Genomic DNA, 115,343 nt, shown 5'->3' with positions numbered 1-115,343 from the left:
TAGGGACCAGTTGACGCGGCGGATCTTTGGGGGATGTTACTTCTTGCCCAAAGTGATCTGCTTGGACGGGCCGAACGTCTGGCCGCTGACGCCTTTGGCAATTTGCTGGATTTCACCACCGGACTTGAGGAACGCAGCGATCTGGTTGTTGATCGATTCGCTGGTTTCAACGGCTGGAGCTGGCTTTGCTTTGCTGTTGGATGCTTTTACACGCATGGCGGCCATTAACCTGTAGAAAATTAACTTGGCCAGGCATCGTACAGGAAATACTTGACAATTGCTTGGCTAATATCCCCTCAAAATACACATCGCAGGGCTGTAATTTATCTCGGATCATTATCTGAAGTAGGTCTCTAACCCGCTGTTTTAAATAAGAACGTTGACGAAAAGAGCTCGCGCATGAATGGACTGGCAGGTGAAAAATTCACCTCGTCGGGCTGACGAGTGGCGAGGTCCTCGGAGGCAACGCCCAGGAAAATCAAGGTTCGCAGAGTATTTTCTTCCACCACCGGGCCGGCCAGCGAACGTCGTCCGCAAAACCGGGTAGAATGCGCGCACGTAATGAGGGTATTTGAAATGGCTTTAGTCGGGCGTTACAACAGTTTGCAAGTGGTTAAACACACTAACTTCGGTTTATATCTGGACGGTGGGGCGGATGGCGAAATCCTGTTGCCTAATCGTTATATCCCCAAAGATATTCCCAGCGAAGATGAAGACTGGCTCAACGTTTTTATTTATCTGGACAGCGATGACAAACTCATCGCAACTACCGAAAAGCCGAAAGTTCAGGTCGGTGAATTCGCCAGTTTGAAAGTCGTTGAAGTCAACAGCATCGGCGTTTTCCTGGATTGGGGTCTGCCGAAGGACCTGCTGCTGCCGTACTCCGAAGAAAAACGCCAGATGACCGCCGGTGAGTATGTGGTGGTGCATGTCTACCTCGACAAGCATACCCGTCGTATCACCGCGACCGCGCGTCTGGATCGCTACCTGGACAAGACCCCGGCCAGCTACACCCCTGGCCAGGAAGTGGATTTGCTGGTGGCCGAAGCGACCGACATGGGCTTCAAGGCAATCATCAACAATAAGCACTGGGGCCTGATCCACAAGAACGAAATCTTCAAGTTCATGCGTGCCGGCAAAGAAGAGAAGGGCTTTATCAAAGAAGTCCGCGTCGACGGCAAGATCAGCCTGAGCCTGCAACCCGTAGGCGAAGAAGCGGCCACCAGCCTGAATTCGAAGATCCTGGCCAAGTTGCGTGAAAACAACGGCAGCCTGCCGGTCAGCGACAAGAGCGACCCGACAGTGATCAGCAGCATGTTTGGCGTCAGCAAGGGCAACTTCAAGAAGGCCATTGGTGCGCTGTACAAGAATGGCCAGATCGTCATTCATGCGGATCGCATTGAACTAAGCTGACCCCGCAGCCGGTCACTCGAGCCAATGCTCGCGTTGTAGCAGCTGTCGAGCCCCAGCGAGGCTGCGTCCGGCTGCGCCGCAGTCGTAAAATCATTCAATGCGGTGTTTCAGAAAGTCCGCGCGTACTGGGTTTACGACTACTTCGCAGCCGGACGCAGCCTCGCTGGGGCTCAAGACGGTATCTACAGAGACGGACGCAGGCTTCGCCAGCAGCTACGGATTGTGGCGTTTTGTTTTTATTCTGCCGAGTTTCTGCCATGGATTGTGTTGTCGAGGTGTCACGGTGAGCGCCAGCCGGCGCAGCGCCGACGGATTTGCCCTGCAAGTGATGATCGGGTTGTGTCTGATCTGGGGCGTACAGCAGGTGATCATCAAGTGGGCGGCGCCTGACATCGCACCGGTCATGCAGGCGGTGGGGCGGTCGGGCATTTCCGCATTGCTTGTAGGATTGCTGATCTGCTGGAAGGGTGGCTGGGATCAGGTCGGTGCTACGTGGCGCGGCGGCTTGCTGGCCGGTGCACTGTTTGGTCTGGAATTCTTCTTCATCTCAGAAGGCTTGCAACTGACCACGGCAGCGCACATGTCGGTGTTCCTTTACACAGCACCGATTTTTACCGCATTGGGCGTGCATTGGTTGCTGCCGAGTGAGCGTTTAAGGCCTTTGCAGTGGCTGGGTATCTTCCTCGCATTCGTCGGGATCGCCATCGCGTTTGCCGGTGGCGTGTCCTGGGACAACCTCGATCACCGCATGTTGATGGGCGATGCGTTGGGCGTACTGGCCGGCGCAGCGTGGGGCGCAACCACGGTAGTGGTGCGGGCTTCGCGCCTGTCGGAAGCGCCGGTGACGCTTACGTTGTTCTATCAACTGATCGTCGGTTTCGTCGGTCTGATGCTGATCGCGATTCTCAGCGGCCAGGTTACTCACGTCAGCCTGACCGCGGTGGCAGTGACCAGCGTGCTGTTCCAGGGATTGGTGGTGTCGTTCTTCAGTTACCTGACCTGGTTCTGGCTGTTGCGTCGTTATCTGGCGGCGAACCTGGCGGTGTTCTCGTTCATGACGCCGCTGTTCGGCGTCACGTTCGGGGTGGTGTTGCTGGGGGAAGAACTGAGCCTCAACTTTGTCATCGGCGCCGTGCTGGTGCTGCTTGGCATCACGTTTGTCAGCGCTGAACAGTGGGTTCGCCGTCGTTTGCGCAAAGCCCTCGGGCAGTCCTGACCGGGCGCAGCAACAGGCTGCCGGCGATGAGCAATCCGCTGCCGGCAACGATCAAGGCGGGCTGCAAACCGCCACTGAAATGGCTGCTCAGGGCGGCCAGCAACGGCCCGGCGAGCTGACCCACGGCGAAGCACGCGGTCAGCCACCCGGCGTTGCGCTGGGTGGCGTGGGGCGCCAGTTCGCGGGAACGTTGCATCACCAATTGCATACACGCCAGAAACGGCGTGCCGCACAGCATCACCCCCAGCGCCAACCCCGTACCGCTCCCCAACAGGCAGGCGAAGACCCCGGCGGCTTGCAACCACAAAGTCACCATCAGCCAATGGCGTGTTCCATTTGGGGATTGTCGACGCAGGCTCACCAGCACCACCCCGACAGCTGAGGCCAGGCCGAAGCACGGCCAGAACAGGTCGGCCTGCCACTGTCCGTGAAACTGCGTGTTGGCCATTTGTGACAGGAACGTGGCGGGGATGATGTAGCCCAGACCGTACAAGCCATAGATCACACCCAGTCGAGCGATGCCCTGATTGTTCGACGTGACGGCAATGGGGGCGGCCGACGCTGTCGCCGCAGGTTGGGGCAGGAACGGCAAAATCCCCAGCAGCATCGCCAACGCTACGCCGGCATACACCAGCCACAACGTCGCGGAGGTCTGCCCCAACAGGTTCGAACCCAAGGCCAGTAAACCCGTGAGAAAAATCCCCAGGCCTGGTCCGGCAAATACCAGCGCGCCTAACCGTGGACGACCGGCCGCTGCCGCCAATGGCTGGCTCAGTGCGGTGATCATCACCAACACCCAGGCGCTGGCCACGCCGGTGCCAAAGCGCAACAGCAGATGCGACCAAAACCCGTTGGCCCAGAACGACGCCAGGGTCAGCAGCACACAGAGCCACAACCCTCCCAGCAGGCGCTGACGGACTTGCGCCGGTCTGCGCGAGAACATCGCATCCAGTGCACCGACGAAGTAGCCAAGGTAATTGGCAGCGGCAATCAGGCCCGCCGCGGTCAGGTCGATCTGACCTTCGCTGAGCAAGTGCGGCATTTGCGGAGTCAGCGCGAAGCGCCCGATGCCCATGGCCATCATCAGGGCGATAAAACTGGCGAGTAAGCGAATCAGGGGGGACATAGTCTGAGTTCCGGTAAAGGATCAATGACCGTCAGGCTAGGACTGTTTGACTTTCTTTAAAAATGAATAATAGTGAGTAACTTGTTCTGAATTGGAGAAGATCGTGGAGTTCAGCCAATTGCGGATCTTCCAGGCGGTGGCGCAGGAGGGTTCGATCACCCGTGCTGCCGAACGTTTGCATCGTGTGCCGTCCAACCTGTCGACACGGCTGAAACAACTTGAGGAGCAGCTCGGTGTAGAACTGTTCGTCCGCGAGCGTCAGCGTTTGCAGTTGTCGCCTGCGGGAAAAGTCCTGCTGGACTACACCGCCAAGCTGTTCGCCCTACATGACGAAGCCAGTGCGGCAGTGCAGGGCGGGCAACCGGCGGGGGACTTCGTGCTCGGCACTATGTACAGCACGGCGGCGATTCATCTGCCGGGTTTGTTGGCGCGTTATCACCGCAATTACCCGGCGGTAAACCTGCAGGTGCAATCAGGGCCAAGCGGCGAACTACTTGAAGGTCTGCTCAGCGGTCGGCTGGATGCGGCGCTGGTGGACGGCCCGCTGGAGTTCGCGGGGCTGGACGGCGTGCCGTTATGCGACGAACGGCTGGTGCTGATCACTGAGGCTGATCACCCTCCGGTGCGCAGTGCGCTGGATGTGGAAGGGCGCTCGGTGTTTACCTTTCGCCAGGGCTGTTCCTACCGGATGCGCCTGGAGGCCTGGTTCGCGCATGACCATGCTGCTATGGGCAGGGCGATGGAGATCGAATCCTATCCGGGAATGCTCGCCTGTGTGATTGCAGGCTCAGGCGTAGCGTTGATGTCGGAGTCGATGCTCGCCAGTCTGCCGGGCCGCGAGAGCGTGGCGGTGCACCCTTTGGCGGAACCATTTGCCAGCGCGACGACGTGGCTGATGTGGCGCAAGGGCATGGTCGGGGCCAATTTGAACGCGTGGATCGAGCAGCAACAGACGGTCTATCCGTCGGCACCGATACAGGCCCAGGCGATTGCTTGAACTATCGGTCAGGTATTTTGTTCAATTCAGTAACAGATCATTGCGACTTTTGATGAGCATTGCGTAGGACTTCGGACTATTATCAGTGCGAAGCGGCCTCAGAATTCCGGTCGCTCGGCACTACCCTGAAGGGGGCACCATGAAAGAGAAAATCCAAAACTGGCTGCACGATCTGGGTGTTGCACTCGGTTTGATCGAACCGCCTCTGCAACCTGTGCCTATTCGTACGGACGACGAGCAGCGCCGACGCCAGCAACGCCGCCGGTAGTCGCGAGGCATGTAGCAGCTGTCGAGCACCGCGAGGCAGCGTTCGGCTGCGTAGCAGCCGTAAACCCTGCATGCAGGATCTACCTGACACACTGCGAAGTCTGATTTCACCGACGGCTTCGTCCGACCGTGGCACGTACCGAACGCAGCCTCGCGGTGCTCGGCAGCTGCTACAGATCAGCCAAACTCCAGAGACCGGGCAAATTCAATGCCGCCCGATCTCAATCAGAAACCGACTCAAATCATTCGCCGTCCTGGCGGTCTTGAGCATGCGGTCTTCCTCCGCCGTAAATGCCGTCAACCCCAGCTCATCCTCCAGATGGAAGATTAGCTCTTCGATGTCCTCTTTATCCAATCCCAACTCCGCCAGGCTCGCATCGTCGCTGAAGTCATCCCGGCCCTCCAGCACGCGGCTGATGAACTGGTGGACGGCGAGGCGAACGGCGGCTTTTTTCATGGTCGCTCTTGGAGGGCGATAGAGTTGTTGGCCCTGCGCTTGAGTACAGCAGGCTTCAGTCGTGTGAGCGCTGCCACTCGTCAATCATCGTGCGCAAATGCTCCCCCGGGAAACTGCCGAAATGCCCGCCATGCACCGTGCGCACAGGCAACTCACGCAGGCGTTTCAGGCTGCGGGCGTAGTCGTCGAGGTTGGAATGGTAGGCGTCTTCGACCAGCGGGCCGTCGTAGATGATGTCGCCACTGAACAGCGTCTCGGTCGCCGCTTCGTAGAGGCTGATGCCCCCCGGTGAATGCCCCGGTGAATGCCCCGGTGTGTGCAGCACTTGCAGCACGCGGTCGCCCAGGTCCAACACATCGCCTTCTTCTATCAAACCCGTGGCCGGTGCGGCTTTGACCCGGTATTCGGCGTAGCACAACGGGCAATCGGGGTGAGCTTCGAACATGTCGTCACCGACAAAGGCTTTGCTCAAATCGTTGTCGCCGTCCGGCGCGGCGAGGATGTCCGCCTCAGCCGGGTGCACCAGCCGTTCGGGGAACTCGTGATGCCCGGCAATGTGGTCGAAATGGCAATGACTGGCCACCGCCACCAGTGGCCGTTCGGTAATCCAGGGCAGTTGCTCGCGCAGGCTGACCAGCCCGGAACCGCTGTCCAACAGCAGATCCTTGTCGCGGCCCTGAATGTGCCAAAGGTTACAGCGATAGAAAGGCCGGATGTAGGGCTCGTGAATCAGGCGAATGCCGTCGCTGAGCTGTTTCACCTTGAACCAAAGATCGCGAGAAACAATCTTCATCAAAGGTTTTCTCCAGACGAAAAAAAACGGGTGTGGCAACCGACGCCACACCCGCCGAAGAAAGCATCAAGTTGTTATGTTCAGCTTAGGCGGCACTGGCCTGAGTTGCCGGGCGACGGGACATCAGGCTGACCAGCACGAAGCTCACCAGACCGACGCCGAGGCTGTAATAGATCGGGGTATTGGCATCCATACCGTCCTTGAACATGAACACCAGCGCAGTGGCGAAGCCCATGCCCATGCTGGTGATCGCGCCGGCGGTGGTTGCGCGCTTCCAGAAAATCGCACCCATCAGCGGGATCAGCATGCCGCCCACCAGCAGGTTGTACGCCAGGGTCAGGGCGCTGATCACGTCATTCACGACCAGAGCGATGCCCAGTACGACGATGCCGGTCAACAGGGTGAACAGTCGATTGATGCGCAGGCTCGACGGTTTACCGCCACGCAGTTTCGGCAGCATATCTTCGGTCAGGGTGGTGGCAGCGGCGAGCAGGCCGGCGCTGGCGGTGGACATCATGGCGGCCAGGGCCGCGGCGATTACCAGACCACGGATACCGTCCGGCAGGGACAGTTTGACGATGGCGGCGAAGGCGTTGTTGACGTTGTCCAGGTCCGGGATCAGCACGTGAGCGGCCATGCCGATCAGGGCGCAGGCCAGTCCGTAGAGGATGCAGTAGAAGCCTGCGAACGTACCAGCGACCTGAGCCACTTTGGCGGTCTTGACAGTGAACACACGCTGCCAGATGTCCTGGCCGATCAGGATCCCGAAGAAGTAGATCATGAAGTAGGTGATGATGGTGTCCCAGCCAATCGTGGTGAAACTGAAGGCGGTGGCCGGCAGTTTCAACACCAACTCATCCCAACCGCCAACGCGATACAGACAGATTGGCAACAGGATGAACATCAGGCCTACGGTCTTGATCACGAACTGGACGATGTCGGTCAGGGTCAGGGACCACATGCCGCCGATTGCGGAGTAGATCACCACCACGCCACCGCCGACCAATACCGAGACCCAGAACGGTAGATCGAACAGCACTTGCAGCACGGTGCCGATGGCCAGGATCGAGGTCACGCCGATCATCAGGGCGTACGCCAGCATGATCACCGCGCTCGCAGAGCGGGCCATCGGGTTGTAGCGTTTTTCCAGCACTTGGGTAACGGTGTAGATCTTCAGTTTCAGCAGCGGTTTGGCGAGGAACAGGTTCAGCGCCACGATCCCGCAACCGAGGGCCGCGCAAAGCCAGAAACCGGAAATGCCATGGACGTAGCCCAGGCGTACGGTGCCGACGGTGGACGCGCCGCCCAGAACGGTGGCGGCCATGGTGCCCATGTACAGGCTCGGGCCGAGGTTACGACCAGCGACCAAAAAGTCTTCGTTGGTCTTGGCCTTGCGCATGCCGTAGTAGCCGAGTATCAGCATCGCGGCGGCGTAGATGAGTACGACGAATAAATCCAAAGCCATGACGGCGTGTCTCCAATTGTTTTTTTTATGGTGAGGCGAAAATCAAACCCTGTGGGAACATCAATCCTGTGGGAGCGTGGCTTGCCCGCGATGGGAGCGCCGCGATCTGTCAGGCAGACCGCGTCATCGTTCATCGCGGGCAAGCCACGCTCCCACAGGAAATGCGTTGACTACAGGTAACGCGTTTATCAGGTGGTTTGTCGCAACGCCGGTTTAGCGAGCGAATCCATCCTTAGCGGTGGACCACACCCGGCAGTACGCAGAGCATTTCGTACAGCAGGTTGGCAGCCAGCAGCGAGGTGTTGCCGGTGGTGTCATAAGCGGGCGAGACTTCTACCAGATCGCAACCGACCAGGTCGAGGCCTTGGCAGCCGCGAACGATTTCAATTGCTTGAATGGTCGTCAGACCGCCGATTTCCGGGGTGCCGGTGCCAGGCGCCCAGGCCGGGTCGATGCCGTCGATGTCGAAACTCAGGTACACCGGACCGCCACCGACTTTCTCGCGAACTTCGGCCATCAATGGGGCCAGGGATTTGTGCCAGCACTCTTCGGCCTGAACCACACGGAAGCCCTGATTACGGCTCCAGTTGAAGTCGTCAGCGGTGTAGCCTTGAGCGCGCAGGCCGATTTGCACCACGCGGTCGCAATCCAGCAGGCCTTCTTCGACGGCGCGGCGGAAAGTAGTGCCGTGGGCGATTTTCTCGCCGAACATGTGATCGTTCACATCAGCGTGCGCATCGATGTGCACCAGGCCGATCTTGCCGTGCTTTTTATGAATGGCACGCAGGATCGGCAGGGTGATGGTGTGGTCGCCGCCGAGGGTCAGGGGGATCACATCGTGTTCGAGGATCTTGTGGTAGGACTCTTCGATGATCCGTACCGCGTCCAGCAGGTTGAACGTGTTGATTGCCACGTCACCGATGTCGGCCACCGACAGAGAATCGAACGGAGCAGCGCCGGTCGCCATGTTGTACGGGCGGATCATCACCGATTCAGCGCGGATTTCGCGAGGTCCGAAACGGGTGCCGGGGCGCAGCGAAGTGCCGATGTCCAGTGGCACGCCAATGAAGGCAGCGTCCAGACCGGCAGCGGTATCTAAATGGGGGAGTCGCATCATGGTGGCGATGCCGCCGAAGCGCGGCATTTCATTGCCGCCCAGTGGTTGGTGAAGAATCTTGTCCACGGGTAGGGCCTCATCGTCGTTGTTTTATTTATGTCGGTTGCACAGGTCAGGATAGACACAGGCACCGTTGGGTAACGATTCTGCGAAATGTAGTGGCCGGGAAGAATCGCTACGGGCAAATACTTAGTTCAGATTTTTCTAAACTAATGGTTCGGGCAGCGATAGACTGACAACGCGTCATGCCCCAATCGACGCCTACCGTAGCAGCTGACGAGCACCGCGAGGCTGCGTTCGGCGGCGAAGCCGTCGTAAAACCTGAACGCGAGGTTTTCCTGAAACACCGCATTATCTGATTTCACGACTGCTTCGCCGCCGAACGCAGCCTCGCGGTGCTCGTCAGCTGCTACGGGTTCAATGTCTGACTGTGTTTTTGCTGGAGTGCCCCATGGCCAACGCTTTACCCGACCTGAAACTATTGCGCATCTTCGTCAGCGTGGTCCGTCATCAAGGGTTCGCCAACGCCCAGCAAGAACTCAACCTCTCGACGTCGGCCATCAGCACCTACATGAGCCAGCTTGAAGCGGCCCTCGGCCTGGTGCTCTGCCATCGCGGTCGTGGTGGGTTCAGCCTGACCAGCAAGGGCGAACTGTTTCATCAGGAAACCCTGCGTCTACTGGGCGAGCTCGAAGGCTTCGAGCAATACGCCGCAGCGCTCAAGGGCGAACTGCGCGGCACGCTGAACCTTGGCGTGATCGACTCAACGGTCAGCGACAAAGCCTTGCCCTTCGCCGAAGCCATCGGCGCCTACAGCCAGGAACACCCGGCCGTGCATTTGCACTTGTCGGTCATGAGCCCGTACGAACTGCAACTCGGCGTGCAGGACAATCGCCTGGACCTGGCCATCGGTGCGTTCTCCACACGCATGAGCGGTCTGGTCTACATGCCGCTTTACCGCGAGCAGCACTGGCTGTATTGCAGCAGCAGGCATCCGCTGTTCACCGAGCGGCGTATCCCCGAGCAAGTCATCACCCAGCAACGGATGGTTGGCCGGGGTTACTGGAGCCAGGCGGAATTGGCGCGTCACGGTTTCAAACACAGCGCGGCGACGGTGGAGAGTATGGAAGCACAACTGATTCTGGTGCTGTCCGGCGCCTACATCGGTTACCTGCCGGAGCACTACGCTCAGGCATGGGCGGACAAGGGCGATTTGCGTGTGTTGCTGCCGGCGACCTTTGGTTATCAGGCGCCGTTCTCGATGATCGTGCGCCGCGGCCGCAGTCGCGAACCGCTGATCCAGACCTTTCGCGATTTGCTCAAAGCACAACTGAATCAGGCCTGATCTATGTCCAGAATCCAGTGTCCCCGTTGCCTGCGCCCGCAAACTCATTGTTTGTGCCCGCTGATCCCGAGCCTCGATAGCCGCACCCGAGTGCTGTTGTTGCAACATCCGAGCGAAGTGAATCACGCACTGAACACGGCTCGGTTGGCGGCGTTGGGCTTGAAGAATGCAGAGCTGATCGTCGGTGAGGTGTTCGAGGATTTGCCGGCGCTGTTGAATCAACCGGGGTATCAGGCGCGGTTGTTGTTTCCGGGCGAAGACGCGCAGCCGATGCCAACGTATACGGCGACTGACGAGCCGCTATTGCTGGTCGTCCCGGACGGCACCTGGCGCAAGGCGCGCAAGATGCTGCACCTCAATCCACTGCTGGCAGCGTTGCCACGGGTGACCTTGGCGGACGGCGGGGTATCGCGATATCGATTGCGCAAGGCTCCGGGGCCGGGGGCGTTGTCGACGGTGGAGGCGATTGTGCAGGCGCTGCAAACGCTGGAAGCGCCGGGCACGTTTGAGCCATTGTTGAAACCGTTCGAGGCGTTGATCGAAGGGCAGATCGCGGCGATGGGGGAGGAGACCTTCCAGCGTAATCATGGGCCGAAATAATCGGTGTTTGTCAGGGCCTCTTCGCGGGCAAGCCCGCTCCTACAATTTATCTGCTGTGAACACAAATCCACTGTGGGAGCGGGCTTGCCCGCGAAGAGGCACTGACAAACACAGAAAATCCAGGCCAGAGACTACCGCTCCCGCATCGCCTCAGTCCGGGCTTTCAACACCGGTTTGAGCAGGTAATCCAGCACACTCTTCTCGCCCGTGATGATGTCCACCGTGGCAACCATCCCCGGAATGATCAGCAACGGTTTCACATCCCCGCCCAAGTGGTTTTTATCCGTCCGAACCTGAATCAGGTAGAAGCTGTTGCCCTTGTCATCGGTGATGGTGTCGGCGCCGATCAGTTCGAGTTTGGCGCTCAACCCGCCATAAATCGTGTAGTCGTACGCGCTGAACTTGACCATCGCTTTCTGCCCCGGATGCAGGAACGCCACGTCCTGCGGCCGCACTTTGGCCTCGATCAGCAAGTTGTCTTCCAGTGGCACGATTTCCACCATGTCGCTGCCGGGCTGAACCACACCGCCGATGGTGTTGACCTTCAGCACTTTGATAATGCCGTGAACCGGCGACACCACTGTCGTGCGCGTCACGCGGTCATCGATGGCGATACTCGATGCCGTGATTTTCGACAGATCGGTGCGTTTCTCATTCAGCTCCTTTGCCGCGTCGGAGCGGAAGGATTGTTCCGACTCGTCGATTTTGCTTTTGATCTCGTTGATCGCCGCTTCAGCCCGGGGAATCGCCAGCGTCGTCGCATTCAGCGAGCCGCGAATCTCCACCGCACTGCGTTTGAGACGCAGGATTTCCACCGGTGAAACCGCCCCGGTGCTCACCAGTGGCGTCGACATGTTCATCTCTTGTTGGAGCAGCGCCAGACTGGAGCTGAACTGTCCCTGTTTGGAGCGGAATTCTGCCAGTTCCTGGGTTTTTTGCCGAAGTTGTTCGCTCAGTGTGCGCTGTTCGCTGGCGAGCCGACGCTGGCGTTGTTCGTACAACGAGCGCTCATCCTCGGCCACTTGCGGTGCCTTGGCGATCACCTCATCTGACAGCTTGAAGGGGCGTCCTTCCGCTTCTGCCGACAGCCGTTCAACCTGCGCCGTCAGTGCATAACGATCCGCTTCGCTCTCACCCTTGTTCGACAGAAATCGCGTGTCATCCAGGCGCAGCAAGGTGTCGCCCTTGTTCACCATTTGCCCTTCGCGAACGAAGATCTCGGTGACGATACCGCCCTCCAGGTTCTGGATCACCTGGACCTTGCTCGACGGAATCGCCTTGCCTTCGCCCATGGTGACTTCTTGAAGCACCGCGAACTTGGCCCATCCCACCGCACTGATAATCAGCCCCGCCGCCAGCCACACGGTAATCCGCGACCAGCGGGGGGAATCCTGCAACGAGGCGCCGGCGGTTTCCGGCATGAATTCACTCTCGGCGGTTTTACCGAAACTGCCGAAGTAGCCCCGGTCCTTTGGTGTGTCGGATGATGAACGGGCCATGGGGTTCTCCTAGACCGCCGCAGAGCCGACACGGCCCTTGCGCAGTGCATCAATGACCGCTTCCTTCGGACCGTCGGCGACGATTCGCCCGTTATCCAGCACGACCAATCGATCCACCAGGCTGAGCATTGCAGTGCGGTGAGTGACCAGCAGCAGGGTTTTGCCCTGGACCCAAGTGTGGAGTTTTTGCCGCAGAACGTCTTCGCTGCTGTTGTCCATGGCGCTGGTCGGTTCGTCGAGCAGCATGATCGGCGGGTCGAGCAACAAGGCCCGCGCCAGCAATACCGCCTGACGTTGCCCTCCGGACAGCAACTGCCCGCGCTCGCCTACTGGCCGGTCGAAACCCTGAGGGTGCTGGCGCGCCAGTTCGGTGACGCCGGTCAGTTCGGCGACTTCGAGCATCCGTGAATCGCTGATGTAGCGGGCGCCCAGGGTCAGGTTGTCGCGCAGGCTGCCGGCCAGCAGCGGCAGGTCATGGGCGACATAACCGATCTGTTGGCGCAGGTCCGCGACATCCAGTTGCCGCAGGTCCAGACCGTCGAGCAGCAACTGGCCTTCTTCCGGCGCGTAGAACCCCATCACCAGTCGCGCCAGGGTGCTTTTGCCCGAACCACTGCGACCGATGATGCCGATGCGCTCGCCCGGTTTCATGCTGAAACTGACGTTGGCCAGTGCCGGTGCGTTCTGGCCGTTGTAGTGGAAGGTCACGCCGCTGACGTCGAGCGCGCCTTGCAGTTGTGTGCGCTCCAGCGGCCGCTGTTTCGCGTCGCGTTCCTGCGGCAGGCCCATCAGCGCATCGGTGCTTTTCATGGTCAGTTGCGCTTGCTGGTAGCGAGTGATCAAACCGGCAATCTGCCCCAGTGGCGCGAGCACGCGGCTACCGAGCATGTAAGTCGCCACCAGTGCCCCCACGCTGAGATTGCCGGCGATGATGCTGTAGACCCCGGCAATAATGGTCGCCATGCCGGAGAATTGCTGGATGAACAGTGTGCCGTTGGTGGCCAGCGCCGAGAGGTTGCGCGCATGGCTGTCGAGGCGGGTGAGGGCGCCGTGGGTGCTTTCCCATTTGTGCTGGCGCTCGCTCTCGGCGCTACAGGCCTTGAGGGTTTCGAGGCCGCCGAGGGTTTCGATCAGCAAGGCCTGGCGTTCGGCGCCCAGGCTCAGGCTTTTTTGCACGGTGTCGCGCAGGCGCATCTGGATCACCATCGCGAAGATGATCGTGATCGGAAACGCCAGCAACGGAATCACCACCAGCCAGCCGCCGAGCAAGCCGATCACCACCAGCATCAGCACGGCGAAAGGCAGGTCGATCAGGCTGGTCAAGGTGACTGCGGTGAGAAATTCCCGCAGGCCCTGGAAGTCATGAATGCTCTGGGCAAAACCGCCGATGGTCGCCGGGCGGGCTTTCATCGACATGCCGGTGATGCGCTCGAACAAGGTCGCCGACAGGATTACGTCGGTTTTCTTCCCGGCAGTGTCCAGCAAATGCGCGCGCACGACCCGCAGCACCAGTTCAAAACCGGTGCCGATCAACAAGCCGATCGACAACACCCACAAGGTCGAGGTGGCCTGGTTCGGCACCACCCGGTCGTAGGTCTGCATCACGAACAGCGGCACCATCAACCCGAGCAGGTTGATCAGGAAGCTCGCCAGGATCGCATCGCTGTACAGCCATTTCGACAGTTTCAGCGTGTCGCGAAACCACGCTTCCACACGCGGCACCAGAGGCGAGCGCAAGTCTTCGAGTTCATGGCGTGGCCGGGCAAACAAGGCTTGGCCACTGTAGTTTTCGGCCAGCTCTTGCGTGCTGACCCATTGTTCACCGCCGTCGGCTTCGCTGGGCAGGATCAGCACCTGACCATCATCGCCGAAGCGTCGCAGGATGGCCGTGCGGCCGTTGTTGAGGATTAACATCACGGGCAAGTTGAGGGCGCAAATATCCCCCAGATCACGGCGAAGTACACGCGCCTGCAAACTGGCCCGGGCCGCTGCGCGCGGCAGCAGGTCCAGGCTCAAGCGTTGTTTGTTCAGGGGTAGCCCAGCACTCAGGCTGGCGCGACTGACGGTCGCGCCGTGGAGTTTGCAGAGGATCAACAGACCGTCCAGAAGCGGGTCATCGAAGCTGAGGCGCGGATCGACACCAGTGTTGCCGGATTCCATGCTGGTCACATTGATCGCTCCCAGTGAGCTACTTCATTTCAGGCAAACGGGCTTCGTTCTTCACTTCGGAGGAGGCGATTGCATCGGCGGGCAACACTACCCGTTGCTTGCTCAGCAACTCACCCATACTGGCCAGCACGCGGTACATCGAGAATTCCTCGGTGTAGCGCACTTCGGTGTAGCGGCGGTTGGCGTTGTAGAGCTCGTTTTCACTGTCGAGCAAGTCGAGCAGTGACCGCTGACCCAGACCGAACTGGTCCTGATAGGCAATGCGCACGCGTTTACTGGTTTCAGCGTATTCGCGCGCGGTAGGCGTTTGCTTCTTCGCATTGACCATGGCGTTCCAGGCCAGGTTAATGTTCTCGTTAAGCTGGCGCAGGGCGTTGTTGCGGATGTCCATCGCCTGGTTGATCTGATGCGCATCGGAGGCCAGGCGCGCCTTGTCACTGCCACCGCGGAACAGGTTGTAGTTCATCACCACACCCACACGCCACTCGTTGTCGTGACCTTCATCGCCCTGCACGTTGTTGTTTGCGACCACCGCGGCTTCGGCGTCGAGACGTGGGTAGAACGGCGATTTGGCGACTTCATACTGGCTCTCGGCCGATTGCACGTCGGCCTGGGCAGATTTCAGGTACGGGTTGTTGGCCACCATGCTCTGCTGGGCTTCCGGCAGGGTGGCGGGCAGTTCGCCGCGGGTCGATGGCGGCGTTTCGAGCTCATCGGGCAGGCGCCCTACGACGCTGAAGAAGTTCGACTCGGCGTCCGCCAGGTCGACTTCAGCGGTGTCGAGGTTGTTTTGCGCCAGTGCCCGGCGCGCGCCGGATTGATCGGAGTCGGCGGTGCTGCCGACGCCACGTTGGGTACGCAGGCCGATCTGGTCGTTGACGCGCAAGTGGGCTTGCAGGTTGTTCGTGGCCAGGGTCACCAGTTCGCGGCGCTTGAGCACTTCGAGGTAAACCTCGATGGTGCGCAGGGCCAGATCCTGGGCGGTGCCTTGTGCGTAATAGGCCCGGGAGTTGACCACGTCTTTGGTGCGATTAACTTCGTTCGAGGTGTTGAAACCGTCAAACAGCATCTGCCGCAAGCGCAATTCCGACTGGGTGTAATTCATGGTTTCGGTGTTGTGTTTGTCGAATTGCCGGGTGTTGGTGTTATCGCTGCGCGCCCGCCCGTAGGCGCCAGTCAGATCAACTGATGGATAAAAGCCCCCTTTGGCAACGTTCACCTGTTCATCCGCGGACAGGCGCGAGTCCACCCGCGAGGCCAGTTCCGGATGGGTTGCGATGGTGCTTTGGATTGCCTCGGTCAACGACATGGCTTGAGCGCTGGAATTGCAAGCAACGGCCAGCAGAACCGCGCTGCAAAGAGGGGTTAAAACGCGCATGGGTGCATCTCCCTGAATTCCTGATGGTGCTTATCAGTCGCCAATAATTTGACGGCATTTATAGGTAAAATCGTTTCACCCTTGTAACAACAGAGCTAAGAACATTCTAGAGGATAGTTAAGAAATATTTCTCATTACTTTTATGACAAAAAAAACTTATGCCATCAGCAAAATCCAGCACATTGTTCACTGCGAAAGGCTTTGAATTATCAGCTTTAGGGAGCTTTCAAAGGTTTTTTGAAAAGTTCAGTCCACTTATCGATTTAGGGCTGGGAAGTGCTGGAGGGGAGGGCAGCGTAACGGTTTTTGAGTGACGGTTTTTTGTCACTTGGTTGATTCAGGACTGTTACGCATCGTTCACCAGGCTAGTTGCGACGCAAGTGGGCCCCGAAGCCATTGATTGCAGAGGGTTTTATCCCGCTGTCGCCGACGCTGTGGTAGAGCGACACGCTGGGCGAGCATATCGCCAGGGCAGCGGCTTACTCAGGTAAACGCGCCCTGCAGGCGATCTGCTCGGTTACCTGCTTTAAACCATGAGCACTTTCTTCGAAAAAACAGGATGCCGACAGCTGTTGGCAGCGGAGGAAGTGCACATGGCTACGCTCATCGGTATCGTCAGTAAAGTCATTGGTCAGGTGTTCGCGGTGGCGAGCGACGGCACCCGGCGCGCATTGGTCGAGGGCGATCGATTGTTCGCCGGTGATCAACTGGTCACCGGAGCCGAAGGCGCGGTGGCGGTCCATCTGCAAAATGGCGAGGAACTGACCCTTGGGCGTGGCAGCAATCTACAGATGAGCCCGCAGCTCCTTGCGCATCAGTCGCCCCACGTTGGCACCTTAGAAGCGGTGACGCCGAGCGAAGTGCAGCTGACCGATGTCGAACAACTGCAAAAAACTATCGCGGCGGGCGCTGACCCGACGCAGACCGCTGAAGCCACTGCGGCAGGGCCTGGCTCGACCCCGGCGGGCGATGGTGCATCGGGCGGCGGCCACACTTTTGTCTTGCTGGAAGAGGTGGGCGGGCGGGTCGATCCGACGATTGGCTTCCCGACAGCAGGGTTTGGCAGCATCCCGGAATTTCCCGAAGAACGGCACAACGCCGATATCCAGAACTCCGATGGCACTCCGGCCGTCGTAGCGCCCCCGCCAACACCCGTCAACAATCCGGTCACGCTCGTCGGCCTGTCGGTAGCGGGCGGGGAACTGACCTTCAACGAAGCCAACCTGCCCAACGGTTCTGCGAGTAATCCAGGCGCGTTGACACAGAACGGCACGTTCAGTGTGTCGGCGCTCGACGGGCTGAACAGCCTGAGCATCGGCGGCATCAACGTCATCACGGGTGGTGTGGCTGCAGGCGTTCCTCAATCGATCACCACGCCACAGGGCAACACCCTGACCATCACGTACGACCCGGCCACTGGCGTGGTGAGTTACAGCTTCACCCTCAACGGAAGCGTCATCCATCCGGCTGGCGACGGCACCACCCCCCTCATCGAGCAGATCACCGTGATGGCCGGCGATAGCAACGGTGACACCGTCACCGGCACGCTGGACGTCAACATCACTGACGACGTGCCCAAGGCCGTCGATGACAGCAACGCCAGTACCGCATCGGAAACCCTGCTGACCCTGACCGGCAGTGTGCTGCCAAACGACACGCAGGGCGCAGACCGCATTCCTGTTGGCCCCGACAGCGGCCCAGTCATTGGCGGCACCTTCACCGGAACCTACGGCACCCTGGTGCTCAATCCCAACGGCACTTACACCTATACGCTGAACACCAGCGATGCCGATTTCAAAGCGCTGCACGGCGGTGGCAGTGGCACAGAAACCTTCCCCTACACGCTGACCGATGCTGATGGCGACACCAGCACCGCGAATCTGGTGCTGCAAATCCACAACAACGATGATCCGGTCACCCTCGACGGCCTCAACGCTAACGGTGGCGAACTCACCGTCTCCGAGAAAAACCTCGGCGACGGCAGCAGCCCCGATGCTTCGGCGCTGACCCAAAGCGGCACTTTCACCATCACCGCCCTCGACAGCGTGCAGACCCTGAGCTTCGGTGGCATCAACGTGGTGGTTGGCGGTACCGCCGCCGGCTTCCCGCAATCGATCGTCACGCCATTGGGCAGCACGCTGACCATCACCGGGTTCAACGCCAACACGGGCGTGGTCAGTTACAGCTACACCCTGGCCAACAACGAAGCTCACTCAATCGGCGACGACGCGAACATACTGCCTGAGCAGTTCACCGTCACCGTGGTCGACGACAACGGCACCACCGCCAACGGCACGCTCGACGTCAACATCGTCGACGACCTGCCTCAAGCCGTGAACGACAGCAACGCCGGCACTGCATCGGAAACCCTGCTGACCCTCAACGGCAATGTACTGACCAACGACGTACAAGGCGCCGACCGCGTGACCCTCGGGGAAAATGTCGGCCCGATCACCCCCGGCACGTTTGCCGGGACTTACGGCACGTTGATGCTGAACGCCAACGGCACCTACACCTACACCCTGAACACCAGCAATAGTGATTTCAAAGCGCTGCACGGCAATGGCAACGGCACGGAAACCTTCGCCTACACCCTCACCGATGCCGACGGCGATACCAGCACCGCGAACCTGGTGCTGCAAATCCACAACAACGACGATCCGGTGACCCTCAACGGCCTCAACGTCTACGGCGGCGAGTTGACCGTCTACGAGAAAAACCTCAGCGACGGCAGCAGCCCCGATACTCCGGCGCTGACCCAAAGTGGCACCTTCGCCATTACCGCCCTCGATGGCGTGCAGACCCTGAGCGTCGGCGGCATCGCGGTAGTTACCAGCGGTGTGACAACTGGGTTCCCGCAATCTGTCACGACTCCGTTGGGGAGCACGCTGACGATCACCGGCTTCAACGCCACGACTGGCGTCGTGAGCTACAGCTACACCCTGGCTGACAACGAAGCCCACCCCACTGGCAACGACGCCAACTCACTGCCAGAGCAATTCGCCGTGACCGTGGTCGACGATAACGGCACCACCGCCAACGGCACGCTCGACGTCAACATCATCGACGACCGGCCTCAAGGCGTGTACGACAGCAACGACAGCACCGCATCGGAAACCCTGCTGACCCTCAACGGCAATGTACTGACCAACGACGTACAAGGCGCCGACCGCGTGACCCTCGGGGAAAATGTCGGCCCGATCACCCCCGGCACGTTTGCCGGGACTTACGGCACGTTGATGCTGAACGCCAACGGCACCTACACCTACACCCTGAACACCAGCAATAGTGATTTCAAAGCGCTGCACGGCAATGGCAACGGCACGGAAACCTTCGCCTACACCCTCACTGATGCCGACGGCGATACCAGCACCGCGAACCTGGTGCTGAAAATCCACAACGACGACGATCCGGTGATCCTCAAAGGGCTCGATGTGTACGGCGGCGAGTTGACCGTCTACGAGAAAAACCTCAGCGACGGCACCAACCCGAACACCCCGGCGCTGACCCAGAACGGCACCTTCACCATCACCGCCCTCGATGGCGTGCAGACCCTGAGCGTCGGCGGCATCGCGGTAGTTACCAGCGGTGTGACAACTGGGTTCCCGCAATCTGTCACGACTCCGTTGGGGAGCACGCTGACGATCACCGGCTTCAACGCCACGACTGGCGTCGTGAGCTACAGCTACACCCTGGCTGACAACGAAGCCCACCCCACTGGCAACGACGCCAACTCACTGCCAGAGCAATTCGCCGTGACCGTGGTCGACGATAACGGCACCACCGCCAACGGCACGCTCGACGTCAACATCATCGACGACCGGCCTCAAGGCGTGTACGACAGCAACGCCAGCACCGCATCGGAAACCCTGCTGACCCTCAACGGCAATGTACTGACCAACGACGTACAAGGCGCCGACCGCATACCGACCGGCCCCAATGCCGGTCCCATCACCCCCGGCACCTTTGCCGGGACTTACGGCACGTTGGTGCTGAACGCCAACGGCACGTACACCTACACCCTGAACACCAGCAATGCCGATTTCAAAGCGCTGCACGGCAATGGCAACGGCACGGAAACCTTCGCCTACACCCTCACTGATGCCGACGGCGATACCAGCACCGCGAACCTGGTGCTGAAAATCCACAACGACGACGATCCGGTGATCCTCAAAGGGCTCGATGTGTACGGCGGCGAGTTGACCGTCTACGAGAAAAACCTCAGCGACGGCACCAACCCGAACACCCCGGCGCTGACCCAGAACGGCACCTTCACCATCACCGCCCTCGATGGCGTGCAGACCCTGAGCGTCGGCGGCATCGCGGTAGTTACCAGCGGTGTGACAACTGGGTTCCCGCAATCTGTCACGACTCCGTTGGGGAGCACGCTGACGATCACCGGCTTCAACGCCACGACTGGCGTCGTGAGCTACAGCTACACCCTGGCTGACAACGAAGCCCACCCCACTGGCAACGACGCCAACTCACTGCCAGAGCAATTCGCCGTGACCGTGGTCGACGATAACGGCACCACCGCCAACGGCACGCTCGACGTCAACATCATCGACGACCGGCCTCAAGGCGTGTACGACAGCAACGCCAGCACCGCATCGGAAACCCTGCTGACCCTCAACGGCAATGTACTGACCAACGACGTACAAGGCGCCGACCGCATACCGACCGGCCCCAATGCCGGTCCCATCACCCCCGGCACCTTTGCCGGGACTTACGGCACGTTGGTGCTGAACGCCAACGGCACGTACACCTACACCCTGAACACCAGCAATGCCGATTTCAAAGCGCTGCACGGCAATGGCAACAGCACGGAAACCTTCGCCTACACCCTCACCGATGCCGACGGCGATTCCAGCACCGCCAACCTGGTGCTGAACATCCACAACGACGACGATCCAGTGACCCTCAACGGCCTCGATGTGTACGGCGGCGAGTTGACCGTTTACGAGAAAAACCTCAGCGACGGCAGCAGCCCCGATACCCCGGCGCTGACCCAAAGTGGCACCTTCGCCATTACCGCCCTCGATGGCGTGCAGACCCTGAGCGTCGGCGGCATCGCGGTAGTTACCAGCGGTGTGACAACTGGGTTCCCGCAATCTGTCACGACTCCGTTGGGGAGCACGCTGACGATCACCGGCTTCAACGCCACGACTGGCGTCGTGAGCTACAGCTACACCCTGGCTGACAACGAAGCCCACCCCACTGGCAACGACGCCAACTCACTGCCAGAGCAATTCGCCGTGACCGTGGTCGACGATAACGGCACCACCGCCAACGGCACGCTCGACGTCAACATCATCGACGACCGGCCTCAAGCCGTGTACGACAGCAACGCCAGCACCGCATCGGAAACCCTGCTGACCCTCAACGGCAACGTCCTGAGCAATGACGTGCAAGGCGCCGACCGCATACTGACCGGCCCCAATGCCGGTCCCATCACCCCAGGCACGTTTGCCGGGACTTACGGCACTCTGGTGTTGAACGCCAACGGCACGTACACCTACACGCTGAACACCAGTGATGGCGAGTTCAAAGCCCTGCACGGCAATGGCAATGGCACGGAAACCTTCGCCTACACCCTCACCGATGCCGATGGCGACACCAGCACTGCCAACCTGGTGCTGCAAATCCACAACAACGACGATCCGGTGACCCTCAATGGCCTCAACGTCTACGGCGGCGAACTAACCGTCTACGAGAAAAACCTCAGCGACGGCACCAACCCGAACACCCCGGCGCTGACCCAAAGTGGCACCTTCGCCATTACCGCCCTCGATGGCCTGCAGACCCTGAGCGTCGGCGGCATCGCGGTAGTCACCAACGGTGTGACAACTGGGTTCCCGCAATCTGTCACGACTCCGCTGGGCAGTACGCTGACCATCACCGGGTTCGACGCCACCACGGGCGTGGTCAGCTACAGCTACACCCTGGCCGACAGCGAAGCCCACCCCACTGGCAACGACGCCAACTCACTGCCAGAGCAATTCGCCGTGACCGTGGTCGACGATAACGGCACCACCGCCAACGGCACGCTCGACGTCAACATCATCGACGACCGGCCTCAAGCCGTGTACGACAGCAACGCCAGCACCGCATCGGAAACCCTGCTGACCCTCAACGGCAACGTCCTGAGCAATGATGTGCAAGGCGCCGACCGCATACTGACCGGCCCCAATGCCGGCCCGATCACCCCCGGCACCTTTGCCGGGACTTACGGCACTCTGGTGTTGAACGCCAACGGCACGTACACCTACACCCTGAACACCAGCAATGCCGATTTCAAAGCGCTGCACGGCAATGGCAACAGCACGGAAACCTTCGCCTACACCCTCACCGATGCCGACGGCGATTCCAGCACCGCCAACCTGGTGCTGAACATCCACAACGACGACGATCCAGTGACCCTCAACGGCCTCGATGTGTACGGCGGCGAGTTGACCGTCTACGAGAAAAACCTCAGCGACGGCAGCAGCCCCGATACCCCGGCGCTGACCCAAAGTGGCACCTTCGCCATTACCGCCCTCGATGGCGTGCAGACCCTGAGCGTCGGCGGCATCGCGGTAGTTACCAGCGGTGTGACAACTGGGTTCCCGCAATCTGTCATGACTCCGTTGGGGAGCACGCTGACGATCACCGGCTTCAACGCCACGACTGGCGTCGTGAGCTACAGCTACACCCTGGCTGACAACGAAGCCCACCCCACTGGCAACGACGCCAACTCACTGCCAGAGCAATTCGCCGTGACCGTGGTCGACGATAACGGCACCACCGCCAACGGCACGCTCGACGTCAACATCATCGACGACCGGCCTCAAGGCGTGTACGACAGCAACGCCAGCACCGCATCGGAAACCCTGCTGACCCTCAACGGCAATGTACTGACCAACGACGTACAAGGCGCCGACCGCGTGACCCTCGGGGAAAATGTCGGCCCGATCACCCCCGGCACCTTTGCCGGGACTTACGGCACGTTGGTGCTGAACGCCAACGGCACGTACACCTACACCCTGAACACCAGCAATGCCGATTTCAAAGCGCTGCACGGCAATGGCAACAGCACGGAAACCTTCGCCTACACCCTCACCGATGCCGACGGCGATTCCAGCACCGCCAACCTGGTGCTGAACATCCACAACGACGACGATCCAGTGACCCTCAACGGCCTCGATGTGTACGGCGGCGAGTTGACCGTTTACGAGAAAAACCTCAGCGACGGCACCAACCCGAACACCCCGGCGCTGACCCAGAACGACACCTTCACCATCACCGCCCTCGATGGCGTGCAGACCCTGAGCGTCGGTGGCATCAACGTGGTGGTTGGCGGTACCGCCGCCGGCTTCCCGCAATCCATCGTCACACCATTGGGCAGCACGCTGACGATCACCGGGTTCGACGCCACGACTGGCGTCGTGAGCTATAGCTACACCCTGGCCGACAACGAAGCCCACCCCACCGGTAACAACGCCAACTCACTGCCAGAACAATTCGCCGTCACCGTGGTCGACGACAACGGCACCACCGCCAACGGCACGCTCGACGTCAACATCGTCGATGACCGGCCTCAAGGCATGGACGACAGCAACGCCAGCACCGCATCGGAAACCCTGCTGACCCTCAACGACAATGTATTGACCAACGACATGCAAGGCGCCGACCGCGTGACCCTCGGGGAAAATGCCGGCCCGATCACCGCCGGCACGTTTACCGGGACTTACGGCACTCTGATGTTGAACGCCAACGGCACGTACACCTACACCCTGAACACCAGCAATGCCGATTTCAAAGCGCTGCACGGCAATGGCAACAGCACGGAAACCTTCGCCTACACCCTCACTGATGCCGACGGCGATACCAGCACCGCGAACCTGGTGCTGCAAATCCACAACAACGACGATCCGGTGACCCTCAATGGCCTCAACGTCTACGGCGGCGAACTAACCGTCTACGAGAAAAACCTTAGCGACGGCACCAACCCGAACACCCCGGCGCTGACCCAGAACGGCACTTTCACCGTGACCGCGCTCGACGGCCTGCAAACCCTCGATGTCGGTGGCCTTCATGTGGTGGCCGGTGGCGTGACGGCGGGCTTCCCGCAATCGATCGTCACACCATTGGGCAGCACGCTGACCATCACCGGGTTCAACGCCACGACTGGCGTCGTGAGCTACAGCTACACCTTGGATCACAACGACGCGCATCCAACCGCTAACGACGCCAACTCACTGCCAGAGCAATTCGCCGTGACCGTGGTCGACGATAACGGCACCACCGCCAACGGCACGCTCGACGTCAACATCATCGACGACCGGCCTCAAGCCGTGTACGACAGCAACGCCAGCACCGCATCGGAAACCCTGCTGACCCTCAACGGCAACGTCCTGACCAATGACGTGCAAGGCGCCGACCGCATACCGACCGGCCCCAATGCCGGTCCTATCACCCCAGGCACTTTTGCCGGGAGTTACGGCACTCTGGTGTTGAACGCCAACGGCACGTACACCTACACCCTGAACACCAGCAGTGGCGAGTTCAAAGCGCTGCACGGCAATGGCAACGGCACGGAAACCTTCGCCTACACCCTCACTGATGCCGACGGCGATACCAGCACCGCCAACCTGGTGCTGAATATCCACAACAACGATGACCCGGTCACCCTCAACGGCCTCAACGTCTACGGCGGCGAGTTGACCGTCTACGAGAAAAACCTCAGTGACGGCACCAACCCGAACACCCCGGCCCTGACGAAGAACGGCACCTTCACAGTGACCGCGCTTGATGGCTTGCAAACCCTCGATGTCGACGGCATTCATGTGGTGGCTGGTGGTGTGACGGCGGGCTTCCCGCAAACAATCGTCACGGCGCTGGGCAACACGCTGACCATCACTGGCTACGACTCGACCACCGGTGTCATCAGCTACAGCTACACCCTGGTGGATAACGAAGCCCATCTAACCGCCAACGGTGCCAACAGCCTCACCGAAAATATCGATGTGGTTGCCACGGACACCGACGGCAGCACCGCGTCGGGTCAGATCAACGTCAACATCGTCGATGACCTGCCCACCGCAGCGCCGAATACCGCCAGTGCGGTGGAAGGCGCAACGGTCAACATCAGCGTACTGGGCAACGACGTGTTGGGCGCCGATGGCCCGGCTGTCGGTGGGGCGGTGATTGGCGTACGTGCCGGCAGTAACACGTCGACCTCGGCGGTCGGCGGGTTGGGCAACAATATCAATGGCACCTACGGCTACCTGACCCTGGATGCCGCCGGCAATGCCGTGTACCACAGCAACCCGAACTCGGTGGGGGCGGCGGGCGCTACCGACACGTTCACCTACACCATTCGCGATTCCGATGGCGACGAAAGCACCACCACCATCACCATCAACGTCACCGACAATGCCCTGAAAGCCGTGATTGACCAGGACGTGACGGTCTACGAAAAAGCCCTCGACCTGAATCAGGACGGTTTGGACCTCGCAGGGGGCACCGTCACCGGCAGCGACCCGGGCAACACCGGGGAATCCGCCACCGGGACGCTGGTCGGTTCGGTCACCGGCGGCAGCGGCACATTCACCTACAGCCTGGTTGGCAGTGCCACCGGCATATACGGGCAGATCCAGCTCAACGCCGACGGCACGTACACCTACACCCTGACCTCGGCGCCGAAAACATCGCCGAACGCCAACGACGGGACAAACACCCTGAGCGAAAGCTTCACCTACAAAGCCACCGATGCCCTGGGCAACAGCACCACCAGCACCATCGTCGTCAACATCGTCGACGACGTGCCGAAAGCAGTGGAGTCGGATCGCTCGGTGGCAGCGGTGGAAATCGACTCCAACTTGCTGATCGTGCTCGACATCTCCGGCAGTATGGCCGACGACTCCGGTGTGCCAGGCCTGTCGCGGTTAGCGTTGGCCAAATCGGCCATCAGCGCCTTGCTCGACAAGTACGACGACCTTGGCGATGTGAAAGTGCAACTCGTCACCTTCAGCAGCAGTGCCACCGACAGAACGTCGGTGTGGGTCGACGTAGCGACCGCGAAGACGCTCCTCGCCAGCCTGACAGCGAACGGTGGCACCAACTACGATGCGGCGGTGGCAATGCTGCAGACTGCGTTTAATACATCCGGAAAACTGACCGGTGCCCAGAACGTCGGCTACTTCTTCTCTGACGGCAAACCGACCACCGGCCAGGAGACGGGTACGGCGGACGAGGCCGCACTCAAAGCCTTCCTCGACGCCAACAGCATCAAGAACTACGCGATCGGCCTGGGCAGCGGCGTGAGCAACGCCAACCTCGATCCGCTGGCCTATGACGGCAGTACCCACACCAACACCAACGCGGTAGTGGTGACCGATCTCATCCAGCTCAACTCGGTGCTCTCGGGCACCGTGGTCGGTGCACCGGTCACCGGTACATTGCTGGAGGGCGGTACGTTCGGTGCCGATGGCGGTTTCATCAAAACCCTCACGGTCGACGGCACCACCTACACCTACGACCCTAAAGGCAACACCAACCAGGGTTCGTTGAACTTCAGTGGCGGCGATAATCACGGCACGTTCAACACGGTGAACAACAGCATCAGCATCGCCACCAACAATGGCGGCACGCTGGTGGTGAACCTCGATACCGGCGAGTACAACTACACCTCGCAGAAAACCACAGCAGTGGTCATCACCGAAAACATCGGCTTCACCGTCAGCGACAACGACGGCGACCTGGCCAGCTCCACGCTGACGGTCAAAGTCATTCCGAACGCGGCACCGGTGGCGGTCGATGACCACATCATCACCAACGTGCTGTCGAGCAACATCGCGGTGCCGGGCGAACTGCTGCTGGCCAACGACACCGATGCCGACAAGGATCCGCTGACCGCCTCGCCAACTTCCTTCAATACGGGTTGGGTGATCAAGAGCGCGGATTTCACCGGCACCGGCGCAGTCAACTTCACGAGCAGTAACTCTCTGGCGGACGTGCGCAGTTCCTTTGCGGACAATACCGCCGCGATGACGGCGCTACTGGTGGTCAGCGGGTATCTGGGGCAGGTGACAGGCAACAAGGCCAGTGATGAAGACCTCATCACCGTGAAGCTCAAAGCGGGTGAAACCCTCAACCTGGATCACAACCTGGCGGACGGGCACATCACCATGGAATATTCCCTCAATGGTGGCGCCTTCGTCGGTATTGTGAACGGCGGGGCGATCAGCGCGTCGGCGGATGGGACCTATCAGATCCACATCACTAACATCGAAAATACCAGTGGCGGCAACGCCAAAGGAGACGAGGACTACCAGCTGACCATGACCGTCAACTACGCCGGTGCCCATGACCTCACATCAGACGCTCACGGCACCTACACCGCCAACGACAACCACGGCGGCAGCGACACCGCGGCCGTAACCATCAGCTACCAGGACGGCCACACCCTCACCGGCACGGCGGGCGATGACGTGTTGGTGGCAGGTACCGGCAACAACGTCATCAATGCCGGCGATGGTAACGATGTGCTCACCGCCGGCACCGGCAACAACGAACTGCACGGCGGCGCCGGCAATGACTTGCTGTTCAGCGGCATCGGCAACGACCTGCTCGACGGCGGTACCGGCATCGACACCGCAAACTACGCCCATGCGACTGCCGGGGTCACGGTCGATCTGGGTCTGACCACCGCGCAAAACACCGGAGGCGCCGGTACCGATACCCTCACCGGGATCGAAAACCTGGTCGGCTCCAACCTCAACGACAGCCTCACGGGCGACAACAACAGCAACATCATCAATGGCGGGTTGGGCGACGACATCCTCAAGGGTGGCGGCGGTGATGACTTCCTGATCGGCGGTCTGGGCAACAACACCCTTACCGGCGGGGCAGGGGCCGACACCTTCCAGTGGCTCAAAGGCAACAGCGGCCACGACGTCGTCACCGACTTCACCTCAGGCACCGACAAACTCGACTTGTCGCAATTGCTGCAGGGCGAAAACGGCACCGCGGCGTCACTGGATGACTACCTGCACTTCAAAGTCGTGGGCAGCGGCGCCTCGGTACTGACCAGCATCGACGTCAGCGCCATGGCCGGCGCCACGCCGAACCAGACCATCGACCTGGCCGGCGTCAACCTCGCCAGCCATTACGGCGTCACGCCGGGAGCGGGCGGTGTGGTGGCGGGTGGTCACGATACGGCGACCATCATCAATGGCATGTTGAACGACCATTCGTTGAAGGTGGATACCGTGTGATCTGAAAGCTGAAACGATAAAACCCGCCATTCCTGGATAAGGAATGGCGGGTTTTTGTTGCCTGTGACACCGCCATCGCGAGCAGGCTCGCTCCCACAGGTTTTGGTTTTGAACACAAAATTTGTGAACGACACAAATCCCCTGTGGGAGATTCTATGGTTGAGGGGAAGCCCTCAACTGGTTTTCGGTTGGTATTCGCTTTGCCCGTTCAGCAGGGCGAATACAACCCGAGCAAGCTTGCGAGCCAGCATTACCAGCGCCTGAGTGGTGCTGAAGCCCCGAGCTCTTTGCGCTTCGTAAAATCCTTTCCAGGCCGCCGTTCGGCTGGCCGACATCGCTGCATTGTGCAAAAGGCGCCGGGCCTCTGGGTCACCTCGCTTGCTCAAACTCCGGCGACAATCTTTTTGTCCTGACTTCGCCACCCGCAAATCCATTCCCAAGAAGGCGATAAAGGCATTCGCGTTTCTGAAGTCACCCCGCTGAAAAGCCGCAATCAAGCGAGCTCCGGTCAAAAAACCAATACCTTCAACTTTCAGACACCGCTTTAACTGGCCGAGCAAGCCGGCTTCTTTCAGATGGTCCTTAATCGTCTTTTCGACCAGCACTTCAAGTTGCTGCATGGATTTCACTTGCTCGGCGAAAGCGGTTTTCAGCAACGGTTCATTCGCCCAGCTTTGCACCAGGCCAACTCGCGCCTGGACCAAAGCCGCCCGGCGGCGGAAAAGGCTCAAGAGCTGGCGGTACAGCGGTGACGGCGGGGTCCACGGATGAAGCTCCTCAGCTTCGTTCTTTAAATAACGGGCAAGTAACTTGGCATCTAGCGCATCAGTTTTGGCGCGAACTTTGACACCTTTTCGGTAATGACTGAGTTCATAGCCGCCCACCATGTAAATAGTGCAACCGGCCTCATAGGCCAAGTCAGCAAACTCCAGGTGATAGATGTTGGTGGCCTCAATGGCGATCGCCACTGTCCCCGGCAAGGCCTTCAACCACTGCTTGATGGCCGCTTTGGTGTTGGGGATTTCTTCGAGCAAATCGAACTCTGCCTGATAAATCACCAATTCATTCTTGGCGACATCCACACCCACGATCGGCTTTGAAACAAGAACCGGCATTGCCATTGGATTTCCTCCGGGATAAGGTTTTAAGCACTTGAAGGGCTCACCCAGAGGCGCAGGCTTGTTCCTATCGTCGGTCTAGCCAGAAGCATTCTTTATCGGCGCTTGGGTGAAAGGAGGAGGGGCGAAATCTCCCACGGTCTGTACTGCGTCAACAGTCAGAAACGAGCCTTGTCCCTCCTCCTCCCTTCAAGTCCTACCATACAAGCGAGCCTGCTCGCGAAGAGGCCAGACCAAACACCACAAAACTCTGCTATCAACCTGGCCATTGTGGCAAGGGAGCTTGCTCCCGCTGGGTTGCGCAGCAACCCCAAAACCATTCACCGCAGTCTTTCAGTCAGATCGCATTCACCTGGATTGCGACGGCCTCGCCGCCGAGCGGGAAGGTGCGGCGTTCCGACAAGCTCCCTCACCACAGGACTGTGTCTCGCCGCAATGGCGCGTTAACAATGCGGATCGACGTTATCCAGCATCCGATTCACCGCCAGTTCACCCAACATGACAGAGTGTTGAATGCCCAGCAGGGTGTGGCGCTGTGTACCGTTCAGTTGCCCCGCAAAATCGCTCAACATCACACTCGCCGACGCCAACGTTTCACAGGCATTCACCAGCAGGGTTTCGTTATCGGTGTCGGGGCCGACGAAGTAGATGGTGCTGGGTTTGCGCGGGGTGTCTTTGGGGATGACCGGTTTGAGGTAGTAATCGAGGGCGCGGTCGGCGGCGTTGTTGAGTTTTTTGGAATCGGCGGTTTGGTAGGGGGAAACGTCGTCGGGTTCGGGTGGGTTGGGTGTGATTTTGAACATGGTGAAACTCCTTGATGATTGGAGCCCTCACCCATCGCTGCTAAACGAAGAAGGGTGGCGGCTGTACGCGGGTTAGCAGACCAGGGCATCAAGGAACCCGGCGCACCGAAGTGCCCCACGCATAGCCGCCATAACGCAGACCAATAGACGAAACTGTCGATTGATCAGAGGCGATACTGATGCACCTTGATGTCTCCGAGCTGCTAAACCCGATCGCTGATTGGTCAGCGACACGGAAACGATAGAGCCCAGGCCCAAGGCGCACAAGCCGGCGGATTCTGGCGTAGTCGTAGGCAACGACGCAAGGATGTGTAGCCTGAGAGAGTGTCTGGAGATGTCTTTTAAACATCTCCGTTTATTGCTCACTCAGTCGAAGAGGACGAAATATCGGGTAGGTAAATAAATGCGTCCCCTTTCTCTTTTTCCTCCTTTTTCCGCGTCCCCTTTTTTCGATTGGCATGCTGCTGAATAGATCAGGTCGGAATACATGCCATTGAGCGTTTAGTTTCAGTTAGTGTGAGAAGGCTATTTCCAGCTGCCTCATTTCCGTAAGCTTCTGAAAGCGAGCGAGAAATTATGTACGTTGTTGGATAGGATAAATTCAACGTCGCCCATCGCCCGTAGCTGATACCTCGTCCGCCATAAATAGGTGTTACATCCACAAAATTGTGGGCGTTAATATGAAATCCAATAGGACTTCCGTCGTTATGAAACATCTCGGCGCCAACACTTCGCATCCAGCTGACAGCTTCCGCTGGGGTAAGGTATGAGTCGTTTAGCAAAAGCCTATAAACGTTAGTGACTTGGGCAGGATAAGAAACACTGTTACCGGCCGCGTCCGTAACAGTGATGGTAGCTGAGCCATTTCGGAGCCCTGTGACCTTGCCACTAGTCTCTACCGATGCGATTTCTGGATTTAGCGACTTATAGGTGTAGGGCATCACACCACCGCTGGCTGCCCGCACGGCGGTATTTCCAGCAACCTCCTTCGCCTGCAACCCATAATTACCGCCTTGAATCACCTTTTTGCCATTCAAATTCATAGGGCGGTCATCGATTGTCAGGGCTTTACCCACGGTGATTTTCCATTCATCTGATACGGGTTCAGCGCCATCCAGCACTTTTACTGTGTAGCGGTGAACTCCCTCCGACTGGTCGGCCAGGGTATGTGTCCAGTCTCCCGTCGAGCCTATGGTGATGGGGGCCTTTACAACACCGGCATCACGCAACTCAATCTTTAGATTGGCGCTCCCCTTGCCGCTGAACATGAACGCGGTTTCAGTTGTAGATGTGTTGGTGGGAATCTCGACACCACTCGGGGAGCCTTTCACCGAAGTAATAGATAGCGTGTCATCCGCCAACACGGTCAACTCCCACACCTCAGAAGGTGTCCCCGCACCATACAGCGGCTCGGCGGTAAAGCTGTGGAGCGTCACGCTCAGGTCCGTCACCAACTGTGACCAGATCCCCGTCGTCAGGTCGGCGGTGGGCTCGCCCTTTGGCGTGTCGCCGTCCAGCACCCGGACCTTCTGACCTTTTTTGGCCGTACCGGTCAACGTCACGCTGGTCTCGATCGTGTCGCCACCGGGGGAGATTTCGTCGCCGCTCGGCGAGCCTTTTACCGAGGTAATCGTCGCAGGCTCCAGTTCCACCGCTACACCGACAAAAAACTCCAACACATTCGAATGACTGGTCTCATTGGTTTTGGCGCGCCAGATCCGGTAACTCGCGGTCATCTTTGTCCCGCGATTGGGTTCGATGAATTGAGCTACGAATGCAGCGTTGAGGGAGAAGTTCACGTCCTTGTCCTTGGACAAAGAGTTGAGGGTGACCGAGTCTTCCTTTTTGCCGGTCACTTCACCGATCAGGGTGTAGGTCACGATATCGCCGGCCTCCGTCGGTTTCACGGTCGGCCTCTGTGCGGTGAGTTTGCTCGCGCCGCCGGGCAGCTCGTTGGGTTCCAGCACGCCGTTCTGTTCGCCGAGGACGATGGGTTTGACCAGTTCAAACTGCGGCTCGCCGACGTTCAGCTGCGCGGCAGGCAAAGAGCTGCGACTGACAATCACGCCGTCTTCGTCGCTGAGCAGGTTGTACGACAGTTTCAGCGTACCGCCCTCGAGGGTCTTGAGGTGTTGGCCCTCGACTGTGATGGTGAAACCGCCGGGATCGTTGGCTTCTTCGTCGCTGGGAAAGAACCAGTCGAACAGAGGCTCATACGTGCTCAAGTCAGCGCGGACGCCGAACCAGACGAGTTCGATTGCCATACCGGTCTGAATCAGCGGATCAAAGGGAATGCGCACGGTGGTGCGGGGCAGATCGGGGTCGAGGGCCCCTTGTTGCTCGTCGACAGCGATTGGCGCGGCCAGGCGTTTGGGTTCGCCGATGATGTTGATGAAACGGCCCTTGGAGCGCTGGATGACCGAATCACCGCGCTCCAGGTCATAGGAAAATACCGCTTGGGTTTTCGCCAGGGCACGGGCAGGGGCGTTGGGCAGCATCACGTCGACCACCACTGGCGGGTTTTTCTCGATGAGTTGGCGGACGGTGACCTCGATGGGTTCACCCTCAAGGGTGGTGCCCTTGATTTTCATGATGATGGTGTCGTTCAACTGAAAACCGGTAGCCACCCACACTTGGAGGTCCAGTTGTTCATCACCGAGCCTGTCGAGATCGAGTACGCTGCCGTTGGCCTGCTTGAGGATGGGCGCTTCCAGTCGTGAGTTGCCGGTGTCGACGACGATGCGTGTTTCCTTGCACCAGTCTTCGGACTGGTTGAGCACCCGGTCGCGAACCATGAAGGTCACCGCGAGGCCGTCGAGGTCTGAGTCCCCGGCGGCGAGGAGGGTGGCTTCGTCGATGTGGACCTTGATGGGATTAGGTACCGGGTCGGCGATCTGAGCCAGGGTCACCGGCGCGGACACCACCAGTTTGCCGCCCCAGCTCGCCGTGATCACGTCGCCCACGGCGATGTGTTCGTAAGGCCGGTCGCTGCCGCTGCCGGGTTCGGCCTTGACGATGATATATACGCCGTCTTCGATGGTGTCCTTGTCGACGCCGTCCTGAACGATCTCCGGCGGCTCGAACCCCATGTACAGCCCGGAATGCCCCCAGTCCGGGTCTAGATCCTGACCGCCGGGCAACTCAAGTTTAACGTCGAGCTTGACGGGCGGGGTGTGGGGTTCCTCTTGCTGGCTAAGTCGCTTGACCGTGTAGCTCAGCGTAAAGGCACCGGTCTGAAGTCGCCCGGGCTCGACCCACAAGGTCACGCGCTCACCGATTTCGGTGTCTTGGGTGATGGTGTGCTGATCCTCCACACCTCCCTGCCACAGCAGCTTGACTGAATCACCTTTGCTCATGTTTGCCCAGGTGGGGATATGGACCTTCAAGCCCTTGTCGGGAAAATTGCCCTTTGCGGCGGCGAAGTTGATGCCCCAGGCTCCGTCAGGCTTTTGCGGCTCGGTGCGCCCGGGAATTTCCGGATCGAGCAGGGCCAGGGGGCCGAGGTTTCTCAGCGGTTGAATGAGCATGGCGGCGACTCCTGCCGAGGATGGGGGCGATGGAGTGATTTATGACGTGGGGGCGATCGGTTGGCTACTGTCAGATCTGACAGGTGAAGACCGGTTTAAGACGAGCGGTCATGTTGATTCGATGGGCCCACCTGCGTGTGATGTGAACCGAAAAAACCCACCATTTCTGATGAAGGAATGGCGGGGGCTTATGTGGAGGGTGGCATTGCCACTCGAGTTTCACCGAACAAAGAACAGACAAACCACACATATCAAAAGAGGCTCGCCCCAACACGATGTGTAGCCTGGGAGAGTGTCTGGCGTTGTTGATTAAACATCGCCATTCACCCTCATGGCCTTCTTAAACCAAGTAGGTACAAGGAATCTGCCATTCACGCCAAAGGCCACCAACCGAGCCGGAATATGGAGAAACAACATAGAAATTCCCATTGTCTGGGGTCGGCTGTGAAGTCCAGTAATGATCCATGCCAGGATAATGTTGACCTGCACCAAAACCACCTCTTGGCCACCCATACCCGCTCATCAGATTCCCCCATTCGCCAAACAAACTTCCAACTGCCCGGATATATTGTGTGGGATTGCCTATTGTGGCGGCGGTCATTTGAGAGATGGAAGGCAATCTTCCGCCCCTAGAGGCGTAGTGGTAGTTATGGAGATAGTTGTCAGGAGTTGAAAAGAACAGAGGCAGTGATTGCATGGTAAATGCGGTGGTTGCGCCACTGCTGTCCCTGACAGTAAAGGTCGCTTGGTCTTTACCTCTGATAGTGACGGTGCCAGTCGAATCAATCTGATTGACCCCTGAGGATGAGGAATACGTGTAAGGCGGTACTCCGGCTTCCACGTTGATACGAAACCGGGCGCCATTAAAGCCGGTTCGAGGAAATCCAGAACCCACAGCAAACACGTGAGGGTGGGAGTGGGGCGAGGCTGTCAGGTTGGCTATTTTTAGCGGCAGGGTCGGCGAGATGACCCTGAAGCTTCGCGTATTCGAAACCTGCCCGGTGCTGACTTCTTTTGCCGTGATCGAGTGGCTGCCCACGGGTACGGCTAGCGTTGTGCTCCAATTCACTCCTACAGCCGTCACTGTATGTTTGGGGATGTTGTAATCGTAAATCTGCACCTGGTACCCGGACGTTACGATACCCAGCAGGCTGACAGTGGTGCTTTTGGTATCTGTGCCGTTAGGTACTTCGACGCCGTTACCTCTCACCGAGTCGATCCGTGGGGCGGTATGCGCCGCTACAGTAAAGTTTCTAGGCTGGCTTTCGACTGGGTCGGCATCATACAAGGCAACTGCTTTGAGCTGATAAGTCTTCAACTGCAAATTGTCATAGCTATGACTCCAGGTGCTGGTGCTGTCAACGTCAAGCGTGATGATGGGGGTTGCGCCATCGAACAGTCGAACCTGTTTGCCTGCGGCGGCGTCGCCCTCAATCAGAACGCTCCTGTCATAGGTTGTTGCACTAGGTTGCACCAGCCCTTTGGAGTCGGTGACCGAACGGATCGTGGGCGTTTGCGAATAGACGACGACGGTGAACGTTCTTCTCGGGCTCGACTCTGGGTCGGCGTCATACAGCGCCTTGGCCGTCATGCGATAGGTTATCTGCGTCAGCTTCTCGAGTTTGAGGCTCCAGACACTGTTGTCGCCGACTGTTGTTGTACCCATTGATTGGGTCAGGTCATTGAATAGTTCGATGGTTTCCCCCCGGGTAGCGGTTCCTTCGACCGTGACTGCGTCGTCGCCAGTCTTGCCGCCATCAACCACCTCGCCGCGGGTGTCCAGCACCTTGGTGATGACAGGCGTCACATAGTCATAGCGGGTCCTGACAGTTAATGGCAGCGCAGGAAACTCGACCGCAGATGATTCATCGTTGGCGCCGTCGTAGGCGACCTTGCACAGCACTGTGGCCGGCGAGGCGTGGGCGAGTTTGAGCAGCTCGGTTCGCAGCAGGCTTTCCTTGAGTCCGTCACTGACTTGCTCTGGTGTGATGAGCTCACCCTCAAGCAATGTGATGTGATACGGGGCGCCGGCAATCGTCCGACCTTCCAGGCGTAGCCAGAGGCGATGACCGGGTGCGATGAACGGCCATTTTTTTACGAGGGCGTCCGCGTTGCCCGTGAACTCCATCAAGTCAAGAACGCGAGCGACAGCTTGAGGCACCTCGGGACGGGGCAGTTCGTTTTCCGGATCCTGGAAGCCCAGGACTTGCAGGTTTAGTGTCTCTGAGGGGGATTCATAACCGTACCGCTTCACGCCATAACTGACGCGCACCATTCGATTGATGTTGGGGCCGACGACGGATGCATCCAGATGAAACTTGACGGTGTGGCTTTGATCTCCCGGTTTTTCTTGGTCTTCAGAAGTGCCCGGGCCAGGCGTACCGAGCCATTTCAAGCGGATGATATCCAGTGCCGGATCCATGCTTTCGTAGCTGACCTTGATATCGACACCGGCGAGCGCCTTGATCGGATCCAGGACCCCATCGGGCGCTTGAATGACCTCTGGCGGGGGCAGTTCACCCACCAGGTAACCGATCAATACATTGCGCGTGGCTGAATAGCTGTACAGGCCGGTGGCGGCACGTTTGAGGGTATAACGCACCTTGATGTACTGACCGATATTGGAAGCCACGAAGTTGGTATCCACCCGGAATGGCACGGGCTTGCCGGCGGAAACTGTGGTGATGGGTAGCCAGTCGCTGGTGCTGGTGGATGGATTGGGGCTGGTCCAGTAGTAGGTCAGGGTGTCTCCCTTGACGGTTCCCAGGTAATCGACCAACACCGTGACTTTGTTGAATACCTTCGACGGATCAAGCACGTCGTTTTCATCCGCCTCCGGCACTTTCGGCGCCGGTAGCGTTGCCGCAATCGCCTGCACCTTGACCAGTAGATGCTCGGAATCGCTCACCCCAAAAACCGCCGATTTATCGTTGGATACCCGGTACCAGAGATCCAGGCGGCCGTTGGCAAGTACGCTGATGTGCTCGCCGGGAATGTAAAAGGACACCAGTTTGCGCCCGGCTTCATCCTGGCTGACGGTGTATTCCTCCTGATGCACATACGGCCTGCCATCGGATTGCGTGCCCACCCAGATGAGATCGAGGAAGTCACCTTCGGCCATGCCCGGGTACGAGACATCCACGGTGGCGATCTGCGTGTCAGGCTCCAGGATATCGCCCACCACCTCACGGATCACAGGAGCAGGGTGTGCGTAGACATCGCCGATCACATCGGCAAAAGTTCGTTTGGAGGAGAGGGGCGGACCGCCGTTCTTCTTGGTCAGCACATAGGATGTATCGGCCGAACCCATGGCAATGGCGCGGACTTCTTCATAAGGCACCTTCAATTCGAGGATGCTCGGTACATTGGTGATGGTGCGTGATTGCGTGTGAATCAACGGCTTACCAACTTGCGGCGTGCCGATCCAGGTCATTGTGAGCGTATCGCCGATGTCGAAATCGTCTGTCCGGACATGGATCTGCACAGTGACGTCTTGCTGGTTCAGTATTTTGAGGTCAATGACACCATTGACCGCTTCCTTGATGATCGGCGCTTCCAGTCGCCAGGCACCGGCATCCACTTTCACTGTGGTGGAGATCGACCATTTTTCCGAGTAGTTCCAGACCTCGTCATGCACCTCGTACTGCACCAGCAGCGCGTTGCTGTCGCCAGCGGCCAGAATATCGGCCTGCTCGGCGGTGATCACAATGGGTTGCGTGCCATCAACGTGTGCCGTAGTCAGCTCCAGGGGCTTGAGGAAGACACTGCCCCATTTCACTTGCACAACGTCGCGCAGCGCGATGTTGGGGTAGCGAAGGATCGTCATGGGTACACCTTTGGCGGCCCACTCGGCATCGACGCCTTGCCTGATGACCTCGTCGGGCAACTGCACCATCTTGAGTTCTGAATGCCCTGGTTTGTGTGGTTCCTTGTCGTCGCCGGCGGGGCGGTCAAGTTTAACCCGCAGGCGCAATGCAGGGGATGGGTCGTCAGGTGTCACTTCGCTTTTACGCTGCAATACGTAAAAGCATTCTTCGATCCAGTCGGGCATGAATCGCTCTGCCGGCAGGAAAAAGAACAGACGCTCGTTGACCTCTTGTGCCTTCACCTCATGGTGGAACACCTTGTTCGCGTCCAGATAGACATCGACGGTGTCGCCTTCCTGCATGCCGTACCACGGGTCAATGACGCACAGAGCGCCCTGATCATCATCTTCCACCACACCAAGACCGATCCCGCCATCAGCGTCCACGATTGGCGTCGCCATCCCTGCCACGAACAAAGGGCTCAGTGCGAGCAGGCTGATATCGGATTTTGAAAAGGGCAGCAGGTAGGGGCGAAAAGAGGTCATGGTCAGTTCCTTGTCCGGTACGATGCGACAGTTTCAAGTGCAAAGAGATGGGGAGGATTGAGGCACGACAGAGAGTGATCCGGCTACTGTCAGATCTGACAGGTGCGGGTGGTATTTCGATGAGTGGTAGCGAAGGTGGATTTTCAACAGGCACTAAAAACGGCCTGTAGGCCGTTTTGGTTTTTAACCTGAATGTGGTGAAGCTCCTACATATGGAACCACCAAGAGCTGTCGCTAAACCAGAGAGGGCTTTGATGTGGCGGTTGTGCCGATTAATTGGCCTGTACGGTTTGATCATTCGGATTAAAGGTAAACATATAGCCGCTCCTTGAAGCATTGGACATCACATGCATGATCGGTAGGTAGCGACCGGTTTGTTGAAAGAAATCCTTTTGAAAAAATTGAGCGTTGGGCAGCGCTGTTGGAGCCACATAAAAGAATGCCTCGAGGGGAAGTTGCTGCGCAATGTTCTGAGGCCAGTTGGCAATGATAACTTCGTTGTGCACTCGTTGATCAGCTGCTGTAAGTCGGGAGCGAGCCTCGATACTGACGGCAAAAGCGGCTTGGTCACCTTTCAAACTGCATCCAGTGTAACGGCTGGATTGTGCATAGAGATGCTGAATCACCCCATCTACATCCGAAATACCTTGCTCACTACAAGGCCTGCTCGCAGTCGGGGCCGCGGAGTGCGCGTTACAACTGTCGCTGCGATAAAAAGTGGCACCATCAAATGGAAAAGAGCACCGCAAGATCAAGGGGTAGGATGTTGGTGCGTCCAGCTCCTTCAGGATCAGTCCCTGATTTTTTGCCCATGCCAGAACAGGAAGATGGATGTCTGCACGCAAGTAAGAGAACGAAACACCATTACGCTCTATAGATCCTGGACTAGGGTCCCAAGCGTGGAAGCTGGGCGAGGCATCTGTCGTGCGGATCAAAACTCCATTGCAGTTATATGCAGCGGTATTGCCCCGACAAGTCATGGCCGTGTCGGCATAACGGGCATTGAGCCGCGATGCCACCTGGTAACCCAAATACATTTGATCTTGCTGAGCAAAGCCAAATACCGCACCTGGCGCCAGATTCAGATCCAAGCGAAAAATCGGCAGCCAGTCGCCTGTTGCGTTGAAGTAGTCACGCTGATCTTTCTGTGCCCCGAGCAATGCACCCGACTGCGCCACGTCGTAGAACAACCCCTGAATTGGCAACTGCTTGGGTGCATTGGCGTCCCAGTTCCTGACTTGTACTTGTGTAGGCTTGGCTATCCAGGTGGCGTCGATCCCTTCGTGGGCTATCAAACTCGCCTTGAACGAGCCGGGCTGAAGGCTGCTCAGGGAGCACTGGGCAACTGGTTGCAGGTTCTGTTGCCGGAAGTGTTCTAGCCAGCCCGGGGAATCGTTGACACCTTGGGCGACGCAGGAGCTGGGATCCGCCGCCGCATTGGCAGCGGTGGCTACCCAGCCGCAACCGAAGTCAGGGTGTGTTCCTTGCAAGGGCAGTTCGAACGGATAGACGCATAGTGCGTCCACCGTTTTACCTTGGCTGATGGCGGTGAAACCGTCACTGAACAGCACACCGTTTGGTTTCCCAAGGGAACGCGTACCGAGATCGGCGCGCAGGTAGGCAAAGCTTTCCGCTCCCAGCGACGTCGAGACACTACCGTGCTTCCAGAATTCGCCCGTCGCCGGACTCACTCGCGCCAGCACACCACTGCAAAAGTGCGCCGGCTGATTACCTGCACATTCGCGGGTGGTGTATTGGTAGCTCCGATTAAGCACCTGCGCGACTTCCGGACCGGTGGCGGCGTTGGTGGTTGCGGTCAGTAGTGCAGCGGTGAGCGCCAACACTAGGTGCAAAAAAACGCTCATGAATGCGCTGATTGTCTGAGGGACTTTCATGACCGAGAAACTCCCAAAACCTGATGGTTTGTGTGTTCGTCGGTATCGGAGCTGCTGGTGTTCTCGTTTTCCGAATCTCCCTCAAGATCGTAGATCCACACCGTCCCGGCACCCAGTGCAGTACCGGTCCATACCGGGTAAGGCAACCAGCCCAGATAGTGGCCGACACTTTCAGACAGGCCCAGGGTGTAGAGCTTCCAGAATTGCTTGATTTGCGTCAGGGATACCGGTTCGAGACCGGCGGCAGTGCAGGCGGCGCCCATGCCGTTCCAATTGGCGCCATGGCTCAGGAAGTGCAGTTCATGAATACCCTTGACCGTGAGCGGATAGCGTTGGGTTTGCGGCGATGGGCTGCTGTCGGTCGCGCTGATAACGCATTGACCGTTACGCCGGGCAGTCACTTCACCGCTGCGCTCGTCGATGCTGGCAATTTCCGGCTCGCTGCTGTGGAAAGAGTGGGGTGCCATGCCCCAATTGGCTGTGCGGGTCAGGCGGGCGTGATCAGGCACCTGCACTGGCAGCTTTTCGACGGCGACCAAATAATTCCTGCCGCTCAGGTCGAGGGTGGCGCCGGCTTCGAAACCGGCGCTCAACCTCAGCGTCAGGTCGTTCGATTTTTGAGGTGTTCCAGTGCCTTCGAATTGCACTTCATAACGTATCAACACCACGTTTTCCCTGGCGTTTTCAATCAGCGTTTGTGCGGTAACGGTGAATGTGACGTCCTTGCCAATTGCGGTTTGGCCAATCGGGATGTAGTCGATCTCTTCGTCATAAAAAAACAACGTGACCTTATCGCGATACTTCATCGGCTCATAAGGTTTGATCCGTACGGTGGCACCCTTTGAGGGGAGGTCGGCCGGATCCAATACGTCTTTTGGCGCCTCATCCACAGAGGCAGGTTGCAGCTCGGCATTTGTAGGGGGCATCTTTGCGCTCGCTTGAGGTCGACCTCTAGCAGCCTGGAAGCGTGCCGGAGGCCGACCATCGATAGGGGATTATTCGGAAATCCGCGACCCGCGGCCAACTTTCAGGGCAAGACCGCGGGAGGCTGGAGTAGCGCGATACGACACCTTGCCATTGAGGCGATCCTGCACGGCGCTACTGTCACCGCCGCCGGCGGCTTGCCCCCACGTCACGACACGACCGTCGGAAGTCAATGCGCAAAAGCCGTGGGTGTTGTCGTAAATCGCCACGACATTGGTCAGTTGGCCCACGACCGTTGCCGTATTGCCTCCAACAGTCGCGTTACCCCATGCCACCACAGTGCCGTTCTTGCGCAACGCGGCGAAAGCCATAGACGAACCGCACACTTGAACAATGTCATCCAGACTGGCGATATCGGCTGGCACTGTTCCCCCTTCTGCCGCTGCGCCCCACGCCACCACATGACCATTGCCGCGTCGGGCGGCGAAGGCGCGCCAGGTCGAGCTGATTTCAACGATATCTGTCAGACCACCGATCAATGAGTCGATGGTGCCTCCGTAAGCGGCCGTTCCCCATGCCACCACTTGGCCGGTAGCCCGTCTGGCCGTGAACGCCTGGGCATTGGCGCAACTCAGTTCGGTGATATCGGTAAGCGCCGCGATGGCCTCCGGCACCGCGCCGCCAAAGGTTGCATGACCCCATCCGACAATCCTGCCGTTAGCGCGGTGCGCCGCGAAGGCGCCGAAGCTGCCGAGCAGGGTTTTGATATCGGTGAATCCGCCGATGTCAGAAGGTACTGTTGCGCCATTCGTTGCCAACCCCCATGCCACAACCTGCCCTGTTGCCCGCAGTGCGGCGAAGGCTTGACCAGCAGCGACCACCTGCTGGATGTCCGTCAGCGAAGCAATCGGAGCAGGGACAGTCGCACCGTCGGCAGCGGTACCCCATGCCACGACGGAGCCGTTGCTTTTTATGCCCGCAAAGGCGGTGGCGTTACCTACCACCTGTACAAACCCCATTGGGTCGATCGCGCCCATGTTGGCACCCTCGGCGGCGGTTCCCCAGACGACGACGGCACTGTTGGCCCGCCGTGCCGCGTAAGCGCTGCGGGTGCAGCTGACCTCGACGATATCGTCCATGGTGATGATGGTGGGAGGAATGCTCGCCCCGTACGCGGCATTGCCCCAGCCGACCACGTCGCCGACATCGCGATGAGCAACGAATGCTGCCTGGCCGGTGACGGTGGTATCGGCCCCGTTACCGATGATGTTCGCCGGATTGAGGGTCAATTGATCGTCGGCGCTACGCACTTGCAGGGGTTCCTGCGGGTGGCTGTCGCGCCAGGTCGGCGCGGTTGTCCATTGAGTATCGTCGGGGTACTTCCATTGCGCCTGAATCGGCTGACCGGTCGTGGCATTGAACGCACTCAGCACTCGTGAAGCACTGGAGGCGCGATAGGTGCTGCGATTGAAGCGCGCACCCAATACCTTAAGGGTGCCGGCACTGATTACTTTGTGTACATCGTAAACGGTGGCCGCTGATGGGCCGTCTGTTCCGCCGGCCTTGCGTTTGACGGTGTAAGACAAAGCGATGCTGTCATCAAGTTGAGCGAGGATAAAGGCATGCGCCACCTTGATAACCGCCAGCTCTTTGTCGGCTTGATCCGCCAGCACAGTGTGTGGATAGGTCACTGTCGTCTTGCCTTCCACCGTTACAGTGATTTCGTCATCGGTTTTCAGTTGTGCAGAGGCGGGGATGACGACAGTGGCGCCTAACGGAAAAACGTCGTCCGGGTTTATCTGGTCTTTCTGCGTACCGCTGGCTTCCCTGAAAGTGGCCACGGGCAACGTGAACTGCTGTTGTTCTACCCGCAGCGAGTAATCCTCGCCCTTTGATTCGCCACCTTCCAAAAGCTCTACCCGGTAGTTGATAGTCACCGTTTTATTCAGGCAGGCCAGAACAGTTTCCTGGTCAACGGTAAACTCCACCGGCTTGCCTTTCATGCTGCCGGTAATGGATTTATCGTCCGTATGAACAGTTGTTCCGTCGGTGGTGGCCCAACGCAGATAAAAGTGGTCACCGGCATTCTCTGGCCTGTTGGCTTCGATCCTGACCGTGGCTGGCGCATTGGCGGGATCGAGGACACCGTCTGGCGCCTGCACTACTTTCGCTGGAGGCAGGAGCTGTCCGTCGGCTTCGCCGATCAGGATGACTAACGGATTCGAGAAACTGGTCTTGCCTGTTTCAAAGCGCAGGATATTGTAGCTAACGCTCAATTTTTCACCACGCCGCGCTTCGAAGTATTGCTGCACAAACTCAGCGTTGAGAGGAAAGTCCACGTCCTTGTCGGCGTTCAGTGAATTGAGTGTTTTTGAATCCTCGGCGAGCAGTACGGCTTGGGCGTCCCGCAGTTGCCAAGTCACTTTATCCTTGGCCTTGGTAGGGTTGGCGACAGGGTTGCGGCAGGTGACCTTGCTGGCGCCGTTGGGCAGGTCCTTGGGTTCCAGCGCACCATCCTTTTCTCCGAGGACGACAGGTTCGTCCAATTCGAACTTCGGTTCGCCGACGTTCAGCAGCGCGGCAGGCAAAGAGCCGCGACTGACAATCTCACCGTCTTCGTCACTGAGCAGGTTATACGACAGTTTCAGCGTACCGCCCTCGAGGGTCTTGAGGTGTTTGCCCTCGACGGTGATGGTGAAACCGGCGGGATCGTTGGCTTCATCTTCGCTGGGAAAGAACCAGTCCAGCTTAGGCTCATAGGTGCTCCAGTTGGCGCGTATGCCGAACCAGTCGAGTGCGATCGCCATACCGGCCTGAATCAGCGGATCAAATGGAATGCGCACGGTGGTTCTGGGCAGATCGGGGTCGAGGGCGCCTTGTTGCTCGTCGACGGCAATCGGCGCCGCCAGGCGTTTGGGTTCGCCGATGATGTTGATGAAGCGGCCCTTGGAACGCTGGATGATTGCTTCGCCGCGCTCCAGGTCAAAGGAAAATACCGCTTGGGTTTTCGCCAGGGCACGGGCGGCGGCGTTGGGCAGAAACACGTCGACCACCGTCGCTGGGTCTTCCTCGATGCGTTGGCGGACTGAGACCTCGATGGTTTCACCCTCAAGGGTGGTGCCTTTGATGTACATGATGATGACATCGCCCCGACGGAACTCGGGCGGCTCCGCCCAGACTCTCAGGCGCAGCGGTTCATCAGCGAGCGTGTCGAGATCGAGTACGTTGCCGTTGGCCTGCTCAAGGATGGGTGCCTGCAGTCGTGAGTTGCCGGTGTCGACGACGATGCGCGTTTCCTTGCACCAGTCTTCGGACTGGTTGAGCACCCGGTCGCGGACCATGAAGGTCACTGCCAGACCTTCGAGGCCGGAGTCCCCGGCCGCCAGGAGCGTGGCTTTGTCGATGTGGACCTTGATGGGGTGGGCGGCTGGGTTGTCGATCTGGTCCTCGGTCACCGGATCGGACAACACCAGTTTGCCGCCCCAGCTCACTGTGATCACGTCGCCCACGGCAATGTGTTCGTAAGGCCGGTCGCTGCCGCTGCCGGGTTTGGCCATGACGATGATGTATACGCCGTCTTCGACGGTGTCCTTGTCCACGCCGTCCTGGACGATCTGCGGCGGCTCGAACGCCATGTACAGCCCGGAATGCCCCCAGTCCGGGTCCAGATCCTGGCCGCCGGGCAGCTCAAGTTTGACGTCGAGTTTGACGGGCGGGGTATAGGGTTCCGGTTGCTGGCTGAGCCGCTTGACCTCGTAGCTCAGCGTGGAGGCACCGGTCTGAAGCCGCCCGGGTTCGACCCACAAGGTTACGCGCTCGCCGATTTCGGAGTCTTGAGTGATGGTGTGCTGAGCCACCACGCCCCCCAGCAACTGCAACATGACTGAATCACCTTTGTTCATGTTCGCCCAGGCGGGGATATGAACCTTCAGGCCCTGGTCGGGAAAATTGCCCTTCGCGGCGGCGAAGTTGATGCCCCAGGATCCGTCAGCCTGTTGTGGCTCGGTGCGCCCGGGGATTTCCGGATCGAGCAGGGCCAGGGGGGCAAGGTTTTTCAGGGGGGGAACGAGCATGGGGACACTCCTGCTGACGACGGGGGCAATGGAGTGATTTAAGATCTGAAGCGGGTGGGTTGGCTACTGTCAGATCTGACAGGTAAAGACAGCTTTAAGACGAACGGTTACATCGGTTCCTGGGGCCTCGTCACTGTGTGATCGGAAACGAAAAACCTCGCCATTCCTGATGAAGGAATGGCAGGTTTTTTGTTGTCTGTGGTATCGCCATCGCGAGCAGGCCCGACCAACCTACAAAACTCTGCAGTCAGCCCTCGCCACAGGCAAGCGATCGCCACAGATACTTCGTTAGCCCTGCGGGTCGACGTTATCCAGCATCCGATTCACCGCCAGCTCCCCCAGCATGACGGAGTGTTGAATGCCTAGCAGGGTGTGGCGCTGTGTACCGTTCAGTTGCCCCGCGAAATCACTCAACATCACACTCGCTGAGGCCAACGTCTCACAGGCGTTCACCAGTAAGGTTTCGTTATCGGTGTCGGGGCCAACGAAGTAGATGGTGCTGGGTTTACGCGGCGTGTCTTTGGGAATGACCGGTTTGAGGTAGTAATCGAGGGCGCGGTCGGCGGCGTTGTTGAGCTTTTTGGAATCGGTGGATTCGTAGGGGGAAACGTCGTCGGTTTCTGGCGGGTTGGGTGTGATTTTGAACATGGTGAAACTCCTTGATTAATGGAGCTGCCACGGCTCGCTGCGAAACGAGGGGAAGGGTGGCCGCTGTACGCAGGTTCGCAGACCGGGAATCAAGGAACCCGGCAGATCCGAAGATCTCCCGCGCACAGCCGCCATAACGCAATGCAGTAGACGAAAAAAAGCGCCAACTGAAAGGAAACGGTGGCGCTATGCGCCTTGATTGACCCGGGCTGCGAAACCCGATCGCTGATTTGTCAGCGACCCGGAAACGATAGAGGCCGGGCCCAAAGCGCACAAGCCGGCGGATTCTGGCCTAGTCGTAGGCAGCGGCGCAAGGATGTGTAGCCTGCGTGAGTATCTGGAGGTGTCTTTTAAACACAGATGTTTATTGCGTCCTGCTACATCGGCTCCGGCGGCCCAATCAACCGCCCCATCACCCCAAACACCCCCAACTCCCGAATCACCTCCAACTCCCCCTGCGTCTCCACCATTTCCGCAATCAACGGCAGATCGATGCTGTTGGTCGCCCGAAAAATCGCATCGATAAACAGTCGCTTGTCAGGCTGCACATCAATGCTGCGGATGTACGCGCCATCGATTTTCAGATAGGCCAGTCCCAGCTGCGTCAAGTTGCCGATCTGGCTGAAGCTGCCGCCAAAATGCTGCAAACCGATGCGGTAACCCGTGTCGAGCAGGCTGTGGCTCAGCCGGTGAAGTTCTTCCGGGGGCGGCAGTTGGCGTTCGTCGATTTCCAGGGTCAGCAGCGGTGCCAGGTCCGGGAGTGAGTCGAGCAAGTCGATGATTTCTCGCAGCTGCGCCGGGTCGCGCAGGGTGCTGCCGGACAGGCTCAATGCCAGCGGCCAGCGGTTGACGACCAGGTAGTCGAGGGTCGCTTCGAGCATCGCCAGGTCGAACCGTGCCGACCAGCCGAGACGCTCGATCCATGGCAGGAAATGCCCGGCGGCAATGGCTTCACCGCTCGGGTCGAGCAGGCGCGCGAGGACTTTGTGGTGCAGCACCTGGCTGGTGTCGGCGCATTGCACGACGGGTTGGAAATACAGCTGCAGTTTGCCGTGGGTCAGGGCGTCGTCAATCCAGCTGCGCCAGTCATGTTGGGAGTGGTTGATTGCGGTGTCGGTATCGGCCAGATGTACCCATGGCCGCTCGGGGTGTTGCCGGGCTTGCGTCAGCGCCTGATCGAGGCGTAGCAGTACGTCACTGGCCGGTTCGCCGGGGTGGTAGGCGACAATGCCCAGGTGCGCCACCGGCATGCAATCGCTGGCAGCGGTCAGGCGCAGGTTTTCCAGGGTCGCACTGATTTCCGAGGCCAGGCGTTCGGCGTCGGCGCCGTCCAGGCCCGGTGTCAGCAGGCTGAATTCACCGCCGCGATTACGCGCCGCCAGCCAGGTACGACGTTCCGGCGGTTGTGTCAGGCGCTTGAGCAGTTCGCCGACAGCACTGATCAGCGCATCAGTGCGTTGGCCACCCAGACGCTGGTTGAGGCCGATCAGGTCGTTGATCCGCAGCATCAGCAAATGGCCGGCGCTGCTCTGTTCGCTGACCAGCAGGTGATCGGCCAGTTGTTCATCCAGCAAGCGCCGGTTGGCCAAACCCGTGAGGCTGTCCTGATAAGACTCAGCTCGCAGTTTTTCACTGCGCGTGGCTTCTTCGGCGAACAGCGTTTTGAGTTTTTCGACCATCTGGTTCATCGCCAGCACCACACGCCTCAGTTCCGGTGTGCGCGGCAGTTTCGGCAGGCTCAAGAACTCGCGTTTGCTGATGGCTTCGGCCTGTTTGACCATCTTGTCGAGCGGACGCAATTGCCGGCGTAACAGCCAACCGCCGAATACGGCGCTGAGTAATCCGCAGATCAACAACCAGATCAGACTGCCCGCTGTGCTGTCCCAGAGTTTGGCCAGGGCAAATTGCGGATTGCTCATCACTTCGACCCGCGCCACCTGGTCCCAGCCGCGCATGATCAGCGCGTCGCCCCCCTCCGGGCGCAGGTTGACGAGCCTGACGAACCAGCGTGGAACGCCGTCGATTTTTTCGGGGGCACTGCGTTCGACCAATACCTGTTCATCGACAATGCTGACGACACGAATGCTGCGGAAATAGCCACTGTCGTAAATCGAACTGACCATCAGCTCGATCATGGCCGGGTCGTCGATTTGTGCGGTCAGCGACAAACCGAGCGCGGTGGCGGCGTCCTGGGCGTGGGAGCGCAACTGGCCGAGCATTTGTTCGCGGGAGCTTTCCAGGCTGACAAAAAAACTGCCACTGAAAGCCACCAGCAGGAACAGGCAAATGGCGAGAAACAACTGTTTGCGCAGCGACATAAAACGCTCCTTGCGGTGGCGACTAGCCTTCGCCCACGGCGAACCCTTCGGCTTGCATCTTTTTCAACACGTCTTGCCAGCGCGACAGTTTTTTACTGTCGCTGCTGCGTTTACCGCCATTGGCGCCGGGCAAGTACAGGCCTTCGGCGTTGAAGGCGTACACCGGCAGCAGGTCTTTGCGCTGGGACGCGGGGCGGATTTCGTTGATCAGGTTATCCAGCACCAACGGTTCGGCCGTGGGGCTGCTGTAGAAGGTCAGTACCATGTGCGCCTGGTTTTGGGCCAGGGCCTTGACGTAGGTGATGCGCAGTTTCTCGCTGGGAATCCCGAGATAGCGCAGGCTGAAATACTTCGCCAGCGCGTAGTCTTCACAGTCGCCGGCGCCCTTGATCAGCGATTCTTCTGGCGTGGCCCAGTAATCAGTCTGACGCCAGATGCGCGTGTCGTCCTGAAAATTCAGCTGCTGATTGAAGAAGCGATTGACCGCATTCAGTTGCTCGCGCTCGGGCTGATTGAGTTCGCTTTTGAGCATTTGGCTCCAGGCCTCGATTCTTCCCTGGGCGGGGCCGAGGGGGCCGTAGCGCTTTTCGGCGGTTTGCAGGATTTGCGCAAAGTCCCAGTCGGCCAGGACACTGCCCAGCCCCGTCAGCAGGAAGCCGGCCAGCAGCAGCCATCCGCCGAGCCGAAGTCGGAGCGTTGACCATCCTGGACTACGCGGACGACGGGACATGTGTAGCAACTCGCGTGAAGATGCCTGAAGTCTAGGCGGTGTTTTCAGCGAGGGCGGACAAATCTACTACACGGACCTACACGGACCGGCCGACGCAGGCTTCGCCAGCTGCTACGGGGATCGGGGTATTCAGGATTTGTGCAGGGTTTTTTGCTTGAGGATATAGATAGTTACCAGCACGGCACTGGTCAGCATGAACCCGCGCGCCCACGGCAGGGGCACCAGATAGCAGGAGAACAGGATGCTCGCCCACATCACCCCGATGGCGTAGACCTTGCCCTTGAGCGGGATGCCGTTGCCGTCGAGGTAGTCGCGAATCCACGGGCCCAGCCGTGGATGCCCCACCAGCCACTGATAGAAACGCGGCGAACTGCGGGCGAAGCATGCGGCGGCCAGCAACAGGAAGGGGGTGGTAGGCAAAACTGGCAGGAAAATCCCGATCACCCCCAGCGCTACGCTCAGCCAGCCGATGCTCAGCAGCACGTAGCGCAACATCAGGGGGCGGTTGCCTATGGGGTTGTCCATAGGCAAAACCTTAGTGGTGGCGTGGCTTGAGGATCGCCGGTTTTTCGTCTGGCGCCTGGCACAGCAGGTACAACGCGGTCAGGGCTTCCGGGATCTGCACGATCATGTCGTCCATCAGGTTGGCGTCTTTGGCGATGTCTTCGAACTCAGGCTGTTCGTCGAACAGGCCCGAACCGACCATGATCGGCAGCAGCATTTCGCTGACTTCGTCTTCGGCGGTTTCGAACCAGGCTGCTTCGCGCAGGAACACGCCTTCCATGAAGCCGATGCACCAGCCACGCAGGTCGGAATCATCCGGCTCTTCGCCCAGGTCCAGGTCGCATGGCAGCTCGAACTCTTCGTCGGACGCCAGTTGGCGGGCGATGTGAGCCTTGAGGGCCAGCAGGGTGGATTCGATGGCTTCACGCTCGGTGTCGTCGGCGTAGTGCGGCTCTTCGGCGAAGAGGGCATCGATCCATTCACGGTCAGGTACCGTTTCGGAACAGATTGACAGGGCGGTGAGGTAGCCGTGGGCGGCCACGTAGTCCAGCGCCTCGTCATGCAGTTCGTCGGCGTCGAGGAAGACTTGCAAACGGGTTAGTTGCTCAGCGAAGGACATTAAAGGGCTACCTTGGGGAATGTTCGATGCGGGAATTCTAGGCCTTCTTGAGCGCTCAGACCAGCCGCACGGCATATTTGCACCGCATTCCCTGTGGGAGCGAGCTATGTGGTGAGGGGGCTTGTCGGAACGCCGCATCGCCCCGTTGGGTCGCGGTGCGGCCCCAAAACCTGCAATCGCCGTGTATCAGATATTCCGCGTGCAATGTTTTACGACTGCTACGCAGCCGAACGGGGGCGAGCCCCCTCACCACATAGCTCGCTCCCACAGGGTTCTTTGTTGCATTGGCTTGATGTGTCTTATCAGCGGTGCCCTGTGCAAGGGAGGGCTCGGGTATACTCGCGCGTTTTGTGATGCCCTGCTGGCGTCGCGGCTGAAATGTGCAGCGTCATGCAATGCGCACTTACGATTTGTCGGTGCAGCTTGCGTGGTTCTGAACCAGCCTTGCAGGGATGTTTTTGTGATTTTTGGAGTTTTTATGCTCGAACAGGCTCAACGCGTCCTCAAGGACATCTTCGGCTACGACAGTTTTCGTGGCCGTCAGGGTGCAATCATTGAGCGCGTGGCCAGTGGCGGCGACGCCTTGGTGCTGATGCCTACCGGTGGTGGCAAATCCTTGTGCTTCCAGGTGCCGGCGCTGCTGCGTGAAGGCCTGGCGGTGGTGGTGTCGCCGCTGATCGCGCTGATGGACGACCAGGTCGCCACCCTCGAAGAGCTGGGCGTCGCTGCCGCTGCATTGAACTCCACGCTGAGCGCCGAACAACAGCGCGACCTGGCGGCCCGCATCAAACGCGGCGAAGTGAAGATGCTCTACCTGGCGCCCGAGCGTCTGGTCCAGCCGCGCATGCTGGCCTTCCTGCAAAGCCTTGAAATTGCGCTGTTCGCCATCGACGAAGCGCACTGCGTGTCCCAGTGGGGTCATGATTTCCGTCGTGAATACCTGCAACTAGGGCAATTGGCCGAGTTATTCCCTAACGTCCCGCGCATCGCCCTGACCGCCACCGCCGACAAGCGCACCCGCGAAGAAATCGTCGATCGCCTGCATCTACAGGACGCCGAACGCTTTCTGTCGAGCTTCGATCGCCCGAACATTTTTTATCGCATCGTGCCCAAGGAGCAGCCGCGCAAGCAATTGCTGGCGTTCCTGGCCGAGCGGCGCAGCGATGCCGGCATCGTTTACTGCCTGTCGCGCAAGAAAGTCGACGAAGTCGCTGTATTCCTCAGCGAACAAGGCTTCCCGGCGCTGCCGTATCACGCCGGTTTGCCCAACGAAACCCGAGCCCACCACCAGAAGCGTTTCCTCAACGAGGAAGGCCTGATCATGGTCGCCACCGTGGCCTTCGGCATGGGCATCGACAAGCCCAATGTGCGGTTTGTCGCTCACCTCGATTTACCGAAATCCCTGGAGGCTTACTACCAGGAAACCGGTCGCGGCGGTCGTGACGGTCTGCCGGCAGATGCCTGGATGGCCTACGGCCTGCAAGACGTGGTGATGCTCAAGCAAATGTTGCAGAACTCCGAAGGCGACGAGCGCCACAAACGCCTGGAGCAACACAAACTCGATGCCATGCTCTCGCTCTGCGAAGAAACCCGCTGCCGTCGCCAAACGCTGCTGGCCTACTTCGACGAAGACATGCCCGAGCCGTGCGGCCATTGCGACAACTGTGTCGACGGCGTGCAGACCTGGGACGCCACCGAGCCGGCCCGTCAGGCGCTTTCGGCGATTTACCGCACCGGCCAGCGTTATGGCGTCGGGCATTTGGTGGATGTGCTACTGGGCAAGGACAACGAAAAGGTCCGCAGCTTTGGTCATCAACATCTGTCAGTGTTTGGTGTCGGCAAAGCGATGGGCGAGAGTGAATGGCGCTCCCTGTTCCGCCAGCTGGTTGCCCGTGGACTGGCCGATATCGACCTCGAAGGCTACGGCGGTTTGCGCCTGAGCGACACTTGCCGGCCGCTGCTCAAGGGCGAAGTGACTCTGGAGCTGCGCCGCGACCTCAAGCCGCAAACCACTACCAAAAGCAGCAAGAGCCAGGCGAGCCAACTGGTGCGTGGCGAAGAGCGCGAGCAGTGGGAGGCGCTACGTGCCTTGCGGCGCAAACTGGCCGAAGAACATGGCGTGCCGCCGTATGTCATCTTCCCCGACTCGACACTGCTGGAAATGCTCCGCAGCCAGCCGACTTCGTTGTCGGAAATGGCCACCGTCAGCGGCGTCGGCGCCCGCAAGCTCGAGCGTTACGGCGAGGCCTTCCTCGAAGTGCTTGGCGGTCAGGTCGAGGCACCGAAAGTCGTGGCCGACGTGCGCCACGAACTGATCACCCTGGCCCGTGCTGGCATGACGCCGCTGCAAATCGCCGGTCAACTGCAATGCTCGGAAAAGAACGTCTACACCATGCTCGCCGAAGCGATTGGCAAGCAGCAGCTGTCGCTGGAGCAGGCGTTGGATTTGCCGGAAGAATTGATGGGCGAAGTCCAGGATGCGTTCCTCGACGGCGAAGGTGAGTTGCCAGCGGTTTCGGAGATTGCGGCGTTGTTTGCCGGCAGAGTGCCGGAAGGCGTTTTGTATTGTGTGCGTGCCGCCCTGCAATCCGAGTTTGAGGTTTAAGCCGTCTCGTAGGTTGATGTAACGATTCACTACAGACCGAGCCTTGCCTCAAGCCAACGGTCATGCTTAGCTGACTAATAATTAGGTTTTACTTATTTCAGTCTGATCATGAGTGTTTTATGCCGTTAACCGATCAACACCGCTTTGGCATGCAACTGGCCCATATGTCTCGTGGCTGGCGTGCCGAGCTGGACCGTCGTCTCGCTGGACTGGGACTGTCCCAGGCACGCTGGCTGGTGCTGCTGCATCTGGCACGTTTCGACGAAGCCCCCACCCAACGTGAGCTGGCCCAAAGCGTGGGTGTAGAAGGGCCGACGCTGGCCCGTTTGCTCGACAGCCTGGAAACCCAGGGCCTGGTCCAGCGCCAAGCCGTGCTGGAAGACCGCCGGGCCAAAAAAATTGTCCTCTGCACGCCGGCCCTTCCCCTGATCGAACAAATTGAAACCATTGCCACGCAACTGCGCCGCGAGCTCTTCGCCGGCGTCGATGAAGCGGATCTACAGGTCTGTATGCGGGTTCACGGGCACATTCTGGCCAACCTGGAAAAATCTTGAGGCATAACCACTCGCCGGACTTTTGAGATACCCCGTTGGGCGGACTATAAAGAACTACCTGGCAATATCGTGTTCGTAACGGATGTGCGAACACGCACAGGTTGGTTCCGTATTTAAGGGATGCTCATGTTCGAGAGTTGGCGATTGGTTTTGCAGTGTGGTGCCAGGTTGCTTTTGCTCGGTGGCGCTATCTCCTACTCGGCATTGACGCCTGCGTTGGGATTGGGCGACATCACACTCCACTCTGCGCTGAATCAGCCGCTGAGTGCCGACATCGCCCTGGTGGATGTCGGTGGCCTGGAGGAGGGCGAGTTGTCCGTCAGCCTGGCGACAGCGGATGAATTCAACCGCGCCGGCGTCGAGCGGGTGTTGTTCCTCAATAATCTGAAGTTCACACCCATCCTGCGCGGCAACCGAAGTGTGATTCGGGTGACCTCCAGCAAAATGGTCAAGGAACCTTATCTGGATTTCGTGGTGCAGCTCAATCAGCCCAACGGGCGTTTGCTACGCGAATACACAGTACTGATTGATCCACCGGACGCGGAGGAGGTCGATCCCGTCGCTGATGAGCCAGTCGCCGAGCCTCCGTCTTCTGGATTTCCTGCCGTCCAGCCGGCCAATGCGTCATCAAACCCCATCAAGGAGCCCGCCTCAACGCCGGTCGCGGCTCAACCTGTCGCCGCCCCTGTGAGCGATCCCGTTGTTGCCGAACAATTGGCTGCCAGCGTGCTGCAAAACCAGCAACTGCAAAAAACCGTCGATGAATTGAATGCGAAGCTTACGGCTCAAGACGAGCAGATCGCCGGTCAGAAAAAGCAGGTGACCGAACTGCAAACCCGGTTGGCTGAGCTCAAGCCAGCGGCCACCGAGACCGCTACGCCCGTCGCTGTCGTTGTCGAGGAGCCGCAAGCCAGCAACGGGTGGTTGATCATCGGGCTGCTGGCGCTGGTGGCTTTGGCACTGTTGGGGTTAATCCTTCGTCGTCATCGACGCCAGCAGGCTCTTGCATTGCCCAAAGCTTCTCCCGATTTGCCATCACCGCCGGAGCCGATGCTTGATCCAGCGGGCGCGATAGAGGAAAACTGCTTGCAAGGCGCCGGGTTCGACCCACTAAAACTTCAGGATTTGCGCGCCAGCCACCCAAAACCGAACAGTGCGGCACCATTGGTTGTCGTGCCAGTGAACGCAATGTCTAACGACGAGTACCAGTTGAACCTGGATGATGTGTCGATGGATTCAAGTTGGGATCTGGTCAGCCCTTTCGACAGTTCGCCGTCACTGGATGACGGCTTCCTCGACGAATTCAGCAATGCCGGCCAGTCACTGGAACTTGAACCGCTTAACCTGAAACTGAAGGATCCAACATGACCGCGCACAAACCGGAAATCATCATCACCTACTGCACGCAATGCCAATGGCTGTTGCGTGCCGCCTGGTTGGCCCAGGAACTGCTCAGCACCTTCGGTGACGACTTGGGCAAAGTGTCGCTGGTGCCCGGCACGGGTGGGGTGTTCCATATTTTTTGTGACGACGTGCAGCTCTGGGAACGCAAGGCCGATGGTGGTTTTCCCGAGGCCAAGGTGCTCAAGCAGCGGGTCCGCGATCAGATCGATCCGGACCGCGACCTGGGCCACAACGATCGCACTCAGTGAGACGCCGCTTCAGCCGCCACGGTCTTTTTACTTGAACCACCCGACAGCCTGCTGGAGACCACGATCGCGACGATGATCAGCGCGCCGCCGATCAGCATCCGCAGCGTCGGGTTTTCATCGAACAACAACCAGGCCACGGTGATTCCGTAAACCGGTTCCAGGGCGAACACCACTGCAGCGGTGCGTGCCTTGATCACCGCCAGACTGGCGACGAAAAGACTGTGTGCGACGCCGGTGCAGAACACGCCGAGCAGACCGATCCACAGCCAGTCGATGCCGCGCACTTCGCTCAATTGGGGAGCCGCCACGGGCAGCAGGCACAACGCGACCACCACGTTTTGACACAGCGCGGCCTGCACCGGCGGGATTCGTCCGGAGCTGGCCCGGTTGGTCAGTGACAGCAGGGCAAACAATAACCCGGAGCCGACGGCCCAGAGCAGGCCCGTGGTTGCGCCGCTCGCCAGATCGAAGTCAGGTGTGACCAGCACCAGCCCGACGCTCACCACCACGACCAGCAGGATTTCATTGGCGCGAATCCGCTCGCGGAAAATCAGCCCTTCGAGGATCACGGTAAACGCCGGGAAGCTGGCAAAGCCCAGGGTCGCAATCGCCACTCCCGCCACCTTCACCGCAATAAAGAAACTCACCCAGTGCCCGGCCAGCAGCAAACCGCCGAGCAACAGGCGGCGCCAGTCCACGCCTTCAAGCGTGCGCCAACGGGTGTTACTGGCGAAACGTGCAAAAACCGTCAATGCCAGGACCGCAAACGCGGCGCGGCCAAAGACGATGACAGCAGGGGAGGCGGCGGCGAGTTTGCCAAACACACCGGTCAGGCCAAACATCAATGCACCGATATGCAGGGCGCTAAGGGCGGTACGGGGAGTCATTGCAATCCTTGATCAATACAACCAACAGAGGTGCAGTCTAGGGGGCCGGCGGCACGCCTGTCTGTCGTCAGACTCGCATCATTTGTCGCCAGCCTCGCGCCGCAGTTTGCCGGGGGAGGCGCGAAACTCGCGCAGCACGGCAGCGGCGAAGGCACTCTGAGAGCTGTAACCGACCCGACTGGCAATCTCGCCGATGGGCAACGGCGTTTCCCGCAGCAATCCCACCGCGATATGCAGTCGCCGACTGCGGATGTAATCCATCGGTGTCTGCCCGCATTCGGCGACAAATCGTGCGTGCAACCGGGCGCTGGACAACCCGGCCACGCGGGCCAGATCCGCCACTTGCAGTGGGTAGGCCGCGTATTGGTCGATGTGCGCATTCAAAGCCGCATACGGCAGGCGCCGCCTCCCGACACTGGCCGGCGTGGCGTTATTGAGGCTGGCCAATAACAGCACCGCGCCTTGTTGCGCGATCAACGGATCGTTAACCTGACTGCCCGCCAGCCAACTGACCAATTGGCTTTGCCCGGCATCTAGCGGCAAGCGTCCGGCGTTATCGAGCAGACGGCGACTGGCCTCGGCATGCTCGCCAAGCGACTGTGAAACCCATTGATCGCTCGGTACATCGAGCACCAGGCAACGGCTGCCATTGCTACTGCCGCAGGCATGATGGAAACCGGACGGCACCACCACAAAACTCTGCTGCACCACCTGACTGCCACGCCCGTCGACTTCGAAATCCAGCGCACCCGATAAGCCAAACACCAGTTGGGCGTGGTCGTGGCTGTGGACGATCAGGTCGTCGGTGTACTGGCGTAGTGTGAGGATCGGTCTCATCACCGCTCTCCTGGGCAAGATGGGGCCAGTCTACACCGGCCCATGGTTGTCACAGGAATGACTCAACACTGTCATGGTCAATTAACCCGACCGGCGCACGCTTGGAAAAACTATCGCAGAGGGTTGCCCATGACCAGCGCCGAGCTCGCCAAACCCAGTCGTAAGCAACGTGTGCGGACTTTGTGGATTTCTGATGTGCACTTGGGCACTCGGGACTGCCAGGCCGAGCACCTGTCGCAGTTTCTCAAGGGCTATCACGCGGACAAAATTTACCTGGTCGGCGACATCATCGATGGCTGGAAGCTGCGCGGCGGCATGTACTGGCCTCAAGCGCACACCAATGTGATCCGTCGTTTGCTGACCATGAGCAAGCGCGGCACTGAAGTCATCTACGTGACCGGCAATCACGACGAATTCCTGCGTCGTTATTCCAGGCTGATTCTGGGCAACATCCAATTGGTGGACGAGGCCGTGCACGTAACCGCCGATGGCCGTCATCTGCTGGTGATCCACGGCGATCAGTTCGATGTCATCACCCGGTATCACCGCTGGCTGGCCTTTCTGGGGGACTCGGCCTACGAATTCACCCTGACCCTCAACCGCTGGCTCAATCACTGGCGTGCGCGTTATGGCTACGGTTATTGGTCGTTGTCGGCGTACCTCAAGCACAAGGTGAAAACCGCGGTCAGTTTCATCAGCGATTTCGAGGAAGCCATCGCTCACGAATGTGTGAAACGCGAGTTGCATGGCGTGGTGTGCGGGCACATTCACCATGCCGAGATTCGCAAGGTCGGCGAGGTGGATTACCTCAATTGCGGGGATTGGGTGGAATCGTGTACGGCGCTGATCGAGCATTGGGACGGGTCGATCGAGTTGTATCGCCTGGCGGATGCGCAGGCGCGGGAGGCGGAGTTGAGGGCCATCAAGGTCGCCGAACCGGCATAGGTTTAGCTTTTCTGTGGCGAGGGGGCTTGCCCCCGCTCGGCGGCGAAGCCGTCGTAAACCGGTGCATAGGGTCTGTCTGATACTACCGGTTGAATGGTTTTGGGGGCGCTTCGCACCCCAACGGGGCGGTGCGGCGGTCCGACAAGCCCCCTCACCACAGGGTCCCCTGAGGTCTATCAGGTGGGCGAATGTTCTTGCATCGCTGCCTTGTAGATCGAGTTCTTCGGCTGCGCAAACAACCGTTCCAGCATCGGTTCAAAGAAGCTCAGTGGCAGGTTTTCATACGCCGGGTCAAACGCCGCCGCATCGTACTTGGCACAAAACTCGATAGTCGCCTGATACTGCGGATGCTCGCTGAACTGCTCGCGCAGATGCCGATCCATGCCCAAGTAATGGAAGAAGTAGTAGCCCTGGAAAATCCCGTGTTTTTCCACCATCCAAAGATTTTCAGCGCTGACAAATGGCTTGAGAATCGCCGCCGCAATGTCCGGATGGTTGTAGGAACCCAGCGTGTCGCCAATGTCATGCAGCAGCGCGCAGACCACATACTCCTCGTCACGGCCATCGCGCCAGGCACGACTGGCGGTTTGCAGGGAGTGGGTGAGACGGTCGACCGGGAAGCCACCAAAATCGCCCTCCAGCAACTTCAGGTGCGCCACAATTCGTGCCGGCAATTGTTTCGCGTAGGCACTGAAGTCTGCGGCGATGATCGCCCAGTCTTCCTGTGTCCCATCCTTCATGTGGGTGAAACGGGCGTTGGCATTCATCGGCTATTCTCTTCTTGTTCACGGTGCTTAAAACGGCACGCGGCCCAGAATCATGTCGCGGTACATGACAAAGTCGCCGAGCAGGCTATAAAGAGGATGTTGGAAGGTGGCAGGTCGATTCTTCTCAAAGAAGAAATGCCCGACCCAGGCGAAGCTGTAACCCGCCAGCGGAAGGGCCCATAACATCAGCCATGCGCCTTTGCCGATGCTCAGGGTCAGAATGAAAATGACCAGCGTGGTGCCGATAAAGTGCAGTCGTCGGCAAGTGCTGTCGCTGTGTTCGCTGAGGTAATACGGGTAGAACTCAGCGAAGCTGTTGAAACGTTTGATGTTTTCCACGACTGCGATCTCTGTGGTTATTGTTCTGATTGCAAGTTGTGCTGCGGGTAGCTTATTTGAGTCTAGAGTGATCAATGGCATCAGCCAGTGACAATGGGCGCCACTTTAGTATCCTTCGAAAACCAGCCGCGTCAGACGGCTCACTGAACAGTAAGTAAACGCCATGAGCGAACGAACGACTTCTTCAAGCTGGGCGATGGGGATTGTCAAAGCACTGGAGATGGACGGCCTGGATTGCCGGGTTCTGTTCCAGCAGCTAGGGCTCGACTACGCATCACTGGATGATCCGGATGCGCGTTTCCCGCAAGACTCCATGACGCGACTGTGGCAGCGCGCGGTTGAGCTGTCCGGTAACCCGGCAATAGGACTGAATATGGGCAAGGTGGTGCGACCGGCCTCCTTCCATGTCGCGGGTTACGCGTTGATGTCCAGCAAGACCCTGGCCGAAGGCTTTCAGCGACTGGTGCGCTATCAGCGGATCATTGCCGAAAGTGCCGACCTGAGTTTCTGTCTGCTGGATGAGGGTTATGCACTGATTCTGACGGTCCACGGCGATCACCTGCCGCCGACCCGGCAAAGCGCTGAAGCTTCAATGGCCTGTGCGCTGGCGTTATGCGGCTGGTTGACCGGGCGTACCTTGCAACCGCGCAAGGTGTTGGTGCAGGGCGATGAGCCTGCTGACCTCGAACCCTATAAACAAGCCTTTCATGCGCCGTTGGTGTTCAACGCACCTTACGACGCATTGATCTTCGAACGTGCCGACATGGAAGCGCCACTGCCCACTGCCAACGAGGCGATGGCGCTGTTGCATGACCGGTTTGCCGGCGAGTACCTGGCGCGGTTCTCCGAAACCCGCGTGACGCACAAGGCGCGTCAGGTGTTGTGCCGTCTGCTGCCACAGGGCGAACCCAAGCGCGAAACGGTGGCGCAGACGCTGCACCTGTCGCAACGCACCTTGCAGCGACGCTTGCAGGAAGAGGGCACCAGTTTTCAGACGTTGCTCGATGACACGCGACGCGAATTGGCCGAGCAATACCTGGCCCAGCCCGCCATGACCCTGCTGGAAATTGCCTACCTGCTGGGGTTCGCCGATCCGAGCAATTTCTTCCGCGCCTTCCGCCGCTGGTTCGACGTAACCCCCGGCGAGTACCGGGCGCACATGACCGGAGCGGCGGCGCAGGTCAGTGTCGCCAGAACGCAGGAATGCACAGAACAAACACCGTAATGATCTCCAGTCGGCCCAGCAGCATGCCGAACGACAGAATCCACTTGGCGGCGTCCGGCAACGACGAAAAGTTACCCGACGGCCCGATGGTCGCACCCAACCCCGGCCCGACGCCGGACACGGTGCTGGCCGCACCGGTCAGGGCGGTCATCCAGTCCACGCCGAGCAGCGACAGCAGCAGCGCGATGACGCAGATGGTGATGGCGAAGAAGAACGAAAAGGTCAGGATCGAACGCACGATTTCTTCGTCGAGACGGTGACCGTTGTACTTCTGCTTGATCACCGCACGCGGGTGAATCAATTGGTTAAGGTTGGCCTTGAGCAGGATGTAAGCAACCTGAAAGCGGAAAATCTTGATCCCGCCGGCCGTCGAGCCGGAGCAACCGCCGACAAAGCCCAGGTAAAAGAACAGCATCAGCGAGAAATTGCCCCACAGGCTGTAGTCCCCCAGCGCGAAACCAGTGGTCGTGACCACCGATGTCACGTTAAACGCCACATGCCGCAAGGCTTCGAGCCAATGCAGTTGGGTGGTCCACCAGTACCAGGTGCCGAGCACCAGCCAGGTCACCAGCAACATGCCGAGCAAGCCCTGAACCTGCTGATCCTTGATCAATGCCCGACGATTGCCGCGCAGGGTTGCTACGTACAGGGTGAAGGGCAGGCTGCCGAGAATCATGATGACAATCGCCACCCAGTGCACCGCCGGTTGCGTCCATTTGGCCAGCGACTGGTCCGACGTGGAAAAGCCGCCAGTGGAGATCGCTGACATCGCGTGGTTGATCGCATCAAACAGACTCATCCCGGCCCACCAGAGCGCCAGGCTACCGACAATGGTGATGCCGACGTAGGCCGCCACGATCAGACGCGCCACCATGTGCGAACGGGGCATGACTTTTTCAGAGCGGTCCGACGACTCGGTCTGAAACAGGCGCATGCCACCGATACGCAGCAGCGGCAGAATCGCTACCGCCATGCCGATAAAGCCGATGCCGCCGAGCCAGTGCAACAGCGAACGCCATATCAAAATGCCGGGTGACATGGTGTCCAGGCCGCTGAGTACCGTCGAACCGGTGGCGGTAATGCCGGACATGCTTTCAAAGATCGAGTCAGTGAAACTGACGTGCTGAGCCAGCAAAAACGGCAGCGCGGCGAAGATGCACACCACCAGCCAACTGCTGACAGTCAACAGGTACATGTCCCGAGGACGCAGGTGGATATGTTCGGGACGCCCGGGGATGATCAGCGCCAGGCCTGCGACAAAGGTAATCATGCTCGACCACAGGAACGATGGTAGCTCCTGGGTGCGGTCGAAAATGACCAGGGTCGCCATGGGCACGACCATGGCGATAGCCAGCGTGATCAGGAAGATGCCGATGATAAAACCGATAATCCGTAAGGTCGGCAACGCCATGAAGTCCGCTCGGGCTATTGTGGGAGGGGCGCCATTCTACCTGCAGGGCAGGGCATGTAAACCGACGCCGCTTGCGCACTTGCAGATAGAATAGCCAAACATTTTTTCAGGAGGTGGCCGATGCAGGCTCTCGACGCTTTGCTCAACCGTGTTTCCGTTCCACGACTCATCGATCCGGCACCGACTGCTGCGCAGCGCGAAGTGCTGTTTTGCGCGGCCACGCGCGCCCCGGACCATGGCCATTTGCAGCCTTGGCGCTTTCTGACGGTCGAGGGCGCGGCGCGCGAGCAAATGGGCGAGTTGCTGGCCGAAGCGGCGAGGTTGCAAGACACCGAGGTGTCTGAAGCGGCACTGGACAAGGCGCGCAACGGCCCACTGCGTGCGCCATTGGTGGTGGTAGTGATTGCGCGGGTGCAGGATCACGTCAAATACCCGAAATCCGAACAACGGCTGGCAGCGGGCTGCGCGGCTCATGGGATTTTGCTGGCGGCATATGCGCAAGGGATTGGCGCGGTGTGGCGCACCGGTGACTTGGCGTATTCGGCGCATGTGGCCAAAGGGCTGGGTTTGGCTGAAGGGGAAGAAGTGATTGCGTTCCTTTACCTCGGCACGCCGCAGAAAGAACCGCGCGTGGCCGAGAAAGTCGACCTCGCCGAATTCGTCAGCGCCTGGCCCGCTAAATCCTGAAGGTCAAAAGAATCGCAGCCTCGTTTCACTCGACAGCTCCTACAGAGATATGTGTACATCTGTAGGAGCTGTCGAGTGAAACGAGGCTGCGATCTTTAAGCATCACCATTGCATTTATGGCTGGACGACGGCCCCCGGCACCAACGGTAATTCCAGGCTGGCCACAAACCCGCCCTGCGGATGATTGGCCAGCACCAGACTTCCGCCATGTCGTTCCGCTGCGCGGCGCGCAATCGCCAGGCCCAAACCGTGCCCGGCCGCCGTTTGCCCAGGTGCTCGATAAAAGGGCTCACCCAACTGGTGCAAATGCTCGGCGTTTACGCCCGGCCCATGGTCACGCACGCTGACCACAATGCGCTCACCCTGACGCACGGCCTGCATTTCGATCGACTGCCCGACCGGGTTAAAGCGCTGAGCGTTGCGCAGCAGATTGTCGACGGCACGCTCGATCATCGTCGGCCAGCCCTTGAGGTTCAATTGCGGCTCTGCCTCAAGGCGCACGTGCTGCTCTGGTGAACCCAGTTGCGCCTCCTTTTGCAGCGTGTTGAGCAACGCATTCAGGTCGACCTCTTCGGCGCTGGCGTTATCAGCATCGACCCGCGCCAGCACCAGGATTTCGCTGATCAACGCTTCCAGCCGGTCGCATTCGCGGGTCAGGCGCGGCCAGAGCTTTTCACGTTCTTCAGGGTTGGCCCGCTCCGCCAATGCCAGAGCGATGCGCAGGCGGGCGAGCGGGGAGCGTAGTTCATGCGACACATCGCGAAGCAATTGCCGCTGACTGCCGATCAGGCTTTGCAGGCGCGAGCCCATGCGATTGAAGTCGTTGGCCAGCACGCCGAATTCATCGCGTCGGTTGGCCAGTTTCACCAGGCTGTTTTGCTGATAAGTGGTTTGTCCCAGGTCATGCACTGCGCCACGCAAACGGCTGAGCGGGCGGGTGATCGATAGCGTGACGAACAAGCTGAACAAGGTCAGCACCACCAAGGCAATGCCCAGCGCACTCAATGGCCACAGCAGGCTTTCGCGGTGCCATGAATCCAGTTCCGGGTGAGGGATGCGGTAGATCAGCAGGTAGGTGTCGCCGGTTTTTTCGCTGGTGTACTCCGCCGTCAAACGACGCCAAGGCAGACGCCGATCATCGTTGTTCTGCCGAGCTTCAAACGCCGCCGCGCGACGAGGGAAGGTGCCTCGCACCACCGGGTCGCCGCTCTCGTTCAACACCTGAACGTCAATGTGATATTGACGTTTGCGCTGTTCCAGAATGTCCTGAGCAGCTTCTTCACCCTGGGATTCGTAGGTTTGTGTCCACTGTTCGGCCAGTGTATTGAGGCCCGGATGGCGGCTGAGAATCCACGCGTCCTGATTGAGCATGTGCCCCAACAGCATGGACAGCCCTGCCACCAGAGCGATGGCCAGCCAGAAACTGGCCAAAATACGCCAGAACAATGAACGCACAGAAAGTCCTCACACAAACACAAATTCCTGTGGGAGCGAGCTGTGGCGAGGGGGCTTGCCCCCGTAGGAGTGCGAAGCACTCCCAAAATCTCGGTAATGGTCGAAGATTTTGGGAGTGCTTCGCACTCCTACGGGGGCAAGCCCCCTCGCCACAGCTCGCTCCCACATTTGGATTGGGGTGGTATCAGACCCAACGGGGTTGAGCCGTCGGGTCCGGGTTAGCGCATTATTGCGCTTTTTGCGGTTGTTGCGCTTTCCAGGCCTTGAACTCAGCCCATTCGGCGCGACGCTCAGCCTGTTTTTTCTGGATCTCGTCGAATTGCTTCTGTTGGTCCGGTTTCAGCAGGGCACGCACCTCGGCCTCGGCTTTTTTGTGGTTGGCCGCCATTTCGTCTTTCATGGCTTTCTGGTCGGCTGGCGAGAGTTTTTCCAGGTACTTGTCGACCAGTTGCTTACGCTCGTGCATCTGTTCGCCCATGATCTTGCGAATCTGCTCGCGCTGTTCGCGGCTCAGGTCCAGCTGGCTGTACGGGCCTTTACCGTGCATGCCGTGCATCTGACCGCCGTGGTGCGAGCCGTCCATCGGGCCGCTGCCTTCAGGCATGGCCATGGCAACGGTCGGCAGGGTGGCGGCGAACATCAGAGCGATAAGAGTCTTGCGCATTGTGAATCTCCTTGTCTCGTTCCCGGTACGTTCCGGATGAGTACAGATTACGCAGGTCAAGGTCAGCGGCGGTCAGCGAAGCGTAAAGCTTGGGTAAAGAAGATTTTGTCAGTGGCTGACAAACCATCACGCTGTAGGAGCCGGCTTGCTGGCGAAGAGGTCCGTGAGCCATGCGTAAACAATGAAGACGCCTTCGCTGGCAAGCCAGCTCCTACAGGCTGTAGTAATAACCACGGCTACGCAGGGCAACGATGCGCGGGCGGCCGTCGGGGTGTGGGCCGATCTTTTTGCGCAGGTTGCTGACGTGCATGTCCAGGCTGCGGTCGTACAGGGTCAGTTTGCGGCCGAGGGCGATCTGCGCCAGTTCCTGTTTGTCCAGAGGCTCGCCGGGTTGCTTGAGCAGGGCTTCAAGCAAACGGCTTTCGGAGACGGTGAGGGTGAACTCCTGTTCATCGATGCTGACCACGCCGCGCACCGGGCTGAAACACAAGTCGCCCAGTTCCATCTGGCTGGACACCGCCGCCGGATGGCTGCGGCGCAACACCGCGCGCAAACGGGCAGTCAGTTCCCGTGGGTCGCAGGGTTTGGCCAGGTAATCATCGGCGCCAAGTTCCAGGCCGAGGATGCGGTCCAGTGGCTCGCCGCGCGCCGACAGCATCAGCACCGGCAAGTCCGGGTGATCGCTGCGCAATTGCTTGAGCAGTTCCAGGCCGCTGCCGTCCGGCAGCATCACATCCAGCACCACGGCGGCCGGGGAGGTTTCGGCCAGCGCGCGGCGGGCACTCTGGCCATTGTGGCAAGCCCGGACCTGAAAGCCTTCCTGGCTCAACCAACTGCTCAGGAGCTCGCACAGCTCCTGGTCATCATCAATTAGTAACAGCTCGCTCATGAATCACTCAATTTAGCCATTGCCGACGTTTTCTGGTGGCACCACTGGCGAAGATACCGCACAGCAGGGCCGACAGCGCAACTCCTGCTCCAATGACAAACCACTGCTGCTGATCGGTCAGCAGGCGCGGCAGTGGGCTGCTGGCCTGCGTTTCCTTGAGTTGCAGCTTGAGGCGCTGATTCTCTTGGCGCAACCGGCTCAGTTGAGCGCTTTCGCGTTCACCATCGGTATTTTGCAATTGTTTGTTCAGTTCTTCTCGTTGCTGCTCGCTTATCTTCAAGCGTTGCTGCAACTCGGCAATCTGGCTGCCGGCGCTCAGCGACAGAGGCGTCGAGTTACCGCCCTCGGCGCTTTCTTCACCGTGAGCCGGGGCCACCATCGACAACGTCACCAACAACAGACACAACGGACCCTTGCGCATCGCGACTCCTGATTCCAATCGAGTGATTGGGCAGGTTGTCGGCAGGCAAACGAGAATAATGAGCGATTGAGAGCGCGATGAACCGACAAGGTTCACCGCGCGGGAGAGATTTACGGCAGGACTTGCTTGAATGGTTTGACCGAAACGTTGGCGTAGACGCCTGCAGCGATATACGGGTCGGCGTCGGCCCAGGCTTGTGCGGCGCTCAGGGAATCGAATTCGGCGACGATCAGGCTGCCGGTGAAACCCGCAGCGCCCGGATCATTGCTGTCGACTGCCGGGTGCGGGCCGGCCAATACGATGCGGCCTTCGCCCTTGAGCACTTGCAGGCGCTCAAGGTGGGCAGGGCGTGCGGCCAGTCGGGCTTCCAGGGAGTTGGCGACGTCTGTGGCAATGATTGCGTAAAGCATGTCAGTCCTCGGTTTTTGGCGTGGTGATATCGGCGTCGTGCAGGTGGCGGGACAGGTAAATGCCCTGGCCAACCAGGAACAGCAGTGTCATGCCCAGGCTGCCGAAGACTTTGAAGTCGACCCAGTATTCTTGGTAGGTGAACGCGACGAACAGGTTGGCGGCACCGCAAAACAGGAAGAAGGCGATCCAGGCGATGTTCAGGCGCGTCCAGACCGGCTCCGGCAGGGTCAGCGCGTGGCCCATGATACGTTTGATCAACAGGCTGTCACCGACGAAATGGCTGCCAATGAACGCCAGGGCAAACAACCAGTTCACCACCGGCGCTTTCCACTTCAGGAAGGTTTCGCTGTGGAACGCCAGGGTCAGGCTACCGAAGACCAGACAGGCGATGAGGGTCAGCCACTGGCTTTTCTCAAGCTTGCGCTGCTTGATGAACAGCGTGCCGTAAACCACCAGGGAGCTGATGATCAGCATTGCGGTGGCGCTGTAAATTCCGCCTACAGTCAACTCATGACCGCCGATGTCGACGACCCTTGGGTCAAGTTTGAAGACGATGAAAAACAGCAGAAGCGGGATGAAATCGATGAATTGTTTCACAGTGGCAGCCAGAAGCAGGATGTGGCGGCATAATAACAAACATATGGGCGCGCGATAGCGCCAGCTGATTTGAGGTAACAAAGTCCTGTGAATGTTGATTTGCACTGCCATAGCACGGCCTCCGATGGCGCCCTGGCGCCTGCGGTACTGGTTGCGCGTGCGTTCGAGAAAGGCGTGCAAGTCCTGGCCTTGACCGATCACGACACTCTTGAGGGCCTCGACGAGGCTCGCACAGCCGCGACTGCGCTGGGGATGCAACTGGTCAATGGCGTCGAATTGTCCTGCACTTGGGGCGGCGCGACCATTCATGTATTGGGTTACGGGTTTGATGTAACGGCGCCGCCGTTGGTCGAGGCGATTGCCAAACTGCACGATGGCCGTTGGCTACGATCCGAAGAAATAAGCCGCAAGCTGGCATTGAAGGGCATGCCGGGAGCGCTGGAAGGTGCCCGGGCCATACAGCAGGAACTGGGTGACAGCGGCAACGCGCCGGCCCGCCCGCACTTCGCCGACTGGATGGTGCGTGAAGGGTATGTAAAGGACCGCGCCGAAGCGTTCCGCAAATGGCTGGGCGCCGGCAAGCTGGGCGACGTCAAGCAACACTGGCCGACCCTGGAGGAGACTGTCGAAACCCTGCGCGCCGCCAAGGCTTGGGTCAGCCTGGCGCATCCCTGGCACTACGATTTCACTCGCAGCAAGCGTCGTCGGCTGATTTCTGACTATATTCAAGCCGGGGGCCACGCGATTGAAGTGGTCAATGGCCATCAGCCCGCCGAACAAGTGGGCAGTCTGGCGATTCTTGCTCGTGAGTTCGGTCTGCTGGTCAGTGCCGGCAGTGATTTTCATGGCCCTGGAGGCTGGTCCGAGATCGGCGAATACCGCCCGCTCCCGGAGGATCTGCCACCACTGTGGTGTCGATTCAAACATGACCCAATTATTGCCGCCGTCTGAACAGGTAGAGAATGTGAGTCAATTTTTCCAGATTCATCCGGAAAACCCACAAGCGCGCCTGATCAAACAGGCTGTCGAGATCATTCGCAAAGGCGGGGTGGTGGTTTACCCCACAGACTCGTCCTATGCCATTGGTTGCCAGATCGGCGACAAGAATGCCGTGGAACGCGTGCGCCGTTTGCGCGGGCTGGATGACAAACACAACTTCACGCTGATTTGCAGTGACCTGTCGCAACTGGGGTTGTTTGCCAAAATCGATACCGGCACGTTCCGCTTGCTCAAGGCGCACCTGCCGGGGCCGTACACGTTTATTCTCAACGCCACCCGCGAAGTCCCGCGCCTGTTGCTGCACCCGAAAAAGCGCACCATCGGCCTGCGAGTGCCTAGCCATCCGATTGCCCTGGCGCTGCTGGAACAGCTGGGTGAGCCGCTGATGAGCGTGACCCTGATCATGCCCGGCGACACCGACCCGCTGACGGACCCGCACGAAATGCGTCAATTGCTTGAGCATCAGGTCGACCTGATCATTGACGGCGGTTACGGCGGGATCAAGGCGTCCACTGTGATCAGTCTCGCCGACGGTGAGCCGGAAGTGATCCGTGTCGGTTGCGGCGACCCTGCGCCGTTCATGGCCGAGGCGTAGATGTCTGCAGTAGAACCCGTTGTCGACAGTCAAGCCGGAACCCAGCAAGAGCTGCCCTTCGCGATGGTGTATGGCCAGGCGGTTTTGGAAATGCCGCTGGACCTGTACATCCCGCCGGATGCACTGGAGGTGTTTCTCGAAGCCTTCGAAGGCCCGCTCGACCTGTTGCTGTACCTGATCCGCAAACAGAACATCAACATCCTCGACATCCCGGTGGCGGAAATCACCCGCCAGTACATGGGTTATGTCGAGTTGATGCAGTCGGTGCGCTTGGAGCTGGCGGCTGAGTACCTGGTGATGGCCGCGATGCTGGCCGAGATCAAGTCGCGGATGCTGTTGCCGCGAGCCGAAACCATTGAAGACGAAGAAGACGACCCGCGCGCCGAGCTGATCCGCCGTTTGCAGGAGTACGAGCGCTTCAAGGCGGCCGCCGAAGGTATTGATGGCCTGAGCCGTGTTGGACGTGACGTGGTGGTGCCCAAGCTAGATGCTCCGGAAGCCCGGGCGCGCAAGCTGTTGCCGGACGTGCGTCTGTCGGAGTTGCTGTTGTCCATGGCCGAGGTCCTGCGCCGTGGCGACATGTTTGAAAGCCACCAGGTCAGCCGCGAGGCACTGTCCACCCGTGAACGCATGAGCGATGTGCTGGAACGGCTCAAGGGCGGCGGTTTCGTGCCCTTTGTCGAGCTGTTCACCGCTGAAGAAGGACGACTCGGGGTGGTGGTGACCTTTATGGCCATCCTCGAACTGGTCAAGGAATCCTTGGTCGAGCTGGTGCAGAATGAGCCGTTCGCAGCGATCCACGTGCGGGCCCGAGCCGAATAACGAGTTGAATCATGAACCTGACTGAACCCCGCGAGCTGGCGCCACTGCTTGAAGCCTTTCTGTTGGCCTCGGGAAAACCGCAATCGCTTGAACGCCTGTTCGAGCTGTTCGAAGAAGGCGAGCGGCCGGAGCCGGCGGTCTTCAAGAAAGCGCTGACGATATTGGCCAAGTCCTGCGACGGCCGCGCCTTCGAACTGAGGGAAGTGGCTTCGGGCTATCGCCTGCAAATCCGCGAAAAGTTTTCGCCGTGGGTCGGGCGTCTGTGGGAGGAACGCCCTCAGCGTTATTCCCGCGCCATGCTCGAAACCATCGCGCTGATCGCCTATCGCCAACCGATCACACGGGGCGAGATCGAAGACGTGCGGGGCGTGGCGGTGAACAGTCAGATCGTCAAGACGCTGATGGAGCGTGAGTGGATCCGCATCGTTGGCCACCGCGATGTGCCCGGCAAACCGGCGATGTTCGCGACCACCAAGGCGTTTCTCGATCACTTCAACCTGAAAAACCTCGACGATCTGCCGCCGCTGGCCGAACTGCGCGAGCTGGAGCCGGACCCGGTGCTCGATTTTGACGACGCCCCCGTGCCTGCCAGCCTGCAGGCATTGGCGGACGCCAGCGCCGAGCCGGAAGAGCCGAAGGAAGAAACCAGTTTCCACACGTTGTTGCTGGAGTTGGACACCATGGAGGAGGGGCTCAAGACCGACTTCGACGATTTGTTGCGCGATGGCGAAGTGACCGCGGTTGAGCCGGAAATCGACAGTGAACTTCAGGTCGAGCCCGAAGCCACAGTTGAAGAAGAGCAGGAACCAGAGCTTGAAGACGACGTGTTGGGCGTAGCCGAAGCTCGCGAAAAACTCCTGGCTGCCGTCGCAGCCCTCGAACAACCGAAACCCGAGCCCGAGCCCGAGCCCGAGCCCGAGTTGAGCGACGAAGAAGCCGAAGCCCGGGCGCTCGCCGAAGCCATCGAAGCCGAACGCCGCGAGTTCGACGACTGACCCCAATCCTGTAGGAGCCGAGCTTGCTCCGGGCGGCGATCCGACGATGACGTCAGTACATTCAACATCAAAGTGAATGGAAGTCCGCTATCGCGAGCAAGCTCGGCTCCTACACAAGCACGATACGCGTACGGCGCCACCGGTCGGCGGAAAAGCAGGTAACTCTGCGTTCATCAGCTAGTCTCTGATGCGAAATCGCCCACATGAGCGTATGATTCGCGACCCTTTGGCGATCCCTTCGCCTTGGCTCTTCAAAAAAGTACACAGATTTACATCGCTTCAGGCAAAAGCCTGAACAGACCACACCGGGAGGTGCCCAGATGAGTATCAACGACCAGAAAGACGACCAGGAAATCGGCCCAGCAGGCGAAAAACTGCAGAAAGTCCTCGCCCGTATCGGCGTCGGCTCGCGCCGTGACGTAGAAGCCTGGATCAGCCACGGCCGCATCAAGGTCAATGGCAAAGACGCCACGCTCGGTCAGCGTGTCGACATGCATGACGCCATCACCATTGATGGCAAGGTGATCAAGCGCGAAGAAGCCGCCGAGTCGGTCCGCCGCGTGATCATGTACAACAAGCCCGACGGTGAAATCTGCACCCGTGTCGACCCGGAAGGCCGTCCGACCGTGTTCGACAAGATGCCGCGCCCGAAAGAAGGTCGCTGGATCAACATCGGCCGTCTGGACATCAACACCACCGGTCTGCTGATGTTCACCACCGACGGTGAGTTGGCCAACCGCCTGATGCACCCTTCCTACGAAATGGACCGTGAATACGCGGTACGTGTGCGTGGTGAAGTCGATGATGAAATGATCGAGCGTTTGAAAGCAGGCGTCGTCCTCGAAGATGGCCCGGCCAAGTTCACCGACATCAAGCAGGCGCCAGGCGGTGAAGGTTTCAACCACTGGTATCACTGCGTGGTGATGGAAGGTCGTAACCGCGAAGTTCGTCGCCTGTGGGAATCCCAGGGCCTGGTGGTCAGCCGTCTGAAGCGCGTGCGTTTCGGTCCGGTGTTCCTCAACTCCGACCTGCCGATGGGCCGCTGGCGCGAAATGAGCCAGTACGAAGTCGACATTCTGAGTGCCGAGGTTGGCCTGACGCCGGTCGCGATGCCGCAGATGAACGCCAAGAGCAAAGACAAGCTCGATCGTATGCAGCGTAAATCGTCGCGTCCGATGGGCAAGACCGAGCGCGTGCGCACGTTGCGTCCAGCGGCCGGTGGCCAGACAGCTGTTGCTCCGCGTGATTCCCGTGAACCGCATATCGAAGGCGAGCGTCCAGCCCGTAAACCAGCAGCACCTCGTGCTGATGGCGAGCGCGGTCCACGCACGCCACGTCCGGCCAATGGTCGCACCGAGCGCGGCGAAGGCCGTGGTGCGCCAAGCGGCGGTCGCAGCGATCGCGGTGCTCCAGCGGGTCGTGGTGAGTCGGGTCGCGGTACGCCAGTGGCAGACCGTCCTTCCGACACCAAGCGCCCGGCCAAGCCAGCGCCGAAGAAACGCCCAGGCATCGTCCTGGTCGACAAGGACGCGCCATCGGGCAAGCGTCGCGGTGCGCCAGCCGGTTCGGGCCAGCGTCCGGGCTTTGGTCGTCGCAAGCCTGAGTAATCGGTAAGCGCCACATAAAAAACGCCATCCCTCGGGGTGGCTTTTTTTTTGTCTGACTTTAAGTGTTGTGGTGAATGGTCGGGCGTCATCGCGAGCAGGCTCGCTCCCACAGTTGATCGCATTCCAATGTGGGAGATTCTATGGTTGAGGGGAAGCCCTCAACTGGTTTTCGGTTGGTATTCGCTTTGCCCGTTCAGCAGGGCGAATACAACCCGAGCAAGCTTGCGAGCCAGCATTACCAGCGCCTGAGTGGTGCTGAAGCCCCGAGCTCTTTGCGCTTCGTAAAATCCTTTCCAGGCCGCCGTTCGGCTGGCCGACATCGCTGCATTGTGCAAAAGGCGCCGGGCCTCTGGGTCACCTCGCTTGCTCAAACTCCGGCGACAATCTTTTTGTCCTGACTTCGCCACCCGCAAATCCATTCCCAAGAAGGCGATAAAGGCATTCGCGTTTCTGAAGTCACCCCGCTGAAAAGCCGCAATCAAGCGAGCTCCGGTCAAAAAACCAATACCTTCAACTTTCAGACACCGCTTTAACTGGCCGAGCAAGCCGGCTTCTTTCAGATGGTCCTTAATCGTCTTTTCGACCAGCACTTCAAGTTGCTGCATGGATTTCACTTGCTCGGCGAAAGCGGTTTTCAGCAACGGTTCATTCGCCCAGCTTTGCACCAGGCCAACTCGCGCCTGGACCAAAGCCGCCCGGCGGCGGAAAAGGCTCAAGAGCTGGCGGTACAGCGGTGACGGCGGGGTCCACGGATGAAGCTCCTCAGCTTCGTTCTTTAAATAACGGGCAAGTAACTTGGCATCTAGCGCATCAGTTTTGGCGCGAACTTTGACACCTTTTCGGTAATGACTGAGTTCATAGCCGCCCACCATGTAAATAGTGCAACCGGCCTCATAGGCCAAGTCAGCAAACTCCAGGTGATAGATGTTGGTGGCCTCAATGGCGATCGCCACTGTCCCCGGCAAGGCCTTCAACCACTGCTTGATGGCCGCTTTGGTGTTGGGGATTTCTTCGAGCAAATCGAACTCTGCCTGATAAATCACCAATTCATTCTTGGCGACATCCACACCCACGATCGGCTTTGAAACAAGAACCGGCATTGCCATTGGATTTCCTCCGGGATAAGGTTTTAAGCACTTGAAGGGCTCACCCAGAGGCGCAGGCTTGTTCCTATCGTCGGTCTAGCCAGAAGCATTCTTTATCGGCGCTTGGGTGAAAGGAGGAGGGGCGAAATCTCCCACGGTCTGTACTGCGTCAACAGTCAGAAACGAGCCTTGTCCCTCCTCCTCCCTTCAAGTCCTACCATACAAGCGAGCCTGCTCGCGAAGGCGCCAGTAGTGACACCGTCGTCAATGTGCAGTCGTCTGACTGACGAATCCGATCAGGAAAATATTCGTTACGGCGTGTAAAGAAATCCTGACGAAATATCGCCTAAAACGCCTTGGGTTGACGTTCACGGAAGGGGTGTAAGGAAAACCTGCCGAAATCAATCTGCTGAACGATCGCCCAAGGCTCTGGCCCGCTTGTTTCGGCGGCGCCATAAGGGTCAGATGCGCCACATGCCTGTCGTGCAGGTGCATAACAAGAAGGAGGCGCAATGTACGCCGTGACTCATCTCCATCTCCTATCGAGGGGCGATTTCTCGATTGCTCCCGTCACTGACCTGCAAAGGTCTGACTCAATTTTTGCAGCCGCCCGAGACGCTCGGGGTGGACACAGGCAATCCCGGCAAATGACACGCTGATCAGGCGGGTCTGGTAGCAGGGGGTTACAGGTGTACAATGCGCCGCGTTTTAACTGTGACCTCCTGCGCATCAGCGCAAACCTCAAGGCTATCCGCCTTGTTCACTCCGCCACGCCACGAGTGTGTCGGGTTCGATTTCGTCACAGATAAAAACAAACAGGTGACGCATGACCGTTGTAAATACGCAGAACGTGAGACCCTTTTCATGAGTGGACAAACCTCGCAGTCAGGCGAGCTCAAACGCGGCCTGAAAAATCGCCACATTCAATTGATTGCCCTCGGTGGTGCGATCGGTACCGGCTTGTTCCTCGGCTCGGCCGGGGTGCTGAAATCCGCCGGCCCGTCGATGATCCTCGGCTACGCCATCTGCGGCTTCATTGCGTTCATGATCATGCGCCAGCTCGGCGAAATGATCGTTGAAGAGCCCGTTGCCGGTTCCTTCAGCCACTTCGCGCACAAATACTGGGGCGGTTTTGCCGGCTTCCTGTCGGGCTGGAACTGCTGGATCCTGTACATCCTGGTGGGCATGTCGGAGCTGACCGCGGTCGGCAAATACATCCACTACTGGGCGCCGGACATCCCGACCTGGGTCTCGGCAGCCGGGTTCTTCGTGCTGATCAATCTGATCAACCTGGCCAACGTCAAAGTCTTTGGCGAGGCCGAGTTCTGGTTCGCGATCATCAAGGTCGTGGCCATCGTGGGCATGATTGCCCTGGGCAGCTACCTGCTGGTCAGCGGCAATGGCGGCCCGCAAGCGGCGGTCAGCAACCTGTGGTCCCACGGTGGGTTCTTCCCGAACGGCGTCAGCGGTCTGGTGATGGCCATGGCGATCATCATGTTCTCCTTCGGTGGCCTGGAAATGCTCGGTTTCACCGCTGCTGAAGCCGACAAGCCGAAAACCGTGATCCCGAAAGCCATCAACCAGGTGATCTACCGGATCCTGATTTTCTACATCGGCGCGCTGGTCATTCTGTTGTCGCTGACGCCATGGGACAGCCTGCTGGCGACCTTGAACGCGTCGGGTGATTCCTACAGCGGTAGCCCGTTCGTGCAAGTGTTCTCAATGCTCGGCAGCAACACCGCCGCGCACATCCTCAACTTCGTGGTGTTGACCGCGGCGTTGTCGGTATACAACAGCGGCACGTACTGCAACAGCCGTATGCTGCTGGGCATGGCCGAGCAGGGCGATGCGCCGAAGGCCTTGTCGAAGATCGACAAGCGCGGCGTGCCGGTGCGTTCGATCCTCGCCTCGGCGGCGGTGACGCTGATCGCGGTGCTGTTGAACTACCTGATCCCGCAAAACGCTTTGGAACTGTTGATGTCGCTGGTGGTTGCGACCCTGGTGATCAACTGGGCGATGATCAGCTTCTCGCACTTCAAGTTCCGTCAGCACATGAACAAGACCCAACAAACACCGCTGTTCAAGGCCCTGTGGTACCCGTACGGGAACTACGTCTGCCTGGCGTTCGTGGTGTTTATTCTGGGCGTGATGCTGCTGATTCCGGGGATCCAGATCTCGGTGTACGCGATTCCGGTGTGGGTCGTGTTCATGTGGGTCTGCTACGGCATCAAGAACAAACGTAGCGCCCAGCACGCACTGCACGCAGCAGGCTCCAACGCGAAGTAAGCGCAGAGCGCAGAAACAACAAACCCGGCCAATGTGCCGGGTTTTTTGTTTTTGATGCGTTAATTTTAGATTGCGCTGTAATCCCGCTCCTGCATAAGCATTCATTGTTTACTACAGTGATTTCTGAAATTTTTTAAAAGTTGGCTGATGCTCGTTGCTTCAGAAACAGCCTACACCCTGCCTAATGCTTTTTTTGCCATAGTCTCGCGCTTTGAATACATCAAGGATTAGCGGTTATGGCCAGTCACAGCTACATGAGTATTACCGGTAAGCGACAAGGGCTTATTTCTGCCGGCTGCTCAGGCCAAAGCTCAATTGGTAACAAGTGCCAGTTCGCGCATCAGGACGAAATAATGGTGCTGGCTTACTCGCACGATATGGTCACCGGTAATGATGGCAGCATTGCCGGAGGTCGCGGCAAGCACATGCCAATCATGATAACCAAGGCTATCGATAAGTCATCGCCTCTATTGGCCAGTGCACTGCATGAGCGTGAAGAGGTCGAATGCATTATCAATCTCTACCGCACCGCCTCCGCGGGCGGGCAAGAACGATACTATTCAATTCATCTTACAGGTGCGCGTATCGCGCATATCAGTCAGCAGGTCCCGCACGCTATTCGTATGAACGACGCAGAGCCGCAAGAGTTAGTGTCTATTCGGTATAGAGAGATTGCCTGGGCGCATGTTCCTGGTGCGACAAGTGCTTATAGTACTTGGGGGAATGAGGATGAATGAAGACGCCTGTGATATCCATGATGTGACGAAAGCGGCCTCTGACTTGGTGGCGGTTGGATGCAGCATTGGCATGGCGCATTTTGCTGATGGTATGACACGGCTTCGCTTTAGTTCGATTGTTTCATCCTGCGCAGATGAGGTTATTCAGGCGGTTGTTGAAGGGCTTATCAGCGCGTGGCAAGGGCTTCAGGAATTAAGAGCCGAACACGAAGAGTTATTGTCGAAGGCGCTTTTTTATACTCAAAACGGTATCGGTGTTTTGGCAGGAGGGATGCAAATTGAAGTCGGCATCGCGATGACGGGGGCGTCGTGGGGGATCGGGGTCGTGCCAGGTGCGCTTCTAATCGGTCATGGGGCAAATAACATCGCCGAAGGGGTGGCGAATATTTATAACGGTCCCGATGCACCTAGTGTTCAAGGTCCTCTTAGGCGAGGCTATCAAGCTCTTTTTAGGGATAGTTATAACGGTAATATGGCGTATTATTCGACCGATTTGCTTTTGTCTGGCTATGGCATGTTTAGATCGGTACGCAAGGCTGGTTCATCGCAGCTTTTTAGATATGATCCTATTAGTAATGTGCCGGCTTATCAGCAATCGGGCGCTCTAGCTTTGTTTTTCGAGGGTTTGGTTGATTCTATAACTTTAAATTCAATGGTTAAGGAGTCGTCGATGGTGCGTGGCAATTGATACCATGCGGCATAACGATGTTATGCAATTCCTCGTAGTCTTGGGATGTAGAAGCGCAAGCCAAATAATGCAATAGGTATATACGTTGCTATGTAGGTGATATTTAAGGCTCGTCCCTCTAGTGGTATTACTTCGGTTATTACCCAGACAACTGCTCCCATAATAGGTATTGAACAGCCTAAAACCAAGCAGGTCACTGCCAAATGGTATCGAATATTTTCAAATGACATAAAGTTATAGATCTCGTTGGTGTGAGATTTGAGACTAATATAGCCATTCAAAACAAAGCAACTCCCCATTTGTAAATACGAAAACTCTGTAAGAAAAGACTGGCATGACTTCTTGGTCTCACATGCTCCAGTGACTACCTGCTATTCAGACCGATATTCGCGGTATCCTGACCACCCTGAACCCGGACGCTTTTCCATGCTGGTGATTTCCAACAACGTGCATCTGCCGGATGCCGAGATCGAGTTGACGGCCATCCGCGCCCAAGGCGCCGGCGGGCAGAACGTCAACAAGGTTTCCAGCGCCGTGCACCTGCGCTTCGACATTCCGGCCTCGTCCCTGCCCGAGTTCTACAAGGAGCGGCTGCTGGCGCTGCGCGACAGTCGCATCACCAGCGAAGGTGTGTTGATCATCAAGGCCCAGCAGTACCGCACGCAGGAGGCCAATCGCGCGGATGCGCTGGAGCGCTTGACCGAGCTGATCCTCAGCGCGACCAAGGTCGAAAAGAAGCGTCGCCCGACCAAACCGACGCTGGGTTCAAAAAAGCGTCGGCTTGAATCGAAGACCAAGCGCGGGAGCATCAAGGCCGGGCGCGGCAAGGTCGATTTTTAACGCGACTCTCGCGCTTCGCGTTGCTTCGGTGCTTGCCGGTACAAGTAAACGCTCAAGGCCAAGCCGCTCAGCGCGGCAATCGCAGCGAACAGGAAAATCGAAGCAAAACCAAACCCTGCCGCAATGGCACCCGCCAGCGGGCCGGTAATTCCCAGCGACAAATCAATGAACAGCGAATAAGCCCCGACGGCCGCGCCACGGCTGGAGGCGGGCACCAGGTTGACCGCTTCCACGCCCAGCGCTGGAAAGACCAGCGAAAAACCGAAACCGGTCAGCGCCGCACCGGCCAGTGCCCAATGGGCATCCGGCGCCAGCCACAGCAGCAGCAACCCCAGGGTTTCTACGGACAGGCAGGCAATCGCCACGCGGAACCCGCCGAGGCGGTTGATCAGGTTGCCAAACAGCAGGCGCGCGCCGATGAAGCTGGCGCCGAACAAGCTCAGGCATAACACCGCGTTGTCCCAGTGTTGCGTGGCGTAATACAAAGTGATGAAGGTGGCGATGGTGCCAAAACCGATGGAGCCCAGCGCCAGGCCGCAACCGTGGGGCAATACGCGTCCCAGCACATGCATGAACGGCAAACGCTCACCGACCACAATCGGTGCGGCAGTTTTTGGCCAGGCCAGTGCCAGGCCCAGAACGGCCAGCAGCACAATGCTCACGCCCATGCTCCACAATCCCAACTGATGGACCAACAGCACGCCCAGCGGCGCGCCGACGGCCAGAGCGCCGTAACTGGCGATGCCGTTCCAGGAAATCACCTTGGCGGTGTTTGCCGCGCCAACACGGCCGATGCCCCAGCCAATCGATCCTGAGCCGACCAGACTTTCTGCGCTACCCAGCACCAAGCGGCCAATCAGCAGGCTGATCAGGCTCACCGTCGGCAGACTTTGGGTCCAGGCAGAAATCAGCATGAACACACCGCTCAAGCCGCAACCGGCCAGGCCGTACATCACCGCCAGTTTGCTGCCCTTGTTGTCGATGATTTTGCCGGCATAAGGTCGGCTGAGCAGGGTGGCCAGGTATTGCACGCTGATCACCAGCCCGGCGATGACTGCGCCAAAACCGAGGTCGCTGTGGACGTAGCCGGGCAGTACGGCGAGAGGAATGCCGACATTCAGGTAGCCGATGAAGGTAAACAGAACGATGGAAACGACTTGCAGCGTGACCGCCAAGGGGCGCTGGTTTTCAGACATGGGTAAAAGTCCACGGGAAAGCAGGATAGATAGGCTGCTTATGATAGCGGCGCGAGCGCTCGCGGGTCGTGGAAAAAGTAAAACTATTTGCCGGGCGGTGTGGATCAGGGTTTGGCGGGGGCAACCAGTTGCGTCGTGACCAGGGCGGCCAGGGCGTTTTCTTGAGTGCCGAAACGGGCGAGCAAGGCGGCTTGTTTCTCGGGGGACAGGTGGTTCCAGATCTCGATCATCTTCTCGGCGGTGCCGATCAGGACGCTGGCTTGGGTTTCTGAGAAGTCATCGGTCATGGTGCGGGGCTCAAGGTTCAGGCGGTGTGGAAAGCGCATGTTAGCGCTTTCCACACGGTCTGGCATTGCAGGTGTTTCAGTCTTCGCTGTCGGCCTGGCGGCGTTCAGTAGCTTCTTTCAGTTCGGGCTGTTGGGCGCCGGCTTGTTGCGTGGTTGTCTGCTCAGTTTCGTGCAGGCTTGGGAAGGGGAGATTAGGAATCTCGTGCATATTTCGCGCTCCTCGCAAAGTCTGTTGATAGATCTGGTAGATCCGCGCTTATACAAAGCCTGGGCAGGATACAGCAGTAAAAATGACAACCCGACTTTTATATCCATTTGTTTCGACGGATGGGGTTGTCTAGACAGGTCTGGAATAGGCAGCAATACGAAACAAATGTAGGAGCGACGGTGCGACGATTCGACTTGCTCGCGAATGCGGTGGATCAGTCAATGTTTATGTCGACTGACCCACCGCTTTCGCGAGCAAGCTCGCTCCTACAGTGGGATCTTCAGTGTTTGGTGGTTACTTGCAGACGTTGGCAATCGCCTCGGCCAGCAAATCCAGGCGCGTTGCATCAATCCCCGCCACGTTGGCCCGGCCGGAGTTGACCATGTACACGCTGTGATGATCACGCAGCTGTTTAACCTGTTCAGCCGTCAAACCGGTGTAGGAGAACATCCCGCGTTGTACGCCAATGTGCGCAAAACGCTCGCGCAAACCATAGGGTTCCAGCGCTTCGACCAGACCGCTGCGCAACTGGGCGATACGCAAACGCATGGCTTCCACTTCGTCGGCCCAGAGGCTTTTCAGCTCTGGATCGCCAAGAATGGTCGCCACCACGGCTGCACCGTGATCCGGCGGTGTCGACCACAGATTGCGGGCGATGTTGGCCAGTTGGCTGCGGATGTCCACGAGCTTGTCAGCGGTTTTTGCGCAGACAATCAGCGCGCCGGTGCGGTCGCGGTACAACCCGAAGTTCTTCGAGCACGAACTGGTGATCAGCACTTCCGGCAACGCGTCAGCGAACAAACGGGTCGACCAGGCATCCTGCTCCAGTCCATCACCGAAGCCTTGGTAGGCGAAGTCGATCAACGGCAACAGATCGCGACTGCGCACCACGTCCAGCACACGGCGCCAGTCGTCATGGGAAAGATCGAAACCGGTCGGGTTGTGGCAGCAGGCGTGCAGCAACACCACGTCGCCCTTTGGTGCTTCATTGAGCACCGCGAGCATGGCGTCGACGTCGAGGCGGTTGTCGCTGCCAACGTACGGGTAGTGACTGACCTTGACCCCGGCCGCCGCGAAAATGGTTTCGTGGATCGGCCAGGTCGGGTTGCTCATCCACACGCCACGGCCCGGCAGGCACTGGGCGATGAAATCGGCGCTCAAGCGCAATGCACCGGTGCCGCCCGGGGTTTGGGTCGCTCCAGCGCGTTGCCCGGCGATCAGCGTGGAGTCCGCACCGAGCACCAGCTCGCTGATGGCTTTGCCGAACGCCGGTTCACCGTGACCACCGATGTAGGTTTTGGTGGTTTGACGATCCACCAGACGCTGCTCGGCAAGCTTCACCGACTGCGGAATCGGCGTCAGGCCTTGGGCGTCTTTATAGACACCCACGCCGAGGTCAAATTTGCGCGGGTTCGGGTCCTGCGCATAGGCTTCCATCAAACCGAGAATCGGATCGCCGGGGACTCGACCTATGGCGTCGAAATGCATTATTTGCGGCCCTCGGCGTCCTTGGCCACTTCGTCAGTACGCGCGGCCATGATGAAGTCGTTGCGGTGCAGGCCCTTGATGGAGTGGCTCCACCAGGTGACGGTGACTTTGCCCCATTCGGTCAGCAGGCCCGGATGGTGACCTTCAGCCTCGGAGATTTCACCGACGACGTTGGTGAACGCCAGTGCATGTTTGAAGTTTTTGAACAGAAACAGTTTTTCCAGCTGCATCACGCCGTCGCGGACTTCGATGTTCCAGTCCGGGATCTGCTTGATCAGTACCGGCAACTCTTCGTCGCTGACCTGAGGGGCGCCGGCTTGGCAGGCTTCGCAATGGGCTTGGTTCAATGTGGACATGATGAATTCCTGAAATCGAGTGTTTGGGGAAACGGTCGTCAGTGAGATGACGCTATAGCAAAGCGTCGATCCGTAACAGACTCACCTGATGCCAAAAGGCGCGGATCACGCAGCCTTTGGCGGAAATTTTGGTGTGTGCAAGCCCAGCTGCATGCCTTGTTTGACCATGCTCATAATGTCTTCATGAGCTACATCAAACAGACGCTTGAGGTTCGGCAAAACAAAGTACAGCGGTTGCAGGATGTCGATGCGGTATGGCGTGCGCATGCATTCCAGCGGATCGAACGTCTGATGTTCAGGTTCGTTCGACAGGCAGTAAACGGTTTCTTTTGGAGAGGAAAGAATGCCGCCGCCGTAAATGCGCAGGCCTTCAGCTGTATCGACCAGACCGAACTCGATGGTCATCCAGTACAGGCGCGCCAGGTACACGCGTTCTTCCTTGGTCGCTTGCAGGCCAAGTTTGCCGTAGGTGTGGGTGAATTCAGCAAACCAGGGGTTGGTCAGCAGCGGACAGTGGCCAAAAATCTCGTGGAAAATGTCCGGCTCTTGCAGGTAATCCAGCTCTTCGCGGGTACGAATAAACGTCGCCACCGGAAACTGCTTACTGGCCAACAATTCGAAAAAAGTCTGGAAGGGAATCAGCGCCGGGACTCGGGCCACTTGCCAGCCGGTGGTTTCACCGAGGACTTTGTTGATTTCACCGAGTTGCGGAATGCGGTCGTGGGGCAGACCGAGTTTTTCGATACCGTCCAGGTATTCCTGGCACGCACGACCCTCGATCACTTTCAATTGACGAGTGATCAGCGTGTTCCACACCGCGTGTTCTTCAGCGGGGTAGTCGATAAAACCTTGCGCATCGGGCTCGCGAGCCACGTATTGCGTCTGCTTCATGCTGCTCTCCTGCTAGGGGATTCATTCTTGTTATGTGCTGCTATTGACCTAGAAATACCCCAAGGTGAGCGGTGTTGCAGCAGGTGTTTGGCGTTCTGCGTAGGAAAATTCTCCGCTTTTCGTAAAGTATTCGTTACGGAATCGCTGCGATGGCGCAGCTATTGAGATTTGCGGGTTTGAAAAGGTGTCCGGGTGTCACATAATCTTGACGACTACTTTGGCGCCAGCGCAGAAAAATTCTCGCGCGGGGCCTCGATTCCCCCTTTCTTTGGGCCTTTATATGCGTATCAAAGTCCACTGCCAGAACCGCATCGGTATCCTGCGCGACATTCTCAACTTGCTGGTGGAATACGGGATCAACGTCGCTCGTGGCGAGGTCGGCGGTGAGCATGGCAATGCGATCTACCTGCATTGCCCGAACCTGATCAACATTCAGTTCCAGGCCCTGCGTCCGAAATTCGAATCGATAGCCGGCGTATTCGGCGTCAAGCGTGTAGGGCTGATGCCCAGCGAGCGTCGGCATATGGAGCTCAATGCCTTGCTCGGTGCCCTGGAGTTTCCGGTGTTGTCGATCGACATGGGCGGCTCCATTGTCGCGGCCAACCGGGCGGCGGCGCAATTGCTCGGGGTGCGGGTGGATGAGGTGCCGGGGATTCCGCTGTCGCGTTACGCCGAGGATTTTGATTTGCCGGAGCTGGTGCGGGCCAACAAGTCGCGCATCAACGGGTTGCGGGTCAAGGTCAAGGGCGACGTGTTTCTGGCTGACATCGCGCCGTTGCAATCGGAGCATGACGACAGTGAAGCCATGGCCGGTGCGGTATTGACGCTGCACCGCGCTGACCGGGTGGGCGAACGCATCTATAACGTGCGCAAGCAAGAACTGCGCGGGTTCGACAGCATCTTCCAAAGCTCGAAAGTGATGGCAGCGGTAGTGCGCGAAGCACGCCGCATGGCGCCATTGGATGCGCCGCTGTTGATAGAAGGCGAAACCGGCACTGGTAAAGAGTTGCTGGCGCGCGCCTGTCACCTGGCTAGCCCTCGTGGGCAATCTCCATTAATGGCGCTCAATTGCGCCGGTTTGCCCGAGTCGATGGCCGAGACCGAATTGTTCGGCTACGGCCCCGGCGCCTTCGAAGGCGCTCGCGCCGAAGGCAAGCTTGGGCTGCTGGAGTTGACGGCGGGCGGTACGTTGTTTCTCGATGGCGTGGGGGAAATGAGCCCGCGCTTGCAGGTGAAATTGCTGCGCTTCCTGCAGGACGGTTGCTTCCGGCGTGTGGGCAGCGATGAAGAGGTTTATCTGGATGTGCGGGTGATCTGCGCGACTCAGGTGGATTTGTCTGAGCTGTGCGCGCGGGGCGAGTTTCGCCAGGATCTGTATCACCGTTTGAACGTGCTTTCGCTGCACATTCCGCCACTGCGTGAATGCCTCGATGGTTTGACGCCGCTGGTGGAGCACTTCCTCGATCAAGCCAGCCGGCAGATCGGTTGCCCGTTGCCGAAACTGGCGCCGGCAGCGATGGAGCGGCTCAGTCATTACCACTGGCCGGGCAATGTCCGGCAATTGGAAAACGTGTTGTTCCAGGCGGTTTCGTTGTGTGAGGGCGGGACGGTCAAGGCCGAGCACATTCGCCTGCCGGATTACGGTGTGCGTCAGCCGCTTGGCGATTTTTCGCTTGAAGGCGGGCTTGACGAGATTGTCGGTCGTTTCGAGAAAGCGGTGTTGGAGAGGCTGTACTCCGAGCATCCGAGCAGTCGGCAGTTGGGCAAGCGGTTGGGGGTTTCGCATACGACCATTGCCAACAAGTTGCGTGAGTACGACGTCGGCAAAGAACCGGGAAGCGCCTAGACCCCTGTAGCAGCTGCCGAGCCTGCGAGGCTGCGTCCGGCTGCGAAGCCGTCGTGAATTCAGGCACTAAGATCCTTCAGGTAAACCGCATACATAGGGTTTACGACTGCTTCGCAGCCGGACGCAGCCTCGGCAGCTGCTACAAGGATCCCATTGAGCTCATGAGGTCAAGCGTTGCCACTCACCGGCATAACACCGCCGGTTTTTCGACTTTGACACAATCTCTCATTCCTCTCTGAAACCCCCTCAAGTCCTTTGTTTGCCGGGCCCGGCGCCGCCAAAAAAAAGTTGGTCTGCAAATTGCTTGACGCTCAACAGTACAGCGGTGGGCGGCAAACGTCCGGCATGCAGAGGAATGAGTGTGGACAAGTACCTTTATGTGGCAATGACCGGCGCCAGCCAGAATGCACTGGCGCAGAAGGCTCATGCCAACAACCTGGCAAACATCTCCACCAACGGTTTTCAGAAGGACCTGGAACAGGCCCGTTCGATGCCGGTCTTTGGTGACAGCTTTCCGGCGCGTGCGTTTGCCATGACCGAGCGCCCGGCCACCGACTTCTCCCCTGGTTCGCTGGTTGAAACCGGTCGCGACCTCGATGTCGCGGTGCAAGGCAACGGCTGGATCGCCGTGCAGACCCCCGATGGCGCTGAAAGCTACGTGCGCACCGGCAGCCTGAACGTGGACGCCCTTGGCGTGCTGCGTGCCGGCAACGGTATGCCGGTGATGGGCAATGGCGGACCGATCGCCGTGCCGCCCGAGCAGCAAATCGAAGTGGGTGAGGACGGCACCATCAGCATCCGTGCGATGGGCGAAGGCCCGCGCGTGATGGCTGAAGTCGACCGCATCAAGCTGGTCAACCCTGACCTGAGGAACATGACCAAAGGCCTGGACGGTTCGATCCACACCAAGGACGGCAAGCCGGCGCAAGCCGATTCCGGCGTCAAACTGGTGTCCGGGTTCCTGGAATCGAGCAACGTCAACGCCGTGGAAGAAATGACCTCGGTGCTGGCGCTGGCCAAGCAGTTCGAGCTGCACATCAAGATGATGAACACCGCCAAAGACGATGACCAGGCCATGGCTCGGGTCTTGCAGATCAGCTAATTACCAGAACGTCGCGCCGTAAAACAGGCGCACGAGGAGAATCGAATGCTTCCGGCTCTATGGGTTGCCAAAACAGGTCTGTCCGCCCAGGACACTAACCTGACCACCATTTCCAACAACCTGGCTAACGTGTCGACCACGGGTTTCAAACGTGACCGCGCCGAGTTCCAGGACTTGCTCTATCAGATCAAACGCCAGCCAGGCGCCCAGTCGACCCAGGACAGCGAACTGCCGTCGGGCCTGCAAGTGGGCACCGGTGTGCGCATCGTCGGCACCCAGAAAAACTTCACCGCCGGCAGCCTGCAAACCACCGAGCAGCCGCTTGACCTGGCGGTCGACGGTCGCGGTTTCTTCCAGATTCTGCAGCCGGACGGCACCACGTCCTACACCCGTGACGGTACGTTCCACCTCGATTCCAACGGGCAGGTCGTCAACGCCAGTGGCTTCGCCCTGGAACCGGCCATCGTTATTCCCAACGAAGCTCAGACCTTCACGGTCGGTCGCGACGGCACCGTGTCCATCACCGTTCCGGGTAACCCGGCCAGCCAGGTGATCGGCAACCTGCAAACCGCTGACTTCATCAACCCGGCCGGTCTGCAAGCCGTGGGTAACAACCTGTTCCTGGAAACCGCTGCCAGCGGCGCACCGCAAGTCGGTACACCGGGCCTGAACGGTTTCGGCACCACGCTGCAGAACACCCTGGAAACCTCCAACGTCAGCACCGTTGAGGAGATGGTCAACATGATCACCACTCAGCGCGCTTACGAGATGAACTCCAAAGTGATCTCTACCGCCGACCAGATGCTCTCGTTCGTAACGCAGAATCTGTAAATCAAGTCTATGAGGCGGCCATGAGGTCGCCTGCAACACCGTGAGGTAGGGTCATGAATCGCTTTGTATCTGTTCTGGCACTGAGTGGGGCTGTTGTGCTCGCGGGCTGCGTCCCAACGACGCCCAAGCCCAATGACCCTTATTACGCCCCGGTGTTGCCGCGCACACCGTTGCCGGCGGCCGCGAACAATGGCTCGATTTACCAGGCCGGTTTTGAGCAGAACCTGTACACCGACCGCAAGGCGTTCCGAGTGGGTGACATCATCACCATTACCCTGAACGAGAGGACCCAGGCCAGCAAAAACGCCAACTCGCAAATTGGCAAGAACAGCAAGGCCAACATTGCCCTGACCTCGCTGTTCGGCTCCACACCCAACACCAATAACCCGTTCGGCAGTGGTGACCTGACGCTGGACGCCAGCTATGAAGGCGACCGCGCGACCAAGGGTGACAGCAAGGCGGCGCAGGGCAACACGCTCGTGGGCTCGATCACCGTTACCGTTGCTGATGTATTGCCCAACGGCATCATCGCAGTACGTGGCGAGAAGTGGATGACCCTCAACACCGGCGATGAGCTGGTGCGGATTGCCGGGCTGGTGCGCTCCGATGACATCTCGACCGACAACACTGTTTCGTCGACCCGTGTCGCCGATGCACGCATCACCTACTCGGGCACCGGTTCGTTTGCCGATGCGAGTCAGCCAGGCTGGTTCGACCGTTTCTTCCTCAGCCCGCTGTTCCCTTTCTAGGTGGCCAGTTTGAATCTTAAACACCTCATGGTGGCCGCCTTGATGTTGTCTGCGGCGTTCAACGCGCAGGCCGAGCGGCTGAAGGATATCGCCAGTATTTCTGGCGTGCGCTCCAACCAATTGATCGGCTACGGCCTGGTGGTCGGGCTTAACGGCACCGGTGACCAGACGACCCAGACGCCTTTCACCCTGCAGACCTTCAACAACATGCTCTCGCAGTTCGGCATCAAGGTGCCGCCGAACTCGGGTAACGTGCAGTTGAAGAACGTTGCAGCGGTCTCGATCAGTGCGGAACTGCCGGCGTTTGCCAAGCCGGGTCAGCAGGTCGACATCACCGTTTCCTCCATCGGGAACTCCAAGAGCCTGCGCGGCGGTACCTTGCTGCTGACGCCGCTCAAAGGTATCGACGGCAACGTCTACGCCGTCGCTCAGGGCAACCTGGTGGTGGGCGGTTTTGATGCGGAAGGTCGTGATGGTTCGAAGATCACCGTCAACGTTCCGTCAGCGGGTCGTATCCCCGGTGGTGCGTCGGTCGAGCGTTCAGTGCCAAGCGGTTTCAACCAGGGCAATAGCCTGACGCTGAACCTCAACCGTTCGGACTTCACCACCGCCAAGCGCATCGTCGACAAGATCAACAACTTGCTTGGCCCTGGTGTTGCCCAGGCCATTGATGGTGGTTCGATTCGTGTCAGCGCACCTCTTGATCCAAGCCAGCGCGTCGACTACCTGTCGATCCTGGAAAACCTTGAAGTCGATCCGGGTCAGGCGGTGGCGAAAGTCATCATCAACTCGCGCACCGGCACCATCGTGATCGGCCAGAACGTCAAGGTTTCGCCAGCCGCCGTGACTCACGGCAGCCTGACCGTGACCATCACCGAAGACCCGATTGTCAGCCAGCCTGGCGCTTTTTCCAACGGTCAGACGGCCGTTGTTCCGCGCTCGCAGGTTAACGCGGTGCAAGAAGCCAAGCCTATGTTCAAGTTCGGCCCGGGCACTACCCTCGACGAAATCGTCCGTGCGGTGAACCAGGTCGGCGCGGCGCCGGGTGACTTGATGGCAATCCTTGAAGCATTGAAACAGGCTGGCGCATTGCAAGCCGACCTGATCGTGATCTAAGGGCGGCTGTCATGGATATGCGCAAAAGTGGTCTGGTCAGCAGCAGCGACTCCGGTTCCTATTCGGACTTGAATCGCTTGAACCAGCTCAAGGTGGGCGACAAGAACAGTGACGGCAACATGCGTAAGGTTGCGCAGGAGTTCGAATCGCTGTTCCTTGGGGAAATGCTCAAGTCCATGCGTTCGGCCACCGAAGCGCTGGGCCAGGACAACCCGCTCAACACCCCGGCGGCCAAGCAATACCAGGAAATGTACGACCAGCAGTTGGCCATTTCCATGTCCCGCGAAGGCGGTGGTATTGGTCTGGCAGACGTGCTGATGCGCCAGATGTCGAAGAACAAACCGCTGGCGCCAGGTGAGGCGGCGGCCCTGTCTGCCGCCAAGCAGGAAGCGGCGAAAGCGACGGTGTCGACGCCGATCGCGGCGGGCACTGTGGCCACCGACGGTCCGCTGTCGCGGCTCAATGGTCAGCGCCCGTTGTGGGCATCGCGTTCGGTGAAAGCGCCGACAGGCGAGGGCACGCATCGCAATGATATGGAGCTGATCAATCAGCGCCGTCTGGCCTTGCCGCCGAAACTGGCGGATCGCTTGCTCGCCGGTTTGGTGCCTTCGGCCATGACCACCGCGACCGCCAACAAACCCTTGTTGCCTGAGCGAGACGCCGCGACGCCGACGGTCGCGACCGGTGCCGGCCCGCTGTTCAACGGCGATTGGCTGGCCTCGCAAACAGACACCAAATCGAGCGGGCGCCTGCAGATTTACGGCCGTGCCATGGCGCAGATTCCCTTGGCACCGCCGAAGAAAGCTTTCAGTTCCGCCGACGAATTCGTCAACACCATGCTGCCGATGGCCAAAGAAGCGGCCGAGCGTATTGGCGTCGATCCGCGTTACCTGGTGGCCCAGGCCGCCCTGGAAACCGGTTGGGGTAAATCGGTCATGCGTGCCCAGGATGGCAGCAGCAGCCACAACCTGTTCGGCATCAAGGCCGGTAGCAGTTGGAGGGGTGATTCGGCGCGGGCAATCACCAGCGAATTCCGTAACGGCGAGATGGTCAAGGAGACGGCCGAATTCCGTTCCTATGACTCGTACAAAGACAGCTTCCATGACCTCGTGACTTTGTTGCAAACCAATAATCGCTATCAAGATGTCGTGAAGTCTGCCGATAACCCAGAACAGTTTGTACGCGAGTTGCAGAAGGCCGGGTATGCAACCGACCCGGATTACGCAAGCAAGATCTCGCAGATCGCCAAGCAGATGACGAGTTACCAAAACTACGCTGCAGCGGGCGCTTCCACTACGCCGTTATAGGCACAAGGCATAAGGTCTGAACCATGAGTTTGCTCAATATCGGGATGTCGGGTCTGGCCGCTGGCCAATCCTCGTTGATGATTACCGGCAATAACATTGCCAACGCCGACACCGCCGGTTACTCACGCCAGCAAACCGTACAGGGCAGCAAAGCCTCGAATCAGTTCGGCAACGTCTACATCGGCAGCGGCACGACCCTGGCTGATGTGCGTCGCGTCTACAACAGCTACCTTGATGCGCAATTGCAGACCACCACCTCGCTCAACAGCGATGCGGCCGCGTACGCCGGGCAGATCAACCCGCTCGACGCCTTGCTGTCGGACAGCGGCACCGGCCTCAATGGCGCGCTGACCAAGTTCTTTGCTTCGGTGCAGAACGTCAACGCCAAGCCGGGTGACGATGCGTCCCGTCAATTGCTGCTCAGCGATGCTCAGGCCTTGAGCAACCGTTTCAACTCAGTGTCCGCCCAGTTGACCACGCAGAACGCGAACATCAACGGCAACCTGTCGAACATGGCCGATCGGATCAACAACCTGGCCGCCACCGTGGCGCAGTTGAACCAGAAAATCTCCGAGATTTCCAAGGCCGGCGGCATGCCGAACGAGCTGCTCGACGCTCGCAACGAAACCGTGCGTCAGCTCTCCTCCTTCACTGGCGCGCAAGTCATCGAGCGCGACGGGAACGTTGATATTTACCTGGGCAGCGGTCAGCCGCTGGTCATGGGCAACACTGCCAGCACGCTGGAAGTGGTGCCGAGCCAGGCCGATCCATCGCGCATGGGCATTCAGCTCAACCGTGGTTCGAGCACCGTCGACATCACCTCGGTGATGACCGGTGGCGAGATGGGGGGGCTGCTGCGCTATCGCAGTACCGTACTGGATCCGGCCATGAACGAACTGGGTCGCGTGGCCCTGGTCGTCGCTGATCAGATGAACAGCCTTCAGGCCCAGGGCATCGACAAGAACGGTGACTTCGGTTCGAACCTGTTCAATAGCATCAACAGTGCCGCACAGATGGCTAACCGCAGCGTCGCCACCGTCGGTAACAGCGCCGGTTCCGGCAACTTCGATGTGAGCATCGAGGACAGCGGCAAGCTGACCATCAACGATTACAAAGTCACCTTCACCAGCGGCACCGACTACACCGTGCAGCGTCTGCCGGACGGTACGTCCATGGGCGCGTTCAGCACCCTGACCACGCCGCCACCGGTGATCGATGGGTTCTCGATGACGCTCAGCGGTGGTACAGCTGCCGCTGGTGACACCTTCAAGATCACGCCGACCCGCAACGCCGCGACCAACATCAAGACCGAGATGACCGACTCCAAGCGTCTGGCGATCGCGGCACCGTTGGGTGCGGCCATTGCGGCAGGCGGCAGTGGCACGCTGACGATACCAGCCAGCGGTCAACCGACCCTGACTACGAAATTCGACATCTACGACGCGGCCACCACCACCGCGATGCAGAACGGCCTGAAAAACTCCACGCCGACCAAGGTCGTGTTTGGCGATGTTTCTGCCGACGGCACCAGCCAGACCTACCAGTTTCTGGATGCCAAGGGCGGGGTTATCAGCAGTGGCACCATCAAGCCTGGCGAGAACAACACCCTGAACCTGACTGTTCCGCTCAAGGACGCCAGTGGGGCGCCGATCCCGCCTGCACCCGCCACGCAATACACCGTCAGCTTCGACATGACCGTGGCCGGCTCACCGGGCAAAGGCACCGCGATCAACGTCTCGCTCAGCCAACCGGGCAGCCTGGATAATCGTAACGGTACAGCGCTGGCCGATTTGCAGACCGCAAAGACCGTGGACACCGGTTCGGCGAGCAAGGGTATTTCCCTGAACGACGCCTACGGCAAACTGGTCGAGGGTGTGGGTTCCAAGGCTGCCCAGGGCAAGCTCGACAGCGCGGCGACCGGCGCCATCCTGGCCAACGCTAAAGGGGCTCGCGATTCGTTGTCCGGTGTCGACCTTGATGAGGAAACCGGCAACCTGGTCAAATATCAGCAGTACTACACCGCGTCTTCGCAGATCATCAAGGCTGCGCAAGAAATCTTCAGCACACTGATAAACAGTCTTTAAGGAGTCGTAGCCCATGCGCATTTCTACCGCCCAGTTTTACGAGTCCTCGGCTGCCAACTATCAGAAGAATTTCGCCAACGTGGTCAAGAGCAGCGAAGAGGCCAGCAGCCTGGTTCGCATCAATACCGCGGCCGATGATCCGGTCGGCGCTTCGCGATTGCTGCAACTGGGTCAGCAGGCTTCGATGCTTGATCAGTACACGCTCAATACCAACACCATCAAATCCACATTGGGCACGACCGAATCGGTGATGACCAGTATCGGGAATGTGCTGCAGCGTGCCAGAGAACTGGCAATTGGTGCAGGCAATGGCGCCTATACCGACGCTGATCGCAAAGCCAATGAATCGGAGCTAGGGCAGATTGAAGAGCAATTGCTGAGTTTGATGAACTCGAAGGATGAAAGCGGTAAGTACATTTTCGCCGGTTCCAAAGGCGACATTGCTCCGTTTTCACGCAATTCCGATGGCACCTACAGTTACAGCGGAGATCAGACGACGCTGAATCTGCCTATCGGCGATACGATGTCGATGGCCACCAACAGCACGGGTTGGGAAGTATTTCAGCAAGCAATCAATACCAGTCGAAGCCAAACCGCACTGACAGCGCCGGCTGTTAATGATGGGCGAGTGCTTCTGTCTGACGGTTTGATCACTGAAAGTGCGACCTATAACAATCGCTTTAAAAGTGGTGAGCCATACAAGGTCGAATTTGTGAGTGGCACACAATTCAAGATCACTGACGCCTTAAACAATGATGTGACGTCTGAAGTCAGCAACAGTGGTGTCTTCAGTTCAAAAGACGCAACTTCGCAATCCTTCAGTTTTCGTGGTCTTGATCTGCGGCTGAATATTAATCTGCAATCCGGTGATACTGACCCGGATGCGGTGATCACTGGGCATAGCTTCAGTCTGGCGAGCAAGCCCGACAGCTTCAACGTCACTCGCTCTCCGGGTAATCCGTCTTCTGCGCAGGTGACCGGCAGTACCGTAAGTAACTCGGCGGCTTACATCGGCAGCTTTCCATCGGGAGGCGCCATACTCAAATTCACCAGCGACAGTGATTACGAACTCTATGCGTCGCCGATTACGGCGAATAGCAAACCTGTTTCCAGTGGTTCTATGGCGGGGTTGAGCGCAACGGCAGGGGGGGTCGACTTCACGTTCAGTGGCGCGCCACAAGCGGGTGACCAATTTGTAATTGCCGTCAACAATCATCAAACCCAGAGCATTCTGGATACCGTCAGTCAGTTGCGTGCATCCTTGCTTGCACCGATTGACACTGATCCGGTCCTTGCTCAGCGTTTCAGTGCGGCGCTTAGCGCTGGCATCTCCAATTTGACAAGTGGCGCCGAGCAACTCTCCAGTGCTTTAAGTTCGGTGGGTGGACGCGCAGCGGCTCTCGATACTCAGAGCGAAGCGAACGCCAGTATCGCATTGGCTAATAAGCAAACGCAGTCGGCCATTCGCGACTCCGATCCGGCAGAGGTAATGACCCGCCTGACTTTGCAGCAAACCATGTTGCAGGCTTCGCAACTGGCGTTCAGCAAGATCGCGCAACTCGGTCTGTTCAATAAGATCTGAGTCCGGGCGTCCTGCAAAGGATGCTCTGAAAAAGGCGCCGTTCAGGAGAGTCTGTGCGGCGTATTCACCTGAAAACTCTCGCCAGGCAGTGGCACAGCAGGGTTTTTGCAGCTTTTTAACCTGCTCCTTGCCCTGATCTAAAATTTTTTCCTGCCGCCAGACCGTGTTCGATCACTTCATCGGGCGGTGCCTCTCTTTCTGGTCGCTACCGCCCACAAAATCAGACAGAAGAACCAGGCAATGTGCTTGGGCTGTTTCCAGCGCATCAACTGGTTCTTATTGTCCATCGTTTTGGAACCTGCCACGCGGAGCCTTCCATTCATTGCTTCGAGCGTGAGTACGGGAGGGCATCGTGGCTTTGCCCGGTCACGAGGCTCAAATATCCATTTCCGACCTTGACGCACTGACCCGAGTGCTTGCAGTTATGAGCTGGCTGTAGAGCCGAGTGGATTGTTGGCCGAAGAACGTCCAATGGGGCAGATTCAGTAAAATAGAGTGACCTGCGAGTCATAACGCGCATCTTCACTGTATTGTATTAATCGGGAAGGTGGCGCCTGGTCGGTTTTTGGCCCAGTGATAGCCTTTTATCCTTCCCGCTGTCGCCTTGATGGGGCGACGTTTTCTCTGTTGGTCGGCGCCCCTCGATTCGTTGCGAGCGGTGGTATTGGGCTGTTTATTATTGGGAAGCCGTAATGATTGGCATAAAAAGCATTGCGAGCTACGTTCCTGTAGCCGGCGTGGACAATTACGCACAGGGTGCAAAATTCGAAAAGGATGAAGAATTCATCCTGGGTAAAATCGGTTCGGCTTTTCTGCCGCGTAAAGACGCCGGGCAGGAAACCTCGGACCTGTGTGTCGAAGCAGTCAATACGCTGTTCGCCAACAATCCTGATTTGAAACGTGAATCCATCGATGTACTAATCGTCGTCACCCAGAACGGTGACGAAGAAGGCCTTCCGCACACTGCCGCCATCGTTCAGGACAAGCTGGGCCTGCCGATTACCGTCGCTGCGTTCGATATCTCGCTGGGATGCTCCGGTTACGTGTACGGCATCTACGCTATCAAGGGTTTCATGGAGGCTGCAGGCCTGAAGAATGGCTTGCTGGTCACCGCCGATCCGTATTCGAAGATCGTCGACCCGGAAGACCGCAACACCACCATGTTGTTCGGTGACGCGGCGACCGCCACGTGGATGGGCGAAGACGCGCCATGGCAGTTGGGCAAGGCCAAGTTCGGCACCGACGGCTCAGGTGCACCGCACTTGAAGGTCTCCGACGGGGTGTTCTATATGAACGGCCGTCAGGTCTTCAATTTCGCGCTGCTCAAAGTCCCGGCGCATTTGAATGAACTGCTCGCTGACTCCGGCCTTTCGGCTGATGATATCGATGCGTTCTGCATTCACCAGGGCAGTGCGGCGATTGTCGATGCAGTGGCGCGGCGTTTCGAGGGTGATCCCGAGAAGTTCATCAAGGACATGGTCGAGACCGGTAATACCGTGTCGTCGAGCATTCCATTGCTGTTGGAGAAGCACGTTTTGGACTCCGGCTGGAAACGCGTTGCATTGAGCGGATTTGGCGTGGGGTTGTCTTGGGGGTCGGCGATCATTTATCGGCCTTGAGTCATTAAGCCCGGGCACAAAAAAAAGCGTTCAAGGTTTCTCCTTGAGCGCTTTTTTTGTGCCCGATTTTTATGGGCAGAACTGCACCTTTGACATTGCCCCCGACAGTTCCCTGGCGCCATTTTTTTATTCGTGGTGGTGTTAACCCATTGTTTTTGTTGGGGGTGGCAGTGTGATGGCAAAATATTTTCAAAAAGCCCTAAAGCAACCTGCCAACGCGACGATAACTATTACGAAGGTTCTCTAGGCCATACCCGGCGGTTGCCAGGGCCGGAAACCGCAGTACCCAACCAACGAGGAATTCGTCATGGCTTTAACCGTAAACACTAACGTTGCATCGTTGAACGTTCAAAAGAACCTGAACCGCGCTTCCGATGCTCTGTCCACCTCGATGACTCGTCTGTCTTCCGGCCTGAAAATCAACAGCGCCAAAGACGACGCTGCCGGCCTGCAAATCGCTACCCGCATGACCAGCCAGATTCGCGGCCAGACCATGGCGATCAAAAACGCCAACGACGGCATCTCGATGGCTCAGACCGCTGAAGGCGCTCTGCAAGAGTCCAGCAACATTCTGCAGCGTATGCGTGAGTTGGGTGTGCAAGCACGTAACGGCAGCAACACTGCAGCGGATAATACCGCAATGGACACAGAGTACCAGCAGATGGCCAAGGAATTGGACCGTATTGCTGGCAGCACCAACTTGAATGGTACGAAGCTGCTCGACGGTTCTGCTGGTGTGGTTAATATTCAAGTGGGTTCTGGCACGACTGCAAATGACACCATTGGCGTGGATTTTGGTATCGTTCCAATGGATTCAACTATTATAGGTGCCACTCCTGGCGACCTGACGGACGCAACCAATGCTGGTACAGCGATTACTAATATCGATACGGCTTTGGACAAGGTTAACGCCCTTCGCTCGACTCTGGGTGCTGCACAAAACCGTTTGACCAGCACCATTTCCAACCTGCAAAACGTCAACGAAAACGTCAGTGCCGCACTGGGTCGTGTACAAGACACCGACTTCGCCGCTGAAACTGCACAGATGACCAAGCAGCAAACCCTGCAACAAGCTTCCACCGCAATCCTGGCGCAAGCCAACCAACTGCCTTCCGCTGTACTGAAACTGCTTCAGTAATCGCCGGTTGAAAGTTGGCGGGAGAGTGCGCTGGCCGTGCTCTCCCGCTTTTTTGCTTTAGTGAGGTGATGGACATGGATATGAGCGTCAAGCTGAACTTGTCTTACCCAGTTGCCAAATCCGCGACGCCTGTCGTGGAAAAAACGATGGATGAGCCTCGATCAAATGTGACACCCGTCAACGTTGTCAAGGATCAAAGCAAAGGAAACGAAACCGAGCAACGCAAGCTGAAAGCGGCTGTCCAGGAAATTGAAAAGTTCGTGCAAACGGTCAAGCGTAATCTGGAGTTCTCTATCGACGAGGCCTCCGGCCAAGTGGTGGTTAAGGTCATAGCCAGCGAGTCGGGAGAAGTGGTACGCCAGATCCCCAATGAAGAAGTCCTGAAGCTGGCCAATAGCTTGAATGATGCGAGCAGTCTGTTGTTCAGCGCCGAAGCCTGAAGGCTGGCATGAAAAGTGTTACACCGTTCTTTGCGGCGCAGTAAGAGTCAAACGGCTGGCGACAAACTGAAGGGAGATGCACATGGCAAGTCCAATTCTACCGGGTGCTGGGCTGGGTTCCGGCCTGGACACCGGTGCTATCGTCAAGGCCCTGGTCGACTCAGACAAGGTGGCCAAGCAGACGCAGATCGACCGGCAGACAAAGATTACCACCGCGAATCTATCTGGCATCGGGACCCTGAAGTCGGTGTTGGCGGCGTTTCAGACCGCGATGAAGAACCTCGGCAGTGCCACAACGCCGCAGTTCTCGGGGTTCGCTGCAAGCTCTTCCGATGTCAAGGTTGTGACCGCGACCTCCAATAATTCGGCGGTCAAGGGCAGCTACGTTATCAAAGTCGATAACCTTGCCACCTCGGCCAAAGTCGCCAGCGAAGTCTTTACGGATGCAAGCAGCGCTGTTGCAGAGGGGCCTCTGACTATCAAGCTGAACAACAAGGACTACGTCCTTGATGTCCCGGCCGGTGCGACCCTGCAATCGGTCCGCGACCTGATCAATAGCAAGTTCCAGGGCGATGGCATTAACGCCAACATCATTACCGACAAAGACGGCTCGCGACTGGTGCTGGGGTCTTCGGCCACGGGTGCGGGGTCTGAAATTTCCGTCAGTGGTGTGATGACCATTCACGGCGATCAGGCGATGGCCGGCGATCCTTTAGATCCGCTCGCTCCACCAGGTGCCGGGCGTATCGGCAATGCGGCAACCGATGCGGAGTTCTCGGTCGACGGCCTGAGCATGACCAGTAAAACCAATACCATCGATAATGCCGTCTCGGGCTTGAGCTTCAATCTGTTGGCTGGGGGTGGGGCCACGTCGACGGTGACGGTGGCGACTAACACTGATGGCTTGAAGGCCTCGATCCAGAAGTTCGTCGATGCTTACAACGCGGTAGTCAGCAGCATTGGCACGCTGACCAAGCCCACGCTCGACAGTGATGGTAAGCCAACGGTCGCTGCAGCGTTGACCGGGGACGCGCTGCCGCGCAACATTCTGGCGGCCATCCGTGGGCCGCTGACCGAGACCGGGGCAGGGGATAAGCTCACCGTGCTGGCGCAATTGGGTATCACCACCAATCAGAAGACCGGTGCATTGGACTTCGATAGCACCAAGTTCACTGCGGCAATGAGCGACAAGAGTCTGGGTGGTGAGGTTCAGGCGTTCTTTACCGGGACCGGAGGCTTGCTGGAGCGAATGGACAAGGCGATTGCCCCTTACACCCAAACGGGGGAGATCCTTGATGCCCGCACCACCAATCTGAACAAGAACAAAGCCAACCTGGTCGAGCAGCAAGCGGCCCTCGATCGTCGGGTAGCAATACTGACTGCGGTGTTGACCAAAAAATACAACGATATGGACTCTTTGGTGGGCAAGCTGAAAGCTACGGCCAGCAACATTACTTCGATATTTGAAGCCATGACGGCGCAGCAAAGAAACTCCTAGTGCTGTTAGCGCATTAACGCAAAAGCCCGACAACACGCTCCAGTGTGTCGGGCTTTTTACTTTGGGAGTCAGCAAAAATAGACCAAGTGAAGCATGCGCTGCTCGGCCCCGGCACCCCGGCTAAAGTTTTTTGACGCGTGGTCGATACATTGATCATACGAACACTAGCGTTTTGATGAGGTACAACATGAATCCGATGTTAGCCCTTCGGCAGTATCAGAAGATTGGCGCCCAGGCGCAGACTTCCGAAGCCAGTCCCCATCGTCTTGTACAGATGTTGATGGAGGGTGGTCTGGATCGAATTGCCCAGGCCAAGGGTGCCATGGAGCGCAAGGATATCCCGAACAAAGGTGTTCTGATTGGCAAGGCCATCGGCATCATCGGTGGTCTGCGCGAAGGTCTGGATCTGGACAATCAGGCCGAAACGGTAGGCGAACTGGATAGCCTCTACGAATACATGATGAAGCGCCTGACCGAGGCTAACGCCAAGACCGATTCGAAAATCCTCGACGAAGTCGCTGATCTGCTGCGTACGGTCAAAGACGGTTGGGATGCCATTGGCACGCCTGCTCCACAGTTCTGAAGGAGATCACCATGAGTCTTGTGCTGCAGCGTATCGAACACACCCGCGAAGGCCTGGTCGGTGCCTTGGCCGAGCGCAATTGGGAGGCCATTGCTGAGTTGGACCTGGCGTGCCGATCCTGCATGGAAGATGTTTTGAGTGAAGCGTCGGTGGACGAGGCCGCATTGCGCGACAACCTTGAGGAGTTGCTGGGGGTGTACAAGCAGCTTCTTGAGGCCGCGACGGGGGAGAGGCAAGCGATAGTTGATGAGATGTCTCAGATCAATCATGCGAAGAGCGCGGCAAAGGTTTACCATCTGTTCGGTTAATTAATCCTCAGTTAATCCAATGATAGTGCGCCATAAATTTGACTGTGCACGGTTTTTTGACTTAACTAGTGGCTGGTTCCAGATTTCAGTCGTCTTCAGGCATATCAGGCCTGCAAGCGTTTAGCTTGCCCCAGCATTTTGGGCATTGAGTTGACTAGGGAAGTTGCTATTGCATGTGGCGTGAAACCAAAATTCTGCTGATTGATGACGATAGCGTCCGCCGCCGCGATTTAGCGGTGATTTTAAATTTTCTTGGTGAGGAAAATTTACCCTGTGGTAGCCATGACTGGCAGCAGGCTGTCGGCTCTTTGTCTTCAAGTCGTGACGTGATCTGTGTCCTCATCGGGACGGTCAATGCTCCTGGCGCACTTGCGGGCTTGCTAAAGACACTCGCAACCTGGGATGAGTTCCTTCCGGTTTTGTTAATGGGCGATAATTCTTCCGTTGACTTGCCAGAGGACCAGCGACGTCGAGTGCTGTCGACCCTGGAAATGCCACCCAGCTACAGCAAATTGCTCGACTCCCTGCACCGTGCCCAGGTCTATCGCGAAATGTACGACCAGGCCCGCGAGCGCGGTCGTCACCGTGAGCCTAATCTGTTTCGCAGCCTTGTCGGCACCAGCCGGGCGATTCAACACGTCCGTCAGATGATGCAGCAAGTGGCCGACACCGACGCCAGCGTACTGATCCTTGGCGAGTCCGGCACCGGCAAGGAAGTGGTTGCGCGCAACTTGCACTATCACTCCAGGCGTCGTGACGCGCCGTTCGTTCCGGTCAACTGCGGGGCGATCCCGGCCGAGTTGCTGGAAAGCGAATTGTTCGGCCACGAGAAGGGCGCCTTCACCGGGGCGATCACCAGCCGTGCCGGGCGTTTCGAACTGGCCAACGGCGGCACCCTGTTTCTTGATGAAATCGGCGACATGCCGCTGCCGATGCAGGTCAAGTTGCTGCGTGTTCTGCAGGAACGCACCTTCGAGCGCGTGGGCAGTAACAAGACCCAAAGTGTTGACGTGCGCATCATTGCCGCGACCCACAAGAATCTCGAAAGCATGATCGAGATCGGCACGTTCCGCGAAGACTTGTATTACCGCCTGAACGTGTTCCCGATCGAGATGGCGCCCCTGCGTGAGCGTGTCGAAGACATCCCGTTGCTGATGAACGAGTTGATCTCGCGCATGGAGCACGAGAAGCGCGGGTCGATCCGTTTCAATTCCGCCGCGATCATGTCGTTGTGTCGTCACGGTTGGCCGGGCAACGTTCGCGAACTCGCCAACCTCGTGGAGCGCATGGCGATCATGCACCCGTACGGGGTGATTGGTGTGGTCGAGTTGCCGAAGAAATTCCGCTACGTCGATGACGAAGACGAACAGTTGGTCGACAGCCTGCGCAGTGATCTTGAAGAGCGGGTGGCCATCAATGGTCATTCCCCGGACTTCACCACCACTGCCATGCTGCCCCCGGAAGGCCTGGACCTGAAGGACTACCTCGGTGGTCTGGAGCAGGGCCTGATTCAGCAAGCGCTGGATGATGCCAATGGCATTGTGGCGCGCGCAGCTGAACGCCTGCGTATTCGTCGCACCACGCTGGTGGAGAAGATGCGCAAGTACGGCATGAGCCGTCGCGACGGTGATGAACAGGCAGATGATTGACGCCTGTTTTTCAAGTCATTCATATTTGGGCGGTTTTTTTTAGGCACGGGTATTGCTAAGTCCCTCGCAACGTTCCGTTTAACTGACGGTCAGCCAAGCGAGAGAGCACAATGCCCCAAGCCGCCCAGTTGTCTCCTGTCCCTGACGCTTCGGGACAGTCGTCCGTAGAGCAGGCAAGCCGGCTTGGCCTTGAGCAGGCGTTTGCGCTGTTCAGTCAGATGTCGAGTCAATTGACCGACTCCTACAGCCTGCTTGAAGCCCGTGTCACCGAGCTGAAGGGCGAGTTGGCGGTGGTCAGTGCGCAGCGCATGCAGGAACTGGCGGAAAAAGAACGCCTGGCTAATCGTCTGCAAAATCTCCTCGACCTGTTGCCCGGCGGCGTCATCGTTATCGATGCCCAAGGCATTGTGCGCGAAGCCAACCCGACGGCGTACGAGTTGCTCGGTCTGCCACTCGAAGGTGAGCTCTGGCGGCAGGTCATCGCCCGTTGTTTCGCGCCTCGCAAAGACGACGGTCATGAGATCTCTCTCAAGGACGGTCGGCGTCTGTCGATTGCCACTCGCTCGCTGGACGCTGAGCCGGGTCAGTTGGTGCTGCTGAACGACCTGACTGAAACCCGTCACCTGCAAGATCAACTGGCCCGTCACGAACGCTTGTCTTCCCTCGGCCGAATGGTCGCCTCGCTGGCTCATCAAATTCGTACGCCGTTGTCAGCTGCTTTGCTTTATGCCAGTCACTTGGCTGAGCAAGAGCTGCCAGTCGCTACGCAGCAGCGTTTTGCCGGTCGCCTGAAAGAGCGTTTGCATGAACTGGAACATCAGGTTCGCGACATGCTGGTGTTCGCGCGCGGTGAGCTACCGCTGACCGATCGCATCACGCCGAAACAGTTGATGCAATCGCTGCAAGCGGCAGCACTGACGCATGTTCAAGACCTGTCAGTCCGTTGGCAGTGCGACAGTCACGCTGGCGAGTTGCTGTGTAATCGCGACACGCTGATCGGGGCGATCCTCAATCTGGTCGAGAATGCGATTCAGGCGAGTGCCGGCGATGCCCGCTTGAAAGTTCACTTTTATACCCGTGAAAACACCCTGCGCGTGTGCGTAAGTGACAGCGGCAGTGGCATCGACAGCCACGTTCTGGCACGTCTGGGCGAGCCGTTTTTCACCACCAAAACCACTGGAACCGGGTTGGGTCTGACCGTGGTCAAGGCGGTGGCGCGTGCGCATCAGGGAGAATTGCAGCTGCGTTCGCGGCCGGGTCGCGGCACGTGTGCGCAAGTGATTCTGCCGCTTTTTTCGGGTGAAAAGCCCATTGCCCGGGGAGTGGAATGAAAGGCATGGCAATCAAGGTTTTACTGGTCGAGGATGACCGCGCGCTACGCGAAGCATTGGCCGATACGCTGATGCTGGCGGGGCACGATTTCAAGGCGGTCGGTTCGGCAGAAGATGCGTTGGCGGCGGTGGCAGTCGAGGCGTTCAATCTGGTGATCAGTGACGTCAATATGCCGGGCATGGACGGGCACCAGCTGCTCGGTTTGCTGCGGGCGCGTCATCCGCAATTGCCGGTGCTGCTGATGACGGCCCATGGTGCCGTCGAACGGGCAGTCGATGCGATGCGCCAGGGGGCGGCGGATTATCTGGTCAAACCGTTCGAGCCCAAGGCATTGCTTGATTTGGTGGCGCGTCATGCATTGGGCAATCTCGGTACGGTCGAGGGCGAAGGACCGATCGCGTTCGAACCGGCCAGCGCGCAATTGCTGGAGTTGGCCGCCAGAGTGGCACGCAGTGATTCCACGGTACTCATCTCGGGCGAGTCCGGCACCGGCAAAGAAGTGTTGGCGCGCTACATTCATCAGCATTCCCATCGCGCCAGTCAGCCATTTATTGCGATCAATTGCGCAGCGATCCCCGACAACATGCTTGAAGCTACGTTGTTCGGTCACGAAAAGGGTTCGTTCACGGGCGCCATTTCAGCGCAGGCCGGCAAGTTCGAACAAGCTGACGGCGGCACGATTCTGCTCGACGAAATTTCCGAAATGCCCCTCGGCCTTCAGGCCAAGTTGCTGCGCGTTTTGCAGGAGCGTGAAGTCGAGCGGGTGGGCGCACGCAAAACGATCACGCTGGACATTCGGGTCGTGGCCACCACCAACCGCGATCTGGCCGGCGAAGTGGCGGCGGGGCGTTTTCGTGAAGACCTTTACTATCGCCTGTCGGTGTTTCCGCTCGCCTGGCGTCCGCTGCGCGAGCGCACTGCGGACATCCTGCCGCTGGCCGAGCGACTGTTGGCCAAACACGTCAATAAAATAAAGCATGCAGCGGCGCGACTGTCGCCCGAAGCGCAGGCGTGCCTGATCGGTTATCCGTGGCCTGGCAATGTGCGTGAGCTGGACAATGCGATCCAGCGGGCCTTGATTCTGCAGCAGGGCGGTTTGATCCAGCCGCAGGATTTCTGTTTGTCCGGGCCGGTTGCGTGTGCGCCGTTGCCAACATGGGTAGTCGCACCGGTACGCGCCGTCGAAGTTGACGCTGAATCGGCCGGTGCACTGGGCGATGACCTGCGGCGCCGCGAATTCCAGATGATCATCGATACCCTGCGTTCTGAGCGCGGCCGTCGCAAGGAGGCTGCCGAGCGACTGGGCATCAGCCCGCGCACCTTGCGCTACAAGCTGGCGCAGATGCGTGATGCCGGAATGGATGTGGAAGCCTGTTTGTTCGCCACTTGAAGGTTTGGCGAACAACCATTCACGCTGCAACACAAACTTCTGTAGGAGCTGGCTTGCCAGCGAATCAATGGTGGCCGTGACGCCGACTTCGCTGGCAAGCCAGCTCCTACAGAAGTTTGCGTGAAGTCCGCAGAGGGCTTTTGTTCCGAGCACCACGGAGCTGGCACCCTTGTTGCTAACACCTCACTACCCGCCGAGTGAGTGTCAAAAAATTGCGGGTCGTCAACGAGAGTGGATCATGAGCCAAGGTATTGAATTTAATCGGTTGATGCTGGATATGCGTTCCATGCAAATGGATGCCATGTCTGCGCCTAAATCGACTGCCGCAGTCCCTGAACTGGGTGGCAGCAGCTTTTCCGACATGCTCGGTCAAGCCGTCAATAAAGTGAACGACACTCAGCAGGCGTCCACTCAGTTGGCCAGTGCTTTCGAGATCGGCAAGAGCGGCGTCGACCTGACGGACGTCATGATTTCCTCGCAGAAGGCTAGCGTGTCTTTCCAGGCGTTGACGCAAGTGCGTAACAAGCTGGTTCAGGCTTACCAAGACATCATGCAGATGCCGGTTTAAGGACAAATTGAGTCATGGCAGAAGCAGTCGCCGATAACGTTCCGGCCAAGGTCACTCCAATAGACGGCAAACCGCCGCTGTTTGGGTTGTCCTTCCTGGAAAACCTCTCCGAGATGACCATGTTGCGTCAGGTGGGCCTGTTGGTCGGCCTGGCTGCGAGCGTGGCGATTGGTTTTGCCGTGGTGCTGTGGTCTCAGCAACCGGACTACCGGCCTCTGTATGGCAGCCTTGCCGGTATGGACGCCAAGCAGGTCATGGATACCCTGGCCTCCGCCGATATTCCTTACACCGTTGAACCGAACTCTGGCGCTTTGCTGGTCAAGGCCGATGATTTGTCCCGTGCGCGACTGAAGCTCGCGGCGGCTGGTGTCACTCCCAGCGACGGCAACATCGGCTTTGAAATCCTCGACAAGGACCAAGGCCTCGGGACCAGCCAGTTCATGGAAGCGACCCGTTATCGTCGTGGCCTCGAAGGCGAACTGGCGCGCACCATTTCCAGCTTGAACAACGTCAAGGGCGCCCGCGTGCACTTGGCGATTCCGAAAAGTTCGGTGTTCGTGCGTGACGAACGCAAGCCGAGCGCTTCGGTTCTGGTTGAACTGTATTCCGGTCGCTCGCTGGAGCCCGGTCAAGTGGTCGCGATCATCAACCTGGTCGCGACCAGTGTTCCTGAACTGAGCAAGTCGCAGATCACCGTCGTCGACCAGAAGGGCAACCTGCTGTCGGATCAGGCGGAAAACTCCGAACTGAGCATGGCCGGCAAGCAATTCGATTACAGCCGCCGCATGGAAAGCATGCTGACCCAGCGCGTGCACAACATCCTGCAACCGGTGCTGGGCAACGATCGTTATAAGGCTGAAGTGTCAGCCGACGTCGATTTCAGCGCCGTCGAGTCAACCTCCGAGCAGTTCAACCCCGATCAACCGGCGTTGCGCAGCGAGCAGTCGGTCAACGAACAACGCACGGCCAGCAATGGCCCGCAAGGTGTGCCGGGTGCCTTGAGCAACCAGCCGCCGTCGCCAGCCTCTGCACCGCAATCCACCGGTGGCACTGCTGCTTCGGCCGGCATGGTGCAGCCAGGTCAGCCGTTGATCGATGCCAACGGTCAACAAATCATGGACCCTGCCACCGGTCAGCCGATGCTGGCGCCGTACCCGGCAGACAAGCGTCAACAATCCACCAAGAACTTCGAACTCGACCGCTCCATCAGCCACACCAAGCAACAGCAGGGCCGACTGAATCGCCTGTCGGTGTCGGTGGTGGTGGACGATCAGGTCAAGGTTAACGCCGCCAACGGCGAAACTACCCGGGCACCGTGGACTGCCGATGAATTGGCGCGCTTCACCCGTCTGGTGCAGGACGCGGTCGGTTTCGATGCCAGCCGTGGCGATAGCGTCAGCGTGATCAACATGCCGTTCTCCGCAGAACGCGGTGAAGTGATTGCCGAAATTCCGTTCTACTCGCAGCCGTGGTTCTGGGACATCGTCAAGCAATTGCTGGGTGTCTTGTTCATCCTGGTGTTGGTGTTCGGCGTGCTGCGTCCGGTACTCAACAACATCACCGGTGGCGGTAAAGATAGGCAACTGGTCGGCAGCGACGTCGAGTTGGGTGGCATGGGCGGCCTGGACGGCGAACTGGCCAACGACCGCGTCAGCCTCGGCGGCCCGCAAAGCATCCTGCTGCCAAGCCCGAGCGAAGGCTATGACGCACAGTTGAATGCAATCAAGAGTCTGGTGGCAGAAGATCCGGGTCGCGTGGCCCAGGTCGTGAAAGAGTGGATTAACGCAGATGAGTGATAACCGAGCCGTTGCCGCCAAACTGTCCAAGGTCGACAAAGCCGCGATTCTGCTGCTGTCCCTCGGTTCGACCGATGCTGCCCAGGTATTGCGTCACATGGGGCCTAAAGAGGTTCAGCGCGTGGGTGTGGCGATGGCCCAGATGGGCAACGTGCACCGCGAGCAAGTCGAGCAGGTGATGAGCGAGTTCGTCGACATCGTCGGCGACCAGACCAGCCTGGGCGTCGGCTCCGACGACTACGTGCGCAAAATGCTCACCCAGGCCTTGGGCGAAGACAAGGCCAACGGCCTGATCGACCGCATCCTCTTGGGTGGCAACACCAGTGGTCTCGACAGCCTGAAGTGGATGGAGCCGCGCGCCGTCGCCGACGTGATCCGTTACGAGCACCCACAGATCCAGGCGATCGTGGTGGCGTATCTCGACCCGGATCAGGCCGGTGAAGTACTCGGAAACTTCGACCACAAGGTCCGACTGGACATTATTCTGCGGGTCTCCTCGCTGAACACCGTACAGCCGGCGGCCCTGAAAGAACTCAACCAGATTCTCGAGAAGCAGTTCTCCGGTAACTCGAATGCGTCGCGCACCAACCTGGGTGGCATCAAGCGCGCGGCCGACATCATGAACTTCCTCGACAGCTCGATCGAAGGTCAGTTGATGGACTCGATCCGCGAAGTCGACGAAGACCTGTCCGGTCAGATCGAAGACCTCATGTTCGTGTTCAACAACCTGTCCGATGTCGACGACCGCGGGATTCAGGCGTTGCTGCGCGAAGTGTCCTCCGACGTGTTGGTGCTGGCCCTCAAGGGGTCGGACGAAGGCGTCAAGGAAAAGATCTTCAAGAACATGTCCAAACGGGCGGCCGAACTGTTGCGCGACGACCTCGAGGCCAAAGGCCCGGTGCGTGTCAGCGATGTGGAAACCGCGCAGAAAGAAATCCTCACCATTGCCCGCCGTATGGCCGAAGCCGGAGAAATCGTTCTCGGCGGGAAGGGCGGCGAAGAGATGATCTAAGGTCACTATGTCGTCTAAACATGATGAGTCCCAGACCGACCTGATTCGTGGCAAGCACGTTGCCGCTTTCGACGTCTGGGCGCTGCCCAGTTTCGACCCTTTCGTGCCAGAGCCCGAGCCTGAACCTGAGCCAGAACCACCAGAGATGGAAGAAGTGCCGCTGGACGAAGTCCAGCCACTGACCCTCGAAGAACTCGAAGCGATTCGCCAGGAGGCCTACAACGAAGGCTTCGCCGTGGGCGAGAAAGAAGGTTTTCACAGCACCACGCTCAAGGTTCGTCAGGAAGCCGAAACGGCGCTGGCGCCGAAAATCGCGGGGCTGGAGCAACTGATGGTCAACCTGTTCGAGCCCATCGCCGAGCAGGACACCCAGATAGAAAAGTCGCTGGTCGACCTCGTGCAGCACATCACCAAACAAGTGATTCAGCGCGAACTGGCCATCGATTCGACGCAGATCGAACACGTCATGCGTGAAGCGCTCAAGCTCTTGCCTTTAGGCGTGGGCAATGTGCGCTTGTACATCAATCCGCAGGACTTCGTACAAGTCAAAGCGTTGCGCGAACGCCATGAAGAAACCTGGCGCATCGTCGAAGACGAGTCGTTGTTGCCTGGAGGTTGCCGCGTCGAGACTGAACACAGCCGAATTGACGCCACCGTCGAAACCCGCGTTGCCCAAGTCATGGCCAAGCTGCTCGATCAGTTGCACGATCAGGCGTTGCACCCGTCTGCGCCGGATTTGAGCCTGGAATTGCCGGTCGACGAAACGCCTGCTGTCGAGCCGCAACTGGACGACCCCGATGCGCCTTGATCGCACCAGCTTCGCCAAGCGCCTGGGCGGTTACGCCGAGGCCACGGAGCTTGCCGGCGCGCCGGTTCTGGAAGGCCGCTTGCTGCGCATGGTCGGCCTGACCCTCGAAGCTGAAGGCTTGCGCGCTGCCATGGGTAGCCGCTGCATAGTCATCAACGACGACAGCTATCACCCGGTGCAGGTCGAAGCCGAGGTCATGGGTTTCTCCGGCAGCAAAGTCTTCCTGATGCCTGTAGGCAGCGTTGCCGGCATTGCCCCCGGTGCCCGGGTGGTTCCACTCGCCGATACCGGCCGCTTGCCAATGGGCATGAGCATGCTGGGTCGGGTGCTCGATGGCGCCGGTCGTGCGCTGGACGGCAAAGGCGGGATGAAAGCCGAAGACTGGGTGTCGATGGACGGTCCGACCATCAACCCGCTCAAGCGTGAACCGATCAGCGAACCGCTGGATGTGGGCATTCGCACCATCAACGGTTTGTTGACGGTCGGTCGCGGCCAGCGGCTCGGGCTGTTCGCCGGTACCGGTGTCGGTAAATCGGTGCTGTTGGGCATGATGACTCGCTTCACCGAGGCCGACATTATCGTGGTCGGGCTGATCGGTGAGCGGGGTCGCGAAGTCAAGGAATTCATCGAGCACAGCCTCGGTGAAGAAGGGCTCAAGCGTTCCGTGGTCGTGGCGTCGCCGGCGGACGATGCGCCGCTGATGCGTCTGCGCGCGGCGATGTACTGCACGCGCATCGCCGAGTATTTCCGCGACAAGGGCAAGAACGTCCTGTTGCTCATGGATTCCCTGACCCGTTTCGCCCAGGCCCAGCGGGAAATTGCCCTGGCCATTGGCGAACCGCCGGCCACCAAGGGGTATCCGCCGTCGGTATTCGCCAAGTTGCCAAAACTGGTGGAGCGCGCCGGTAACGCCGAGAAGGGCGGTGGTTCGATCACGGCGTTCTATACCGTGTTGTCCGAAGGCGATGATCAGCAGGACCCGATTGCCGATGCCGCTCGCGGCGTGCTCGACGGGCACATCGTGTTGTCGCGCCGACTGGCTGAAGAGGGTCATTACCCGGCCATCGATATCGAAGCGTCCATAAGCCGGGTCATGCCGTCGGTGGTCAGCCCGGAACACATGACTCGCGCGCAGATGTTCAAGCAGTACTGGTCTCGCTATCAGCAGAGTCGTGATTTGATCAGTGTCGGTGCTTATGTGCCGGGCGGTGATCGTGAAACCGACACGGCGATTTCGCTCCAGCCGGCCATGGTCACTTACCTGCGTCAGGGTTTGAACGACAACATCGGTATGGGCGCCAGCGTCAACCATCTCGCTTCCATCTTCGCTCCGGCAGCGGGCGGCTAACCGACCATGGCCGTGAGTCGAGCCGCGCGCCTGGCGCCGGTGGTGGACATGGCCGAAAAGGCCGAGAAAACCGCCGTCCTGCGCCTCGGGCATTTTCAGGGCCAGGTGCGCGTGGCAGAAAGCAAGCTCGCCGACCTTGAAGCCTTCCGCCTCGAATACCAGGAGCAATGGATCGTGCGCGGCAGCAGTGGCGTTTCCGGTCAGTGGTTGCTGGGGTATCAAGGCTTTCTGGCACAACTGGGCACCGCCATCGATCAGCAGCGCCAAAGCCTGAACTGGCACCAGAACAACCTGAGCAAGGCGCGCGACACCTGGCAGCAGGCATTCGCGCGTGTCGAAGGCTTGCGAAAACTTGTACAGCGTTACAGAGATGAGGCGCAGCAGTTGGAAGACAAGCGCGAGCAGAAATTGCTGGATGAGTTGTCGCAGCGCTTGCCCAGGCATGATCCGTATTGAACAATCGGAAGCCGTTAAATGACAGTCCATAAAGAAGTCTCCCAGGATGGGAAAAAGCTGACGATTTCGATCAAGGGACGATTCGATTTCACCAAGCATCGGGAGTTTCGTGAGTCTTACGAAGATAAGGCGCTCTCGGCGGTCGTCGTCGACTTGAAAGAAGCGACCTACCTCGATAGCTCGGCGCTGGGCATGTTGCTCCTGCTGCGGGATCACGCCGGTGGCGACGATTCCGATATTCGCGTGGTCAACTGCAGTTCGGACGTGAGGAAGATCCTCGCCATCTCCAATTTCGACAAACTGTTCGACATCAGTTGACTGCCATGCAGTCACTCGAACCCCTGACGATCCTCATCGCCGAAGACAGCGCGGCCGATCGCATGCTGCTGTCGCGCATCGTCCGCCGCCAGGGCCATAACGTACTGACTGCCGCCGATGGTGCCGAGGCGGTCGAAACGTTTCACCAGCAACGACCGCACCTGGTGTTGATGGATGCGATGATGCCGGTGATGGACGGTTTCGAGGCGGCGCGGCAGATCAAGCTGTTGGCCGGGGAAACCCTGGTGCCGATCATCTTCCTGACCTCGCTCAGCGAAAGCGAAGCCCTGGCCCGATGCCTGGAGGCTGGCGGCGATGACTTTCTGGCAAAGCCGTACAACCCGGTCATTCTGGCGGCCAAGATCAAGGCGATGGATCGCTTGCGCCGCTTGCAGGCCACCGTGCTGCAGCAGCGTGACCTGATCGCCAAACATCACGAGTATTTGCTCAATGAACAGCGGGTGGCCAAGGCGGTATTCGACAAGGTCGCACATTCCGGCTGTCTGAGTGCGCCGAACATCCGCTACCTGCAATCGCCTTACGCGCTGTTCAACGGTGATCTGCTGTTGGCCGCCTTCACCCCGGCCGGTGATATGTATGTGCTGTTGGGGGACTTCACCGGCCATGGTTTACCAGCGGCCGTGGGCGCCATGCCACTGGCCGAAGTCTTCTACGGCATGACGGCCAAGGGCTACGGCTTGCCTGAAACCCTGCGTGAGATGAACGCCAAGCTCAAACGCATCCTGCCGGTGGACATGTTCTGCTGCGCCACCTTGCTGTGTTTGAGCTTTCAACGACGCTCGGTGGAGGTCTGGAATGGCGGAATGCCGGACGGCTATTTGCATACTATCGCCACGGGGGAGCGCAAGCCGCTGACAGCGCGTCACCTGCCACTGGGCGTGCTGAGCCCGCAAACCTTCGATGACCGCACCGAAGTGTTCCCGATGGCTGTCGGGGATCGAGTGTTCCTGCTGTCCGACGGGGTCATCGACACGTGTGATGGCGATGAACAATTGTTTGGCGTGGAGCGGTTGCGGCAGGTGTTTGCGGCCAATCGTCAGCCTGAAACGCTGTTCGAGGAAATCGAACAGGCCCTGCGGGATTTTGGTGGCGAAGCCCGCGATGACGTGAGCATGGTCGAGGTCAGTCTGCTGGAGGCGGCGCAACTGACCCCGCCTGCGCTGGTGTACTCCGACAGCGGCCAGTCCTGTCCGCTGGACTGGTCGGCAAGTTTTGAGTTCCGCGCCGCGACCCTCAAGCGTTTCAATCCGTTGCCCTACCTGTTGCAGCTACTGCTTGAGGTCCACGGATTGCGGGCTCAAAGCGGTGCGCTCTACAGTGTGCTCGCCGAGCTGTATTCCAATGCGCTGGAACACGGCGTGCTGGGTCTGGACTCAAGCCTCAAGCGTGATGCATCGGGCTTTGCGCGCTATTATCTTCAGCGCAACGAACGGCTGGAGGCATTGCAGGACGGTTATGTGCGAGTGCATTTGCAGATCACGCCAGAAGGCAAGGGCGGTTGCCTGACTGTTCGGGTTGAAGACAGTGGCAATGGTTTTGACGTGGCGCGGGTGCTGGAGCGGCCGCTTGATAGTGTCCGTCTCTCGGGCCGTGGCGTCAGCCTTGTCCGCCAGTTAGGCCGAAATGCGAGCTGGTACGATAATGGGCGCAGTGCACGCGTGGAGTTTTTCTGGGAGGCTCTGGCATAATCCACGCATTCTTGATCAGGGAGCGAGCAAGTGACTGACACACATCTGGACCAAGACGTGCTGAACGCGTTGCAGGAAGTAATGGAGGATGATTACCCAGAATTGCTGGATACATTTCTTCGCGATTCCGAAGAGCGTTTATGCGTCTTGCGAGTGGCCGAAGATGCCTCCCAGCTCATGAATGCTGCCCATAGTTTCAAGGGCAGCAGTAGCAATATGGGGGCCGTTCACCTCGCTGAGTTGTGCCATGAGCTGGAGCAGCATGCCAAGCAAAAAAATTTGGCGGAGATTGAAAAACTGGTTCAAAGCATCGACGGCGAATTCGCCATCATCCGGCCGCTTTATGAGGCTGAAAGGCAGCGATCTCTGTCCGGTTAATCCGACCATTCGATGCTTTTAACGCCGCTTTGGTCATGCTGGCCCGACCCTTGCAGTCAACTCACTCAACTGTACCTACGATCCAGTGCAGCGGAGACCGTTTCATGCCCGTTACCCCAAATTCCCTTCTTCAGGCCAGCCCAGCGGCCAAGACACTCGCCGTTTCCGCCAATACCCCGGCGGCGGCTGCTGAGCCCGGGGACAAGGCTTCCAGCTTCGCTAAGGTTTATGCCAATCAGGCTCAGGACAAGCCTGCTACGGGCGCGAATAAATCCGCCACGCCGGCAACTGACACCGCTGCGCAAGACACCGCAAAATCCGACGTCAGCAGCGACAACGCTGCCGCCCCGGAACCTGAGGTTGCCGATAGCGGCAACTCCTTGCCCGCCGAAAAACCGGCACCGGCCGAGGATGCCAGCGATCTCGCGCCGGATACCATTGAGGCGCCGGTGGTCGACACCACCCCAATGGATCCGTCCCTTGCCCCGGCCTTGATGGCGGCAGTGCAACCGCAGGTCGCGGTGCCTGTAGCTGCCGTTTCGGTGCCAGCCACTGCAACCACCGACAGCGACTTCGATCCTGAAGCCGACCCGCTCGATGCACTGCCAGCAGTGCGTTTGGCCATGGAGCAAAGTGGTCACGTTTCCGCTTCCAGCCAGGCCCAGCCCAAAGCATCTGCGACCCAGGCCCAGGCCCAGGCAGACAGCGAACCGACCTCGGTGCAGAGCTTTGCTGCCGGCATGGCGAACATGGTCGATCTGCAAACCGACAAGGACAGTACCAGTCAAGGCGGCGAGAAAGCGTTCAGCGGTCTCATCGATGACGGCCTGAAAGACCTGAAATCCGCCAGCAGTGATACCCGTGTCGATGACTTCGCCAACCGTCTGGCGGCATTGACTCAAGCGGCTACACCTAAAACGGCCAATGCGTTGCCGGTGAATCAGCCAATCGCCATGCATCAGAGTGGCTGGACCGAAGAAGTGGTCAACCGCGTCATGTACCTCTCCAGCGCCAACCTCAAGGCGGCCGATATTCAGTTGCAACCGGCCGAACTGGGTCGCCTCGACATTCGGGTGAACATGGTTCCGGACCAGCAAACCCAGGTCACCTTCATGAGCGCCCATCCGGGCGTTCGCGAGGCGCTGGACAGCCAAATGCATCGACTGCGTGACATGTTCACGCAACAGGGCATGGGGCAGGTCGACGTCAACGTGTCTGATCAGTCGCGTGGCTGGCAAGGCCAGGGGCAGGGGCAGGATCAGGCGCAACAGGGGCCGGGTGGTCGCACCAGCGCCAGCGGTGGTCGCGTCGACTCGATGGATGAAGACCTCGCGATCTCTGTTACTGAAACAGACGTCGACACCACCCGAGTGATCGGTTCCAGCGCGGTCGACTACTACGCCTGATAGAACTAAACAACCCTTGTGGGAGCGAGCATTTGTGGTGAGGGGGCTTGTCGGAACGCCGCATCGCCCCGTTGGAGCGCGAAGCGGTCCCTTCTTCTGGGGCAGATTTATCGCATGCTCAAATTCTACGACTGCTGCGCAGCCGAACGGGGCGATGCGGCGTTCCGACAAGCCCCCTCACCACAAAGGCTCGCTCCCACATTTGTTTTGTGGTGTCCGACTAACCGCCGGCCCCCCCCCCCGACACTTCTGGCATAACACTTGCTCTTGCCTTGCCGTGCGACTGTGAAAACCCGAATAGTGACGGATTATTGGCATGGCGAAGAGCGACGCAGCAGTAAAAGACCCCGCAACCAAAGGCAAGATCAAGCTGATCATTTTGATCGTGGTGGCCTTGCTGCTGGCGATCGGCTTGTCCGTGGGGGCGACCTGGTTCTTCATGCACAGCGCCCAGAGCAAGCCTGCCGCGGTGGAAACCGCAGTGGTCGGCAAGCAGCCAGCAATTTTTGAGCCCTTGGCGCCGGCCTTCGTGGCCAACTTCAACCAGAATGGCCGTCAGCGCTACATGCAGGTGAGCATCACCATGCAGGGTCGCAATCAGGCCGATCTGGAAGCGCTCAAAGTGCACATGCCGGTGATCCGCAACAACCTGGTCATGCTGTTCTCCGGTCAGGATTTCACCACACTGGCCACGCCGATTGGCCAGGAAATGTTGCGTCAGAAGGCCACGGCCAGCGTGCAGGAAGTGGCGCAGAAAGAGCTCGGCAAAGTGGTGATCGAACAGTTGCTTTTCACTAATTTCGTACTGCAGTAGGAACACGACATGGCCGTGCAGGACCTGCTGTCCCAAGATGAGATCGATGCACTGTTGCATGGCGTCGACGATGGTCTGGTACAGACCGATGACGTTGCTGAACCCGGCAGCGTCAAAAGCTACGACCTGACCAGCCAGGATCGCATCGTTCGCGGACGCATGCCGACCCTGGAGATGATCAACGAGCGCTTCGCCCGTTACACCCGCATCAGCATGTTCAACATGCTGCGCCGCTCGGCGGACGTTGCCGTCGGTGGTGTGCAGGTGATGAAGTTTGGCGAATATGTGCACTCGCTGTACGTACCGACCAGCCTCAACCTGGTCAAGATCAAGCCGTTGCGCGGTACCGCACTGTTCATCCTCGACGCCAAACTGGTGTTCAAGCTGGTGGACAACTTCTTCGGCGGCGATGGCCGTCACGCCAAGATCGAGGGGCGTGAATTCACCCCGACCGAACTGCGCGTGGTGCGCATGGTGCTGGAGCAGGCCTTCGTCGATTTGAAGGAAGCCTGGCAGGCAATCATGGAAGTGAACTTCGAGTACATCAATTCGGAAGTCAACCCGGCCATGGCCAACATCGTCGGCCCGAGCGAAGCGGTGGTGGTGTCCACGTTCCACATCGAGCTCGATGGCGGTGGCGGCGACCTGCACGTGACCATGCCGTACTCGATGATTGAGCCGGTGCGCGAAATGCTCGACGCCGGTTTCCAGTCGGACCTCGACGATCAGGACGAGCGCTGGGTCAATGCCCTGCGTCAGGACGTGCTGGATGTCGACGTGCCGATCGGTGCCACGGTTGCCCGTCGCCAGTTGCGCTTGCGCGACATCCTGCACATGCAGCCGGGGGACATTATCCCGGTCGAGATGCCGGAAGAAATGATCATGCGCGCCAACGGCGTGCCTGCCTTCAAGGTCAAGATGGGCTCCCACAAAGGCAACCTCGCGTTGCAAGTGATCGAGCCGATCGAGCGCCACTGACCGGCGCTCAACCCCCTTTGTTTCAACAGACTGCTACTCACTGAATTTTTGCCCGCCGAGGACAAATGATGAACGACGATATGAACGCCATGGACGACCAGGCACTGGCTGATGAGTGGGCTGCGGCCCTGGAAGAAACCGGTGACGCCGGTCAGGCCGATATCGACGCCTTGCTGGCTGCCGATCGCGCTGGCTCGTCGTCCAACCGTCTGCCGATGGAAGAGTTCGGCAGTGTGGCGAAAAGCAAAGATCCGGTCAGCCTGGAAGGTCCGAACCTGGACGTGATCCTCGATATCCCGGTTTCGATTTCCATGGAAGTGGGCAGCACCGATATCAACATCCGTAACCTGCTGCAACTCAACCAGGGGTCGGTGATCGAGCTGGATCGCCTGGCCGGCGAGCCGCTGGACGTACTGGTCAACGGCACGCTGATCGCTCACGGCGAAGTGGTTGTGGTCAACGAGAAGTTCGGCATCCGCCTGACCGACGTGATCAGCCCAAGCGAACGCATCAAGAAGCTGCGCTAAGTGAAAAAGGTTCTGGGGGTTGTGCTGTCGATGCCGTTCAGTGTGCTGGCTGCCGAGCCGGTAGTGAGCGCTACTGCGGCGGCCGCGCCAGCGGTCAGCAGTGGTGTGGCCGGGCAATTGACGCAATTGGTATTCGGCTTGCTGCTGGTGCTGGGGTTGATCTTTTTCCTCGCCTGGCTGTTGCGTCGAGTCCAGCAGGCCGGACCGGCCGGCAAAGGGCAGGTGATCGAACTGATCGGTTCCCGCGCGCTGGGTCCTCGCGACCGTTTGATGCTGGTGCAAGTCGGCAACGAGCAGATCCTGCTCGGCCTCAGCCCTGGCACCATCACCGCACTGCACGTGCTCAAGGAGCCGGTGCAAGTGCCGGGCGGAACTGAAAAAGCGACTCCGGAGTTTGCCCAGCGTCTATTGGAGATGCTCGGCAAGGATCAGAAGGATAAGAAGTAATGGGTGCGTTACGCATCGTCTTGACGCTGGCCCTGATGCTGGCCGCACCGCTGGCGTTCGCCGCCGATCCGTTGTCGATCCCGGCGATCACCTTGGGCACCAATGCCAATGGCGCTCAGGAATATTCGGTCAGCCTGCAAATCCTGCTGATCATGACCGCGCTGAGTTTCATTCCGGCGTTCGTCATGCTGATGACCAGCTTCACCCGGATCATCATCGTCTTCTCGATCCTGCGCCAGGCCCTGGGTCTGCAGCAGACGCCGTCGAACCAGATCCTCACGGGTATGGCGCTGTTTCTGACGCTGTTCATCATGGCGCCGGTGTTTGACCGGGTGAATCAGGACGCCTTGCAACCGTACCTGGCGGAAAAACTCACCGCTCAGGACGCCGTCGCCAAGGCTCAGGTGCCGATCAAGGATTTCATGCTGGCGCAGACGCGCAGCAGTGATCTTGAGCTGTTCATGCGCTTGTCCAAGCGTACCGATATCGCCTCGCCGGATCAGGCGCCGCTGACCATTCTGGTGCCGGCGTTTGTCACCTCCGAGCTGAAAACCGCGTTCCAGATCGGCTTCATGATCTTCATTCCGTTCCTGATCATCGACCTGGTCGTGGCCAGTGTGCTGATGGCGATGGGGATGATGATGCTCTCGCCACTGATCATTTCCCTGCCATTCAAGATCATGCTGTTCGTGCTGGTGGATGGCTGGGCATTGATCATCGGCACTTTGGCGAGCAGCTTCGGCGGTGTGTCGCCATGACGCCGGAAGTGGCGGTAGACATCTTTCGCGAAGCGCTGTGGCTGACCACCATGATGGTCGCCGTGCTGGTGATTCCCAGCCTGCTGGTCGGCCTGTTGGTGGCGATGTTTCAGGCCGCTACACAGATCAACGAACAGACCCTGAGCTTCTTGCCGCGCTTGCTGGTCATGCTGGTGACGCTGATCGTTGCTGGCCCGTGGCTGGTGCAGACGTTCATGGAATACATCCTGCAGCTGTACGGCAGTATTCCTCAGGTCATCGGCTAAATCATGCCGTCGCTGTTGCAGCTGACCGACACACAGATCAGTACCTGGGTGGCGACGTTCATGTTGCCGCTGTTTCGCATCGGCGCGCTGCTGATGGTCATGCCTGTGTTCGGCACGACCCTGGTGCCCAAGCGTGTGCGTTTGT

General features: G+C 58.8%; 96 protein-coding genes (1 of these 96 running past the window's edge). 57 read left to right on the top strand and 39 right to left on the bottom strand.

Annotated elements, in window-relative coordinates; translation table 11 throughout:
- Positions 1 to 36 precede the first annotated feature (36 nt).
- Entirely contained in the window at positions 37 to 225 is a 189-nt protein-coding gene (locus ACWGZX_RS06565; RefSeq protein WP_017337097.1) for a hypothetical protein, read from the bottom strand.
- Positions 226 to 576: 351 nt separating this feature from the next.
- Between ACWGZX_RS06565 and ACWGZX_RS06560 the strand changes: the two genes are divergently transcribed.
- Together ACWGZX_RS06560 and ACWGZX_RS06555 are read left to right on the top strand one after the other, a co-directional pair.
- Positions 577 to 1,413 (top strand): CvfB family protein, encoded by an 837-nt coding sequence (locus tag ACWGZX_RS06560; protein ID WP_452627736.1) that lies wholly within the window; start codon positions 577 to 579, stop codon positions 1,411 to 1,413.
- A 283-nt stretch (positions 1,414 to 1,696) separates the two neighbouring features.
- Positions 1,697 to 2,629, top strand: coding sequence for a DMT family transporter (locus ACWGZX_RS06555; RefSeq protein ID WP_452627735.1), 933 nt, complete (start codon positions 1,697 to 1,699; stop codon positions 2,627 to 2,629).
- Here the strand turns inward: ACWGZX_RS06555 and ACWGZX_RS06550 are convergent.
- Positions 2,574 to 3,755 carry an MFS transporter gene (locus ACWGZX_RS06550; RefSeq protein ID WP_452627734.1) on the bottom strand — a complete coding sequence of 394 codons (1,182 nt, stop codon included), beginning with the start codon at positions 3,753 to 3,755 and terminating at the stop codon, positions 2,574 to 2,576. The genes ACWGZX_RS06555 and ACWGZX_RS06550 overlap by 56 nt on opposite strands.
- A gap of 103 nt (positions 3,756 to 3,858) precedes the next feature.
- Between ACWGZX_RS06550 and ptrR the strand changes: the two genes are divergently transcribed.
- Together ptrR and ACWGZX_RS06540 are read left to right on the top strand one after the other, a co-directional pair.
- On the top strand, positions 3,859 to 4,752 hold the full coding sequence (gene ptrR / locus ACWGZX_RS06545; RefSeq protein ID WP_223520268.1) for a putrescine utilization regulator PtrR: 894 nt from the start codon (positions 3,859 to 3,861) through the stop codon (positions 4,750 to 4,752).
- Between the two features lie 139 nt (positions 4,753 to 4,891).
- Positions 4,892 to 5,020 carry a PA1414 family protein gene (locus ACWGZX_RS06540; RefSeq protein ID WP_007914492.1) on the top strand — a complete coding sequence of 43 codons (129 nt, stop codon included), beginning with the start codon at positions 4,892 to 4,894 and terminating at the stop codon, positions 5,018 to 5,020.
- A 204-nt stretch (positions 5,021 to 5,224) separates the two neighbouring features.
- Here ACWGZX_RS06540 and ACWGZX_RS06535 read toward each other — a convergent pair whose 3' ends face one another.
- The 4 genes from ACWGZX_RS06535 to speB all read right to left on the bottom strand — a co-directional run bounded on the left by ACWGZX_RS06535 (position 5,225) and on the right by speB (position 8,917).
- Positions 5,225 to 5,476, bottom strand: coding sequence for an acyl carrier protein (locus tag ACWGZX_RS06535; RefSeq protein ID WP_452627733.1), 252 nt, complete (start codon positions 5,474 to 5,476; stop codon positions 5,225 to 5,227).
- Between the two features lie 55 nt (positions 5,477 to 5,531).
- Positions 5,532 to 6,269, bottom strand: a complete 738-nt coding sequence (locus ACWGZX_RS06530; RefSeq protein ID WP_452627732.1) for an MBL fold metallo-hydrolase — start codon at positions 6,267 to 6,269, stop codon at positions 5,532 to 5,534.
- A gap of 85 nt (positions 6,270 to 6,354) precedes the next feature.
- Positions 6,355 to 7,734: a sodium:solute symporter gene (locus ACWGZX_RS06525; protein ID WP_452627731.1), complete on the bottom strand. Its 1,380-nt coding sequence runs from the start codon at positions 7,732 to 7,734 to the stop codon at positions 6,355 to 6,357.
- A 232-nt stretch (positions 7,735 to 7,966) separates the two neighbouring features.
- Positions 7,967 to 8,917, bottom strand: coding sequence for an agmatinase (speB, locus tag ACWGZX_RS06520; RefSeq protein WP_150778981.1), 951 nt, complete (start codon positions 8,915 to 8,917; stop codon positions 7,967 to 7,969).
- A 385-nt stretch (positions 8,918 to 9,302) separates the two neighbouring features.
- On the opposite strand from speB, the gene ACWGZX_RS06515 reads away from it, so the two are divergent.
- A complete protein-coding gene (locus ACWGZX_RS06515) occupies positions 9,303 to 10,196 on the top strand; it encodes a LysR family transcriptional regulator (protein ID WP_007945995.1) in 894 nt (297 codons plus the stop codon).
- 3 nt (positions 10,197 to 10,199) lie between these two features.
- Positions 10,200 to 10,796 carry a tRNA-uridine aminocarboxypropyltransferase gene (locus ACWGZX_RS06510; protein ID WP_223520275.1) on the top strand — a complete coding sequence of 199 codons (597 nt, stop codon included), beginning with the start codon at positions 10,200 to 10,202 and terminating at the stop codon, positions 10,794 to 10,796.
- A 131-nt stretch (positions 10,797 to 10,927) separates the two neighbouring features.
- Here the strand turns inward: ACWGZX_RS06510 and ACWGZX_RS06505 are convergent, their stop codons facing one another.
- Genes ACWGZX_RS06505 through ACWGZX_RS06495 form a run of 3 tightly spaced genes read right to left on the bottom strand, consistent with a single transcriptional unit; the run spans position 10,928 to position 15,842 of the window.
- A complete protein-coding gene (locus ACWGZX_RS06505) occupies positions 10,928 to 12,295 on the bottom strand; it encodes an HlyD family type I secretion periplasmic adaptor subunit (RefSeq protein ID WP_452627730.1) in 1,368 nt (455 codons plus the stop codon).
- 9 nt (positions 12,296 to 12,304) lie between these two features.
- Positions 12,305 to 14,464, bottom strand: coding sequence for a type I secretion system permease/ATPase (locus ACWGZX_RS06500; protein WP_452627729.1), 2,160 nt, complete (start codon positions 14,462 to 14,464; stop codon positions 12,305 to 12,307).
- Positions 14,465 to 14,483: 19 nt separating this feature from the next.
- Positions 14,484 to 15,842, bottom strand: coding sequence for a TolC family outer membrane protein (locus tag ACWGZX_RS06495; protein ID WP_452627728.1), 1,359 nt, complete (start codon positions 15,840 to 15,842; stop codon positions 14,484 to 14,486).
- Positions 15,843 to 16,435: 593 nt separating this feature from the next.
- Here ACWGZX_RS06495 and ACWGZX_RS06490 point away from each other — a divergent pair.
- A complete protein-coding gene (locus tag ACWGZX_RS06490; RefSeq protein ID WP_452627727.1) occupies positions 16,436 to 28,099 on the top strand; it encodes a retention module-containing protein in 11,664 nt (3,887 codons plus the stop codon).
- A 173-nt stretch (positions 28,100 to 28,272) separates the two neighbouring features.
- Here the strand turns inward: ACWGZX_RS06490 and ACWGZX_RS06485 are convergent, their stop codons facing one another.
- The 12 genes from ACWGZX_RS06485 to ACWGZX_RS06430 form a co-directional block, all read right to left on the bottom strand.
- Positions 28,273 to 29,220, bottom strand: coding sequence for an IS110 family transposase (locus ACWGZX_RS06485; RefSeq protein ID WP_452625178.1), 948 nt, complete (start codon positions 29,218 to 29,220; stop codon positions 28,273 to 28,275).
- 440 nt (positions 29,221 to 29,660) lie between these two features.
- A complete protein-coding gene (locus tag ACWGZX_RS06480; protein WP_452627726.1) occupies positions 29,661 to 30,020 on the bottom strand; it encodes a DUF6124 family protein in 360 nt (119 codons plus the stop codon).
- Between the two features lie 473 nt (positions 30,021 to 30,493).
- Positions 30,494 to 33,547 carry an Ig-like domain-containing protein gene (locus ACWGZX_RS06475; protein ID WP_452627725.1) on the bottom strand — a complete coding sequence of 1,018 codons (3,054 nt, stop codon included), beginning with the start codon at positions 33,545 to 33,547 and terminating at the stop codon, positions 30,494 to 30,496.
- A 340-nt stretch (positions 33,548 to 33,887) separates the two neighbouring features.
- The gene (locus ACWGZX_RS06470) at positions 33,888 to 37,898 is read right to left on the bottom strand and encodes an Ig-like domain repeat protein (protein ID WP_452627724.1); all 4,011 of its coding nucleotides are present in this window, start codon (positions 37,896 to 37,898) and stop codon (positions 33,888 to 33,890) included.
- A gap of 272 nt (positions 37,899 to 38,170) precedes the next feature.
- Positions 38,171 to 39,793 carry a hypothetical protein gene (locus ACWGZX_RS06465; RefSeq protein ID WP_452627723.1) on the bottom strand — a complete coding sequence of 541 codons (1,623 nt, stop codon included), beginning with the start codon at positions 39,791 to 39,793 and terminating at the stop codon, positions 38,171 to 38,173.
- Positions 39,790 to 40,719, bottom strand: coding sequence for an Ig-like domain-containing protein (locus ACWGZX_RS06460; protein WP_452627722.1), 930 nt, complete (start codon positions 40,717 to 40,719; stop codon positions 39,790 to 39,792). The genes ACWGZX_RS06465 and ACWGZX_RS06460 overlap by 4 nt, the downstream gene beginning before the upstream one ends.
- A 69-nt stretch (positions 40,720 to 40,788) precedes the next feature.
- Positions 40,789 to 44,790, bottom strand: coding sequence for a hypothetical protein (locus tag ACWGZX_RS06455; RefSeq protein ID WP_452627721.1), 4,002 nt, complete (start codon positions 44,788 to 44,790; stop codon positions 40,789 to 40,791).
- A gap of 288 nt (positions 44,791 to 45,078) precedes the next feature.
- Positions 45,079 to 45,438, bottom strand: coding sequence for a DUF6124 family protein (locus ACWGZX_RS06450; RefSeq protein WP_452627720.1), 360 nt, complete (start codon positions 45,436 to 45,438; stop codon positions 45,079 to 45,081).
- Between the two features lie 377 nt (positions 45,439 to 45,815).
- Entirely contained in the window at positions 45,816 to 47,756 is a 1,941-nt protein-coding gene (lapD, locus tag ACWGZX_RS06445) for a cyclic di-GMP receptor LapD (RefSeq protein WP_452627719.1), read from the bottom strand.
- A gap of 22 nt (positions 47,757 to 47,778) precedes the next feature.
- The gene (gene lapG, locus ACWGZX_RS06440; protein ID WP_452627718.1) at positions 47,779 to 48,486 is read right to left on the bottom strand and encodes a cysteine protease LapG; all 708 of its coding nucleotides are present in this window, start codon (positions 48,484 to 48,486) and stop codon (positions 47,779 to 47,781) included.
- A 129-nt stretch (positions 48,487 to 48,615) separates the two neighbouring features.
- A complete protein-coding gene (locus ACWGZX_RS06435; protein ID WP_452627717.1) occupies positions 48,616 to 49,011 on the bottom strand; it encodes a YbaN family protein in 396 nt (131 codons plus the stop codon).
- 10 nt (positions 49,012 to 49,021) lie between these two features.
- Complete coding sequence (locus ACWGZX_RS06430; RefSeq protein ID WP_008156162.1) at positions 49,022 to 49,609, bottom strand: UPF0149 family protein; 588 nt, start codon at positions 49,607 to 49,609, stop codon at positions 49,022 to 49,024.
- Between the two features lie 478 nt (positions 49,610 to 50,087).
- On the opposite strand from ACWGZX_RS06430, the gene recQ reads away from it, so the two are divergent.
- The 4 genes from recQ (at position 50,088) to ACWGZX_RS06410 (ending at position 54,420) form a co-directional block, all read left to right on the top strand.
- The gene (gene recQ / locus ACWGZX_RS06425) at positions 50,088 to 52,214 is read left to right on the top strand and encodes a DNA helicase RecQ (RefSeq protein WP_452627716.1); all 2,127 of its coding nucleotides are present in this window, start codon (positions 50,088 to 50,090) and stop codon (positions 52,212 to 52,214) included.
- Positions 52,215 to 52,333: 119 nt separating this feature from the next.
- Positions 52,334 to 52,768, top strand: a complete 435-nt coding sequence (locus ACWGZX_RS06420) for a MarR family transcriptional regulator (RefSeq protein ID WP_452627715.1) — start codon at positions 52,334 to 52,336, stop codon at positions 52,766 to 52,768.
- A gap of 126 nt (positions 52,769 to 52,894) precedes the next feature.
- On the top strand, positions 52,895 to 54,136 hold the full coding sequence (locus tag ACWGZX_RS06415; RefSeq protein WP_452627714.1) for a type IV pilus assembly protein FimV: 1,242 nt from the start codon (positions 52,895 to 52,897) through the stop codon (positions 54,134 to 54,136).
- A complete protein-coding gene (locus ACWGZX_RS06410) occupies positions 54,133 to 54,420 on the top strand; it encodes a SelT/SelW/SelH family protein (protein ID WP_452627713.1) in 288 nt (95 codons plus the stop codon). The genes ACWGZX_RS06415 and ACWGZX_RS06410 overlap by 4 nt, the downstream gene beginning before the upstream one ends.
- Here ACWGZX_RS06410 and ACWGZX_RS06405 read toward each other — a convergent pair.
- Together ACWGZX_RS06405 and ACWGZX_RS06400 are read right to left on the bottom strand one after the other, a co-directional pair.
- On the bottom strand, positions 54,414 to 55,307 hold the full coding sequence (locus ACWGZX_RS06405; protein WP_452627712.1) for a DMT family transporter: 894 nt from the start codon (positions 55,305 to 55,307) through the stop codon (positions 54,414 to 54,416). The two genes, ACWGZX_RS06410 and ACWGZX_RS06405, sit on opposite strands and share 7 nt — an antisense overlap.
- Before the next feature lie 78 nt (positions 55,308 to 55,385).
- Positions 55,386 to 56,144 carry an AraC family transcriptional regulator gene (locus ACWGZX_RS06400; RefSeq protein ID WP_452627711.1) on the bottom strand — a complete coding sequence of 253 codons (759 nt, stop codon included), beginning with the start codon at positions 56,142 to 56,144 and terminating at the stop codon, positions 55,386 to 55,388.
- Positions 56,145 to 56,273: 129 nt separating this feature from the next.
- Here ACWGZX_RS06400 and ACWGZX_RS06395 point away from each other — a divergent pair, with 129 nt between their 5' ends.
- Positions 56,274 to 57,089 carry a UDP-2,3-diacylglucosamine diphosphatase gene (locus ACWGZX_RS06395; RefSeq protein WP_452627710.1) on the top strand — a complete coding sequence of 272 codons (816 nt, stop codon included), beginning with the start codon at positions 56,274 to 56,276 and terminating at the stop codon, positions 57,087 to 57,089.
- Positions 57,090 to 57,265: 176 nt separating this feature from the next.
- Here ACWGZX_RS06395 and ACWGZX_RS06390 read toward each other — a convergent pair whose 3' ends face one another.
- Both ACWGZX_RS06390 and ACWGZX_RS06385 read right to left on the bottom strand, forming a co-directional pair.
- Entirely contained in the window at positions 57,266 to 57,856 is a 591-nt protein-coding gene (locus tag ACWGZX_RS06390; RefSeq protein ID WP_452627709.1) for an HD domain-containing protein, read from the bottom strand.
- A gap of 27 nt (positions 57,857 to 57,883) precedes the next feature.
- The gene (locus ACWGZX_RS06385; protein WP_452627708.1) at positions 57,884 to 58,195 is read right to left on the bottom strand and encodes an Mpo1-like protein; all 312 of its coding nucleotides are present in this window, start codon (positions 58,193 to 58,195) and stop codon (positions 57,884 to 57,886) included.
- 163 nt (positions 58,196 to 58,358) lie between these two features.
- Here ACWGZX_RS06385 and ACWGZX_RS06380 point away from each other — a divergent pair, with 163 nt between their 5' ends.
- Complete coding sequence (locus ACWGZX_RS06380; RefSeq protein ID WP_452627707.1) at positions 58,359 to 59,420, top strand: AraC family transcriptional regulator; 1,062 nt, start codon at positions 58,359 to 58,361, stop codon at positions 59,418 to 59,420.
- Here ACWGZX_RS06380 and ACWGZX_RS06375 read toward each other — a convergent pair.
- Positions 59,377 to 60,831: a TrkH family potassium uptake protein gene (locus ACWGZX_RS06375; protein WP_452627706.1), complete on the bottom strand. Its 1,455-nt coding sequence runs from the start codon at positions 60,829 to 60,831 to the stop codon at positions 59,377 to 59,379. The genes ACWGZX_RS06380 and ACWGZX_RS06375 overlap by 44 nt on opposite strands.
- A gap of 120 nt (positions 60,832 to 60,951) precedes the next feature.
- Here ACWGZX_RS06375 and ACWGZX_RS06370 point away from each other — a divergent pair, with 120 nt between their 5' ends.
- Positions 60,952 to 61,518: a nitroreductase family protein gene (locus ACWGZX_RS06370; protein WP_452627705.1), complete on the top strand. Its 567-nt coding sequence runs from the start codon at positions 60,952 to 60,954 to the stop codon at positions 61,516 to 61,518.
- Between the two features lie 114 nt (positions 61,519 to 61,632).
- On the opposite strand, the gene ACWGZX_RS06365 is transcribed toward ACWGZX_RS06370, so the two are convergent.
- The 6 genes from ACWGZX_RS06365 to ACWGZX_RS06340 form a co-directional block, all read right to left on the bottom strand.
- On the bottom strand, positions 61,633 to 62,973 hold the full coding sequence (locus tag ACWGZX_RS06365; protein ID WP_452627704.1) for a sensor histidine kinase: 1,341 nt from the start codon (positions 62,971 to 62,973) through the stop codon (positions 61,633 to 61,635).
- Positions 62,974 to 63,199: 226 nt separating this feature from the next.
- Positions 63,200 to 63,637 carry a Spy/CpxP family protein refolding chaperone gene (locus ACWGZX_RS06360; protein ID WP_452627703.1) on the bottom strand — a complete coding sequence of 146 codons (438 nt, stop codon included), beginning with the start codon at positions 63,635 to 63,637 and terminating at the stop codon, positions 63,200 to 63,202.
- A 211-nt stretch (positions 63,638 to 63,848) separates the two neighbouring features.
- Positions 63,849 to 64,526, bottom strand: coding sequence for a response regulator transcription factor (locus ACWGZX_RS06355; RefSeq protein WP_095196442.1), 678 nt, complete (start codon positions 64,524 to 64,526; stop codon positions 63,849 to 63,851).
- Between the two features lie 7 nt (positions 64,527 to 64,533).
- On the bottom strand, positions 64,534 to 64,947 hold the full coding sequence (locus ACWGZX_RS06350) for a translation initiation factor 2 (protein ID WP_452627702.1): 414 nt from the start codon (positions 64,945 to 64,947) through the stop codon (positions 64,534 to 64,536).
- Between the two features lie 110 nt (positions 64,948 to 65,057).
- Positions 65,058 to 65,357 (bottom strand): YciI family protein, encoded by a 300-nt coding sequence (locus ACWGZX_RS06345; protein WP_008156126.1) that lies wholly within the window; start codon positions 65,355 to 65,357, stop codon positions 65,058 to 65,060.
- Position 65,358: 1 nt separating this feature from the next.
- A complete protein-coding gene (locus ACWGZX_RS06340) occupies positions 65,359 to 65,955 on the bottom strand; it encodes a septation protein A (RefSeq protein WP_223519540.1) in 597 nt (198 codons plus the stop codon).
- Positions 65,956 to 66,042: 87 nt separating this feature from the next.
- On the opposite strand from ACWGZX_RS06340, the gene ACWGZX_RS06335 reads away from it, so the two are divergent.
- From ACWGZX_RS06335 to rluB, 5 genes are all read left to right on the top strand, one after another.
- The gene (locus ACWGZX_RS06335; RefSeq protein WP_452627701.1) at positions 66,043 to 66,906 is read left to right on the top strand and encodes a PHP domain-containing protein; all 864 of its coding nucleotides are present in this window, start codon (positions 66,043 to 66,045) and stop codon (positions 66,904 to 66,906) included.
- A gap of 13 nt (positions 66,907 to 66,919) precedes the next feature.
- Entirely contained in the window at positions 66,920 to 67,549 is a 630-nt protein-coding gene (locus ACWGZX_RS06330) for an L-threonylcarbamoyladenylate synthase (RefSeq protein WP_452627700.1), read from the top strand.
- A gap of 123 nt (positions 67,550 to 67,672) precedes the next feature.
- Positions 67,673 to 68,371 carry a segregation and condensation protein A gene (locus ACWGZX_RS06325; protein ID WP_223519550.1) on the top strand — a complete coding sequence of 233 codons (699 nt, stop codon included), beginning with the start codon at positions 67,673 to 67,675 and terminating at the stop codon, positions 68,369 to 68,371.
- A gap of 11 nt (positions 68,372 to 68,382) precedes the next feature.
- The gene (scpB, locus tag ACWGZX_RS06320; RefSeq protein WP_452627699.1) at positions 68,383 to 69,366 is read left to right on the top strand and encodes an SMC-Scp complex subunit ScpB; all 984 of its coding nucleotides are present in this window, start codon (positions 68,383 to 68,385) and stop codon (positions 69,364 to 69,366) included.
- A 320-nt stretch (positions 69,367 to 69,686) separates the two neighbouring features.
- Positions 69,687 to 70,973, top strand: a complete 1,287-nt coding sequence (gene rluB / locus ACWGZX_RS06315) for a 23S rRNA pseudouridine(2605) synthase RluB (protein ID WP_452627698.1) — start codon at positions 69,687 to 69,689, stop codon at positions 70,971 to 70,973.
- Positions 70,974 to 71,131: 158 nt separating this feature from the next.
- Here rluB and ACWGZX_RS06310 read toward each other — a convergent pair whose 3' ends face one another.
- Positions 71,132 to 72,079 (bottom strand): IS110 family transposase, encoded by a 948-nt coding sequence (locus ACWGZX_RS06310; protein ID WP_452625178.1) that lies wholly within the window; start codon positions 72,077 to 72,079, stop codon positions 71,132 to 71,134.
- 843 nt (positions 72,080 to 72,922) lie between these two features.
- Between ACWGZX_RS06310 and ACWGZX_RS06305 the strand changes: the two genes are divergently transcribed.
- The 4 genes from ACWGZX_RS06305 to arfB all read left to right on the top strand — a co-directional run bounded on the left by ACWGZX_RS06305 (position 72,923) and on the right by arfB (position 76,609).
- Positions 72,923 to 74,344, top strand: a complete 1,422-nt coding sequence (locus ACWGZX_RS06305) for an amino acid permease (RefSeq protein ID WP_452627697.1) — start codon at positions 72,923 to 72,925, stop codon at positions 74,342 to 74,344.
- A gap of 236 nt (positions 74,345 to 74,580) precedes the next feature.
- The gene (locus ACWGZX_RS06300) at positions 74,581 to 75,081 is read left to right on the top strand and encodes an Hcp family type VI secretion system effector (RefSeq protein ID WP_452627696.1); all 501 of its coding nucleotides are present in this window, start codon (positions 74,581 to 74,583) and stop codon (positions 75,079 to 75,081) included.
- Positions 75,074 to 75,769 (top strand): DUF4225 domain-containing protein, encoded by a 696-nt coding sequence (locus tag ACWGZX_RS06295; protein WP_452627695.1) that lies wholly within the window; start codon positions 75,074 to 75,076, stop codon positions 75,767 to 75,769. Before ACWGZX_RS06300 ends, ACWGZX_RS06295 begins: the two co-directional genes overlap by 8 nt.
- Before the next feature lie 426 nt (positions 75,770 to 76,195).
- Positions 76,196 to 76,609, top strand: a complete 414-nt coding sequence (gene arfB, locus ACWGZX_RS06290) for an alternative ribosome rescue aminoacyl-tRNA hydrolase ArfB (RefSeq protein WP_008010994.1) — start codon at positions 76,196 to 76,198, stop codon at positions 76,607 to 76,609.
- Here the strand turns inward: arfB and ACWGZX_RS06285 are convergent.
- The 6 genes from ACWGZX_RS06285 to phhA all read right to left on the bottom strand — a co-directional run bounded on the left by ACWGZX_RS06285 (position 76,606) and on the right by phhA (position 81,035).
- Positions 76,606 to 77,805: an MFS transporter gene (locus tag ACWGZX_RS06285; RefSeq protein ID WP_452627694.1), complete on the bottom strand. Its 1,200-nt coding sequence runs from the start codon at positions 77,803 to 77,805 to the stop codon at positions 76,606 to 76,608. The two genes, arfB and ACWGZX_RS06285, sit on opposite strands and share 4 nt — an antisense overlap.
- Positions 77,806 to 77,909: 104 nt before the next feature.
- A complete protein-coding gene (locus ACWGZX_RS06280; RefSeq protein WP_452628971.1) occupies positions 77,910 to 78,092 on the bottom strand; it encodes a hypothetical protein in 183 nt (60 codons plus the stop codon).
- A 76-nt stretch (positions 78,093 to 78,168) separates the two neighbouring features.
- Entirely contained in the window at positions 78,169 to 78,300 is a 132-nt protein-coding gene (locus tag ACWGZX_RS06275) for a hypothetical protein (RefSeq protein WP_263288442.1), read from the bottom strand.
- Positions 78,301 to 78,594: 294 nt separating this feature from the next.
- Complete coding sequence (locus ACWGZX_RS06270; RefSeq protein WP_452627693.1) at positions 78,595 to 79,788, bottom strand: amino acid aminotransferase; 1,194 nt, start codon at positions 79,786 to 79,788, stop codon at positions 78,595 to 78,597.
- Complete coding sequence (locus ACWGZX_RS06265) at positions 79,788 to 80,144, bottom strand: 4a-hydroxytetrahydrobiopterin dehydratase (protein ID WP_452627692.1); 357 nt, start codon at positions 80,142 to 80,144, stop codon at positions 79,788 to 79,790. The genes ACWGZX_RS06270 and ACWGZX_RS06265 overlap by 1 nt, the downstream gene beginning before the upstream one ends.
- 105 nt (positions 80,145 to 80,249) lie before the next feature.
- Entirely contained in the window at positions 80,250 to 81,035 is a 786-nt protein-coding gene (phhA, locus tag ACWGZX_RS06260; protein WP_452627691.1) for a phenylalanine 4-monooxygenase, read from the bottom strand.
- A gap of 280 nt (positions 81,036 to 81,315) precedes the next feature.
- Here phhA and ACWGZX_RS06255 point away from each other — a divergent pair, with 280 nt between their 5' ends.
- The 34 genes from ACWGZX_RS06255 to fliR all read left to right on the top strand — a co-directional run.
- Positions 81,316 to 82,881 (top strand): sigma-54-dependent transcriptional regulator, encoded by a 1,566-nt coding sequence (locus tag ACWGZX_RS06255; protein ID WP_223517025.1) that lies wholly within the window; start codon positions 81,316 to 81,318, stop codon positions 82,879 to 82,881.
- 361 nt (positions 82,882 to 83,242) lie between these two features.
- A complete protein-coding gene (locus ACWGZX_RS06250; RefSeq protein WP_452627690.1) occupies positions 83,243 to 83,983 on the top strand; it encodes a flagellar basal body rod protein FlgF in 741 nt (246 codons plus the stop codon).
- 45 nt (positions 83,984 to 84,028) lie between these two features.
- Positions 84,029 to 84,814, top strand: a complete 786-nt coding sequence (gene flgG, locus ACWGZX_RS06245) for a flagellar basal-body rod protein FlgG (RefSeq protein ID WP_223517029.1) — start codon at positions 84,029 to 84,031, stop codon at positions 84,812 to 84,814.
- Positions 84,815 to 84,867: 53 nt separating this feature from the next.
- Positions 84,868 to 85,563, top strand: a complete 696-nt coding sequence (gene flgH, locus ACWGZX_RS06240; RefSeq protein ID WP_223517031.1) for a flagellar basal body L-ring protein FlgH — start codon at positions 84,868 to 84,870, stop codon at positions 85,561 to 85,563.
- Positions 85,564 to 85,590: 27 nt separating this feature from the next.
- Positions 85,591 to 86,679, top strand: coding sequence for a flagellar basal body P-ring protein FlgI (locus tag ACWGZX_RS06235; RefSeq protein ID WP_452628970.1), 1,089 nt, complete (start codon positions 85,591 to 85,593; stop codon positions 86,677 to 86,679).
- Between the two features lie 11 nt (positions 86,680 to 86,690).
- A complete protein-coding gene (gene flgJ, locus ACWGZX_RS06230; RefSeq protein WP_452627689.1) occupies positions 86,691 to 87,986 on the top strand; it encodes a flagellar assembly peptidoglycan hydrolase FlgJ in 1,296 nt (431 codons plus the stop codon).
- Positions 87,987 to 88,009: 23 nt separating this feature from the next.
- Positions 88,010 to 90,070: a flagellar hook-associated protein FlgK gene (gene flgK, locus ACWGZX_RS06225; RefSeq protein ID WP_452627688.1), complete on the top strand. Its 2,061-nt coding sequence runs from the start codon at positions 88,010 to 88,012 to the stop codon at positions 90,068 to 90,070.
- A 13-nt stretch (positions 90,071 to 90,083) separates the two neighbouring features.
- The gene (locus ACWGZX_RS06220) at positions 90,084 to 91,652 is read left to right on the top strand and encodes a flagellar hook-associated protein 3 (RefSeq protein ID WP_452627687.1); all 1,569 of its coding nucleotides are present in this window, start codon (positions 90,084 to 90,086) and stop codon (positions 91,650 to 91,652) included.
- A 692-nt stretch (positions 91,653 to 92,344) separates the two neighbouring features.
- The gene (locus tag ACWGZX_RS06215) at positions 92,345 to 93,271 is read left to right on the top strand and encodes a ketoacyl-ACP synthase III (RefSeq protein WP_452627686.1); all 927 of its coding nucleotides are present in this window, start codon (positions 92,345 to 92,347) and stop codon (positions 93,269 to 93,271) included.
- A 307-nt stretch (positions 93,272 to 93,578) separates the two neighbouring features.
- Positions 93,579 to 94,409: a flagellin domain-containing protein gene (locus ACWGZX_RS06210; protein WP_452627685.1), complete on the top strand. Its 831-nt coding sequence runs from the start codon at positions 93,579 to 93,581 to the stop codon at positions 94,407 to 94,409.
- A 74-nt stretch (positions 94,410 to 94,483) separates the two neighbouring features.
- On the top strand, positions 94,484 to 94,849 hold the full coding sequence (locus ACWGZX_RS06205) for a flagellar protein FlaG (RefSeq protein ID WP_452627684.1): 366 nt from the start codon (positions 94,484 to 94,486) through the stop codon (positions 94,847 to 94,849).
- 82 nt (positions 94,850 to 94,931) lie between these two features.
- Positions 94,932 to 96,347, top strand: a complete 1,416-nt coding sequence (gene fliD, locus ACWGZX_RS06200) for a flagellar filament capping protein FliD (protein WP_452627683.1) — start codon at positions 94,932 to 94,934, stop codon at positions 96,345 to 96,347.
- A 187-nt stretch (positions 96,348 to 96,534) separates the two neighbouring features.
- Positions 96,535 to 96,930, top strand: coding sequence for a flagellar export chaperone FliS (gene fliS, locus ACWGZX_RS06195; RefSeq protein WP_452627682.1), 396 nt, complete (start codon positions 96,535 to 96,537; stop codon positions 96,928 to 96,930).
- 11 nt (positions 96,931 to 96,941) lie between these two features.
- Positions 96,942 to 97,238: a flagellar protein FliT gene (locus ACWGZX_RS06190; RefSeq protein WP_452627681.1), complete on the top strand. Its 297-nt coding sequence runs from the start codon at positions 96,942 to 96,944 to the stop codon at positions 97,236 to 97,238.
- A 173-nt stretch (positions 97,239 to 97,411) separates the two neighbouring features.
- The gene (locus ACWGZX_RS06185; RefSeq protein WP_223517048.1) at positions 97,412 to 98,887 is read left to right on the top strand and encodes a sigma-54 dependent transcriptional regulator; all 1,476 of its coding nucleotides are present in this window, start codon (positions 97,412 to 97,414) and stop codon (positions 98,885 to 98,887) included.
- A 110-nt stretch (positions 98,888 to 98,997) separates the two neighbouring features.
- Entirely contained in the window at positions 98,998 to 100,218 is a 1,221-nt protein-coding gene (locus tag ACWGZX_RS06180; RefSeq protein WP_452627680.1) for a sensor histidine kinase, read from the top strand.
- Positions 100,219 to 100,223: 5 nt separating this feature from the next.
- On the top strand, positions 100,224 to 101,609 hold the full coding sequence (locus tag ACWGZX_RS06175) for a sigma-54-dependent transcriptional regulator (RefSeq protein WP_452627679.1): 1,386 nt from the start codon (positions 100,224 to 100,226) through the stop codon (positions 101,607 to 101,609).
- Between the two features lie 238 nt (positions 101,610 to 101,847).
- Positions 101,848 to 102,177, top strand: coding sequence for a flagellar hook-basal body complex protein FliE (gene fliE / locus ACWGZX_RS06170; protein WP_007948901.1), 330 nt, complete (start codon positions 101,848 to 101,850; stop codon positions 102,175 to 102,177).
- 14 nt (positions 102,178 to 102,191) lie between these two features.
- On the top strand, positions 102,192 to 103,973 hold the full coding sequence (gene fliF, locus ACWGZX_RS06165; protein ID WP_452627678.1) for a flagellar basal-body MS-ring/collar protein FliF: 1,782 nt from the start codon (positions 102,192 to 102,194) through the stop codon (positions 103,971 to 103,973).
- A complete protein-coding gene (gene fliG / locus ACWGZX_RS06160) occupies positions 103,966 to 104,985 on the top strand; it encodes a flagellar motor switch protein FliG (protein WP_223517055.1) in 1,020 nt (339 codons plus the stop codon). Before fliF ends, fliG begins: the two co-directional genes overlap by 8 nt.
- A 7-nt stretch (positions 104,986 to 104,992) precedes the next feature.
- Positions 104,993 to 105,793: a flagellar assembly protein FliH gene (gene fliH, locus ACWGZX_RS06155; RefSeq protein WP_452627677.1), complete on the top strand. Its 801-nt coding sequence runs from the start codon at positions 104,993 to 104,995 to the stop codon at positions 105,791 to 105,793.
- Positions 105,783 to 107,141: a flagellar protein export ATPase FliI gene (gene fliI, locus ACWGZX_RS06150; protein WP_223517059.1), complete on the top strand. Its 1,359-nt coding sequence runs from the start codon at positions 105,783 to 105,785 to the stop codon at positions 107,139 to 107,141. The genes fliH and fliI overlap by 11 nt, the downstream gene beginning before the upstream one ends.
- A 6-nt stretch (positions 107,142 to 107,147) precedes the next feature.
- Positions 107,148 to 107,597: a flagellar export protein FliJ gene (gene fliJ, locus ACWGZX_RS06145; RefSeq protein WP_223517061.1), complete on the top strand. Its 450-nt coding sequence runs from the start codon at positions 107,148 to 107,150 to the stop codon at positions 107,595 to 107,597.
- Positions 107,598 to 107,615: 18 nt separating this feature from the next.
- Positions 107,616 to 107,915: an STAS domain-containing protein gene (locus ACWGZX_RS06140; protein ID WP_452627676.1), complete on the top strand. Its 300-nt coding sequence runs from the start codon at positions 107,616 to 107,618 to the stop codon at positions 107,913 to 107,915.
- A 5-nt stretch (positions 107,916 to 107,920) separates the two neighbouring features.
- Positions 107,921 to 109,624 (top strand): ATP-binding SpoIIE family protein phosphatase, encoded by a 1,704-nt coding sequence (locus tag ACWGZX_RS06135; protein WP_452627675.1) that lies wholly within the window; start codon positions 107,921 to 107,923, stop codon positions 109,622 to 109,624.
- A 30-nt stretch (positions 109,625 to 109,654) separates the two neighbouring features.
- On the top strand, positions 109,655 to 110,002 hold the full coding sequence (locus tag ACWGZX_RS06130; RefSeq protein ID WP_452627674.1) for an Hpt domain-containing protein: 348 nt from the start codon (positions 109,655 to 109,657) through the stop codon (positions 110,000 to 110,002).
- Positions 110,003 to 110,106: 104 nt separating this feature from the next.
- Entirely contained in the window at positions 110,107 to 111,408 is a 1,302-nt protein-coding gene (locus tag ACWGZX_RS06125; RefSeq protein ID WP_452627673.1) for a flagellar hook-length control protein FliK, read from the top strand.
- A gap of 316 nt (positions 111,409 to 111,724) precedes the next feature.
- On the top strand, positions 111,725 to 112,222 hold the full coding sequence (gene fliL / locus ACWGZX_RS06120) for a flagellar basal body-associated protein FliL (RefSeq protein ID WP_452627672.1): 498 nt from the start codon (positions 111,725 to 111,727) through the stop codon (positions 112,220 to 112,222).
- Positions 112,223 to 112,231: 9 nt separating this feature from the next.
- Positions 112,232 to 113,200, top strand: a complete 969-nt coding sequence (fliM, locus tag ACWGZX_RS06115; protein ID WP_452627671.1) for a flagellar motor switch protein FliM — start codon at positions 112,232 to 112,234, stop codon at positions 113,198 to 113,200.
- Between the two features lie 68 nt (positions 113,201 to 113,268).
- Positions 113,269 to 113,727, top strand: coding sequence for a flagellar motor switch protein FliN (fliN, locus tag ACWGZX_RS06110; protein WP_411741852.1), 459 nt, complete (start codon positions 113,269 to 113,271; stop codon positions 113,725 to 113,727).
- Positions 113,728 to 114,174 (top strand): flagellar biosynthetic protein FliO, encoded by a 447-nt coding sequence (gene fliO / locus ACWGZX_RS06105; RefSeq protein ID WP_452627670.1) that lies wholly within the window; start codon positions 113,728 to 113,730, stop codon positions 114,172 to 114,174.
- Positions 114,174 to 114,932 carry a flagellar type III secretion system pore protein FliP gene (fliP, locus tag ACWGZX_RS06100; protein ID WP_027922366.1) on the top strand — a complete coding sequence of 253 codons (759 nt, stop codon included), beginning with the start codon at positions 114,174 to 114,176 and terminating at the stop codon, positions 114,930 to 114,932. The genes fliO and fliP overlap by 1 nt, the downstream gene beginning before the upstream one ends.
- Positions 114,929 to 115,198 carry a flagellar biosynthesis protein FliQ gene (gene fliQ, locus ACWGZX_RS06095; RefSeq protein ID WP_007948918.1) on the top strand — a complete coding sequence of 90 codons (270 nt, stop codon included), beginning with the start codon at positions 114,929 to 114,931 and terminating at the stop codon, positions 115,196 to 115,198. The genes fliP and fliQ overlap by 4 nt, the downstream gene beginning before the upstream one ends.
- Before the next feature lie 3 nt (positions 115,199 to 115,201).
- Positions 115,202 to 115,343, top strand: the start of a protein-coding gene (gene fliR / locus ACWGZX_RS06090) for a flagellar biosynthetic protein FliR (RefSeq protein ID WP_452627669.1). It continues 644 nt past the right edge of the window; only the first 142 of its 786 coding nucleotides appear in the window; it begins with the start codon at positions 115,202 to 115,204; the stop codon falls past the right edge of the window.

The organism is Pseudomonas sp. CLCA07 (genome assembly GCF_053615335.1).
Note: the sequence above shows the minus strand (reverse complement) of the source record. Positions and strands in the feature narration are given on the sequence as shown.

Bases quoted from the DNA above. Each gene is read 5' to 3' on its own strand.
- lapD (WP_452627719.1), bottom strand. From the start codon at position 47,756: ATGTCGCTGCGCAAACAGTTGTTTCTCGCCATTTGCCTGTTCCTGCTG.
- ACWGZX_RS06530 (WP_452627732.1), bottom strand. From the start codon at position 6,269: ATGAAGATTGTTTCTCGCGATCTTTGGTTCAAGGTGAAACAGCTCAGC.
- ACWGZX_RS06510 (WP_223520275.1), top strand. From the start codon at position 10,200: ATGTCCAGAATCCAGTGTCCCCGTTGCCTGCGCCCGCAAACTCATTGT.
- fliD (WP_452627683.1), top strand. From the start codon at position 94,932: ATGGCAAGTCCAATTCTACCGGGTGCTGGGCTGGGTTCCGGCCTGGAC.
- recQ (WP_452627716.1), top strand. From the start codon at position 50,088: ATGCTCGAACAGGCTCAACGCGTCCTCAAGGACATCTTCGGCTACGAC.
- ACWGZX_RS06380 (WP_452627707.1), top strand. From the start codon at position 58,359: ATGAGCGAACGAACGACTTCTTCAAGCTGGGCGATGGGGATTGTCAAA.
- ACWGZX_RS06400 (WP_452627711.1), bottom strand. From the start codon at position 56,144: ATGAGACCGATCCTCACACTACGCCAGTACACCGACGACCTGATCGTC.
- ACWGZX_RS06455 (WP_452627721.1), bottom strand. From the start codon at position 44,790: ATGCTCGTTCCCCCCCTGAAAAACCTTGCCCCCCTGGCCCTGCTCGAT.
- ACWGZX_RS06205 (WP_452627684.1), top strand. From the start codon at position 94,484: ATGGATATGAGCGTCAAGCTGAACTTGTCTTACCCAGTTGCCAAATCC.
- rluB (WP_452627698.1), top strand. From the start codon at position 69,687: ATGAGTATCAACGACCAGAAAGACGACCAGGAAATCGGCCCAGCAGGC.
- ACWGZX_RS06355 (WP_095196442.1), bottom strand. From the start codon at position 64,526: ATGAGCGAGCTGTTACTAATTGATGATGACCAGGAGCTGTGCGAGCTC.
- ACWGZX_RS06560 (WP_452627736.1), top strand. From the start codon at position 577: ATGGCTTTAGTCGGGCGTTACAACAGTTTGCAAGTGGTTAAACACACT.
- fliS (WP_452627682.1), top strand. From the start codon at position 96,535: ATGAATCCGATGTTAGCCCTTCGGCAGTATCAGAAGATTGGCGCCCAG.
- ACWGZX_RS06125 (WP_452627673.1), top strand. From the start codon at position 110,107: ATGCCCGTTACCCCAAATTCCCTTCTTCAGGCCAGCCCAGCGGCCAAG.
- ACWGZX_RS06255 (WP_223517025.1), top strand. From the start codon at position 81,316: ATGCGTATCAAAGTCCACTGCCAGAACCGCATCGGTATCCTGCGCGAC.
- ACWGZX_RS06370 (WP_452627705.1), top strand. From the start codon at position 60,952: ATGCAGGCTCTCGACGCTTTGCTCAACCGTGTTTCCGTTCCACGACTC.
- fliM (WP_452627671.1), top strand. From the start codon at position 112,232: ATGGCCGTGCAGGACCTGCTGTCCCAAGATGAGATCGATGCACTGTTG.
- ACWGZX_RS06180 (WP_452627680.1), top strand. From the start codon at position 98,998: ATGCCCCAAGCCGCCCAGTTGTCTCCTGTCCCTGACGCTTCGGGACAG.
- ACWGZX_RS06220 (WP_452627687.1), top strand. From the start codon at position 90,084: ATGCGCATTTCTACCGCCCAGTTTTACGAGTCCTCGGCTGCCAACTAT.
- flgJ (WP_452627689.1), top strand. From the start codon at position 86,691: ATGGATATGCGCAAAAGTGGTCTGGTCAGCAGCAGCGACTCCGGTTCC.
- ACWGZX_RS06280 (WP_452628971.1), bottom strand. From the start codon at position 78,092: ATGACCGATGACTTCTCAGAAACCCAAGCCAGCGTCCTGATCGGCACC.
- fliF (WP_452627678.1), top strand. From the start codon at position 102,192: ATGGCAGAAGCAGTCGCCGATAACGTTCCGGCCAAGGTCACTCCAATA.
- fliJ (WP_223517061.1), top strand. From the start codon at position 107,148: ATGGCCGTGAGTCGAGCCGCGCGCCTGGCGCCGGTGGTGGACATGGCC.
- phhA (WP_452627691.1), bottom strand. From the start codon at position 81,035: ATGAAGCAGACGCAATACGTGGCTCGCGAGCCCGATGCGCAAGGTTTT.
- ACWGZX_RS06300 (WP_452627696.1), top strand. From the start codon at position 74,581: ATGGCCAGTCACAGCTACATGAGTATTACCGGTAAGCGACAAGGGCTT.
- ACWGZX_RS06470 (WP_452627724.1), bottom strand. From the start codon at position 37,898: ATGACCTCTTTTCGCCCCTACCTGCTGCCCTTTTCAAAATCCGATATC.
- ACWGZX_RS06175 (WP_452627679.1), top strand. From the start codon at position 100,224: ATGGCAATCAAGGTTTTACTGGTCGAGGATGACCGCGCGCTACGCGAA.
- ACWGZX_RS06550 (WP_452627734.1), bottom strand. From the start codon at position 3,755: ATGTCCCCCCTGATTCGCTTACTCGCCAGTTTTATCGCCCTGATGATG.
- ACWGZX_RS06270 (WP_452627693.1), bottom strand. From the start codon at position 79,788: ATGCATTTCGACGCCATAGGTCGAGTCCCCGGCGATCCGATTCTCGGT.
- ACWGZX_RS06410 (WP_452627713.1), top strand. From the start codon at position 54,133: ATGACCGCGCACAAACCGGAAATCATCATCACCTACTGCACGCAATGC.
- ACWGZX_RS06565 (WP_017337097.1), bottom strand. From the start codon at position 225: ATGGCCGCCATGCGTGTAAAAGCATCCAACAGCAAAGCAAAGCCAGCT.
- ACWGZX_RS06265 (WP_452627692.1), bottom strand. From the start codon at position 80,144: ATGTCCACATTGAACCAAGCCCATTGCGAAGCCTGCCAAGCCGGCGCC.
- fliH (WP_452627677.1), top strand. From the start codon at position 104,993: ATGTCGTCTAAACATGATGAGTCCCAGACCGACCTGATTCGTGGCAAG.
- ACWGZX_RS06475 (WP_452627725.1), bottom strand. From the start codon at position 33,547: ATGCTCATTCAACCGCTGAGAAACCTCGGCCCCCTGGCCCTGCTCGAT.
- ACWGZX_RS06350 (WP_452627702.1), bottom strand. From the start codon at position 64,947: ATGCGCAAGGGTCCGTTGTGTCTGTTGTTGGTGACGTTGTCGATGGTG.
- ACWGZX_RS06295 (WP_452627695.1), top strand. From the start codon at position 75,074: ATGAATGAAGACGCCTGTGATATCCATGATGTGACGAAAGCGGCCTCT.
- ACWGZX_RS06540 (WP_007914492.1), top strand. From the start codon at position 4,892: ATGAAAGAGAAAATCCAAAACTGGCTGCACGATCTGGGTGTTGCACTC.
- ACWGZX_RS06525 (WP_452627731.1), bottom strand. From the start codon at position 7,734: ATGGCTTTGGATTTATTCGTCGTACTCATCTACGCCGCCGCGATGCTG.
- fliQ (WP_007948918.1), top strand. From the start codon at position 114,929: ATGACGCCGGAAGTGGCGGTAGACATCTTTCGCGAAGCGCTGTGGCTG.
- ACWGZX_RS06140 (WP_452627676.1), top strand. From the start codon at position 107,616: ATGACAGTCCATAAAGAAGTCTCCCAGGATGGGAAAAAGCTGACGATT.
- lapG (WP_452627718.1), bottom strand. From the start codon at position 48,486: ATGTCCCGTCGTCCGCGTAGTCCAGGATGGTCAACGCTCCGACTTCGG.
- ACWGZX_RS06305 (WP_452627697.1), top strand. From the start codon at position 72,923: ATGAGTGGACAAACCTCGCAGTCAGGCGAGCTCAAACGCGGCCTGAAA.
- fliL (WP_452627672.1), top strand. From the start codon at position 111,725: ATGGCGAAGAGCGACGCAGCAGTAAAAGACCCCGCAACCAAAGGCAAG.
- ACWGZX_RS06465 (WP_452627723.1), bottom strand. From the start codon at position 39,793: ATGAAAGTCCCTCAGACAATCAGCGCATTCATGAGCGTTTTTTTGCAC.
- arfB (WP_008010994.1), top strand. From the start codon at position 76,196: ATGCTGGTGATTTCCAACAACGTGCATCTGCCGGATGCCGAGATCGAG.
- fliI (WP_223517059.1), top strand. From the start codon at position 105,783: ATGCGCCTTGATCGCACCAGCTTCGCCAAGCGCCTGGGCGGTTACGCC.
- ACWGZX_RS06210 (WP_452627685.1), top strand. From the start codon at position 93,579: ATGGCTTTAACCGTAAACACTAACGTTGCATCGTTGAACGTTCAAAAG.
- ACWGZX_RS06310 (WP_452625178.1), bottom strand. From the start codon at position 72,079: ATGGCAATGCCGGTTCTTGTTTCAAAGCCGATCGTGGGTGTGGATGTC.
- ACWGZX_RS06430 (WP_008156162.1), bottom strand. From the start codon at position 49,609: ATGTCCTTCGCTGAGCAACTAACCCGTTTGCAAGTCTTCCTCGACGCC.
- flgH (WP_223517031.1), top strand. From the start codon at position 84,868: ATGAATCGCTTTGTATCTGTTCTGGCACTGAGTGGGGCTGTTGTGCTC.
- flgG (WP_223517029.1), top strand. From the start codon at position 84,029: ATGCTTCCGGCTCTATGGGTTGCCAAAACAGGTCTGTCCGCCCAGGAC.
- ACWGZX_RS06490 (WP_452627727.1), top strand. From the start codon at position 16,436: ATGGCTACGCTCATCGGTATCGTCAGTAAAGTCATTGGTCAGGTGTTC.
- fliG (WP_223517055.1), top strand. From the start codon at position 103,966: ATGAGTGATAACCGAGCCGTTGCCGCCAAACTGTCCAAGGTCGACAAA.
- ACWGZX_RS06185 (WP_223517048.1), top strand. From the start codon at position 97,412: ATGTGGCGTGAAACCAAAATTCTGCTGATTGATGACGATAGCGTCCGC.
- ACWGZX_RS06415 (WP_452627714.1), top strand. From the start codon at position 52,895: ATGTTCGAGAGTTGGCGATTGGTTTTGCAGTGTGGTGCCAGGTTGCTT.
- ACWGZX_RS06235 (WP_452628970.1), top strand. From the start codon at position 85,591: ATGGTGGCCGCCTTGATGTTGTCTGCGGCGTTCAACGCGCAGGCCGAG.
- fliE (WP_007948901.1), top strand. From the start codon at position 101,848: ATGAGCCAAGGTATTGAATTTAATCGGTTGATGCTGGATATGCGTTCC.
- ACWGZX_RS06215 (WP_452627686.1), top strand. From the start codon at position 92,345: ATGATTGGCATAAAAAGCATTGCGAGCTACGTTCCTGTAGCCGGCGTG.
- ACWGZX_RS06505 (WP_452627730.1), bottom strand. From the start codon at position 12,295: ATGGCCCGTTCATCATCCGACACACCAAAGGACCGGGGCTACTTCGGC.
- fliN (WP_411741852.1), top strand. From the start codon at position 113,269: ATGAACGACGATATGAACGCCATGGACGACCAGGCACTGGCTGATGAG.
- ACWGZX_RS06390 (WP_452627709.1), bottom strand. From the start codon at position 57,856: ATGAATGCCAACGCCCGTTTCACCCACATGAAGGATGGGACACAGGAA.
- ACWGZX_RS06420 (WP_452627715.1), top strand. From the start codon at position 52,334: ATGCCGTTAACCGATCAACACCGCTTTGGCATGCAACTGGCCCATATG.
- ACWGZX_RS06135 (WP_452627675.1), top strand. From the start codon at position 107,921: ATGCAGTCACTCGAACCCCTGACGATCCTCATCGCCGAAGACAGCGCG.
- ACWGZX_RS06460 (WP_452627722.1), bottom strand. From the start codon at position 40,719: ATGCCCCCTACAAATGCCGAGCTGCAACCTGCCTCTGTGGATGAGGCG.
- ACWGZX_RS06190 (WP_452627681.1), top strand. From the start codon at position 96,942: ATGAGTCTTGTGCTGCAGCGTATCGAACACACCCGCGAAGGCCTGGTC.
- ACWGZX_RS06480 (WP_452627726.1), bottom strand. From the start codon at position 30,020: ATGTTCAAAATCACACCCAACCCACCCGAACCCGACGACGTTTCCCCC.
- ACWGZX_RS06515 (WP_007945995.1), top strand. From the start codon at position 9,303: ATGGCCAACGCTTTACCCGACCTGAAACTATTGCGCATCTTCGTCAGC.
- ACWGZX_RS06450 (WP_452627720.1), bottom strand. From the start codon at position 45,438: ATGTTCAAAATCACACCCAACCCGCCAGAAACCGACGACGTTTCCCCC.
- ACWGZX_RS06375 (WP_452627706.1), bottom strand. From the start codon at position 60,831: ATGGCGTTGCCGACCTTACGGATTATCGGTTTTATCATCGGCATCTTC.
- flgK (WP_452627688.1), top strand. From the start codon at position 88,010: ATGAGTTTGCTCAATATCGGGATGTCGGGTCTGGCCGCTGGCCAATCC.
- ACWGZX_RS06405 (WP_452627712.1), bottom strand. From the start codon at position 55,307: ATGACTCCCCGTACCGCCCTTAGCGCCCTGCATATCGGTGCATTGATG.
- ACWGZX_RS06485 (WP_452625178.1), bottom strand. From the start codon at position 29,220: ATGGCAATGCCGGTTCTTGTTTCAAAGCCGATCGTGGGTGTGGATGTC.
- ACWGZX_RS06275 (WP_263288442.1), bottom strand. From the start codon at position 78,300: ATGCACGAGATTCCTAATCTCCCCTTCCCAAGCCTGCACGAAACTGAG.
- ACWGZX_RS06495 (WP_452627728.1), bottom strand. From the start codon at position 15,842: ATGCGCGTTTTAACCCCTCTTTGCAGCGCGGTTCTGCTGGCCGTTGCT.
- ACWGZX_RS06535 (WP_452627733.1), bottom strand. From the start codon at position 5,476: ATGAAAAAAGCCGCCGTTCGCCTCGCCGTCCACCAGTTCATCAGCCGC.
- ACWGZX_RS06395 (WP_452627710.1), top strand. From the start codon at position 56,274: ATGACCAGCGCCGAGCTCGCCAAACCCAGTCGTAAGCAACGTGTGCGG.
- fliP (WP_027922366.1), top strand. From the start codon at position 114,174: ATGGGTGCGTTACGCATCGTCTTGACGCTGGCCCTGATGCTGGCCGCA.
- scpB (WP_452627699.1), top strand. From the start codon at position 68,383: ATGAACCTGACTGAACCCCGCGAGCTGGCGCCACTGCTTGAAGCCTTT.
- ACWGZX_RS06360 (WP_452627703.1), bottom strand. From the start codon at position 63,637: ATGCGCAAGACTCTTATCGCTCTGATGTTCGCCGCCACCCTGCCGACC.
- ACWGZX_RS06345 (WP_008156126.1), bottom strand. From the start codon at position 65,357: ATGCTTTACGCAATCATTGCCACAGACGTCGCCAACTCCCTGGAAGCC.
- ACWGZX_RS06285 (WP_452627694.1), bottom strand. From the start codon at position 77,805: ATGTCTGAAAACCAGCGCCCCTTGGCGGTCACGCTGCAAGTCGTTTCC.
- ACWGZX_RS06435 (WP_452627717.1), bottom strand. From the start codon at position 49,011: ATGGACAACCCCATAGGCAACCGCCCCCTGATGTTGCGCTACGTGCTG.